This is a genomic window from Pseudomonas quebecensis, assembly GCF_026410085.1.
GTDB lineage: Bacteria > Pseudomonadota > Gammaproteobacteria > Pseudomonadales > Pseudomonadaceae > Aquipseudomonas > Aquipseudomonas quebecensis.
On sequence record NZ_CP112866.1, the window covers coordinates 855,635 to 969,110 of the forward strand.

At 60.7% G+C, this 113,476-nt stretch carries 102 protein-coding genes, 3 tRNA genes and 1 pseudogene (2 of these 106 cut by a window edge); 50 read left to right on the top strand and 56 right to left on the bottom strand.

Going from position 1 to position 113,476, the window contains the following annotated elements; translation table 11 throughout:
- The 3 genes from mprF to OSC50_RS04055 all read right to left on the bottom strand — a co-directional run.
- Positions 1-1,446, bottom strand: partial view of a bifunctional lysylphosphatidylglycerol flippase/synthetase MprF gene (mprF, locus tag OSC50_RS04045; protein ID WP_181078929.1) — the 5' portion only. Its footprint begins 1,197 nt before the window's first position; only the first 1,446 of its 2,643 coding nucleotides appear in the window; its start codon is at positions 1,444-1,446; its stop codon lies off the left edge, out of view.
- Positions 1,447-1,712: 266 nt separating this feature from the next.
- Positions 1,713-1,789, bottom strand: a tRNA-Met gene (locus tag OSC50_RS04050).
- A 207-nt stretch (positions 1,790-1,996) separates the two neighbouring features.
- Positions 1,997-2,073, bottom strand: a tRNA-Met gene (locus OSC50_RS04055).
- A 279-nt stretch (positions 2,074-2,352) separates the two neighbouring features.
- Here OSC50_RS04055 and dinB point away from each other — a divergent pair.
- Positions 2,353-3,411: a DNA polymerase IV gene (gene dinB, locus OSC50_RS04060; protein ID WP_266246603.1), complete on the top strand. Its 1,059-nt coding sequence runs from the start codon at positions 2,353-2,355 to the stop codon at positions 3,409-3,411.
- Between the two features lie 61 nt (positions 3,412-3,472).
- Here the strand turns inward: dinB and OSC50_RS04065 are convergent, their stop codons facing one another.
- The 4 genes from OSC50_RS04065 to OSC50_RS04080 all read right to left on the bottom strand — a co-directional run bounded on the left by OSC50_RS04065 (position 3,473) and on the right by OSC50_RS04080 (position 8,230).
- Positions 3,473-4,426 carry a hypothetical protein gene (locus tag OSC50_RS04065; RefSeq protein ID WP_181078933.1) on the bottom strand — a complete coding sequence of 318 codons (954 nt, stop codon included), beginning with the start codon at positions 4,424-4,426 and terminating at the stop codon, positions 3,473-3,475.
- Between the two features lie 20 nt (positions 4,427-4,446).
- Positions 4,447-6,162: a proline--tRNA ligase gene (locus tag OSC50_RS04070; protein WP_181078935.1), complete on the bottom strand. Its 1,716-nt coding sequence runs from the start codon at positions 6,160-6,162 to the stop codon at positions 4,447-4,449.
- A 138-nt stretch (positions 6,163-6,300) separates the two neighbouring features.
- The gene (locus tag OSC50_RS04075; protein ID WP_181078937.1) at positions 6,301-7,833 is read right to left on the bottom strand and encodes an AmpG family muropeptide MFS transporter; all 1,533 of its coding nucleotides are present in this window, start codon (positions 7,831-7,833) and stop codon (positions 6,301-6,303) included.
- A 43-nt stretch (positions 7,834-7,876) separates the two neighbouring features.
- Positions 7,877-8,230 (bottom strand): MGMT family protein, encoded by a 354-nt coding sequence (locus OSC50_RS04080; RefSeq protein WP_266246600.1) that lies wholly within the window; start codon positions 8,228-8,230, stop codon positions 7,877-7,879.
- 162 nt (positions 8,231-8,392) lie between these two features.
- Between OSC50_RS04080 and OSC50_RS04085 the strand changes: the two genes are divergently transcribed.
- The 5 genes from OSC50_RS04085 (at position 8,393) to groL (ending at position 13,008) form a co-directional block, all read left to right on the top strand.
- Positions 8,393-9,400: a DUF481 domain-containing protein gene (locus OSC50_RS04085; RefSeq protein WP_181078941.1), complete on the top strand. Its 1,008-nt coding sequence runs from the start codon at positions 8,393-8,395 to the stop codon at positions 9,398-9,400.
- 94 nt (positions 9,401-9,494) lie between these two features.
- The gene (locus OSC50_RS04090) at positions 9,495-10,226 is read left to right on the top strand and encodes a HugZ family pyridoxamine 5'-phosphate oxidase (protein ID WP_181078943.1); all 732 of its coding nucleotides are present in this window, start codon (positions 9,495-9,497) and stop codon (positions 10,224-10,226) included.
- A 66-nt stretch (positions 10,227-10,292) separates the two neighbouring features.
- On the top strand, positions 10,293-10,769 hold the full coding sequence (locus OSC50_RS04095; protein ID WP_181078945.1) for an FxsA family protein: 477 nt from the start codon (positions 10,293-10,295) through the stop codon (positions 10,767-10,769).
- Positions 10,770-11,015: 246 nt separating this feature from the next.
- Entirely contained in the window at positions 11,016-11,312 is a 297-nt protein-coding gene (locus tag OSC50_RS04100; RefSeq protein WP_017846112.1) for a co-chaperone GroES, read from the top strand.
- A 49-nt stretch (positions 11,313-11,361) separates the two neighbouring features.
- Positions 11,362-13,008: a chaperonin GroEL gene (groL, locus tag OSC50_RS04105; RefSeq protein WP_181078947.1), complete on the top strand. Its 1,647-nt coding sequence runs from the start codon at positions 11,362-11,364 to the stop codon at positions 13,006-13,008.
- An 84-nt stretch (positions 13,009-13,092) separates the two neighbouring features.
- On the opposite strand, the gene OSC50_RS04110 is transcribed toward groL, so the two are convergent.
- Entirely contained in the window at positions 13,093-15,042 is a 1,950-nt protein-coding gene (locus OSC50_RS04110) for an LTA synthase family protein (RefSeq protein ID WP_266246590.1), read from the bottom strand.
- Between the two features lie 201 nt (positions 15,043-15,243).
- On the opposite strand from OSC50_RS04110, the gene colR reads away from it, so the two are divergent.
- From colR to OSC50_RS04135, 5 genes are all read left to right on the top strand, one after another.
- Complete coding sequence (colR, locus tag OSC50_RS04115) at positions 15,244-15,927, top strand: two-component system response regulator ColR (protein ID WP_266246588.1); 684 nt, start codon at positions 15,244-15,246, stop codon at positions 15,925-15,927.
- On the top strand, positions 15,917-17,197 hold the full coding sequence (locus OSC50_RS04120) for a sensor histidine kinase (RefSeq protein ID WP_181078951.1): 1,281 nt from the start codon (positions 15,917-15,919) through the stop codon (positions 17,195-17,197). Before colR ends, OSC50_RS04120 begins: the two co-directional genes overlap by 11 nt.
- Positions 17,198-17,384: 187 nt before the next feature.
- A complete protein-coding gene (locus OSC50_RS04125) occupies positions 17,385-18,065 on the top strand; it encodes a class I SAM-dependent methyltransferase (RefSeq protein WP_181078953.1) in 681 nt (226 codons plus the stop codon).
- Positions 18,066-18,069: 4 nt separating this feature from the next.
- Positions 18,070-18,789 carry a lipopolysaccharide kinase InaA family protein gene (locus OSC50_RS04130; RefSeq protein WP_181078955.1) on the top strand — a complete coding sequence of 240 codons (720 nt, stop codon included), beginning with the start codon at positions 18,070-18,072 and terminating at the stop codon, positions 18,787-18,789.
- The gene (locus tag OSC50_RS04135; protein WP_181078957.1) at positions 18,786-19,013 is read left to right on the top strand and encodes a hypothetical protein; all 228 of its coding nucleotides are present in this window, start codon (positions 18,786-18,788) and stop codon (positions 19,011-19,013) included. The genes OSC50_RS04130 and OSC50_RS04135 overlap by 4 nt, the downstream gene beginning before the upstream one ends.
- A gap of 78 nt (positions 19,014-19,091) precedes the next feature.
- Here the strand turns inward: OSC50_RS04135 and OSC50_RS04140 are convergent, their stop codons facing one another.
- Genes OSC50_RS04140 through OSC50_RS04150 form a run of 3 tightly spaced genes read right to left on the bottom strand, consistent with a single transcriptional unit; the run spans position 19,092 to position 22,715 of the window.
- Positions 19,092-20,189 (bottom strand): DUF1513 domain-containing protein, encoded by a 1,098-nt coding sequence (locus OSC50_RS04140; RefSeq protein ID WP_266247513.1) that lies wholly within the window; start codon positions 20,187-20,189, stop codon positions 19,092-19,094.
- A gap of 2 nt (positions 20,190-20,191) precedes the next feature.
- Positions 20,192-21,256 carry an imelysin family protein gene (locus OSC50_RS04145; protein WP_266246585.1) on the bottom strand — a complete coding sequence of 355 codons (1,065 nt, stop codon included), beginning with the start codon at positions 21,254-21,256 and terminating at the stop codon, positions 20,192-20,194.
- A gap of 31 nt (positions 21,257-21,287) precedes the next feature.
- Positions 21,288-22,715, bottom strand: a complete 1,428-nt coding sequence (locus tag OSC50_RS04150) for a di-heme oxidoreductase family protein (protein WP_253509201.1) — start codon at positions 22,713-22,715, stop codon at positions 21,288-21,290.
- A 140-nt stretch (positions 22,716-22,855) separates the two neighbouring features.
- Here OSC50_RS04150 and OSC50_RS04155 point away from each other — a divergent pair, with 140 nt between their 5' ends.
- Positions 22,856-23,419 carry a nitroreductase family protein gene (locus OSC50_RS04155; protein ID WP_181078963.1) on the top strand — a complete coding sequence of 188 codons (564 nt, stop codon included), beginning with the start codon at positions 22,856-22,858 and terminating at the stop codon, positions 23,417-23,419.
- A gap of 184 nt (positions 23,420-23,603) precedes the next feature.
- On the opposite strand, the gene OSC50_RS04160 is transcribed toward OSC50_RS04155, so the two are convergent.
- The 7 genes from OSC50_RS04160 to gap form a co-directional block, all read right to left on the bottom strand.
- Positions 23,604-25,742 (bottom strand): methyl-accepting chemotaxis protein, encoded by a 2,139-nt coding sequence (locus OSC50_RS04160; protein ID WP_266246582.1) that lies wholly within the window; start codon positions 25,740-25,742, stop codon positions 23,604-23,606.
- Positions 25,743-25,867: 125 nt separating this feature from the next.
- Positions 25,868-26,281, bottom strand: coding sequence for a YbaN family protein (locus OSC50_RS04165; RefSeq protein ID WP_266246580.1), 414 nt, complete (start codon positions 26,279-26,281; stop codon positions 25,868-25,870).
- An 85-nt stretch (positions 26,282-26,366) separates the two neighbouring features.
- A complete protein-coding gene (locus tag OSC50_RS04170) occupies positions 26,367-26,975 on the bottom strand; it encodes a biliverdin-producing heme oxygenase (protein ID WP_181078969.1) in 609 nt (202 codons plus the stop codon).
- Positions 26,976-27,109: 134 nt separating this feature from the next.
- Complete coding sequence (locus OSC50_RS04175) at positions 27,110-29,677, bottom strand: TonB-dependent receptor (protein WP_266246578.1); 2,568 nt, start codon at positions 29,675-29,677, stop codon at positions 27,110-27,112.
- Positions 29,678-29,792: 115 nt separating this feature from the next.
- Positions 29,793-30,761 carry a FecR family protein gene (locus OSC50_RS04180; protein ID WP_266246576.1) on the bottom strand — a complete coding sequence of 323 codons (969 nt, stop codon included), beginning with the start codon at positions 30,759-30,761 and terminating at the stop codon, positions 29,793-29,795.
- A 74-nt stretch (positions 30,762-30,835) separates the two neighbouring features.
- Complete coding sequence (locus OSC50_RS04185) at positions 30,836-31,354, bottom strand: RNA polymerase sigma factor (RefSeq protein ID WP_266246574.1); 519 nt, start codon at positions 31,352-31,354, stop codon at positions 30,836-30,838.
- Between the two features lie 129 nt (positions 31,355-31,483).
- Positions 31,484-32,485: a type I glyceraldehyde-3-phosphate dehydrogenase gene (gap, locus tag OSC50_RS04190; protein ID WP_181078976.1), complete on the bottom strand. Its 1,002-nt coding sequence runs from the start codon at positions 32,483-32,485 to the stop codon at positions 31,484-31,486.
- A gap of 221 nt (positions 32,486-32,706) precedes the next feature.
- On the opposite strand from gap, the gene edd reads away from it, so the two are divergent.
- Genes edd through OSC50_RS04210 form a run of 4 tightly spaced genes read left to right on the top strand, consistent with a single transcriptional unit; the run spans position 32,707 to position 37,763 of the window.
- The gene (gene edd / locus OSC50_RS04195) at positions 32,707-34,533 is read left to right on the top strand and encodes a phosphogluconate dehydratase (protein ID WP_181078978.1); all 1,827 of its coding nucleotides are present in this window, start codon (positions 32,707-32,709) and stop codon (positions 34,531-34,533) included.
- A complete protein-coding gene (locus tag OSC50_RS04200; RefSeq protein WP_181078980.1) occupies positions 34,530-35,486 on the top strand; it encodes a glucokinase in 957 nt (318 codons plus the stop codon). The genes edd and OSC50_RS04200 overlap by 4 nt, the downstream gene beginning before the upstream one ends.
- A 44-nt stretch (positions 35,487-35,530) precedes the next feature.
- Positions 35,531-36,304 (top strand): response regulator, encoded by a 774-nt coding sequence (locus OSC50_RS04205; RefSeq protein WP_219855273.1) that lies wholly within the window; start codon positions 35,531-35,533, stop codon positions 36,302-36,304.
- Positions 36,294-37,763, top strand: coding sequence for an ATP-binding protein (locus tag OSC50_RS04210; RefSeq protein WP_181078984.1), 1,470 nt, complete (start codon positions 36,294-36,296; stop codon positions 37,761-37,763). Before OSC50_RS04205 ends, OSC50_RS04210 begins: the two co-directional genes overlap by 11 nt.
- A gap of 138 nt (positions 37,764-37,901) precedes the next feature.
- On the opposite strand, the gene OSC50_RS04215 is transcribed toward OSC50_RS04210, so the two are convergent.
- Positions 37,902-38,831: an AraC family transcriptional regulator gene (locus OSC50_RS04215; protein ID WP_181078986.1), complete on the bottom strand. Its 930-nt coding sequence runs from the start codon at positions 38,829-38,831 to the stop codon at positions 37,902-37,904.
- 327 nt (positions 38,832-39,158) lie between these two features.
- Here OSC50_RS04215 and OSC50_RS04220 point away from each other — a divergent pair, with 327 nt between their 5' ends.
- Together OSC50_RS04220 and OSC50_RS04225 are read left to right on the top strand one after the other, a co-directional pair.
- The gene (locus OSC50_RS04220) at positions 39,159-39,500 is read left to right on the top strand and encodes a putative quinol monooxygenase (protein ID WP_181078988.1); all 342 of its coding nucleotides are present in this window, start codon (positions 39,159-39,161) and stop codon (positions 39,498-39,500) included.
- Positions 39,501-39,542: 42 nt separating this feature from the next.
- Positions 39,543-39,788, top strand: coding sequence for a hypothetical protein (locus tag OSC50_RS04225; protein WP_253509185.1), 246 nt, complete (start codon positions 39,543-39,545; stop codon positions 39,786-39,788).
- 120 nt (positions 39,789-39,908) lie between these two features.
- Here the strand turns inward: OSC50_RS04225 and OSC50_RS04230 are convergent, their stop codons facing one another.
- The 7 genes from OSC50_RS04230 to OSC50_RS04260 all read right to left on the bottom strand — a co-directional run bounded on the left by OSC50_RS04230 (position 39,909) and on the right by OSC50_RS04260 (position 50,651).
- A complete protein-coding gene (locus OSC50_RS04230) occupies positions 39,909-40,541 on the bottom strand; it encodes a flavin reductase family protein (RefSeq protein WP_266246569.1) in 633 nt (210 codons plus the stop codon).
- A gap of 96 nt (positions 40,542-40,637) precedes the next feature.
- The gene (locus OSC50_RS04235; RefSeq protein ID WP_219855275.1) at positions 40,638-42,146 is read right to left on the bottom strand and encodes a trypsin-like serine peptidase; all 1,509 of its coding nucleotides are present in this window, start codon (positions 42,144-42,146) and stop codon (positions 40,638-40,640) included.
- 118 nt (positions 42,147-42,264) lie between these two features.
- Entirely contained in the window at positions 42,265-44,274 is a 2,010-nt protein-coding gene (locus OSC50_RS04240) for a M3 family metallopeptidase (protein ID WP_266246565.1), read from the bottom strand.
- Between the two features lie 92 nt (positions 44,275-44,366).
- A complete protein-coding gene (locus tag OSC50_RS04245; protein ID WP_181078997.1) occupies positions 44,367-45,686 on the bottom strand; it encodes an MFS transporter in 1,320 nt (439 codons plus the stop codon).
- Between the two features lie 184 nt (positions 45,687-45,870).
- Positions 45,871-47,196, bottom strand: a complete 1,326-nt coding sequence (locus OSC50_RS04250; protein WP_181078999.1) for a sigma-54-dependent transcriptional regulator — start codon at positions 47,194-47,196, stop codon at positions 45,871-45,873.
- Positions 47,190-48,956 carry an ATP-binding protein gene (locus OSC50_RS04255; RefSeq protein ID WP_181079001.1) on the bottom strand — a complete coding sequence of 589 codons (1,767 nt, stop codon included), beginning with the start codon at positions 48,954-48,956 and terminating at the stop codon, positions 47,190-47,192. Before OSC50_RS04255 ends, OSC50_RS04250 begins: the two co-directional genes overlap by 7 nt.
- Before the next feature lie 171 nt (positions 48,957-49,127).
- Positions 49,128-50,651: a fumarate hydratase gene (locus tag OSC50_RS04260; protein WP_266246562.1), complete on the bottom strand. Its 1,524-nt coding sequence runs from the start codon at positions 50,649-50,651 to the stop codon at positions 49,128-49,130.
- Between the two features lie 219 nt (positions 50,652-50,870).
- Between OSC50_RS04260 and OSC50_RS04265 the strand changes: the two genes are divergently transcribed.
- Together OSC50_RS04265 and OSC50_RS04270 are read left to right on the top strand one after the other, a co-directional pair.
- Positions 50,871-51,803 (top strand): iron-sulfur-binding ferredoxin reductase, encoded by a 933-nt coding sequence (locus OSC50_RS04265; protein WP_266246560.1) that lies wholly within the window; start codon positions 50,871-50,873, stop codon positions 51,801-51,803.
- A 30-nt stretch (positions 51,804-51,833) separates the two neighbouring features.
- The gene (locus OSC50_RS04270) at positions 51,834-52,583 is read left to right on the top strand and encodes an enoyl-CoA hydratase-related protein (RefSeq protein ID WP_181079007.1); all 750 of its coding nucleotides are present in this window, start codon (positions 51,834-51,836) and stop codon (positions 52,581-52,583) included.
- Between the two features lie 83 nt (positions 52,584-52,666).
- On the opposite strand, the gene pyk is transcribed toward OSC50_RS04270, so the two are convergent.
- Complete coding sequence (pyk, locus tag OSC50_RS04275; RefSeq protein ID WP_181079009.1) at positions 52,667-54,118, bottom strand: pyruvate kinase; 1,452 nt, start codon at positions 54,116-54,118, stop codon at positions 52,667-52,669.
- 175 nt (positions 54,119-54,293) lie between these two features.
- Between pyk and OSC50_RS04280 the strand changes: the two genes are divergently transcribed.
- Complete coding sequence (locus OSC50_RS04280; RefSeq protein WP_181079011.1) at positions 54,294-54,665, top strand: tetratricopeptide repeat protein; 372 nt, start codon at positions 54,294-54,296, stop codon at positions 54,663-54,665.
- A 223-nt stretch (positions 54,666-54,888) separates the two neighbouring features.
- Positions 54,889-55,248 carry a PilZ domain-containing protein gene (locus OSC50_RS04285; RefSeq protein WP_181079013.1) on the top strand — a complete coding sequence of 120 codons (360 nt, stop codon included), beginning with the start codon at positions 54,889-54,891 and terminating at the stop codon, positions 55,246-55,248.
- Between the two features lie 59 nt (positions 55,249-55,307).
- Here OSC50_RS04285 and OSC50_RS04290 read toward each other — a convergent pair whose 3' ends face one another.
- Genes OSC50_RS04290 through OSC50_RS04315 form a run of 6 tightly spaced genes read right to left on the bottom strand, consistent with a single transcriptional unit; the run spans position 55,308 to position 61,969 of the window.
- Positions 55,308-56,639 carry a DUF58 domain-containing protein gene (locus OSC50_RS04290; protein ID WP_266246559.1) on the bottom strand — a complete coding sequence of 444 codons (1,332 nt, stop codon included), beginning with the start codon at positions 56,637-56,639 and terminating at the stop codon, positions 55,308-55,310.
- 7 nt (positions 56,640-56,646) lie between these two features.
- Positions 56,647-57,642, bottom strand: a complete 996-nt coding sequence (locus OSC50_RS04295) for an AAA family ATPase (protein WP_266246558.1) — start codon at positions 57,640-57,642, stop codon at positions 56,647-56,649.
- Entirely contained in the window at positions 57,639-58,796 is a 1,158-nt protein-coding gene (locus OSC50_RS04300; RefSeq protein WP_266246557.1) for a DUF4350 domain-containing protein, read from the bottom strand. The genes OSC50_RS04295 and OSC50_RS04300 overlap by 4 nt, the downstream gene beginning before the upstream one ends.
- Positions 58,793-60,313 carry a DUF4129 domain-containing protein gene (locus tag OSC50_RS04305; RefSeq protein ID WP_266246556.1) on the bottom strand — a complete coding sequence of 507 codons (1,521 nt, stop codon included), beginning with the start codon at positions 60,311-60,313 and terminating at the stop codon, positions 58,793-58,795. Before OSC50_RS04305 ends, OSC50_RS04300 begins: the two co-directional genes overlap by 4 nt.
- Positions 60,300-61,280, bottom strand: coding sequence for a stage II sporulation protein M (locus tag OSC50_RS04310; RefSeq protein ID WP_181079023.1), 981 nt, complete (start codon positions 61,278-61,280; stop codon positions 60,300-60,302). The genes OSC50_RS04305 and OSC50_RS04310 overlap by 14 nt, the downstream gene beginning before the upstream one ends.
- Positions 61,277-61,969: an RDD family protein gene (locus OSC50_RS04315; RefSeq protein WP_181079025.1), complete on the bottom strand. Its 693-nt coding sequence runs from the start codon at positions 61,967-61,969 to the stop codon at positions 61,277-61,279. The genes OSC50_RS04310 and OSC50_RS04315 overlap by 4 nt, the downstream gene beginning before the upstream one ends.
- Before the next feature lie 167 nt (positions 61,970-62,136).
- Here OSC50_RS04315 and sbcB point away from each other — a divergent pair, with 167 nt between their 5' ends.
- Positions 62,137-63,564 (top strand): exodeoxyribonuclease I, encoded by a 1,428-nt coding sequence (sbcB, locus tag OSC50_RS04320; protein ID WP_266246555.1) that lies wholly within the window; start codon positions 62,137-62,139, stop codon positions 63,562-63,564.
- 89 nt (positions 63,565-63,653) lie between these two features.
- On the opposite strand, the gene mvaT is transcribed toward sbcB, so the two are convergent.
- Positions 63,654-64,028, bottom strand: a complete 375-nt coding sequence (gene mvaT, locus OSC50_RS04325; protein ID WP_181079029.1) for a histone-like nucleoid-structuring protein MvaT — start codon at positions 64,026-64,028, stop codon at positions 63,654-63,656.
- Positions 64,029-64,376: 348 nt separating this feature from the next.
- Here mvaT and purU point away from each other — a divergent pair, with 348 nt between their 5' ends.
- A complete protein-coding gene (gene purU, locus OSC50_RS04330; RefSeq protein WP_181079031.1) occupies positions 64,377-65,225 on the top strand; it encodes a formyltetrahydrofolate deformylase in 849 nt (282 codons plus the stop codon).
- A gap of 111 nt (positions 65,226-65,336) precedes the next feature.
- Here the strand turns inward: purU and gpgF are convergent, their stop codons facing one another.
- The 5 genes and pseudogenes from gpgF to OSC50_RS26110 all read right to left on the bottom strand — a co-directional run.
- Positions 65,337-66,446 carry a glucosaminyl phosphatidylglycerol flippase gene (gpgF, locus tag OSC50_RS04335; protein WP_266246554.1) on the bottom strand — a complete coding sequence of 370 codons (1,110 nt, stop codon included), beginning with the start codon at positions 66,444-66,446 and terminating at the stop codon, positions 65,337-65,339.
- Positions 66,443-67,186, bottom strand: a complete 744-nt coding sequence (gpgD, locus tag OSC50_RS04340; RefSeq protein ID WP_266246553.1) for an N-acetylglucosaminyl phosphatidylglycerol deacetylase — start codon at positions 67,184-67,186, stop codon at positions 66,443-66,445. The genes gpgF and gpgD overlap by 4 nt, the downstream gene beginning before the upstream one ends.
- Complete coding sequence (gene gpgS, locus OSC50_RS04345; RefSeq protein WP_181079037.1) at positions 67,179-68,300, bottom strand: N-acetylglucosaminyl phosphatidylglycerol synthase; 1,122 nt, start codon at positions 68,298-68,300, stop codon at positions 67,179-67,181. The genes gpgD and gpgS overlap by 8 nt, the downstream gene beginning before the upstream one ends.
- Before the next feature lie 123 nt (positions 68,301-68,423).
- Positions 68,424-69,188: a methyl-accepting chemotaxis protein gene (locus tag OSC50_RS26105; RefSeq protein WP_414704458.1), complete on the bottom strand. Its 765-nt coding sequence runs from the start codon at positions 69,186-69,188 to the stop codon at positions 68,424-68,426.
- A gap of 93 nt (positions 69,189-69,281) precedes the next feature.
- A pseudogene (locus OSC50_RS26110) lies at positions 69,282-70,316 on the bottom strand (HAMP domain-containing protein); the annotation flags it as partial.
- A gap of 202 nt (positions 70,317-70,518) precedes the next feature.
- On the opposite strand from OSC50_RS26110, the gene OSC50_RS04355 reads away from it, so the two are divergent.
- Positions 70,519-71,997 carry a helicase HerA-like domain-containing protein gene (locus tag OSC50_RS04355; protein WP_266246551.1) on the top strand — a complete coding sequence of 493 codons (1,479 nt, stop codon included), beginning with the start codon at positions 70,519-70,521 and terminating at the stop codon, positions 71,995-71,997.
- A gap of 4 nt (positions 71,998-72,001) precedes the next feature.
- Here OSC50_RS04355 and OSC50_RS04360 read toward each other — a convergent pair whose 3' ends face one another.
- Positions 72,002-72,457 carry a DUF721 domain-containing protein gene (locus OSC50_RS04360; protein WP_266246550.1) on the bottom strand — a complete coding sequence of 152 codons (456 nt, stop codon included), beginning with the start codon at positions 72,455-72,457 and terminating at the stop codon, positions 72,002-72,004.
- A gap of 305 nt (positions 72,458-72,762) precedes the next feature.
- Here OSC50_RS04360 and secA point away from each other — a divergent pair, with 305 nt between their 5' ends.
- The 3 genes from secA (at position 72,763) to OSC50_RS04375 (ending at position 77,804) form a co-directional block, all read left to right on the top strand.
- A complete protein-coding gene (gene secA, locus OSC50_RS04365) occupies positions 72,763-75,498 on the top strand; it encodes a preprotein translocase subunit SecA (RefSeq protein ID WP_181079044.1) in 2,736 nt (911 codons plus the stop codon).
- Between the two features lie 124 nt (positions 75,499-75,622).
- Positions 75,623-76,840 (top strand): bifunctional glutamate N-acetyltransferase/amino-acid acetyltransferase ArgJ, encoded by a 1,218-nt coding sequence (gene argJ / locus OSC50_RS04370; RefSeq protein ID WP_181079046.1) that lies wholly within the window; start codon positions 75,623-75,625, stop codon positions 76,838-76,840.
- A gap of 19 nt (positions 76,841-76,859) precedes the next feature.
- Complete coding sequence (locus OSC50_RS04375; RefSeq protein WP_181079048.1) at positions 76,860-77,804, top strand: Nudix family hydrolase; 945 nt, start codon at positions 76,860-76,862, stop codon at positions 77,802-77,804.
- A gap of 117 nt (positions 77,805-77,921) precedes the next feature.
- Here the strand turns inward: OSC50_RS04375 and OSC50_RS04380 are convergent, their stop codons facing one another.
- From OSC50_RS04380 to OSC50_RS04390, 3 genes are read right to left on the bottom strand one after another with little or no spacing between them, the layout of a single operon-like run.
- A complete protein-coding gene (locus OSC50_RS04380) occupies positions 77,922-78,500 on the bottom strand; it encodes a cob(I)yrinic acid a,c-diamide adenosyltransferase (RefSeq protein ID WP_253509155.1) in 579 nt (192 codons plus the stop codon).
- A gap of 2 nt (positions 78,501-78,502) precedes the next feature.
- On the bottom strand, positions 78,503-80,539 hold the full coding sequence (locus OSC50_RS04385) for a sensor histidine kinase (RefSeq protein WP_181079052.1): 2,037 nt from the start codon (positions 80,537-80,539) through the stop codon (positions 78,503-78,505).
- Between the two features lie 46 nt (positions 80,540-80,585).
- Entirely contained in the window at positions 80,586-81,503 is a 918-nt protein-coding gene (locus OSC50_RS04390) for a putative 2-dehydropantoate 2-reductase (protein ID WP_181079054.1), read from the bottom strand.
- A 123-nt stretch (positions 81,504-81,626) separates the two neighbouring features.
- Here OSC50_RS04390 and OSC50_RS04395 point away from each other — a divergent pair, with 123 nt between their 5' ends.
- Together OSC50_RS04395 and OSC50_RS04400 are read left to right on the top strand one after the other, a co-directional pair.
- Complete coding sequence (locus OSC50_RS04395; RefSeq protein WP_034100192.1) at positions 81,627-82,112, top strand: YajQ family cyclic di-GMP-binding protein; 486 nt, start codon at positions 81,627-81,629, stop codon at positions 82,110-82,112.
- A 120-nt stretch (positions 82,113-82,232) separates the two neighbouring features.
- Positions 82,233-83,075, top strand: a complete 843-nt coding sequence (locus OSC50_RS04400; protein ID WP_181079058.1) for a mechanosensitive ion channel family protein — start codon at positions 82,233-82,235, stop codon at positions 83,073-83,075.
- A gap of 189 nt (positions 83,076-83,264) precedes the next feature.
- Here OSC50_RS04400 and OSC50_RS04405 read toward each other — a convergent pair whose 3' ends face one another.
- Positions 83,265-84,545, bottom strand: a complete 1,281-nt coding sequence (locus OSC50_RS04405) for an OprD family porin (RefSeq protein ID WP_266246549.1) — start codon at positions 84,543-84,545, stop codon at positions 83,265-83,267.
- A gap of 745 nt (positions 84,546-85,290) precedes the next feature.
- Here OSC50_RS04405 and OSC50_RS04410 point away from each other — a divergent pair.
- Positions 85,291-85,716, top strand: a complete 426-nt coding sequence (locus tag OSC50_RS04410; RefSeq protein ID WP_253509152.1) for an HIT domain-containing protein — start codon at positions 85,291-85,293, stop codon at positions 85,714-85,716.
- A 3-nt stretch (positions 85,717-85,719) separates the two neighbouring features.
- Positions 85,720-85,926, top strand: a complete 207-nt coding sequence (locus OSC50_RS04415; protein ID WP_181079064.1) for a SlyX family protein — start codon at positions 85,720-85,722, stop codon at positions 85,924-85,926.
- Positions 85,927-85,995: 69 nt separating this feature from the next.
- Here OSC50_RS04415 and OSC50_RS26015 read toward each other — a convergent pair whose 3' ends face one another.
- A complete protein-coding gene (locus OSC50_RS26015) occupies positions 85,996-86,598 on the bottom strand; it encodes a cold-shock protein (protein ID WP_078734478.1) in 603 nt (200 codons plus the stop codon).
- A 399-nt stretch (positions 86,599-86,997) separates the two neighbouring features.
- Between OSC50_RS26015 and OSC50_RS04425 the strand changes: the two genes are divergently transcribed.
- The 18 genes from OSC50_RS04425 (at position 86,998) to nadA (ending at position 101,475) form a co-directional block, all read left to right on the top strand.
- On the top strand, positions 86,998-87,471 hold the full coding sequence (locus OSC50_RS04425) for a Dps family protein (RefSeq protein ID WP_181079066.1): 474 nt from the start codon (positions 86,998-87,000) through the stop codon (positions 87,469-87,471).
- Positions 87,472-87,653: 182 nt separating this feature from the next.
- On the top strand, positions 87,654-87,995 hold the full coding sequence (locus tag OSC50_RS04430; protein WP_181079068.1) for a ribbon-helix-helix domain-containing protein: 342 nt from the start codon (positions 87,654-87,656) through the stop codon (positions 87,993-87,995).
- Between the two features lie 168 nt (positions 87,996-88,163).
- Positions 88,164-88,385 carry an FmdB family zinc ribbon protein gene (locus OSC50_RS04435; protein ID WP_181079070.1) on the top strand — a complete coding sequence of 74 codons (222 nt, stop codon included), beginning with the start codon at positions 88,164-88,166 and terminating at the stop codon, positions 88,383-88,385.
- A gap of 109 nt (positions 88,386-88,494) precedes the next feature.
- The gene (gene aspS, locus OSC50_RS04440; protein WP_181079072.1) at positions 88,495-90,270 is read left to right on the top strand and encodes an aspartate--tRNA ligase; all 1,776 of its coding nucleotides are present in this window, start codon (positions 88,495-88,497) and stop codon (positions 90,268-90,270) included.
- A gap of 149 nt (positions 90,271-90,419) precedes the next feature.
- Positions 90,420-91,166 (top strand): YebC/PmpR family DNA-binding transcriptional regulator, encoded by a 747-nt coding sequence (locus OSC50_RS04445; RefSeq protein ID WP_124387983.1) that lies wholly within the window; start codon positions 90,420-90,422, stop codon positions 91,164-91,166.
- Between the two features lie 159 nt (positions 91,167-91,325).
- Positions 91,326-91,850, top strand: a complete 525-nt coding sequence (gene ruvC / locus OSC50_RS04450) for a crossover junction endodeoxyribonuclease RuvC (RefSeq protein ID WP_181079076.1) — start codon at positions 91,326-91,328, stop codon at positions 91,848-91,850.
- 67 nt (positions 91,851-91,917) lie between these two features.
- The gene (gene ruvA, locus OSC50_RS04455) at positions 91,918-92,529 is read left to right on the top strand and encodes a Holliday junction branch migration protein RuvA (RefSeq protein WP_003175802.1); all 612 of its coding nucleotides are present in this window, start codon (positions 91,918-91,920) and stop codon (positions 92,527-92,529) included.
- Positions 92,530-93,588 carry a Holliday junction branch migration DNA helicase RuvB gene (gene ruvB, locus OSC50_RS04460; protein ID WP_181079080.1) on the top strand — a complete coding sequence of 353 codons (1,059 nt, stop codon included), beginning with the start codon at positions 92,530-92,532 and terminating at the stop codon, positions 93,586-93,588. It abuts the gene before it with no gap.
- Positions 93,589-93,727: 139 nt separating this feature from the next.
- Positions 93,728-94,183, top strand: a complete 456-nt coding sequence (gene ybgC, locus OSC50_RS04465; protein ID WP_181079082.1) for a tol-pal system-associated acyl-CoA thioesterase — start codon at positions 93,728-93,730, stop codon at positions 94,181-94,183.
- A 1-nt stretch (position 94,184) separates the two neighbouring features.
- Positions 94,185-94,880 carry a protein TolQ gene (tolQ, locus tag OSC50_RS04470; RefSeq protein ID WP_032890916.1) on the top strand — a complete coding sequence of 232 codons (696 nt, stop codon included), beginning with the start codon at positions 94,185-94,187 and terminating at the stop codon, positions 94,878-94,880.
- A 23-nt stretch (positions 94,881-94,903) separates the two neighbouring features.
- Positions 94,904-95,356 carry a protein TolR gene (tolR, locus tag OSC50_RS04475; protein ID WP_181079099.1) on the top strand — a complete coding sequence of 151 codons (453 nt, stop codon included), beginning with the start codon at positions 94,904-94,906 and terminating at the stop codon, positions 95,354-95,356.
- Complete coding sequence (gene tolA / locus OSC50_RS04480; RefSeq protein ID WP_181079084.1) at positions 95,356-96,429, top strand: cell envelope integrity protein TolA; 1,074 nt, start codon at positions 95,356-95,358, stop codon at positions 96,427-96,429. The genes tolR and tolA overlap by 1 nt, the downstream gene beginning before the upstream one ends.
- Positions 96,430-96,446: 17 nt before the next feature.
- Positions 96,447-97,727 carry a Tol-Pal system beta propeller repeat protein TolB gene (tolB, locus tag OSC50_RS04485; RefSeq protein ID WP_181079086.1) on the top strand — a complete coding sequence of 427 codons (1,281 nt, stop codon included), beginning with the start codon at positions 96,447-96,449 and terminating at the stop codon, positions 97,725-97,727.
- Positions 97,728-97,782: 55 nt separating this feature from the next.
- A complete protein-coding gene (gene pal, locus OSC50_RS04490; protein ID WP_181079088.1) occupies positions 97,783-98,283 on the top strand; it encodes a peptidoglycan-associated lipoprotein Pal in 501 nt (166 codons plus the stop codon).
- Between the two features lie 6 nt (positions 98,284-98,289).
- Positions 98,290-99,126, top strand: coding sequence for a tol-pal system protein YbgF (ybgF, locus tag OSC50_RS04495; protein WP_253509150.1), 837 nt, complete (start codon positions 98,290-98,292; stop codon positions 99,124-99,126).
- 164 nt (positions 99,127-99,290) lie between these two features.
- The gene (gene queE / locus OSC50_RS04500) at positions 99,291-99,938 is read left to right on the top strand and encodes a 7-carboxy-7-deazaguanine synthase QueE (RefSeq protein WP_253509147.1); all 648 of its coding nucleotides are present in this window, start codon (positions 99,291-99,293) and stop codon (positions 99,936-99,938) included.
- Positions 99,939-100,048: 110 nt separating this feature from the next.
- Positions 100,049-100,124: transfer RNA gene (locus OSC50_RS04505), tRNA-Lys, on the top strand.
- A 292-nt stretch (positions 100,125-100,416) separates the two neighbouring features.
- Entirely contained in the window at positions 100,417-101,475 is a 1,059-nt protein-coding gene (nadA, locus tag OSC50_RS04510) for a quinolinate synthase NadA (protein ID WP_181080065.1), read from the top strand.
- A gap of 69 nt (positions 101,476-101,544) precedes the next feature.
- Here nadA and OSC50_RS04515 read toward each other — a convergent pair whose 3' ends face one another.
- The 11 genes from OSC50_RS04515 to arcA all read right to left on the bottom strand — a co-directional run.
- Entirely contained in the window at positions 101,545-102,033 is a 489-nt protein-coding gene (locus OSC50_RS04515; protein ID WP_181080066.1) for an RDD family protein, read from the bottom strand.
- 94 nt (positions 102,034-102,127) lie between these two features.
- Positions 102,128-102,340 (bottom strand): cold-shock protein, encoded by a 213-nt coding sequence (locus OSC50_RS04520; protein ID WP_014339904.1) that lies wholly within the window; start codon positions 102,338-102,340, stop codon positions 102,128-102,130.
- Positions 102,341-102,736: 396 nt separating this feature from the next.
- Complete coding sequence (gene gcvT / locus OSC50_RS04525) at positions 102,737-103,861, bottom strand: glycine cleavage system aminomethyltransferase GcvT (protein ID WP_181080067.1); 1,125 nt, start codon at positions 103,859-103,861, stop codon at positions 102,737-102,739.
- 39 nt (positions 103,862-103,900) lie between these two features.
- Positions 103,901-105,277 (bottom strand): L-serine ammonia-lyase, encoded by a 1,377-nt coding sequence (locus OSC50_RS04530; RefSeq protein ID WP_181080068.1) that lies wholly within the window; start codon positions 105,275-105,277, stop codon positions 103,901-103,903.
- A 115-nt stretch (positions 105,278-105,392) separates the two neighbouring features.
- Positions 105,393-108,233: an aminomethyl-transferring glycine dehydrogenase gene (gcvP, locus tag OSC50_RS04535; RefSeq protein ID WP_253509143.1), complete on the bottom strand. Its 2,841-nt coding sequence runs from the start codon at positions 108,231-108,233 to the stop codon at positions 105,393-105,395.
- Between the two features lie 10 nt (positions 108,234-108,243).
- Positions 108,244-108,627, bottom strand: a complete 384-nt coding sequence (gcvH, locus tag OSC50_RS04540; RefSeq protein WP_181080070.1) for a glycine cleavage system protein GcvH — start codon at positions 108,625-108,627, stop codon at positions 108,244-108,246.
- A gap of 351 nt (positions 108,628-108,978) precedes the next feature.
- Complete coding sequence (gene gcsR, locus OSC50_RS04545) at positions 108,979-110,487, bottom strand: transcriptional regulator GcsR (protein WP_181080071.1); 1,509 nt, start codon at positions 110,485-110,487, stop codon at positions 108,979-108,981.
- A gap of 123 nt (positions 110,488-110,610) precedes the next feature.
- Entirely contained in the window at positions 110,611-110,973 is a 363-nt protein-coding gene (locus OSC50_RS04550) for a DUF5064 family protein (RefSeq protein ID WP_181080072.1), read from the bottom strand.
- A gap of 18 nt (positions 110,974-110,991) precedes the next feature.
- Positions 110,992-111,921, bottom strand: coding sequence for a carbamate kinase (gene arcC / locus OSC50_RS04555; protein WP_181080073.1), 930 nt, complete (start codon positions 111,919-111,921; stop codon positions 110,992-110,994).
- A gap of 88 nt (positions 111,922-112,009) precedes the next feature.
- Positions 112,010-113,020, bottom strand: a complete 1,011-nt coding sequence (locus OSC50_RS04560; protein ID WP_034100131.1) for an ornithine carbamoyltransferase — start codon at positions 113,018-113,020, stop codon at positions 112,010-112,012.
- A gap of 69 nt (positions 113,021-113,089) precedes the next feature.
- Positions 113,090-113,476: the 3' portion of an arginine deiminase gene (gene arcA / locus OSC50_RS04565; RefSeq protein ID WP_253509139.1), read on the bottom strand. The gene runs 870 nt beyond the window's last position; the window shows 387 of its 1,257 coding nt (coding positions 871-1,257); its start codon lies beyond the right edge, outside the window; the stop codon is at positions 113,090-113,092.

Genomic DNA, 113,476 nt, shown 5'->3' on the forward strand with positions numbered 1-113,476 from the left:
CACCAGGTACAGCGGCGAAAACGGCAGTTCGGTCAGGCGACTGGCGCGGTAGAACGAACGTCGGAAGATCGCCAGCAGCACCGCGGTCATGGTCATCAGACTGGCTTCTTCCCAGTCGAAGCCTTTAAGCAGCGAAAGCAGGGCGCCCACCAACAGCAACACCATGGTCAGCATCCAGGCGGCCGACAGGCGTCGACGCAGGCCCTGGGCGAGCAGCAGGCACAGCACGCCGATCAGGCTGGCACCGAAGTGGGAGGCGTCAATCAGGCGGTGGGGAATCAGGAAGCCGATGTTTTCCAGGCGTGAATCGATCTCCGGCGTGGCGCCGGAAAACAGCAGGACCACGCCGGACAAAAAAACCAGTACGGCCAGCACCGGGGCCGCCAGGCCCGAGGCCACTCGCAGGCTCTGCTGGGTCTGGAACAGGCGCTGGGCCTCATTGACCAGCAGGAAAACGCAAGCGATCAGCAGTGGCAGCACCACGTAGATCATGCGATACAGCAGCAACGCCGCCGCCAGTGGCGCGGCGCCGAGCTTGTCGGCGAAGGCTGCGAGCAGGATCGCCTCGAACACTCCCACACCGCCCGGTACGTGGCTGAGCACACCTGCGGCCAGGGCCAGCAGGTAGACCAGCAGGAACGGGCCGAAGGGCGGCGCTTCCGGCAGCAGCATATAAAGGACGGCGGCGGCGGCGGCAACATCCAGTGCGGTAATGACCAGTTGCAGGAAGGTCAGGCGACGACCCGGCAGGCGCAGGGTGCGGCGGCCGACCTTGACCAGCAGGTTGTCCGGATAGGGCTGTTCCGGCAAACGACGGCGATAGATACCGATGCACAGCGCGGCCGACAGTATCAGCACCGCGCCGGCAATACCGCCGAGCAGTATTTGCGGCAGATGCAGATAGCTGGAGGCGGCCGGCAGGTTGCTCAATGTCGCGATCGCGGCCAGCGGCGGCAGGGCAGTGCCCAAGGCCAGGCTGGCAAACACCGTCATGCGGGCTACTTCCGAGGCCCCGATGCCATGGCGTGCATAGAGACGGTAGCGCACCGATCCGCCCGAGAGCATCGACAGGCCAATGGCATTGCCGATGGCGAAGGCGGTAAAGCCGCCGAGGGCCAAGGTCTTGGCGGGCAGGTTTACCCCTGCGTAGCGGGCGCCGGAAAACTCATAGCCCAGCAGGATCACAAAGCCGGCGACGGCCGCAGCGAAGGCTCCCAGCAAGGCTGGCTTGGGCACTTCCAGGATCGAGTCGTGGAGAGCGTAGAGATCCAGTTCCAGCAACAGATGTCGGCAGGCGATCAGGGCGATGGCGAACAGCAGCAACGTCACTGCCAGGCCGATCGGCTGTCGGTATTTGCTCAACAGATCGAGCCAGCGCAAACGGGTGGGGGCGATCGGTTGGGTTGCTGTGACGGAATCTTGTGGTTCAGACGAGTTGGCGCGCATCAATCACCTCGTGGATTGTGCGCGACAGGATGGAGGTATCCAGCCAAGTTACCAATCCCTATGGACAAAATAATTACAAATATTAACGCGTATCACCGGGTGCGGCGACTGCGGCCATTGGTCGTAGAGGAGTAAGCATAGCGCGTGATCAGATGGACTCCACAAACCGTGTGCGGTTTCATGAAATATGCCATCTCATTGTTTCAGAAGAACTTTTTCTTCAGATACAAAAAAGGCCACTCTTTCGAGCAGCCTTTTTTGATGTTTGGTTGCGGGAGCCGGATTTGAACCGACGACCTTCGGGTTATGAGCCCGACGAGCTACCAGACTGCTCCATCCCGCGTCTGTGGGCGGCATTCTACAGTCCAGCGGCGAGGTGTCAACCGTTAATGGCCCGATGGGTCAAATAAGTGTGAATCGGAGGCTGCATACCGGTCAGGAGCGCTAAGTGTGCGGCGACTAAAGATTTTTTTGTCTTACAATTTTCGTACAGATGTAAAACAGGCAGGCACAAAAAAGGCCACTCTTTCGAGTAGCCTTTTTTGATGTTTGGTTGCGGGAGCCGGATTTGAACCGACGACCTTCGGGTTATGAGCCCGACGAGCTACCAGACTGCTCCATCCCGCGTCTGTGTGTCGGCATTCTACAGAGGAACGCGAGTGTGTCAACCTGTGATTGCAAGAAAAGCGCTTTGGGTTCAATCGGTTAGCTCTCGATAACGGCTTCCTTGACCGCACGGGCCCAGGCAGGCCGAGGGTTTCAGCTCTATTGCGCGGCTTGTTTCGATTGAGAAATTAAATCTCATCAGGAAAATTCCTACCGCTCAGACGGAAGATTCAAACTACTGGTGCTATATACAGGGGGTGAGTGCGATACTGAACGCCCGTTGGATTACCCCTTCTATTTATGACGCAGCGCAAAATCATCCACGTCGACTGTGATTGCTTCTACGCCGCCATCGAGATGCGCGATGACCCGAGCCTGGCCCGCAAGCCACTGGCCGTGGGCGGCTCGGCGGATCGGCGCGGGGTGATCGCCACGTGCAACTATGAAGCACGGGCCTACGGTGTGCGTTCGGCAATGTCGTCACGGCATGCCCTGAAGCTGTGCCCGGACCTGACCATCGTCAAGCCGCGCATGGATGCCTATAAAGAAGCGTCGAAGGAAATTCACACGATCTTTCGCGACTATACCGATCTGATCGAACCGCTTTCACTGGATGAGGCTTACCTGGACGTTTCCGACAGCCCGCATTTTGGCGGCAGTGCCACGCGCATCGCCCAGGACATCCGCCGTCGGGTTTCCAACCAACTGCACATCACCGTGTCTGCTGGCGTGGCGCCGAACAAGTTCCTGGCCAAGATCGCCAGCGACTGGAAGAAGCCTAACGGCCTGTTTGTGATTACCCCGGACCAGATTGAAGATTTCGTCTCCCAGCTGCGTGTGAGCAAGCTTCATGGGGTGGGCAAGGTCACCGCCGACAAGCTGGCACGCCTGGGTATCGAGGACTGTCTGCAACTGCGAGAGTGGAACAAGCTGGCGCTGGTGCGTGAATTCGGCAGTTTTGGCGAGCGACTGTGGAGTCTGGCCCGTGGGATTGATGAGCGCGCGGTGCAGAATGACAGCCGGCGACAATCCATCAGTGTGGAAAATACCTACGATACCGACCTGCCGGATCTCTCAAGTTGCCTGGCCAAGCTGCCTGAGTTGATGGAAACCCTGGCCGGGCGCATGGCGCGCATCGACAGCAGTTATCGCGCGGGCAAGCCGTTCGTTAAGGTGAAGTTTCATGACTTTACCCAGACCACCTTGGAGCAGGCCGGGGCAGGGCGGGATCTGGAGAGTTATCAGCAGCTACTGTCCCAAGCGTTCAATCGCGGTGGGAAACCAGTGCGTTTGCTGGGGATTGGCGTGCGCTTGCTGGACCTGAGTGGCGGTAACGAACAGTTAGAGTTCTCCTGGTAGAACCGCCAGTCAAAATGTGGAAGGGGCTCCTCCCACATTTGATCTCCAACCCTTTGCGCTCTCAGCGTGCGCCTGGATCCGCTACGAGTCGCCCTGCATCCTTGGTCAACGCCTGCAAAAATTCCTGCTGCAACTCAGGATCATTGCGGGTCAGTTCGATCAGGCTTTGTTCCAGCTCGCTGGCTTCCTCTTCCAGGCCCAACTCCGACAAGCGTTTGACGCGGTGCACCCACTGGCTGACTTCGTCGTCTTCCAGGTCGTCGTAGATCAAACCGTGGGCTTCGAGCAACTTGCCGCGCAGGGTGTGGCTGATGGCCAATGTCGAATCCACGTGCACATCGTCCTGACCATCCTCCACATTGATCTTCAAGGTGGTGACGTGGTTCAGGTCCTGCTCGGCAAAGGGGCTGTCCAGCAAATTCAGGCGCAGCACGCCGTTGCGGTCGGTGGTCAGCTCATGGGTCTGTTTGCCGGCAGTGACCTGGACCGGACGTTCGCTCCAGGGCAGGCTCGAATACTCCAGGCGCTTGTCGCGCTGGACTTCATCGATACCGGCCAGATTCTGCTGCGCGCGACCATGAGACTGCACGTTCATGAATGGGTTGAGCCCGTCCACGCCGTAGATCAGCCAATCATGGGTCACGCTCGTCGGCAGGTTGCCGAGGGCGAAGATGTTCGCCACGTTGGCGCCTGCACCTGCTACCAACGCCACCGCACCCAGTGGCATTTCATACACTTCGCGCCAGGGTTGGTAAGGCGTATAGCGGTCATAACGACGGGTGACTTCGAACTCGGTGACCTCAAAGGTCTTTTGTTCGTGAATGCGCACCCGGCGTTGCGGCAGTTCCAGCACTTTGGGCTCGCCTACATCGATCTGCAGGCTGTGATCGAGCAATTTGCGCTCGACCCGCTCCTCGTGCTCGCTGCGTTGCGACATCTGATTGGCGCAGCCGCTGACCAGCAGGGCGCCGCACAAGGCGGCGCCCCCCAGGGCTCTGGTGTTTCGCTTGAACATGACTTCTCTTGATCTGGTTTTCAGCGACGAATACGCGCCTGAAGGAAAGACAGCACGTCAGCCACCGGCAACGGTTGGGCTTCGGCTTCGGTCCGGCTCTTGTATTCCAGATTGCCATCGGCCAGGCCGCGGTCGCTGACCACGATCCGGTGAGGGATGCCAATCAGTTCCATGTCGGCGAACTTGATGCCAGGGCTGGTTTTCTTGTCCCGGTCATCAAGCAACACTTCAAAACCGGCGGCCGTCAGTTCGGCATACAGTTTGTCGGTGGCTTCGCGTACTTGCTCGGTTTCATAGCGCAGCGGTACCAGCGCCACTTGGAACGGCGCCAGGGCGTCACTCCAGATGATGCCTTTCTCGTCGTTGTTCTGCTCGATGGCAGCCGCCACCACGCGGGACACGCCAATACCGTAGCACCCCATTTCCAGGGTGATCGGCTTGCCGTTCTCGCCCAGCACTTCGCACTTCATCGCTTTGCTGTATTTGTTGCCCAGCTGGAAGATGTGCCCGACTTCGATGCCGCGCTTGATTTCCAGGGTGCCCTTGCCATCCGGGCTAGGGTCGCCGGCCACCACGTTGCGCAGGTCGGCGACGGTGGGAACCGGCAGGTCACGCTCCCAGTTCACGCCGAAATAGTGCTTGTCATCGATGTTGGCGCCGATACCGAAGTCGCTCATCAGCTCGACCGAACGGTCGATGATGATCGGCAGCGGCAGGTTCAGCGGGCCGAGGGAACCGGCGCCGGCGCCAATGGCGTCGCGCAGCTCGGCATCGGTGGCCATGACCAGTGGGTTGGCAACGCCCGGCTGCTGGGCGGCCTTGATTTCATTGAGTTCGTGGTCGCCACGGATCACCAGCGCGATCAGCTTGCCTTCTTCTTCAGCGTGCACGATCAGCGTCTTGATGGTCTTTTCAATCGGCAGATTGAATTTTTCCACCAGGGCCGCGATGGTCTTGGTGTCCGGGGTGTCCACCAGGCGCAGTTCTTCGGTCGGGGCAGGGCGCGAGGTTTCCCGTGGCACGGCCTCGGCTTTCTCGATGTTCGCCGCGTAGTCGGAGCCGTTGCTGAACACGATATCGTCTTCGCCGGACTCGGCCAGTACGTGGAATTCGTGGGAGCCGGCGCCGCCGATGGAACCGTTATCCGCTTCAACCGGGCGGAATTTCAGGCCCAGGCGCGTGAACACGTTGCAATAGGCCTGGTGCATGCGGTCGTAGGTGACCTGCAGGGACGCCTGGTCAGCGTGGAACGAATAGGCGTCCTTCATGATGAATTCACGGCCGCGCATCAAGCCGAAGCGTGGGCGGATTTCATCACGGAATTTGGTCTGGATCTGATACAGGTTCAGCGGCAACTGTTTATAGCTGCTCAGCTCGTTGCGCATCAGGTCGGTGATCACTTCTTCATGGGTCGGGCCGGCGCAGAAATCGCGGCCATGACGGTCCTTGAAGCGCAGCAACTCAGGGCCGTACTCTTCCCAACGTCCGGATTCCTGCCACAGTTCGGCCGGCTGAGTGCTCGGCATCAACACTTCCAGGGAGCCGGCGGCGTTCATTTCTTCACGAACGATGGCTTCGACCTTGCGCATCACCTTCAAGCCCATGGGCAACCAGGTGTACAGGCCCGAGGCCAGTTTGCGGATCATGCCGGCGCGCAGCATCAGTTGGTGGCTGATCACGACCGCATCGGAAGGCGTTTCTTTCTGTGTGGCGAGCAAATATTGACTGGTACGCATGGTAGGCCGTTGTCGGTTGCTTGAACTTGAAATGACTTGGGATTGTACGGGCGCGGGCTGCCGGAGTACAGGCATCAGAATGCAGAGGGGTATGTGGGAGGGGGCAAGTCGAATCGTCGCAACGCCCCTCCCACATTGTCAGTCCTCAGCCGGCGGACTCAACCGAATCCGCCGATTCTCCTGATACCAGTGCAACGCGATCAGCAGCAGCGTCGGCACCCCCAGCATGCAGGTGATCAGGAAGAAGTTGTGGTAGCCGAACTTCTCCACCATCACCCCCGAATACCCGCCGATCAGGCGCGGCAACAACAGCATGATCGAGCTGAGCAGCGCATATTGGGTAGCGGAGAACTTGAGGTTGGTCAGGCTCGACAAGTAGGCCACGAAGGCAGACGTGGCCAGGCCCGAGCTGAAGTTATCCAGTGAGATGGTAAAAATCAGCATCTGCAGGTCCGGGCCCATGTCGGCGAGCATCACGAACAGCAGGTTGGTGCCGGCCGACGCTACGCCACCGATGAACAGGATCGGCAGGATGCCGAAGCGCACAATCAGCAGGCCGCCCATTCCGGCGCCGAGCAGCGTCATGATCAGGCCGAAGATTTTGCTGACCCCGGCAATCTGGTCCTTGGTAAAGCCCTGGTCGATGTAGAACACGTTGGCCATCACGCCCATGACCGTGTCGGACATGCGATACGTTGCGATCAGGCCCAGCAGCAGCAACGCCTGCCAGCGATAGCGCAGGATAAAGTCGTTGACCGGTGTCAGCACCGGCGCCAGGCCACGCCGGCCCATGGCCGACAGGCACAGGCTGGTGAGCGTGATATAGAGGATGGCCCGCAGGAACGCGCGGTCTTCCATCAGCAGGTCCCACAGGCTCACGCCCTGGAAGAGCACACTGGCGAAATCGGTGTTGTACAACTGGGTGAACATCGCCGGTACCGACACCAGCAGTACGATCAGCACGAACACCGACACCAGTTGATGCACGAAGCTGTAGCGGCCAGCCTGCAACTGGGTGCGCAGTGGCACATTGGGCTCGCGCATGAGCAGGGTGGTCAGCAAGGCTGGAATCATCAGCACGCCGAACAGCACATAGGTGCCGGTCCACGCCGAGTGTTTGTAGTTGAAGCCGGTGGAGCCGAAACCTTCGGCGAAAAACAGTGCGCCGGCGGTGGCCAGCAGCGCGGCGATCCGATAACCGGACATATAGCTGGCGGCCAAGGCAGCCTGGCGACTGTCGTCGGCGATTTCCAGGCGATAGGCGTCGACCGCAATGTCCTGGGTAGCGGAGGCAAAGGCGACGATCACAGCAATGGCGATCAGCCAGGACAGATGCTTCTGCGGATCGCAGAAGCCCATGCCGATCAAGCCCAGGATCACCAGCGACTGGGCCAGCACCAGCCAGGAACGACGCCGCCCGAGTTTGCCGAGCAGCGGCAGGCGCCATTGGTCGAGCAGCGGCGACCAGACCCATTTGAAGGCGTACGCCAGCCCGATCAGGCTGGCATAACCGATGGTTTCGCGGGCCACACCGGCTTCGCGCAACCACACCGAAAGCGTCGAGAACACCAACATGTAAGGCATGCCGGCGGCGAAGCCGAGCAACAACAGCACTAACGTCGAGGGGCTGGCATAGGCAGCGAGCGCGGCGCGCCAGGTTTTACGGGGCATGGGCTGGAGTCTGCCTCAGATTCACGGAAACAAAGCGCGCACTCTAACCGCTGTGCTCTACCGGGCGCCAGCCATGGCGCTGAATATCAACGCGATTGTTCAGGATACTGACGCCTTCGCTGCGCAAACGCGCACGTTGTTCGTCGCCCGAGGCGCTGCCGACCGGCAGGCTTATCCGACCGCCGGCACCCAGCACACGATGCCAGGGCAAGCGCGTGTCTTCGGGGAGCTGGCTCAAGGTGCGGCCCACCCAGCGAGCCGCGCGCCCTAAACCGGCCAGGTGCGCCAGCTCGCCGTAGCTCACCACGCAGCCTTCGGGCACTTGTGCCAGCGTCAGGTACAGCGCTGTGCGGCGTATCTGGGCAGGGCTTTGTTCAGGCTCGAGTGTGGGATTCACTGTGGCGCTATCCGTTTAAAACGTCAGTAATAATGTAAGAAACGTCTGTGAATATGGCGGTGAGAATTGAACTCATCTGCGATCCTTGAGTCAGTGCTTGCTAAGACGTGATCTAACACGATAATGCCCTCTTTTCGCCACGCCCGAGCCTCGAATCCGCTTATGTTGTCCAGAACCCTGCTGTGCCTTGCTGTTCTCAGTGCCTCAACGCCTCTGCTTGCCGATACCGTCTGGTTGAAAAACGGTGATCGCCTGACCGGCAAAATCAAGCTGTTCGACGGCGGCAAGTTGCTGATCCAGACCGCTTACGCCGGCGCTGTGCCCGTGGACTGGAAGCAGGTCAAGACTCTGGAAAGCGACCAGGAACTGCTGGTCAAGCAGGATGCCTACAGCGGCGAGAAGGCCAAGTCCCTTCACGCGGCGGAAGACGGCAAGGTGGTGCTGGCCAATGGCGAGGCACCCAAGACCGTGGAGCTGGCGAGCATTCAGCAGATCATCAAGCCAAAGCCTGTGATCGAGGACCTGGTATGGAAGGGCAACGTCGACCTGGCCCTGGATTACAAGCGCGCCGAGAAAGACACCAACGACTACGATATCGATTTCAAGACGTCCGCGCGTCATGGTCAATGGCGCCATACCGGGCAGGGCGAGTACAACCGCGAATTTCAGGACGATGTGACCACCACCGACAACTGGGCGCTGGAATACGACCTGGACCGTTTTCTCACCGAGCACTGGTTCTGGCAAGGGCGTCTGACCTACAAGCGCGACAAGGTTGAAGACCTGGCTCGCCAGCGCACCGTGGGTACCGGCCCTGGCTACCAGTTCTGGGACGATGAACTGGGCGCGTTCTCCCTCGGCTCGCTGGTCAACCGAACCGACTATGAATATGCCGACGGCGGCAAAGACAACTTCTATTCCCTGGCCATGAAGTGGAACTACAACCGCTACCTGGTGGGCAAGACCGTTGAGTTCTTCACCAACGGCGAACTGGGCAAGCCTATCGATGCACCGGCCGAGTACTCGTTGGATGCGGAAATGGGCCTGCGCTACAAAGTCACCGAGTGGGCATCGCTCAACCTCAAGGCCGAGCGCGATGTGATCAGCGGCGACTCCCAGAGCAGCCTGAGCAAAACCCGCTACACCGCTGGGTTCGGCGTGGCCTGGTAATCGAGCCCCTGGCAACCGCGGCCTTTATTGATTACCTTGTGTTGAGATCCATTCCCATACGCAGTGGGCGGCTGAATACCCGAGGAGTCATACGTTGAGCGCACAGGTTGCCAGGAACGCCCGAGAGCTGTTGCTCAAGGAATACCGTGGGGCTCTCTCCACATTGTCCAAAGCCATGCCCGGCTTTCCCTTTGGATCGGTGGTGCCGTACTGCCTGGACGAGCAGGGCCGGCCATTGATTCTGATCAGCCGTATCGCCCAGCACACCCATAACCTGCAAAAAGATCCCAAGTGTTCTCTGCTGGTCGGCGAGCGCGAGGCGGACGATGTGCAGGCAGTGGGGCGCCTGACCTACCTGGCCGAAGCCGAAAAACTGCAGGACGCCACCGCCGTCGAGGCAGCGGCCGAACGCTACTACCGCTACTTTCCCGAGTCGGCCAACTACCACAAGGCGCACGATTTTGATTTCTGGGTGCTCAAGCCGGTGCGTCACCGCTATATAGGCGGGTTCGGCGCGATCCATTGGCTTGATCAGCTGACCCTGGCCAACCCTTTCGCCGGCACGGCCGAGCGCAGCATGGTCGAGCACATGAACAGCGACCATGCCAAGGCGATTGCGCATTACGTGGCACTTGCCGATTTGCCTGCCGGCGAGCCCGCGCAGTTGGCCGGGATCGACAGTGAGGGCATGCACCTGCGCATTGGTCAGTCGTTGCACTGGCTGCCGTTCGCAACGTCTTGCAACACGCCGACACAGGTGCGCGAAGCCCTGGTTTCATTGGCTCATGCCGCTGCCTGGCCGAAAAAAACGGCTTCCGACGCTTGAATTCACGAAACGGCGACGTCATCTAAGGTGGACTGGCAAGGCATTCTTGCGTTGAGGAACCATTTGATGCGCCCTTTTTTATTGCTCTTTCTGCTGTTCCCGGTGTTGGAGCTGTTCGTCTTCGTTCAGGTCAGCAGTGCGATCGGGTTTTTCCCGGCATTGCTGTTGATCATTCTAGGCTCGATGCTTGGCGTTCTAGTGCTGCGCGTCGCCGGACTGGCTACGGCATTACGTGCCCGGGAAAGCCTGAACCGCGGCGAGTTGCCCGCCCAGACCATGCTGGAAGGCCTGATGATGGCCCTGGCCGGTGGGCTGTTGATCCTGCCGGGTTTCATCAGCGACGCAGTCGGTCTGGTGATGCTGCTGCCGGTCACCCGCAAATTGCTGGCCGGCAAAATGCGCCAGCGCGCCGAAGAGGCCGCGATTCGCCAGCGTGCGTTCGCCGACGACCTGCAGCCTCGTGGTGGCCCGGCCCCGCGCCAGCCTCTGGGCCGTGAAGGCGATGTGATCGAAGGCGAGTTCGAGCACCGCGACGGCAAATAACCCCCACCCACACGGCACCTTCAGGTGCCGTGCTGCATTTACCGGCTCCCTGGACATAAAAAATTTCATTCGCGGGCCCTTGTAATAAGCACAGGCGCCCTTATGTAACGGTCACCGCAAGGTTTCTGGTGGTGACACTAGACAGACTTCCGCGTTTCGCTCAGCGAACCGCGACCGGCACCGCCGGAATTTAACCCGCCGGAATTGATACCGGCCGATGAAAAACACAATTAGGAGAGATCGACAATGAGCAAGCTTCGTCCTCTGCACGACCGCGTCGTCATCCGTCGCAGCGAAGAAGAAAAGAAAACCGCTGGCGGCATCGTTCTGCCAGGTTCGGCTGCTGAAAAAGCCAACCACGGTGTGATCGTCGCTGCGGGTCCGGGCAAGACCCTGGAGAACGGTGAAGTACGCGCGCTGGCCGTGAAAGTGGGTGACAAGGTTGTTTTCGGCCCTTACTCCGGTAGCAACACTGTGAAAGTCGACGGCGAAGACCTGCTGGTAATGGCTGAGAACGAAATTCTCGCTGTACTGGAAGGCTGATTTCCCGCTCATTTTCCCGTTACGTCAAAGTATTTAAGGAATATCGATCATGGCTGCTAAAGAAGTTAAATTCGGCGACTCCGCCCGCAAGAAAATGCTCACTGGTGTCAACGTTCTGGCTGACGCAGTAAAAGCGACCCTGGGCCCGAAAGGCCGTAACGTGATCATCGAGAAGAGCTTCGGCGCTCCGACCATCACCAAGGACGGCGTTTCCGTCGCCAAAGAAATCGAACTGGAAGACCGTTTCGAAAACATGGGCGCGCAGCTGGTCAAAGACGTTGCCTCCCGTGCCAACGATGACGCAGGCGACGGCACCACCACCGCCACCGTTCTGGCTCAGTCGATCGTCAACGAAGGCCTCAAGGCCGTTGCTGCCGGCATGAACCCGATGGACCTGAAGCGCGGTATCGACAAGGCGACCATCGCCATCGTCAAAGAGCTGAAGAACCTGTCCAAGCCATGCGCCGACACCAAGGCCATCGCTCAGGTGGGTACCATCTCCGCCAACTCCGACAACTCCATCGGCGACATCATTGCCGAAGCCATGGAAAAAGTCGGTAAAGAAGGCGTGATCACCGTTGAAGAAGGCTCGGGCCTGGAAAACGAACTGTCGGTTGTAGAAGGCATGCAGTTCGACCGCGGCTACCTGTCTCCTTACTTCGTCAACAAGCCTGACACCATGGTTGCCGAGCTGGACAGCCCGCTGATCCTGCTGGTCGACAAGAAAATCTCCAACATCCGCGAAATGCTGCCGGTGCTGGAAGCTGTTGCCAAAGCCGGTCGCCCACTGCTGATCGTGGCCGAAGACGTTGAAGGCGAAGCCCTGGCGACTCTGGTTGTGAACAACATGCGTGGCATCGTCAAAGTCGCCGCCGTCAAGGCGCCAGGCTTCGGCGATCGTCGCAAGGCCATGCTGCAGGACATCGCCGTCTTGACCGGCGGTACCGTTATCTCCGAAGAGATCGGCCTGAGCCTGGAAAGCGCCACCCTGGAAAACCTGGGTAGCGCCAAGCGTGTGACCCTGTCCAAGGAAAACACCATCATCGTTGACGGTGCCGGCGTTGAAGGCGACATCGAGTCGCGCATCAACCAGATCCGTGCCCAGGTTGCCGAAACTTCCTCGGACTACGACCGTGAAAAACTGCAAGAGCGTCTGGCCAAGCTGTCCGGCGGCGTTGCAGTGATCAAGGTTGGCGCCGGTTCCGAAGTTGAAATGAAAGAGAAGAAGGCCCGCGTTGAAGACGCCCTGCACGCAACCCGTGCAGCCGTTGAAGAAGGTGTGGTACCTGGCGGTGGCGTTGCGCTGATCCGTGCCCTGGAAGCCCTGACTGACCTGACCGGCGACAACGCTGACCAGAACGTCGGCATCGCTGTACTGCGTCGCGCTGTTGAAGCACCACTGCGCCAGATCGCTGCCAACTCCGGCGACGAGCCAAGCGTTGTGGTCAACGAAGTCAAGAACGGCAAAGGTAACTACGGTTACAACGCTGCGACTGGCGTCTACGGCGACATGATCGAAATGGGCATCCTGGACCCAACCAAGGTAACCCGTTCGGCGCTGCAGGCAGCATCCTCCATTGGCGGTCTGATCCTGACCACCGAAGCGGCGATCGCTGATGCACCGAAGAAAGAAGGCTCGGCTGGCGGCGGTATGCCAGACATGGGCGGCATGGGTGGCATGGGCGGCATGATGTAAGCCAGCCTTACCCCCGTACTGAAAAAGCCCCGCCTGCAGTGATGCAGGCGGGGCTTTTTTATTGCTTGGGGGTCATGAGCTGGCTTAGCGCTCGGTCAGCCGTGGGCTCGTCTCCTGGGGCGCTTTCCAACTCAACAACTGTTGTTTGAACCCGTAGCTGGCGGCCTGGTAATAGGTGATTGCTCGCTGGATCAAGGGATCATCACTGCCCACTCGCGACTCCTGGCTTTCAGCCAAGGCCTGGTCGTGGCGACGCAGACCCAGGCGCGGGCTGAGAATGGCCAGGTCCTTGCCGTCGAACAGCCCCAGATGCTGGTAATTGCCGACCACCACGCGCGGCGGCAGCGGGTTATCCTGAAGCAAGTCGCGGCCGAAGAACGTCGACTCGTAGCTCAGGTTGATCAGGCCCAGCAGGGTCGGCGCCAGGTCGATCTGACTGGCCAGTTGCGCGGACTCCCGTGGGTCGATCAGTTTGGGCGCATAGATGAACAGCGGAATCTGGTAGTTGGTGATGGGCAAGTCTTCCTTGCCCGCGCTGCCGGCCGTGTGATCGGCGACGAACACAAAGATCGTGTTGTCGAACCAGGGCTTCTGACGTGCCGCGTCGAGGAATTCACCGATGGCATGGTCGGTGTATTTCACCGCGCCGTCGCGGCCATTCCCGGATTTGATATCGATGCGCCCATCCGGATAGGTGTAAGGGCGATGGTTGGAGGTAGTCATCAATTGCAGCAGGAACGGTTGCCGCTTGGCGTAATCGGCGTCGGCCAGTTTCAGGGTTTGTTTGTACAGGTCTTCGTCGGCCATGCCCCAGGCGTTTTTAAACGAGATTTCGGCCTCGGGTACGCTGCTCTGGTCGACCACGCGGTAACCGTTGCCGCTGAAAAACGCGTTCATGTTATCGAAGTAACCGCGCCCACCGTACACGAATACGCTGTCATAACCGACGGCGGTGAGCTGTTGCCCGAGGCTGGCGAAACCGCTTTCACGGCCGATGCGTTTGACGATCGAGCGTCCCGGCGTAGGAGGGATCGCCAGGGTGATTGCTTCCAGGCCCCGGTCTGTGCGGGTGCCGGTGGCGTAGAAGTTATTGAAATACAGGCTTTGTTTTCGCAACGCGTCGAGGTTCGGCGTGAGATTGCGCCCGTCGCCATTGCTGCCCATGTATTTGGCGCTGAAGCTTTCGATGGTTACCAGCACGATATTGGGCGTGCTCGGCGGGCTGGAGTGGCTGATGGACCGGCGGATATCCAGCGGGTCCTGGCCGATAAAGCGGGCGTTGGGCTCGCTGAGTTCGGCGCGCAACTGGCGGGCGACCACGTCGGTCGGCAGGCTTTTGTAGAACTGCGAGTAATCCAGTTCGTTGTTACGAAAGGCTGCAAAAAACTGATATGGGCCATTACTGGCCAGCTCGTTTTTGTAGGCATTGCCGCCCTGGGCGCGGGGGCTGTTCTGACTGATCAACTGCAGGCTGAGGCCGACGGCCAGCACCAGCACCACCGCGTTGAACAAGCGGCCGCGCAACGGTGGCAGTGGTGAGGCCGTGGCGGCATTGAACGCTTTACGCAAAGCCAGGCTCAACACAATGGCCAGCATTGCCAATAAGCTGAGCAGTTTGCCGATCGGGTAGGACTCCAGCAGGTTGTTCAACACTTCGTCGGAATACACCAGGTAGTCGACGGCGATGAAGTTGAAGCGCACCCCGAACTCGTCCCAGAACAGCCATTCGGCGACCGAGGTAAACAGCATTGCGAAGAGACTGACCGTGAGTACCGCCTGCAAAAACCAGCGGTGGCCGCGACGACGCCACAGGCCCGGCGGGCATAGCAGCACGTACAGTCCCAGCGGCAGCGCTGCGTAGGCAAGAAACCCCAGGTCATACAGCAACCCCACGCCGAACACCGGCAGCAGGTTACCGCCGACTTCGTCCAAGTGAGTCAGCAACAGCACGGCACGGGTGACCAGGAAAATCAGTAACCAGGCACCGGTTATCAACAGCAAATAGCGCATTGGCGCAGTTTTGACCAAACCCATGTCTATGTTCCTTATATAAATGGGAGGCGATGGTCGTCCTGACACTGTAGTCAGTTTGTGAAGCTATAGTGAAAAACTCGTTGCCCTCTCAATTTGATTGAAAACCTTGATCCACGCGCCCTGGAGGTCTATCCCTGAGCCCGACTTGGCCTTAAGCTGCGCGAGCCAACACGGCCGTTACCGCGTACGGAGACACTGCCCATGCGAATTTTATTGGTTGAAGACAACCGCGATATTCTGGCCAACCTGGCGGACTACCTGGGGCTGAAGGGCTACACCGTCGACTGTGCGCAGGACGGGCTGTCGGGCCTGCATCTGGCCGCCACCGAACACTACGACCTGATCGTGCTCGACATCATGCTGCCGGGCATCGATGGCTACACCTTGTGCAAACGCCTGCGCGAAGATGCGCGTCGTGATACGCCGGTGATCATGCTCACCGCGCGCGATCAGTTGGACGACCGGCTGCAGGGTTTCAAGTCCGGCGCCGATGACTACCTGCTCAAGCCATTTGCCCTGTCGGAACTCGCCGCGCGCATCGAAGCGGTGCTGCGTCGTGCCCAGGGTGGCGGGCGCCGCGCGTTGCAAGTGGGCGACCTGAGCTACGACCTCGACACCCTGGAAGTGACGCGCGACGGGCGCCTGCTCAAGCTCAACCCGGTCGGCCTGAAGCTGCTGGCGGTGCTGATGCAGAAAAGCCCCCATGTGCTGCGCCGCGAAATTCTCGAAGAAGCGCTGTGGGGCGATGATTGCCCGGACAGCGACAGCCTGCGCAGCCATGTCCACCAACTGCGCCAGGTGATCGACAAACCGTTTGCCAAGCCATTGCTGCACACGGTGCACGGCGTGGGTTACCGCCTGGCCGAGGGTCGCGATGGAGTTTAAGCAAAGCCTTGCCCAGCGGATCATCATCGCGTTTGCCTTGATGAGCGCACTGGTGGCGGGCGCCTTCGCCATGGGCATCGTTGCGACGGTGCACCTGGTGGAAGAGAAGTTGATTTCAGCGGGCCTGGGCGGTGACCTGCAACGCTTGCTGCTGATGGACAGCGTCGAAGACTGGAGTCATCGACCCGAGCCGGACCAACTGTTCTATTTCAGCGGCGGCCGTGGCGACTTTGAATTGCCCAAGGATTTGCGTCATCTGGAACCGGGCTTTCACGAGGTGTTTCGCGAGTCGCTGTCGTACCACGCCATGGTCGAAGTGATCGACGGTCGGCGCTATGTGCTGCTGCAGGACCAAAGTGACTTCGAAGAGCGTGAGCGGGTGCTGTTCGCCGTGGTCCTGGTGGGCTTTGTGCTCAGCCTGGCGCTGGCGGTGTTCCTGGGATGGGTGCTGGCGCGCAAGGTAATGGCGCCGGTGGTGCGCCTGGCTCGCCAGGTGCGTCACCGTGACCAGTTGCTGGGCCTGGCACCGCCTCTGGCGCCGGACTATGCGGCTGACGAAGTGGGCGAATTGGCCGTGGCCTTCGACGCCACATTGGGCCGACTGCGCCAGGCGCTGTCCCGTGAGCAGTTGTTCACCAGCGACGTAAGCCACGAGTTGCGCACCCCCCTGATGGTCCTGGCCAGTTCCTGCGAATTGCTGCTGGAAAATCCGGCCATCGATCAGCGTGGACGTAACCAGGTGCTGCGTATCGCCAGGGCCTGCGAAGAAATGCGCGAGCTGGTGCAAACCTTCCTGATGCTGGCGCGGGCGCAACACAGCGAGTCCACCATGTCGCCCCAGGTAAGCCTCACCCAGGTGGCGGAGGACTTGCTCGGGATCTGGCGCGAACCCATCGAGCAGAAGGGCCTGCAACTGATCTATCAACCGGGCAGCCCTCTGGACACACGCTACAACACCACCTTCCTGCACGCCGTAATGGGCAACCTGCTGCGCAACGCCTTGCATTACACCGAGCAGGGCTTTATCCGCCTGACCCTGGAACCTACCGGTTTCGTGGTGGAAGACAGCGGTGTCGGTATCCCCGAAGAAAAACGCGAGGCCATGTTCGAACCGTTCGTGCGTGGCAGTGAGAAGCGCGGTGAAGGCCTGGGGCTGGGCCTGTCACTGGTGCAGCGGATCTGCGAGAACCAGGGCTGGAGTGTCAGCCTCAGTACCATGGAACCCAACGGTTGCCGCTTTCACGTTGAGTTGAGTCAGGTCAAGCCTTGACCGCGTCTGCTGCCGCTATCCTGCCATAAGCCGCCGTTATTCGGCGAAGATGGCGACTTGCTATTGATTGTCTTTGTAAAGTCTTGAAATGTATGAAGTTGGACAGGACAAGATTTTCACAACGAGTTGACCTGGCGATCACGTATCGCTGAATAGTTTGTAGGCATCAGTCATTGGAGACCTGTTGATGCCTACCCCGATCAAACTCGAATTTTCCGAAAAGTACGACGATCAGCACGCTCAGAAATATTTGCTCAAGCATCAGGACAATCTGGCGCGCCGGTTGTCCCACAAACGCGACGAGCAATTGGCCCGAGGCGCGCTGGCGATGGCGGGCGAGCCCGGTTTGGTTTTGGACTTGCCGTGTGGCGCCGGCCGTTTCTGGCCGCTGCTGGCGGAAAAGCCCAACCGAATCATTATTGGCGCCGATAATTCCGCTTCGATGTTGAAGATAGCAACCGGCGCCCAACCGGCAGAGGTGGTGAAACGGGTACGGCCTTTGCAGACTTCAGCCTTTGATATTGATTTGCCAGATAACGCGGTCGACAGCATTTTTTGCATGCGCTTGCTGCACCACATAGGTGATCCGGCGCATCGCCTGGCGATACTGCGGGAGTTTCAGCGAGTTACCCGAGACAGCGTGATCATCTCACTGTGGGTTGACGGCAATTTCAAGGCGTGGAAGCGCAAGCGTTCGGAAGCGCGTCGTCGTAGGAAAGGTGAGCAGGAAGGTTACCAAAACAGGTTTGTGTTACCGGCTGCTACTGTAGAAGCAGAATTCGAGCAGGCGGGTTTTCGCGTTCAGGAATCCCTGGACTTCATACCGCTCTACGCCATGTGGCGGGTATACGTATTACGCAAGAGGTAACAGGATGGCAGTTGAGTGCGTAGCAGGCAGTCACGTAGCTCCAGAAGAACGCTTCGATTATTTCTGGCGTCAGCAAGGCGAGTGGGTGGAAGAGCCCAATCGTCGTCGCGGTGGTGAAAGTGGGGTACAGCGAATCAAGACCGCCAGTGGTCGTTTGCTCTACAGCAAGCGACAGACCGGGCATATTTATCGCAGTTGGCTGCATCCCTTCGGGCGCCCCACGGTGCTGCGTGAGCGTGATGCTTTGAAGGGCTTGCGCCTGCTGGATGTGCGGGTGCCGGAAATGGTCTTCTGCGAAGCACGTCGCGATCCCGAGCATCAATGGAAGGCGTTGTTGGTGACGGCTTCGCTGGATGGTTTCGACGAAATCGAAAAATGGTACGCCGCCGGTGGCCGTGAGCAGTACGGCGAGCAGGTGCACGAACGTCTGCTCAAGGAAGTGGCGACCACCCTGGCGCGCATGCACAAGGGGCGTTGGCAGCACGGCTGCCTGTACATCAAGCATATCTTTGCGCGGGTGACAGGCGAGGGTGACTCGGCCACGGTAGAAGTGGCGCTGCTGGATTTTGAAAAATGCCGCCAGCGCCTGACCGCTTATCGGGCGGCGTCCCATGACATGCTGCAACTGCGTCGCCATTCGTCGTGGAGCAGCGCCGACTGGGAAAAACTCAGCTACTTTTATGAGACGGCGTTTGGCAGCGCTATCAAGGGTTTAACCAGATGAAGCTAGAAATAGCGCGAGGTTTGTTCCTGGTGGGAGCGTTGGGCGTGGCAGCCTTGGCGCTGGCCGCCTGGGAGCAGCCTCGTACTCAGGTACTCAGCGCGTCGCAGGGCGGCGCGCAATGCCTGTTGCCGCGTGTCGCCAAGGCGAGCACGGCGGCCAAGCCCGATCATGAACTGCTGCTGTTCATGTTCGGTCTGTCTCAAGGAATGAGGCCTCAAAGTTGAAACGTTTAAACCTCCCGAACAGGGCCTTGCGATGCGAGGCCCTTTTTTTTGCGTTTTTTCCAGGCTGCCGGCTGGCGTTCACGCCAAGTGCAGGTGGTTATCCCAAAGCCCGGCCGGCAATTCCAAGGGTTTAGCCACCAACGGGGCCTGCCGGCAATCGTAGAAGCGGCACCGGCCCTGGCCCGAGGTGACCACGAACCCATCCGCCACCGCGCCCACACCCGCGCAGTCCGGCAGCGGACCGTCCAGGCACAGCTCGCCGCTGTCCATGTCCCAGATAAAGAAGCGATTGCCGCGTGGCGCCGTCAGGGCCACCAGGCGCAACTCGCTGTGCACGGCCACGCTGGCGGTGTAATGCCCCATGGCCTGCAGTTGCGCGTCGGCCACCGGAAAAGCCATGAACGGTTGGCCTGGGCGCTTGATCGCCAGCAGTTCGGAGCGCTCCTGGGACGGGCCCATGAACTGCTGCCCGGTGAGAATCGTGCCATCGCTGGCGATGCCCATATGGCGCACGCTGTTCATCTGCTGGCCCAGGGTTTCCTTGCTGATCAGTGTGCCGTCGCGGCGCATCAGCACCAGGCTCGGCTCCATGGCGTTGAGGTTCATCTCCACGCGGCTTTCCGCTTCGGTGCGAATGCCTCCGTTGGCCACCACCAGGGTTTCACCGTCGGGCATCCATGAGACCTGGTGCGGGCCGATGCCGTGGGTGGACAGCTCGGCGCTGTGCACCAGGCGCTCGCCCTCGAACTTATACACGCCAAGGAGGCCACGGCCGGGGTCGGACGTATCGTTTTCGGTGGCGTACAGCCACTCGCCGCTCTTGTGGATTACCGCGTGGCCATAGAAGTGGCGATTGGCATTCGAGGTGATGGTTTGCAGCAGCGCGCCGTCGCGCAGGTCGATCAGGTAACTCTCGGTGCCAGGGCGACGGGCAACGAACAGCGCAATCGGCAGCGTGGGGTGGTTGATAATGTCGTGGCAGCGCTGGCCAACCTGGGTAGCGAACACCTGCTTGCCGTCCAAGCGAAAGCCCACGGCGTAGTGCCTGCCGTCCGTATCGTCACGTGCCGACAGCAGCAGCGGGCCGCTGCCCTTCTGCTTGAACAGCGTCCAGCCACCCAACGTAAGTGCGCTGAGCAGCACGCTACCGAGCGCCAAAGCCTGTCGCCTGAGCATCATCAGTCACCGTCGTTGGCGTTAAAGCCCAGTTGGATCCCCAGCGCCTTGGCCAGCTCACCTTCGTGCAGGCGATGGACCACGTTGAGGCTGTCGTAGAGATCGTTCAGCTGCTGGCGCCCGGCGTCATCGTTCAACAGTTCGTTGAGGCTGCGCTGGTTGCTGGCGAACAGTTTAAGGGACGCGGCGTAGGCGGCGTCGATCTTGTCGGCCAAGGCTTTCTGATCCGCCGGCAGCAAGCCACGCAGGCCTTTATTGTCGACGCCGACCCACACGGTCTGGGCGGCCGCGAGGCTGGCCTCCAGGCTTTGCAGCGACGACTGGCTACGCCACGCATCGGCCTGGAACGGCTGCGGGATGCCTTTGGTCTGGCGGCCCATGGGCGTGCCGAGCTTTTTCTTCAGGGTGTCCAGTGCGGTCACTTGCACCCGCAGCAGATCGGCGATCGCTTCGTGGGAATCGGCGTAACGCTGGTTAGGGAACTTGCTCATTTGCGCGAGCATGCCGTCGGTGCTGTTCCAGCTGGCCAGGATCTCTTCGGCCAGGGCTTTCTGGCGCTCACCGATAGCCACCAGCAGCGGGCAGTAGCGGGCTTTCCGGGCGTCGTCGGCGAGGTCGGTCCTGGCGTCGTAGAGGATGTATTCGTAAGCCGACAAGCCCTGCACCACCACGCTGCACTTGGCCAGGGCGGCGCCGTCGATCTGCGGCTGGGCCTCCACCAGTTGCTCGACCTGGCGACCCACCAGGTTCTTTTTATCCGGCCAGAACTGCACTTGCCAGGCGCGATTGCCTTCTGCCAGCGGGCCGATCAGCAGCGGCTGCAGTTCGGCCCAGGCTTTTTGTGCGTGCAGGAAGTCGGCGCGGGCGGTGTCCAGGCTTTCCTTGCCTTGGCAATAGGCCAATGCGCTGACCGCCAATTGGCGGTCGGCTTCCACCCAGCGGCTGTAGGTGGGCAGGATCACTTGCTTGGCGATCGCCGCCGAGGTCACGGCCTGCGGGTCCTGGGGCGAGCACGCACCGAGGGCAAGGGCGGCCAGGCTGGTGAACAACAACTTGGGACGGAACATGTCGAGCTCCCTTCTGTAATTGGGGCGAAGCTTATAAAGAGTTCAGGAACGCCAGCAACGCAGCGCGCTGCTCGGCATTGAAGGACAACACATGCTGCTGCGCCGCCTGGGCCTCACCGCCATGCCAGAGCACGGCTTCGAGCAGGTTGCGGGCGCGGCCGTCATGCAGAAACTGGGTATGACCGCTTACGGTTTGCGTCAAACCGATACCCCACAACGGCGGTGTGCGCCAGTCGCGGCCACCGGCCTTGAATTCGCTGCGCCGATCGGCCAGGCCTTCGCCCATGTCGTGCAGCAACAGGTCGCTGTACGGGCGGATGGTCTGGTTCGCCAGCTCAGGCTCGGCGGCATCGGCGGCGGTGGTGAACGTGGGCTTATGGCAGCCCTGGCAGCCGGCCTGATAGAACAGGTTTTTCCCGGCCAGCACCTGCGGCGCGTTGACGTCCCGGCGCACGGGCACGGCCAGGTTACGGGTATAGAACAGCACCAGGCGCAGGATGTTATCGCTGACTTCCGGCTCGCCATCGGGGCCATTGCCGTTGGGCGCCCGTTTGCAGGCGACTTGGGCGTCGGTGCAGTCATCGAAGGGTCTCAGGGTGGTGGTGAGGCCCATATCACCAGAGAACGCGTGAACATTTTGTTGATTGAGCGTGGGTTGCCCGGCTTTCCAGCCGAACCGGCCCAGCACGGTTTTCTGCTGGGCGTCGTCCCAGACCCAATTCGGCCGCCCGACAATGGCTTCGTTGTCGGCGGTTTTCGGGTCGGTGTTGCGCAGGATATCCGCGTCGCTGATCGCTTCGAGCAGGCCCAGGCCGATCATCGGCGGCGCGATGCGGGCCGAGAAGCGCGTGTCGGGGTGCATCGGGCCGTAGCCCAGTTGGGTGATTTGCAGGTCCGGCTTGCGCAGTTCCACCACGGTGCCGTCCTTGAAGGTCACATTGACCGGTGTGTAGTCGACGCGCACCTTGCCTTCCGGTACGACACCCGGCACGGCCATGTCCTGCAGTTGCCCGCCGTACACGGGCTCCGGCACCACGCCCAACTGCTCGATCAGCCTGGCGTAGGGTGCAGCATCCGGTATCGACAGGCGCACCAGCATGGACACGGCGTTGGGCGCGTCGGCCAGCGGCGGGTGCCCGCGGCCGTCCTTGATATGGCAGTTCTGGCAGGCATTGGTGTTGAACAGCGGGCCCAGGCCATCGCGGGCGGTGGTGGTGGACGGCGCGATCACCCAGGGGCTGCGGAAAAAACTGTTGCCGACGCTGAAGTCCAGGCGGCGCGTGGGCGACAGGTTGGCGGAGGGCAGGGAAAACGCATTCTGGTCGTTTTTGTTCACCGTCGCTGCGCCGCCGGCTCGCGCTTCACCGGGCTCAGCCTGAGTGAAACGCGGGGCGTCGTCGCACGCAACCAGGCCCAGGGCCATGAAGGCGACGCACAGACGAAAAAGCGAACGGAACATCGAGTTTCCTGGACGAATGCGAAAAAGATGGGCGCAAAGTCTAACAGGGCAGGGCGGATTGAATAAGAGCAATTATCGTTTGATGGACTCACGGACCATTCCCGCTAGAATGACCGCACATTTTTTTCTGGAGGTGGCCAATGCAGGCTCTCGACGCTTTGCTCAACCGTGTTTCCGTGCCGCGTTTGCTGGAGCCGGCACCGACCCAGGCGCAGCGCGAGGTGCTTTTCGCTGCGGCCATGCGAGCGCCGGACCACGGCCAACTGCGTCCGTGGCGCTTTCTCACCGTCGAAGGCTCGGCCCGTGAACAGATGGGCACGCTGCTGGCTGAAGCCGCGCGCCTGCAGGACCCCGAAGCCCCGCAGGCGGTCATCGACAAAGCCCAGAACGGCCCGTTGCGCGCGCCGCTGGTGGTGGTGGTGATCGCGCGCCTGCAGGAGCACTTCAAGGTGCCCAAATCCGAACAGTTGCTGGCAGCGGCCTGCGCGGCCCATGGCATTCTACTGGCGGCCTACGCCCAAGGCATCGGTGCGGTGTGGCGCACCGGCGAATTGTCCTACTCGGCTCACGTTGCCAAGGGTTTAGGGCTGGCGGCGAATGAGGAAGTGATTGGCTTCCTCTATCTGGGCACACCGCAGAACCCGCCGCGTACGGCGCCGAAGGAAGATGTGGCGGCATTTGTGCAGGCTTGGACGGGTCTTTGACAATGGGGGGAGGGGGCTTGCACCCGATTGCAGTGTGTCAGTCAACTTATCTGTAGCTGACACATCGCTATCGGGGGCAAGCCCCCTCCCACTGTTGATAGTCATTGCCTGGGCTGGATCATCTGAGCCCTTAACTGACTGGCATTAGAGCAAGCCCCCTCCCACATTGGTCCCGTGGTGTTTCTTAAACTTTGAACTGATCCATGAGCTTCATCTGCTGGCTGGCCAATGCATTGAGCTGGCTGCTGATGGCCGCCGATTCGGTCGCCTGGCCGGTGAGGGTTTCGGTCACGGTGCGGATCGCCGAGACGTTGCGGTTGACCTCTTCGGCCACAGCGCTTTGCTGCTCGGCGGCGCTGGCGATCTGCAGGTTCATGTCGCTGATCACCGTGACCGCGTCGCTGATCTTGCCCAGGGCCTGTACGGCCTGATGGATCTGCCCGGCGTTGTTCTGGGCCTGGTTTTGGCTGGAATGCATGGTCGCCACCACGCCACGGGTGCCGCTCTGGATACGTTCGATCACCTGGCGAATCTCCTCCACCGAGTCCTGGGTGCGCTTGGCCAGGTTACGGACTTCGTCGGCGACGACCGCGAAACCACGGCCGCTTTCCCCTGCACGTGCCGCTTCGATTGCCGCGTTCAACGCCAGCAGGTTGGTCTGCTCGGCAATGCTGCGGATCACCTCCAGCACTGAGCCGATCTGCTCGCTGTTGACCGCCAGCGCTTCGACTTCACCCACCGCCTTGCTGACTTCGTCGGCCAGGGTGGTGATGTCGCGGGTGCTCTTCTCGATAATCTGCATGCCTTCACGCGCCGACTGGTCGGCACCGCGCGCCGCGCTGGCGGCATTGGAGGCGCTGTTGGCGACGTCGTGGGCCGTGGCACTCATCTCGTTGGAAGCGGTGGCCACCTGGTCGATTTCGCGGAACTGCACCTGCATGCCTTCGCTGGTCTGGCGGGCGATGGCCGACGACTGGTCCGCCGTGCCACGGGCTTCGGTGATGCTTTGCTTGATCTGCGCGATGGTCGGCTGCAGCTTGTCGAGGAAGCGGTTGAACCAGTTCACCAGCTCGCCCAGTTCGTCCTTCTTGGCGTAGGCCAGGCGCTGGGTAAGGTCGCCTTCACCGCTGGCGATGTTCTTGAGCATGGCCGCCACGCTGTTGATCGGACGGGTTACGCCGGTGGCGGTGAGCCAGATCAGCAGCAGGCCGAGCAAGCCGGCTGCGGCCGCTACCAGCAGCGCCTTGATCGTGCCGCTGGCCTGGGCTTCGTCGAGCACCGCCTGGAGCTTGACGTTATCGGCGAGCATCACGCTTTTGGGGAGCTTGATCACCACACCCCACGGCTTGGCATCTGCAAGTGGCTTGACCGGGTACACGGCGCGAATGGTATCGCCCTGTTCGCGGATCATGCGGTTGTCACTTGCCAGCAATTGCACGATTTCCTTGCCTTCTTCGCCAAGGGTATCGATCAGGTTCTTGCCGACCCTGGCCGGTTCGCCGCTGTAGGCGGCAATCAGGCCGGTGCTGGAAAGAATCTCCAGGTGCGCCGCGCCATTGAACAGGTCTTTCTGTGCGGCGTCGGTGGTCGCTTGCAGGGCCGTCAGGGCAATGTCCACACCGACGACGCCGATCAGTTTGCCCTCCACGATCAGCGGCGAGGCGATGGTGGTCATCAGTACCTTTTGGCCTCCCACCGTATCTTCATACGGGTCCAGCAGGCAGGTGCTGCGGGTGTCTCGTGGGCAGGTATACCAAATGTTGTAGGGCGTCCCGCTGAGGGTGAGGGTCGTCTTGTTCAGGTCCTCTTCGACCATCACGGTGTTCAGGCCTTCGCCGCCGGCACGGCTCCAATAGCTGGAGAAACGCCCTTTTTCATTGGACGCGCGCGCCTTGTCGTCGAGGAATTCGCTGTCCTTGCCATCCAGGGCGTTGGGTTCGAATGACAGCCAGAAACCCAGCACCTTGCTGTTGCGATCGAACGTGGTTTTCAGGCTCTGGTTGATGTCCTCGCGCAGTGCGCCGGCTTCCAGGCCACGTTTGCTGGCCTGGATGCGCAGGTCTTTGATCTGGTCGGACAGCGCGGTCAGCGCCAACAGGCTGTCGCCGAATGTTTTCTGCAACTGCACCGCCTGTTCCGCGGCCTTGGCCTGCAGCAACTGTTCAACGCCGTCGGTGAGCATGCGCGAGCTTGAATCGCTGACCAACTGATCATTCTGGTTGGTGTTGTAGATGTTGATGCCGACCACCACCGCTATCACCCCTAACAGGCAGAGCCCGGACAGCAGCACGATTTTCAAGCGGATAGAGAGGGTGTCGAACATAGGTTCACTCACGAATGGACGTGTTGGGTGGGCAAGGCAGGGCCAAGTCCATTCAGCGCTATGTCTGAAACATCGGCGCAACGGGTCGATTCATGAGCAGCAGGCGATAAACGGTAGGAAAACAGCTACAGCCTTTGCTGTGCGGGCACTGCCAGCCGTTCAGGGCGTGACCAGATCCACAGATTGCCCAGGCCCATGCCGACGATTGCCAGGTAAACCGGCCAGCCATGGTCGAGCATGACCAGCATCAGGACGGCGCACAGCAGCATGCTCACCGTGGCGCTGACCTTGGCGCGCCGCGCGATGATCTTGCCATTGCGCCAGTTGAACAGGATCGGTCCGAACAGGCGGTGGTTCTCCAGCCACGCGCTCAGGCGCGGTGAGCTTTTGGTGGCGGCCCAGGCGGCCAGCAGGATGAATTCGGTGGTGGGCAACCCCGGCACCACAATCGCCACCAGCCCGATGCCCAGGCTGACGTAGGCCAGCAGGCCGAAGAGGAGCTGGGCGATTTTCGAGGTGGATTGGGTTTTGCGGGTCATGGGGTATGCAACGTCAGGAACAAACCAATACAAAAGTGGAGGGGGCAGGCCCCCTCCCGCAGTCGATTGCATTTCAAATCGGCGATCAGGCCAGCTCAGGGGCGCTAGCGTACGCCTGTTCCAGCAAAACGGTGAAGCGCACAAACGCGTCAATCGCGCCTTTTTCCGCCGCGGCTTCTTCATCGGCGCTCAGGTGCAGTGCATCCAGGGTGCGAGTGAAGCTTTTCCAGCCTTCGGCACGTCCGCCTGCTGGCTCAGCCAGGTGGCGGGCGCCGAAGGTTTCGCTCAGGCCCAGGCCCACGGCGCGTTTGATCAGGAACGCGGCGCCGAGTTTGGAACCCTCGGACACAAACAGCCAGCCCAAGGCTTCGGCTTTGCTCGGGTGGCTCACCGCGCCGGCCACCGGCGCCGGCACGTCGGTCTCCAGGTCGGCGAGATCGAGCCGGGCGGCTTCGGCGCGGCAACGTTCGGCCAGGTCCGGCACCAGTTCGATCAGCTCGGGATCGGTGTACAGCGCCACCAGTTCCGATTGGAACAGGTACTGCGCCACCACAAAGCGTGCGAAGTTGGCCTGGTTTTCAAACGGCGCATGGGCCTTGACCAGTGCATCGAGCCTGGCGTGCGGGGCGTGGGTGATCTGGTTCAGGCGCTGGGAGCGCAGGCTTGGGCGTTCTGCGGTAGGGGAAGCGGTCATGAAAAAGTCCTTGAGAGGGGAGCGCCTGGTTGCTCTTAAAGAGAGTGGTTATCAACTAGACGAACAAGAAGACGCAGCACAGTAAAAAATCCTCACCTCGTCACTGAAATTTCGGCGAGGTGAGGCTGGCGTGGTCAGATGTCCCAGATCACATTGATCGCCACGTTGCGGCCGGGCTGGGTCAGTCGGTCCAGGTTGGCCGGCGAGGTCACGCCGGCTTCACCGACGCCGTCGTAGCTGCGCACGTCGTCCCAGTTCCAGTACTTCTTGTCGGTAAGGTTGTAGAGGCCGCCGTTGATGGTCACGTCGCGGGTGACTTTGTAGAAGCCGGTCAGGTCGACGATCCCGAAGCCTGGCGTCTTGAATGGGCCACGGCTGGTGTTGCCGTCGGGGGCGAAAAAGGTGGTGCTGTCGACGCGGTCCTGTTTCTTCACCAGGGTCCAACTGACCAGCGCGCCATAGCGATCCTGGTCGTAGCCCAGGCCGAATACGCCTTTGAGCGGGTTGACGCTGTTGAGCGGCTCGCCGTTGTCGTCATTGCGGCCATGGGCGTAGCTGATAGCGCCTTGAGTGTAAAGACCGTGCGGCGCGCCCAGGGCATCCAGGTTCAGGCGGCCCTTGGCTTCCACGCCCTTGATGGTGGCGCGCTTGATGTTCTTGGCCTGGAAGGCTTCGACGGTGCTGCCGGCAACCACCGCGTCTTCATCGATGAAGTCGCGGTATTTGTTGTAGAACAGCGCGATGTCGAAGGAGCCCGCGTCGAACTGGCCGCGAATCCCGGTCTCGATGCCTTTGCTGGTCTCTGGCTTCAGGTCGGGATTGGGCTCCACGGTGTAGCCCTGACCGAGGTTTACGAAGCGGCCATACAGCGCTTTGGCCGAAGGCGTGCGGAAACCTTCGGCGTATTGGCCGAACCAGGTGTATTGCTCGGTCAAGGCATAGGTCAGGCCGAATTTCGGCGTGACGCGGTGCCAGGTTTTTTCTTTGTCGCTGTGATCGTAGATCCGGTTCGGGTCCACGGTGTTGAGGAATTCCTCGGTCAATTTGGGCTTGAGCTGGGTGTAGTCGTAGCGAACGCTGGGCAGGAACGTCCACTTGTCCCAGGCGATCTGGTCCTGGGCGAACAGCGAGTAGGTGTTGATGGTCGGGTCCGGGAAGTCACTGGCCTTTTTCACACTGTCGCTGGGGGAAGGGCTGGGGGCGCCAATGGCCGTGCAGCCCGCGCCGACCGCCAGGCACGTGGCGGCACCTTCGCGGGAGCCGGTGACTTTCTGTTGTTTGAGCGTCGTGCCGTAAGTGACCTGGTGGTCGGTGGCGCCGAGGCTGAAAGCCTTATCCAGTTGTGCATCGAAGACCCACTGTTTTTCTTCATAGAGCGTTTCGCGGGTACGCAGGACGCGGCGTGATGGCTGGTAGATTTCCGCCGTGGTCTGGTCGGTCTTGGCGATCTGGTAGTTGAGGCTGGTCTTGATATGGTCGGCAATCGGTGAGTCAAGGCCGAAGCGGTTTTCAAGGCCCAAGCGTTCCCGGGTAATGGTGTCGTTGCCCGAACGGGCGCGGTAGAAGTTGAAGCCTCGGCCGCCGGTGAAAGGGCCGCCTACCGCGCTCTTCAGGTTAACGTCGCGATCATCTTTGTATTTTTCATAGGTCAATCCCAGGCGGTTATCGTCGCCGTAGTTCCACCCGAGCTTGGCCAGCACGTTGGTGGTGCGTGCGTCTTCCGGGTTGGCGCCGGTGCGGGCCAGGCCGGTGGCGTTGTTGCCGTCGTAGGATTCGGTTTCATGGCCGTTGCGCTGGCTCAGGTGCAGCAGGCCATCGACGTCCGCCACGCGGCCGGCGAAGGTGCCCGAGGTCAGCCAGCTGTCGTCGGCGGAGCTGTAGCCGGTCTTCAGGCGCGCGCCGACATCCTGGCCGGGCTTGATGATGTCCTCCGGGTCGAGGGTGAAATAGCTCACGGCGCCACCGATGGCGCTGCTGCCGTACAGGGCCGAGGCCGGACCGCGCAGAATCTCCACGCGCTTGACGATTTCGGGGTCGACGTAGTTGCGCCGGGTTTTGGCGTAGGGGCCGTTGAAGAAGTTGTCCGGTACTTCCACACCGTCCACCTGGGTGAGGATGCGGTCGCCGTCGATGCCACGGATATTGAAACCGGCGTTGCCCGAACGGCTGCCGGCACCGCTCACCGAGACGCCGGGTTCGTAGCGGGCCAGGTCGCGGATAGTGTTCACGTTCTGGCGGTCGAGTGCTTCGCGGTCGTGCACGCTGACGGTGCTTGGTACGCTGCTGATGTCCTGCGCGTTACGGGTAGCGCTGATGGTCACTTGCTGCAGGTTGAGCGTGCTGCCGGCGGCGCGTGGCTCCAGGACGATGTTATTGCTGCCCAGTTTGCGATAGGTCAGGTTGGTCCCCACCAACAGCCGGTCCAGGGCTTTTTCCGCTGCCATCGGGCCGCGCACGCCGGGAGAGGACATGCCCTGGCCGAGTTCCGCCGGCAGGCCGACCTGCCAGCCGGTCACCGCGGTAAACGCGTTGAGAGCCGAAACCAGTGGCTGCTGTTCGATGCTGAATTGATAATTGCCGTAGCTGCGCGGCGCCGGTTCAGCGGCCGTGGCGCTGGCAACCGGCAGGCCGGCCAGCAGGATGGCGGCGGTGAGCAAGGACAGAACGGGCGAAGAAGACCGGCGGTTGAAACAAGAGGACATCGAGAGCGCTCCGGGGTACGAATCTTATAGTTGCGAACCTTTCCAAATAGGAATCAGTTGCATTGGCTAAGACGAGACGTACCACCGCAGACTATCGAGTAAAAATTATTCTCATTTAGTTGAGGATCACCAGCGCCGGGTATTCCGAAAGCTTGGCCGACGTGATGTGGGCCAGCGAGCGCACCACGTCCAGCGGCTGGTCGAGGCGATAGTTGCCGGTGACGGCGACCCTGGCGAGCTGCTCATTGGTGTTGACGATCCAGCCGGGATAATAGCGGCGTAGTTCGGCGAGCACCTGGCTCATCGGGCAGTTTTCGAAAATCAGCCGGCCCTGCACCCAGGCCAGGTCTTTGTTGATGTCCAGTTTGCCCGGCTGACCGAAGCCCTGGGGGCCGATGCGGATACTTTGCCCGGCGCTCAGGCGTACCCGGGCATCGTCGAAGGTATTGCTCAGGTCCACGTCGCCGCGCTGCACCTGCACTTGCGCCTCGCCATCGAGGTAACGCACGGCGAACGCGGTGTCGCGCACGCTGGCACGCACCGGGCCGGCGTCGATTTCCAGCGGCAGGCCACGGTTGGCGGCCACGTCGAAAAACGCTTCGCCCTGGTACAGGCGCGCGATTCGCTGCTGGTCCTGGATGCGGCTGGAAAACGCCGAATTGGTGTTGAGCAACACGTTGGCACCCTCGTCCAGTTGCAGGCGCTGACGTTCGCCGACCACGGTGAGGTGGTCGGCTTGCAGGCGCACGGGCAGGTTGCTGAAACTGCACAGCCCGATCACCAGCAAGGCGGCGGTGGCCAGCGGTTTCCAGTGGGGCCGAATACGGCGCCAGACACTCGGCCCTCGTGGCGCCGCCAGGGCTACGGCGGCGCTGTGCACCGGCGCGCCACCCCAAGCGGCCTGGGCTTTTTCGAAGGCTTCGCGATGGGCCGGATCGCAGGCCAGCCAGGCTTGGAATTCAGCCTGCTGGCCAGGTTGCGGGCACTGCAGGGCGATCAGCCAATCGAGAGCCTGGTCCATCGCCGGGTCTTGCAGCACCTCATGCGCCAACGCAAGGGGGCGCACGTTATTCGGGTCCGTCACGGTGTTCCTCGGGTCTTCGCCACGTTTTATTCATTTTTCCTACGGTTTGCGTCGACGCTTCTGTGGGATGCAGCTTAAGACTGATCCAACCTTTCGGCCACACCTACGCAGATCGCCATGATCAATTTCAGTTCCTTCTGCACCGTACTCAACGACACCCCCAGTTGGTCGGCAATCTCCTGGTAACTGCAGCCGTGCAGGCGGCTGAGGATGAATATCCGCTGCTGGCGGACGCTCAACTGACCCAGGCTGACGCTCAAATGCTCCAGCAGTTGCTCGGCCTGGGTCGCGTCTTCGGGGGTAGTGATCGGCGCGGCAACGCTTTGCAGGATTTGCAGCGGTACGTCTTCCTGCAGGGTGCGCGCCTGGATCTTGCGCGCGCGCAGGTGATCCAGCGCCAGATTGCGCGCCGTCTGATAGACGAAAGGTTCCAGATGATCGATCGGCCGCTCGCTCAGGGCCCGGGTCACGCGCAGGTAGGTTTCCTGCAGAAGGTCTTCGGCGGTGCTGTGGTTATGCACCATCCGTTGCAGGGTGCGCAGCAGGATCGCCCGTTGAGTGAGAAAAACATGGTTGAAGCGAGATTGGCTCACAGTGATACCAGACCGATAGGCAGTTAATGATAATGCTTATCATCAACGCAAATGGCAAGTGGCTATTCTTTTCTGCGTTACACCAAAACCACATTGGGAGGAGGCAACCCCCCTCCCACGCAAACTACATTACTCGGCGTTACAGAGTGCCAGGCAGTTATCCAGCATTCGGTTGGAGAAGCCCCACTCGTTGTCGTACCAGGCGAGCACTTTCAGCAATTTACCGCTGACCTTGGTGTGATTGGCGTCGAAGATCGACGACAGCGGGTTGTGGTTGAAGTCGCTGGAAACCAGCGGCAGGGTGTTGTAGCCGAGAATTTTGGAGTGCTGGCTGGCGTCCTTGAGCAGCGCGTTGACTTGCTCGGCCGTGGCTTCTTTCTTCAGTTGCACGGTGAGGTCCACCAGGGACACGTTGATCACCGGCACCCGCACGGCCATGCCGGTCAGTTTGCCCGCCAGTTCCGGCAGCACCAGGCCGACCGCTTCGGCGGCGCCGGTCTTGCTCGGGATCATGTTCTGGGTGGCCGAACGCGCGCGGTACGGGTCGGTGTGGTACACGTCGGTCAGGTTCTGGTCGTTGGTGTAGGCGTGGATTGTGGTCATCAAGCCGCTTTCGATGCCCAGTTCACGGTGCAGCACCTGGGCCACCGGCGCCAGGCAGTTGGTGGTGCACGAGGCGTTGGAGATGATCTGATGGGATTGACGCAGGATGTCATGGTTAACGCCGTAGACCACGGTGGCGTCTGCGCCCTTGGCGGGGGCGGAGATGATCACTTTGCGCGCGCCGGCAGTGATATGGGCGGCGGCCTTGGCGCGATCGGTGAACAGGCCGGTGCATTCAAACACCACGTCGATGTTCAGCGCGGCCCACGGCAGTTCGGCCGGGTTGCGAATGGCACTCACGGCAATCCGGTCGCCATTGACGGTCAGGCTTTCCTGATCGTGGGCAACCTCTGCATCGAAAGTACCGTGTACGGTGTCGAATTTGAGCAAGTGGGCATTGATCGAACTGTCGCCCAGATCATTGATGGCGACGATCTGCAAATCCTGGCGGTAGCCTTGGGTATACAGTGCGCGCAGGACATTACGGCCGATACGGCCAAAACCATTGATTGCGATACGAAGAGTCATTGGAGAGTGCCTGTCGTCGATTTGTTGTAAGAATTACAAGATTATTCGCATAAAAATAGAAAACAAGCCTTTTTAGTGGCAATATTTTGTTCAATCTACAACGAGTGACCTGAATCAACTGGTCCGATGATCCAAACGACACCCTGCCATCCCATGCGCTGCGGGCGTTTGATCAGCATAGACACTCAGGTCGCCACATCCGTTAGCCTGGAGTTCTACACATGCATCCCCGCGTCCTTGAGGTCACCGAACGGCTTATCGCCCGCAGCCGCGCCACCCGCCAGGCTTACCTTGCGCTCATTCGCGGCGCCGCCAGCGACGGCCCGATGCGCGGCAAGCTGCAATGCGCCAACTTCGCCCACGGCGTGGCCGGTTGCGGCACCGAAGACAAACAGAGCCTGCGCATGATGAACGCCGCTAACGTGGCAATTGTTTCTTCATATAACGACATGCTCTCGGCGCATCAGCCCTACGAACATTTCCCTGAACAAATTAAGAAAGCCCTGCGTGAAGTCGGCTCGGTCGGCCAGTTCGCCGGCGGCACCCCGGCGATGTGCGACGGCGTAACCCAGGGCGAGCCGGGCATGGAGCTGAGCCTGCTCAGCCGTGAAGTCATCGCCATGTCCACGGCAGTGGCGCTGTCGCACAACATGTTCGATGCGGCACTGATGCTGGGAATCTGCGACAAGATCGTGCCCGGCCTGATGATGGGCGCACTGCGCTACGGCCACCTGCCGATGATCTTCGTGCCGGGCGGGCCGATGCCGTCGGGCATCTCCAACAAGCAGAAGGCCGATGTGCGCCAGCGCTACGCCGAAGGCAAGGCCAGCCGCGAAGAGCTGCTGGAGTCGGAGATGCAGTCCTATCACAGCCCCGGCACCTGCACCTTCTATGGCACGGCCAACACCAACCAACTGCTGATGGAAGTGATGGGCCTGCACCTGCCTGGCGCTTCGTTCGTCAACCCGTATACGCCGCTGCGTGACGCACTGACCCGCGAAGCCGCGCATCAGGTCACGCGCCTGACCAAGGCCAACGGCAACTTCACCCCGATCGGCGAAATCGTCGACGAAAAATCCATCGTCAATTCCATCGTGGCTCTGAATGCCACCGGCGGCTCCACCAATCACACCCTGCACATGCCGGCGATCGCCATGTCGGCGGGTATCATCCTGACCTGGCAGGACATGGCCGACCTCTCCGAGGTGGTACCGACCCTGTCCCACGTCTATCCAAACGGCAAGGCTGACATCAACCACTTCCAGGCGGCGGGGGGCATGTCGTTCCTGATTCGTGAACTGCTTGAAGCCGGCCTGCTGCATGAAGACGTCAACACCGTGGCCGGCAAGGGGCTGAGTCGCTACACCCAGGAACCGTTCCTGGTCGACGGCGAGCTGATCTGGCGCGACGGCCCGATCGAGAGCCTCGACGAAGCCATCCTGCGCCCGGTGGCCCGCGCGTTCTCGCCCGAAGGCGGCCTGCGCGTGATGGAAGGCAACCTCGGCCGTGGCGTGATGAAAGTCTCGGCCGTGGCCCTCGAGCACCAGATCGTCGAAGCGCCGGCGGTGGTGTTCCAGGACCAACAGGACCTGGCCGATGCGTTCAAGGCCGGCGAGTTGGAGAAAGACTTCGTCGCGGTGATGCGTTTCCAGGGCCCGCGCTCCAATGGCATGCCGGAACTGCACAAAATGACGCCGTTTCTTGGCGTGTTGCAGGACCGTGGCTTCAAAGTGGCGTTGGTGACAGACGGGCGCATGTCCGGCGCGTCGGGTAAGATCCCCGCCGCGATCCATGTGAACCCCGAAGCTCAAAGCGGCGGGCCGCTGGCACGCGTGCGCGATGGCGATATCATTCGCGTGGATGGCGTCAAAGGCACCCTGGAGCTTAAGGTGGACGCCGAAGAATTCGCAGCGCGCGCGCCTGCCACGGGTCTGTTGGGCAACAACGTGGGGGCCGGTCGCGAGCTGTTTGCATTTATGCGCTTGGCCGCAAGCTCCGCAGAGCAGGGCGCCAGCGCCTTTACCTCTGCCCTGGAGACGCTTAAGTGAAGTTAGCGCTGGTCGGTGACATTGGCGGTACCAACGCGCGTTTTGCGTTGTGGCGGGATCAGGCCCTGCATTCGATCCGCGTGCACGCCACGGCGGACTACGACAGTCCCGAGGCGGCCATCCTGGTATACCTCATGGAAGAAGGCCTGCAAATCGGCGATATCGGCGCGGTATGCCTGTCGGTGGCCGGGCCGGTGAGTGGCGATGAGTTCAAGTTCACCAACAATCACTGGCGCTTGAGCAAGACCGCTTTCTGCAAGACGCTGCAGGTGGATGAGCTGCTGCTGATCAACGATTTTTCGGCCATGGCCCTGGGGATGACCCGGCTGCAGCCCGATGAATTTCGCGTGGTCTGCGAGGGCACGCCGGAACCGCTGCGTCCGGCGGTGGTGATCGGGCCAGGCACGGGGCTGGGCGTCGGCACCTTGCTGGATCTTGGCGCGGGTCGTTTCGCGGCCTTGCCGGGGGAGGGCGGCCATGTCGACCTGCCTTTGAGCAGCCCGAGGGAAACCCAGCTGTGGCAGCATATCTATAACGAAATCGGCCACGTCAGCGCAGAGACGGCCTTGAGCGGTGGTGGTTTGCCGCGTCTGTATCGGGCAATCTGTGCGGTTGATGGCCACACGCCGCAGCTGGACACGCCCGAAGCCATCACGGCGGCTGGCCTGGCCGGCGACCCGATTGCCATGGAAGTGTTGGACCAGTTCAGCATCTGGCTGGGCCGAGTGGCGGGTAACAATGTACTGACCACCGGTGGACGTGGTGGTGTGTATATCGTGGGCGGGGTAATACCGAGGTTTGCCGACTTCTTCATTCAAAGCGGCTTTGCCGGGAGCTTTCGTGACAAGGGCTGCATGAGCGACTACTTCAACGGTATTCCGGTGTGGCTGGTGACCGCGCCGTATTCCGGCTTGACCGGGGCGGGTGTGGCGCTGGAGCAGGCATTTGCTTAGGCAGTGATGGCTTCCCACATCAGTGTGGAAGGGGGCTTGCCCCCATGAGGCCTTCAACTACACCGCATAACAACAAGGAGGACCCCGTGAGCGTAATCAGTAAATCGATTCTCCTCGTCGACGACGACCAGGAAATCCGCGAGTTGCTGCAGACCTACCTCAGTCGCGCCGGTTTCCAGGTGCGGGGGGTGCCGGATGGCGCGGGATTCCGTCAGGCGATGAACGAGGCGCCGTGCGACCTGGTCATCCTCGATGTGATGTTGCCGGACGAAGACGGTTTCAGCCTGTGCCGCTGGATTCGCCAGCACCCGCGCCAGGCGCAGGTGCCGATCATCATGCTTACCGCCAGCTCCGACGAAGCCGACCGCGTGATCGGCCTGGAGCTGGGCGCCGATGACTACATCGGCAAGCCGTTCAGCCCGCGTGAGCTGCAGGCGCGGATCAAGGCGCTGTTGCGCCGCTGCCAGTTCCAGGAGCGCAACACCGGGGGCGATGTGCTGGTGTTCGACGAATGGCGGCTGGACATGATCAGCCACCGGCTGTTTCACGTCGACGGCGAAGAAGTGATCCTGTCCGGGGCCGACTTTGCCCTGCTCAAATTGTTTCTCGACCATCCCCAGGAAATCCTCGACCGCGACACCATCGGCAACGCCACCCGTGGCCGCGACCTGATGCCGCTGGACCGTATCGTCGACATGGCCGTCAGCCGCCTGCGCCAACGCCTGCGCGATACCGAAAAACCTCCGCGGCTGATTCGCACCGTGCGCGGCAGCGGCTATCAACTGGCAGCCAACGTGGTTGCCGGCAATGCCCATTGAGCCGGTGAGCGAACGGCGTCGCCGGTTTCCGGTACCGCGCTCGCTATTGGGGCGCATGCTGTTGCTCACATTGCTGGCAGTGCTGTTCGCCCAGGCACTGTCCAGCGTGATCTGGGTCTCACAGTTGCGCGCCACCCAGCTCGAAGGCCTGGTCACCAGCGCGCGCAGCCTGGCGCATTCGATGACCGCCAGCGTGAGTTATTTCCGCTCGCTGCCGGTGGCCTATCGCCCGTTGGTGCTTGACCAACTGCGCAGCATGGGCGGCACCCGCTTTGTGGTGACCCTCAACGATCGCCCGCTGGACATGCAGGTGCTGCCCGAAACCCCGCGCAAACAGGCGGTGCTGACCGCGGTGGATGAAGTGCTGCGTCAGACCCTGGGCGCCGATGTGCATATCTCGGTGGAGTTCGTCAGCGCCGAAGACCTGCGGATTTTCAACGCCGGCCTCAAACTCGATGAATTGCCACGCTCCTGGGCGCACTACGCACTGACCCTGGAACCGGTGAACCCGCCGGTGCTGGTGACCCAGATTCAACTGGCGCCCGGCGAGTGGCTGTATATCGCCTCGCTGTTGCCCGAACCCTACACCAGTCTGGAAGAGCAGGGCCTGCCGTCCCAGCAGGTGTGGTTTATCGTGCTGACCAGCGGCTTTCTACTCCTGTTCATAGGCCTGCTGGTGCATTGGCAGAGTCGGCCCCTCAAGCGCCTGGCGCTGGCGGCGCGGGACATGTCCCTGGGCGCCGACGTCGAGCCGGTGGCCGAGGGCGGCGGCAGTGAAGTGGTGGAAGTGGGCCGTGCGTTCAATGCCATGCGCGAGCGCATCAGCCGCTACCTGACCGAACGCAGCCAGTTGTTCAGTGCGATTTCCCACGATCTGCGTACACCCATCACGCGCCTGCGCCTGCGCGTGGAACTGTTGGAAGACGAGAACCTGCAGGCCAAGTTCGGTCGTGACCTGGATGAGCTGGAATTGCTGGTCAAGGGCGCGCTGCAATGCGTGAAAGACACCGATATTCACGAGAACATCCAGCCGGTCGACCTCAACCATGTACTCGAATGCCTGGTGGAGCCGTACGTGGCGCCCAACGGCAACGGCCGCGTGACCCTGGATGGCATGGCGCTGGCGGCGTACCCGGGCAAACCGTTGGCGCTCAAACGCTGCATCGGCAACCTGATCGACAACGCGTTGAAGTACGGGCAGAACGCCCATTTGCATATTGAGGACGACGGCGCGGAATTCATCCTGCATGTGGATGACGAAGGCCCCGGTGTACCGGAGCAACGTCTGGAGCAAGTGTTCGAGCCGCACTTTCGCCTCGCCGGCCAGCAGCAAGGCTACGGCCTGGGGTTGGGCATCGCGCGCAACATTGCCCACAGCCATGGCGGTGAGGTGAGCTTGCAGAACCTGCGCGAGGGCGGCTTGCGCGTCACCCTGCAACTGCCCCGAACCCTGGACTGATAACACGATTGGACAAAGGTGGGAGGGGCGGTGCGACGCTTTGACTTGCCCCCCGATGACGGGGCTTCAGTCACTGGATGGCTTGGCTGACGCACTGCTATCGAGCCAGCCCTTTGTCACCAGCGTTTCTCTCGTGTGTCAGATGCTTTGGCGCAGCCGCGCCAGATCCCGCAGCGGTGGCGCGCCGAACAAGCGGCTGTACTCGCGGCTGAACTGCGATGGGCTTTCATACCCCACCCGATAACCGGCCGCCGACGCTTCCAGCCCTTCGGCAATCATCAGCCTGCGCGCTTCCTGCAGGCGCAGTTGCTTCTGGTACTGCAGCGGGCTCATTGCCGTGATCGCCTTGAAGCGATGGTGCAAGGTCGAGACGCTCAGGTTCACTTCCTTGGCCAAATCATCAATGCGAAGCGGCTGTTCGTAATTGCCGTTGAGCCACTTGATCGCCTGGCTCACCCGATGGCTCTGACTGTTGGCCACCGCAATTTCATACAGCCGATAGCCCTGCGGCCCGCGCAGCAGCCGGTACAGGATCTCGCGATTGATCAGGGGCGCGAGCATGGCGATGTCTTTGGGCGTATCCAGCAAACGTGCCAGGCGCAGCACGGCGTCGAGCAACTGGGTGTCGATACGGTCCACGTACATCCCGCGCGAGGTCGGGCGCGTGGGCACGCCCATGGGGCCGGCCTCGGCAATCAGCGCTGTGAGCTGCGCCGGGTCGATATTGATGCGCACCGACAGGTTCGGGTCCTCGGGCGTCGCATCGATGACTCGCCCGGCCACGGGCATCGCCACGGAAAACACTAGATAGTTGAGCGGGTCATAGGCGAAAACTTCGTCGGCCAGGCGCACTTCCTTGCTGCCGTTGGCGAGGATGCACAACGCGGGCTCCACCAGTACCGGCATAAAGTCTCGCGGTGCGTTGTGACGGTTCAGGTACAACGAAGTGATTGCGGTGCCGTAGGAACCATCTTCCCAGGTATGCCGGTGCACGATGCTGGCCAGTTCAGCACGCTGTTTTTCCATCTCGGCATCGAGGGGGGTGGGCTGATGTTCGGGTGACGACATGGCGCGTCCTCTGCAGGCTGCTGTGATGGGGCCAGCTTAGCGGCGGCTTTTCAAAATGTGTTAGGTCGATTCTGCCCGATCCTTGCCTGATCCTGCGGCCTATCGTCAATCAGGCAAGCGCCGGGCGTGTCACGCGCCTGAAACACGGCGTTTGGGTGTGGAATAAAGCCGCCGGCCCGACGTCCTATCTACGCTTCTCGCAGGATCGTGCAATAAGCCGGCAGGAATCGACTAACCGCGCTCGCACCCGCGCCGTTATCGTTGATCCTGTGGCAACACACCTCCACAGTGCTTGCCGAGCATCACTTCTCAACGGGAGAGTCGAATATGTCCACCCCCATTCCCGCGAGCCATATGGCCTTTATCCGCGCCCGCAGCGGGTGCAGCACCGAACTGGGTGCACGCTTGAGCAGTTTGATCGAACCGGGCCGCCAGGCGCAGGGTTGCCTGCAATTTTCGTTGCAGCATTCCCAGGTCGATCCCGATGTGTGGCTGGTCTCGGGCCTCTGGAGCAGCGAGCAGGCGATGAGCGCCTACTTCAACTCGCCGGCCCTGATGATCTTTACCGAACTGTTGAACGACATGGTCGTGCGCAGCATAGACTTCCAGACCTTCACCGATGCCTGCGCCGTCAATGCCTACGGTGAGTACCTGCAACTGGCCGGTTAATGGTTAGAATGGCCACCTTTTCCATTGGCCAGGACCTGCAACATGGCACGTAAACAATTTGCTCAGCACGAAGCCGTTTCCGCCGTAGTACCGGGTGAAGGGGGCTACAGCGCCGCCGTCGCCGTCAAAGCGCTGGACGGCATGGGCGCCCCGCGGTTTCACAAGATCCTCGATGGGCAGACGTTCAAAACTGCCTCCGATGCCGATGATGCGGCCACCGTGCAGCTTGAGCAGCTTGTGAATGTGGATGAAGAAGGTCAACTGACCTGGGCGAGCGCCACCCGCTGAACAACGGCGCTGATCTGATGTGGAAGGGAGCTCGCCACAAGAACCTCATTTTCTCAGGTTATGTGTAGATACCCATGGTCATCGGGGGCAAGCCCCTCCCACAGTTTGACTGTATTTCAGTCAGGGTTTGCTGGCGCCTGGGCGGTACATCTTGAATAACGCCTCCGGCCCCAACTGGAAGTAATCCGCCGGGCCGCCACCACGCAAAATCGGCTCGGCGGCGGCGGTGTCGTACACGCCGTCCTTGAGCAGCCACTTGGCAATGTGAACGGCGACCACTTCGCCCAGCACCAGCCAGCTTGGCACCAGCGCCTTATCGGCACGTTGCAACTGGATGATTTGCGTCACCTTGCACTCGAACGACACCGGGCTTTCGCCCACCCGCGGTACGCCCACGATTTTCGACGGCACCGGGGTCAGGCCGGACAGCTCGAATTCATTCACGTCCGGCGAGACCGCCGCGCAGCTCTGGTTCATCTGATCGGCCAACGGGCGGGTGGCCAGGTTCCAGACGAACTCGCCGGTCTGTTCGATGTTGTTCAGGCTGTCTTTGCGCCCGACGCTGGAGAACCCAATGATCGGCGGAACGTAGTTGAACGCGTTGAAGAAACTGTAGGGCGCCAGGTTCAGGCGGCCCTCGTTGTCGTGTGACGAAATCCAACCGATCGGCCGTGGGCCGATGATGGCGTTGAACGGGTCATGGGGCAGGCCGTGGCCGTTGGCCGGTTCGTAGAAGTGGATATCGTCAGGCATGGGCCGGGTTTCCTGCTGGGTAGCTCTGGGGGGGCCAGTATAGTGCAAGGCGTGGCGATGGATTTCCACAGTCATCCACCGGGTATCGAGGTGCGGTCAGCGGCGAGGCGATGCTTGGGCCGGCTGCAGCACGGGACAATGCGTTGATTGATCGATCACATCCGTGCGGGTCGCCGAAGGTTGGCCAGCCACGTCGCGCGCATAGCTGCACACGGTGATTGGGAGCTGCGCGGCGTGGTAGGTAATGCTGTCGCCAGTCGGCGCGTAGCGTGGGTCGTAGCTGCCTGCGCAGGATGCGGCTGAGGGCTCGACGTAGGCGTAATAATGCATGAACTCTGTGTGAGGGATGTTCCAGTTTATCCGGTAAATCAGGCTGACCTGCGGCGCTGGCGTCGCAGGGGTCAGGAACACTGCATGCGTAAACGCGTTGTGCAGCAAGGCGGGTGTCAGCGGCTGGTTGCGAGTTGCGAGACCGATGATGCACAACACATGCGCGCCGAGCGCCGGGCCTATGGCCTGGTTGATATAGGCGTCCGGCGAAGCAACCGCGGGGTGGTAGCCGTCGATGGCTCGGCAAGCTTTGACACTGTCGGTGGTCTTGAATCGATAGAACGGGTCTTGAGTGGAGAACCGGATATTCCAGGTAGGCCAGATGCGCTGCCCGGCCTCACCCTGCTGCATATGGACGAACGGGGGCAGGTTCCAGGGCTCCTCCAGGGTTATTTCGACGGATTTGAGCTGACAATCCTTGGTGTTGTTGGTGAACACCCCATCGACGAAACAATGCAGCAGGCCGTGGGCCGGATAGCTGTAGTTGAACTTGGCGGCTTCACAAGCTGAGATATTCTGGCAATTGGCGAGAAGGTCTTTTGTGATGACCGCCGAGACCTTGCTGACGATGCTGGTGACTTCGTTTGTATGGCGATCCAGCATCGGGCTGCCGGAACTGCCGTACTGAAGGTCGCTGCAGCGGTTTTTCAATGCGCCGGGGAAGACGCCAGGATGTTCGACAAAATCGCCTGTCGATGACTCCTTGCAGGCGCTCATGCGCAAGCCCTTCTGGCGGAACCCGCTCGGGGAACCTACGTTGACCACGTCGCGCTCTCCGGCGTACTGGTAGGTCGCGGCGAGCTTGAGCGGCATGATCCCGTCAGCGATGAGCGTTGCCAGCGATTGATCCAGTTCGAGGATCGCCAGGTCGGTGCCGACCATGCTGCTCCAATGAGCCGTTTTGATGCGAAAGGTCTTGTGCTGACTGGGGGTATCGTGGAAGTACATGAAGGTGATGTCGGCGTCTATCGGCAGGCTGATACGTGCCGAACCGTAGCTGAAGAACACGCAGTGTCCGCTGGTCAGCACATAGGCCGGACCAACGGCTTCGTTTCGCCGGTTACGAGTGTTGAGCAGGACTGCGTTGCAGGTCTGCCCGATAGCGTTTTTCAAACGGCCGATACCGGACCACAGCGCATAGCGTTGGTCGTGGTTCTGCAATGCCACGGAGGGAGCCTGGTTGGCCAGTCCGTCTGCCAGATCCCTGGCATGGCCATGGCCGGCAATACATTGCAGCGCAAACAGTAGGGCGGGGATGCGGGAGCGGAACAACATGGCAAGTCCTTGGTAAGTGGCACTGTAGCGGTTGTGCCCGTTGTACTTGACCTGCCGGATCGAAACGCCCTGCATAGTTATCGAGGTGGCGAACGGGGCTTCAGGCTATCGCCAGGGTTCAAATTCTCGCGGACTCCCGGTTGCCGACAAAACTTGCCAGCGCACTTATCAGCGATCCGTCATCGCCATACGTGATGAACGCAGCGCGGAATGCTTGTGCAGTGGCGGGGTTGAACAACCCATCGCGTTTGAATCGCGCAAACGCCCGGGCAGCCAGTACACCGGACCATCGGTAGGAATAGATTCTGGCGCCATAGTCCCCGACCAGTTGTTCGAAGCTGTTGACCGGCCGAGCATCTTCAGGCCATTGAAGGTGGCCTATTTCTGCGTTGACACGGGTGAACACCTGATCAGGTGTTTGCCCGTCGCCATGGGCACGGTGCAGCTCCAGGTCGACCCACGCGGTCAGTAAAAGGCTGGCAGTTTCCCAGCTGGTCTGAGTCTGCACATAGCGAGTTACTCTGCTGGCGAGCGCCTGCGGTAATGGCTGCCCGCTTTGAAAATGGCCTGATAACCAGGTTAGGAATGACGCTTCAAAGCAGAACTGCTCGAAAACCTGGCTGACGAACTCCGAGGTGTCGTGAGCCAGTTGACCGACACCTGAAATGGTCCGATACGGCGCGGCGGTCAATAGGTGCTGGCAACAGTGACCGAATTCATGCAACAGCACCCTGAGTTGCAAATGATCGAGCAGGCAAGGCTGGGTGTCGGTGGGAGGCGACAACCCAATGCTCAATACTGCAATGGGATGGCGGGGACGCCCTTCGGTGCTGATTCGGCGGTTGCGCAAGCCCACGGTCGCCCCAGGCTCTGATTTTCCCTCACGGCGATAGGGGTCGACAAACAAGTATCCGAGGGGCTGCGCATATTCCCTGACTTCAAATACGCGGACATCGGTATGCCATGTATCGGCGGTGCTTTGCTCCAGGAGCTCAACGCCCATGAGCATCTGCACCAGGCTGCGCAAATGCTGTAATACGTTCTCCCATGGAAAGTACTCGCGCAACGCCGACTGAGAGATACCCGCGATATCCTCGCGGATTTTCTGCGCGAAGTAATCATGGTCCCAGGGGCGCGTGCCTGTGATTCCGTGCTGCTGGGCATAGTGCTCAAGCTGCTCGGCATCGCGGGTAAAAGTACTTCGCGCTTGTTCAATTTGCTGGCGTAAAAATCTGACCACTTGCTCGGGTGTATCCGCCATCTGATCGGCCAGTGCTAACTGGGCAAAATTGGGATAGCCAAGCAGGCGGGCTTTTTCGTGGCGATCTTCAAGCAGCAGAGTCAGCACCGGCTCGTTGCCGTCTCTGGAACCATCAGACGCGGTGCCTGAAGCGCGGCTGTAGTAGGCCGTCATCATTTCCTGACGCAACGCCCGATTGTCGGCGTAGGTCATGACCTCTTGATAAGTGTGATCGGAAAGGGTCAACAGCCAACCCGGAAGGCCGCTGGCTTGCGCCGCTGCCTGCATTGATATCAGGGCGGCAGGGGACAGGCCGCTCAACAGGGCGCTGTCTTCGATGTGCTTGCTCCAGGCCTTGTTTGAATCGTCCACGCGCTCCAGGAACTCGTGCTGCCATTGACTGATCTGGTCATTCAAGTCGCGCAGTTTTACTTGCTGGTCGAGGGCGAGATCAAGACCGGCGAAGTGGAAGTGACGCAAAGCTTTACGGAGGGCACATTGACGTTGCTGGTTGAAAAGAGCCGCAATCGGGCTGTCGGCGAGCTGACGATAAAGCCGATACAGCGCGGCGTTCCGTGCCCGGTCATGTTTGTACTGCTCTGCCAGGGCATGACAGCGAAAGATAGACTCGTGCCAAGCCGGAGCCCGGTGCGTGGAGCCGAGCAGTTGAATGATGCCGAGGGTTTCTTCCAGGCGCGCTTCCAGCTCATCCACGGCCAGTACGAGGTCGTCCCAGGTCGGGAAGGGGGCTTGGCTGTTGATGATCGCTGCCGTGGCGAGGTGGTTCTCGGCGATGATCGCCTGCACGGCGGGCACCAAGTGCTCTACCTGTATGGCTTGGAAGGGCGGTAGCTCATAAGGTAGCAACAGCGGATTGGTTTTGAGCATGGGTACTTCTTCCTTGGACGTGGCGGTCGAAACCGCCAGTCTAGAAAGATGAAGTGCGCGCGGACGATACGTATATAGCGGGTAGCGATCCCTTAGTCCGTCGTAATCCGCGAGTGCTTGCGGGTGTCCTTCATGGTCACATAGACCACCAGCGACACCGCGATACACGCGGTCACGTACCAGTAGTATCCGGTTTCCATCCCGATGCTCTTGAACCACAACGCGATGTATTCAGCGGTACCGCCGAAGATCGACACGGTCAGCGCGTACGGCAGGCCGACGCCCAGGGCGCGGATTTCAGTGGGGAACAGTTCGGCTTTGACCACCGCGTTGATCGAGGTGTAGCCGCTGACAATGATCAGCGCCGCCATGATCAGGAAGAACGCGCCCCACCAGGTCTGGATGGTGTGCAAGGTGCTGAGGATCGGCACGGTGAACAGCGTGCCGAGGATGCCGAAGGCGATCAGGATCGGCCGGCGCCCGACCTTGTCCGACAGCCCGCCGACGATAGGTTGCAGGCACATGAACAGAAACAGCGTCGCCGCCGAGATGGTGGTGGAGTCGGAAATGCTCATGCCGACGGTGTTCACCAGGTATTTCTGCATGTAGGTGGTGTAGGTGTAGAACGCCAGGGTGCCGCCCATGGTCAGGCCGACCACGGTCATCAGTTCCTTGGGGTGCCGCAGCAAGGTGCGCATGGCGCTTTCCTTGGCTTTTTCCTTCTTGGTGAACGACTCGGTTTCTTCCATGCCGCGACGCAGGTACAGCGCGACCACGGCACACAGGGCGCCGATGGCGAACGGGATACGCCAGCCCCAGTCGTAGAGTTGCTCGGTGGTGAGCACTTGTTGCAGCACGATCAATACCGCCAGCGCGATGAGCTGGCCGGAGATCAGGGTCACGTACTGGAAGCTGGAGAAGAAGCCCCGGCGTTCCTTGGTTGCCATTTCACTCAGGTAGGTGGCCGAGGTGCCGTATTCGCCACCCACCGATAAGCCCTGCAGCAGGCGAGCAAATACCAGCAGGATCGGTGCACCGACACCAATGGTTTCGTAGCCGGGGCTGAGGGCGATGATCAGCGAGCCGAAGCACATCAGCAGTACCGAGGCCATCAGCGCGGCCTTGCGACCTTTGTAGTCTGCATACAAACCCATCAGCCAGCCGCCGATCGGGCGCATCAGGAAGCCCACGGCGAAGATCGCGGCGGTATTGAGTAATTGGGCGGTGGTGTCGCCTTTAGGGAAAAAGGCTTTGGCGAAGTACAGCGAGAAGGCGGCATAGACATACCAGTCATACCACTCGACCATGTTGCCCACCGAGCCGCTGAAGATCGATTTGATCCGGCTGGTGGTGGTGCGTTCTTTGGTCGGCACGGCTGCCGACCCTGCAGGCAGGGTGTTGGAGTTATCCATCGAAGGAACCTTCATCTAGTTGTTTTTATGAAGCCGCGTGAGCGCAGCCTGGCTGGGGCTATAGCAGGAGCTGTGCCAGGGGGATGAAGGCCCGGCCTAGAAGGGTCGCCGGTTTTTTTTGAGCGGATATTCGCCGATGCTTTTCAGGCGATAAGCGGAAATCCGCCTAAGCCGGATGCTGCGCTCAGAGGAACGCTTCTCGGGTCAAGCCGTGGCGCTGCATCTTTTCGTTGAAGGTTCGCCGAGGCAGTTGCAGTTCGGCCAGAACCGCCTTGATATCGCCCTTGTGCCGCGTCAGCGCGGCTTTCAGGCACTGTGCTTCGAATGCTTCCTGCTGCGCCGCCAGGGATTGCCCGGCCTCGATACCTTCCGGCTCCGGTTCGCCCAACCCCAGTACCTGACGTTCGGCGACGTTGGCCAGCTCGCGAACATTGCCCGGCCAGTCATGGCTGAGCAGACGACCCAGCTGCGCACCGCCGAGTGGTTCGACCGTGCGGCCGAGGCGCTCGGCGGCGCTGTGCGCAAAGTGCTCGTAGAGCAGAGGAATATCTTCACGGCGTTCGCGCAGCGGAGGCAGGCGCAGTTGCGCAACGTTCAGGCGATACGCCAGATCTTCACGAAAGCGCCCGGCGCGGGCCTCTTCCAGCAGGTCGGGCTTGGTCGCGGCGATGATGCGCAGATCCACGTGGATGCTCTGGTTGGAACCCAGGCGCTCAAGTTTCTGCTCCTGCAACACCCGCAGCAGCTTGACCTGCTGGGCCAGGGGCATGCTCTCGATTTCATCGAGGAACAGGGTGCCACCATGGGCATACTCCAGTTTGCCGACGCGCTTGCCCTGGGCCCCGGTAAAGGCTCCGCTTTCATGCCCGAACAGTTCGGCCTCGAACAGTTGCTCGGGAATCGCCGCGCAGTTGAGCGCCACAAAGGGCTTTTTTGCCCTCGGCCCAAAATCATGCAGGCAACGGGCGACCAGTTCCTTGCCGCTGCCGGTTTCGCCGCGGATCAGCACATTGACCGGCAGGGCCGCCAGGTCCAGCACCTGGCGGCGCAGGTTCTGCAGCGCGCGCGACATGCCCAGCAAGCTCGACTCCAACTGTGCCCGCTGGCCGGCCTGCTGATGCAGACGGCGGTTCTCCAGGATCAAGCTGCGTTTGTCCAGGGCGCGACGCAGGCTGTTGAGCAGGGCATCGGGGCTGAAGGGCTTTTCGAGGAAGTCGTAGGCACCGTCGCGCATCGCCTCGACAGCCATCGGCACATCACCGTGACCGGTGAGCAGGATCACCGGCAAGTCCGCATCGCGTCGTTGCACTTCGGCCAGCAACTCCAGACCACTGAGCCCTGGCATGCGCACATCGCTCAGGATCACCCCGGCGAAGTCCCTGGGCAGTTGCGCCAGGCATGCCTCGGCGCGGCTGAACAACTGCACGTCGAAGCCTGACAGGCTCAACCATTGCTCCACGGCCGTGCGAATGCTGGCTTCGTCATCGACCACAATTACGGTGTTCAACATGGCTCGGCGGCCTCCAGTGCGATCGGCAGGGTGAGGGTGAACACCGCGCCATCGCCTCGGTTGCCGGCGCTCAGGCGCCCGCCGAGTTCGTGCACGATGGCGTAGGACACTGCCAGCCCCAGGCCCAGCCCGTCGCCCACCGGTTTGGTGGTGAAGAACGGGTCGAATACATTGTTCAGATGCTCTTCGGCAATACCGCCGCCGCTGTCGCTGACCGTCAGTTGCCACAGCTGCTGGTCGGCGTGCAAGCGGATTTCCAGACGCTTGCGCGGCTTATCGGCCATGGCGTCGAGCGCGTTGCGCAGCAGGTTGATCAGCACTTGTTCCAAGCGAATCGCATCGCCGCGCACCCAGGCGGGCCGAGTCAGGTCCAGCACGGTGCCGATGCCTTCATCGCGCAGGCGCGCGTCGAGCAACTGCAGGGATTGATCGACCACGGTGGCCAGGTCCAGGCGTTCGCGCAGGCCGCTGGGGCTTTTGCGCGCGAAGGTCTTGAGATGGCCGGTCAGCGCGGCCATGCGCGTGAGCATATCGTCCAGCGGCGTGAGCGCCTTGTAGGCGTCATCCACGCGACCATGGTCGAGCAGCAGGCGCAGGGTGGCCAGTTGCATGCGCTGGGCCGTCAACGGCTGGTTGATTTCATGAGCGAGAGCCGCCGACATCTGCCCCAGGGCCGCCAGCTTGGCGGACTGCACCAGGCCGTCCTGGGCGGTGCGCAGGGCCTGGGTACGCTCTTCCACCAGGCGCTCCAGCTCTTCGCGGCTGCGCTGGCGCAGGCGGGCCAGACGCCAACGCTGGGTCAGGAACAGCACCAGGAACACCAGCGCCAGCCACGACCCGGCGGCGGCCAGCCCGGCATTGCGTTGATCCTCGAACGCGAGCTGCGGTTTGCGTAACAGGTGCAGGGTCCAGCCTTCGGCCTTCAGCGGCAGGGATTCCCAGATGTAATCGGCGCTGCCATCGGGGCCGCTTACGTGCATCAGGTGACTGTTTTCATCGAAGCGTTGCAGCGGCTGGCTTTCGAGCGGCTGCAGTTGCTTTTTGTCGTATTGGCGGGTGGCCTTGAGTTCGGCAAGGTCGCTGTCCGACAGCGGTCGCAGGTTGCGGTAGCGCCAGCCCGGCTGGTTGGCGATAAACACGATGCCGCGCGCGTCGCTGACCAGCAGCAGATCGTCGCCCTGGGCCCATTCGCGCTCAAGCTCGGGGAATTCCAGCTTGACCACCATGGCGCCAAGGAACTGCTCGTGTTCATCCAGCACCGCGCTGGAGAGGAAGTAGCCGGGAATCCCCGTCGTCACCCCCACCGCGTAGAAGCGTCCGGTGCCCTGGCTGCGGGTCTGGCTGAAATAAGGTCGGAACGCGTAGTTGTGACCCACATAACTGCTCGGCAGGTTCCAGTTACTGGCCGCCACGGCCAGGCCGGTGTGGTCCATCAGCTCCAGGGTGGATGACTGCGCGGCGTTGTTGATGCGTTCCAGCTTTCGGTTGAGCAGGTCCTGGGTGGCGGCGTCCAGCGGGCCCTTGAGTGCGTTGATCATTTCCGAGTCCAGCGCCAGTACGGCGGGCAGGGCGCGGTAGCGTTCGATCAGGGTATGCAGGGAGTTGGCATACAACGCCAGTTGCTGATTGGCGCGGGCGGCATCGTCCACCAGTGCCTGGCGCTCGGCATGCCGCGTGGCCAGGGCCGCGGCCAGCACCGCACCGGCGATGATCAGCAGGGAATAGAACGTCAGGCGCAGGGGGCGAGGGATCGCGATCATACGGTGATGAACAGGCACGGTAAGGGGAGTGCACCATAGCATGAGCGGTAGAGGTCTTGTGGTGCGCGCGGTGGTTGTAGATAAGCAGGCTCCCCACTGAGAAATGGGCGGGCAATAAAAAAGCGACCGTGCTGATCGCATCGGTCGCTTTTTCTGTCGCTGAGGCAGCGCTTATTGCACTTCTACCGCCAGGCTGTCACTGATCTTTTTCTGCCAGATGGCAGGGCCGGTGATATGCACGGATTCGCCCTGGCTGTCGACCGCCACGGTAACCGGCATGTCTTTGACGTCGAACTCGTAGATCGCTTCCATGCCCAGTTCGGCGAAGGCCACCACGCGGGATTTCTTGATGGCTTGGGCGACCAGGTACGCGGCGCCGCCGACGGCCATCAGGTACACGGCCTTGTGGTCCTTGATCGCGTCGATGGCGGTCGGGCCGCGTTCGGACTTACCGATCATGCCCAGCAGGCCGGTCTGCTCGAGGATCTGACGGGTGAACTTGTCCATCCGCGTCGCAGTGGTCGGACCGGCTGGGCCAACCACTTCTTCGCGCACCGGATCAACCGGGCCGACGTAGTAGATGAAGCGACCCTTGAGGTCCACCGGCAGGGTTTCGCCCTTGTTCAGCATCTCGACCATGCGCTTATGCGCCGCATCGCGACCGGTGAGCATTTTGCCGTTGAGCAATACGGTCTCGCCCGGCTTCCAGCTCTGCACTTCTTCCGGGGTCAGGGTGTCGAGGTTGACGCGACGGGCCGAAGGGCCGGCCTCCCAGACGATTTCCGGATAAGCGTCCAACGGTGGCGCTTCCAGCGACGCCGGGCCGGAACCATCGAGCACGAAGTGCGCGTGACGGGTGGCGGCGCAGTTGGGGATCATGCACACCGGCAGCGAGGCCGCGTGCGTCGGGTAATCCATGATCTTCACGTCGAGCACGGTAGTCAGGCCACCCAGGCCCTGAGCGCCGATGCCCAGTTGGTTGACCTTCTCGAACAGCTCCAGACGCATTTCTTCGATACGGTTCTGCGGGCCGCGCTTTTTCAGCTCGTGGATGTCGATGGATTCCATCAACACTTCCTTGGCCATCACCGCGGCTTTCTCGGCGGTGCCGCCGATGCCGATGCCGAGCATGCCCGGCGGGCACCAGCCGGCACCCATGGTCGGAACGGTCTTGAGCACCCAGTCAACGATCGAGTCGGACGGGTTGAGCATGGCCATTTTCGACTTGTTCTCGGAGCCGCCGCCTTTGGCGGCCACATCCACTTCCACGGTGTTACCCGGGACGATGGAGTAGTGGATCACGGCCGGGGTGTTGTCCTTGGTGTTTTTACGCGCACCGGCCGGGTCGGCCAGGATGGAGGCGCGCAGGACGTTTTCCGGCAGGTTGTAGGCGCGACGCACGCCCTCGTTGATCATGTCGTCCAGGCCCATGGTGGCACCGTCCCAACGCACGTCCATGCCCACGCGCACGAACACGGTGACGATACCGGTGTCCTGGCAGATCGGGCGATGGCCGGTGGCGCACATGCGCGAGTTGATCAGGATCTGGGCGATGGAGTCACGGGCCGCCGGCGATTCTTCGCGCAGGTAGGCTTCGTGCATGGCCTGGATGAAATCCACGGGATGGTAGTAGGAAATGAATTGCAGGGCGTCGGCAACGCTCTGAATCAGGTCGTCTTGCTTGATCACGGTCATGAGTCGCGCTCCTCTATAAGACGGGAACATTCAATAAAGGTGGCTTCAGTGGGGTGTATCGGTCGGCTGAGGCCACCTTTCCAAGGCACGCCAAGTGGTGCAGGCGCGACGCTAAAAAGGCGCGGCAGTATAACCCGGCGCGGTGGCCGATACACCCGACTATGGTCAAACTGTGCCGGGCGTGATTCCCTGTCTGCGCCTTTTGAGTCGAGATGTTCCATGCCTGAACTGCACGTCGGCGAACGCCACTGGTCGGTACCCACCGGCAGCAATTTGTTGGATGCCTTGAATCAGGCCGGTGTGACCGTGCCCTACAGCTGCAGGGCGGGCAGTTGCCATGCATGCCTGGTGCGTTGCCACGGCGAGGTTGACGATCAGCAGCCCGATGCCCTCAGCCCGGTGCAACGCCAGGATGGCTGGCGGCTGGCTTGCCAGTGCCGGTTGCGCGGGGACGTGCGGGTCGAGACGTTCGATCCGCTGCGCGATGGCTCGCCTGCCCAGGTGGTGGGAGCCGATTGGCTGACGTCGGCGGTGCTGCGTTTGCGCCTGCAACCCCAGCGCACTCTGCGTTATCGCGCCGGGCAGCACCTGGTGCTGTGGGCCGGGGAGGTGGCACGCCCTTATTCCCTGGCGAGCCTGCCGCAGGAGGACGCGTTCCTGGAGTTTCATCTCGATTGCCGCCAGCCCGGTCAATTCAGCGATATCGCCCGGCGGTTGCAGGTCGGGGATCGCCTGTGCCTCGGCGAATTGCGCGGTGGCGCGTTGCACTATGATCCTGACTGGCAAACCCGACCGCTGTGGCTGCTGGCCTCGGGCACCGGTCTAGGCCCCTTATGGGGCGTGATGCGCGAGGCGCTGCGTCAGGATCACCACGGCGCCATACGCCTGATTCATCTGGCCCATGACGCTGAAGGCCATTATCTGGCTGAACCGCTGGCGGTGCTGGCCGCCCATCACCCGCAGCTGACCGTGGAGCTGTGGACTGCGGCTGAGTTGACCCAGGCATTGGCGCAACTGCGGCTTGTTTCCCGACAAACCCTGGCCTTACTCTGCGGGCATCCGGCCAGTGTCGAGGCATTCTCCAAGCGCCTGTTCCTGGCCGGACTGCCGCGCAATCAACTGCTGGCGGATGTGTTTGTGCCCCATGGTTGAGCGCTGAACACCACAGCCGCGAGAATCGCCATGACCGACGCCATCCTCCAGCACCGCGAAGCCAGGGTGCTGACCCTGCAACTCAATCGCCCGGACAAGAAGAACGCGTTGACGCGCGCCATGTACAGCCACTTGGCCCAGGCGTTGGAGCAGGCCGATGCGGACCCAAACATCCATGCGGTGCTGATCCAGGGCAGCAGCGAGTGTTTTACCGCCGGCAACGACATCGGCGACTTTCTCCAACAGCCACCCAGTGACCTCGACAGTCCGCCGTTTCACTTTATGAAAAGCCTGCTCAACTGCCGCAAACCGGTGATCGCCGCCGTGGCCGGCGTGGCAGTGGGCATCGGTACAACCCTGCTGTTGCACTGCGATCTGGTGTACGTCAGTCGTGATGCGCGACTGCGCATGCCATTTGTCAATCTTGGGTTGTGCCCGGAGTTCGGCTCCAGCCTGATCCTGCCACGTTTGCTGGGGCACGCCAAAGCCGCCGAATTACTTCTGTTGGGCGAAGGGTTTACCGGCGAACAGGCGGCTGCATGGGGCATCGCTACTGAAGCGTTGGGCAGTGGTGAGGCGACGTTGGCCAAAGCCAGGCAAGTCGCTGAGCGTTTTGACGCGTTGGCGCCGGGTGCGGTGCAGGTCACCAAGCAACTGATGAAGAGCGTGGATCGCGAGCAGTTGCGCCAGGTAATAGAGGAGGAGGGCGCGCTGTTTACCCAGCGGCTGAGGTCGCCGGAGGCAATCGCCGCATTGTCGGCGTTCATTGCTCGGCGCTGAAAGCGAGCAAGGCCCATTCCCCCACGGAAAGCAAAAAGCCCTGTCACTTGCATGACAGGGCTTTTGTTTCAGCAATCGATCACTCAGACCATTGGGTCGCCAACGTGCAGGATCTTCATGCCGTTGGTGCCACCGATGGTGTGGTAGCTGTCGCCCTTGGTCAGGATGACCCAGTCGCCTTTCTCCACGACGCCGCGCTTGAGCAGTTCGTCGATGGCCGCCTGGCTGACCTCATGGGGCGGCAACGACGCCGGGTCGAACGGTACGGTGTAGACGCCACGGAACATGGCGGCGCGAGCCTGGGTTTCGCGGTGCGGGGAGAACGCGTAGATCGGCACCGACGAACGGATACGCGACATGATCAACGGCGTGTAGCCACTTTCGGTCAGGGCGATGATCGCTTTCACGCCCGGGAAGTGGTTGGCGGTGTACATCGCGGCCAGGGCGATGCTCTGGTCGCAGCTTTCGAACACTTTGCCGATGCGGTGACTGGAGGTCTTGCTGGTCGGGTGCTTTTCGGCACCGACACAGATACGCGCCATGGCCTGTACGGCTTCCAGCGGGTAAGGGCCGGCGGCGCTTTCAGCCGACAGCATTACGGCGTCGGTGTAGTCCAATACGGCGTTGGCCACGTCGGACACTTCGGCGCGGGTCGGCATCGGGTTCTGAATCATCGACTCCATCATCTGGGTTGCGACGATCACGGCTTTGTTGTGGCGGCGCGCGTGCAGGATGATTTTCTTCTGGATGCCGATCAGTTCGGCATCGCCGATTTCAACGCCCAGGTCGCCACGGGCAACCATGACCGCATCGGAAGCCTTGATCAGGCCATCGAGGGTTTCGTCGTCGGCCACGGCCTCGGCGCGCTCGATCTTCGCCACCAGCCAGGCGGTGCCGCCGGCCTCGTCGCGCAGCTTACGGGCGTATTCCATATCGGCGGCGTCGCGCGGGAAGGACACCGCGAGGTAGTCCACTTCCATTTCGGCGGCGAGCTTGATGTCAGCCTTGTCTTTTTCAGTCAGGGCCGGTGCTGTCAGGCCACCGCCACGGCGGTTGATGCCTTTGTGGTCGGACAGCGGGCCGCCGATGGTCACGGTGCAGATCAGCTCGGTGCCGGTGGCGGTGTCGACGCGCATGACCACACGGCCGTCGTCCAGTAGCAGTTCATCGCCGACGCCGCAGTCCTTGACCAGGTCCGGGTAGTCGATACCTACCACTTGCTGGTTGCCTTCAGTCAGCGGGTGGCTGGTGGAGAACGTAAACGTGTCGCCGATTTTCAGCTCGATCCGCTTGTTGGCGAATTTGGCGATGCGGATTTTCGGGCCTTGCAGGTCACCCAGCAATGCCACGAAGCGACCGTGCTTGGCAGCCAGGTCACGCACCAGCTTGGCGCGAGCCTTGTGCTCGTCGGGGGTGCCGTGGGAGAAGTTCAGACGGGCGACGTCCAAACCAGCCAGAATCAGCTGTTCGAGGACTTCCGGCGAATTGCTGGCCGGGCCAAGGGTGGCGACGATTTTGGTACGACGGACGGACATGCACAGACTCCTGAGTTCAAGCGCTGAGGAAGGCTACTATGCTCTTTCGTTGTAGTCATTGTTCGTTTGCACTACTTATCGACGATTCAGTTGTTTTGGCCGCAGCCGAAAAGACGAACAGCCTTGAAGATTTTCGACGAGGGGTCGATACACTGCACAAGACAGGAGAACCCTCATGCGAATTTTGCTCGTTGCCGCCCTGGCCGTCAGTGTTGTCGGCTGCACCCGCTGGTCGATGGACCACCATTTGAACAACGCCTACCGCGCCTACGGCGTGGGTGATTGCCAGCGCGTTACCCTGGAGTTGTCCCAAGTGGACCGCGAGAGCCGCAGCCGTCGCTATGTGCAACCCGAGGTCTCTATGCTGCGCGGGCAGTGCCTGGAACGGCAGAAACTGTTTGTCGACGCGGTGCAAACCTATCAGTTCATCATTACCCAATACCCGTCGAGCGAATACGCCTACCGTGCCCGCGCGCGCCTGGACACGCTGCAGCAACTGGGTCACTACCGCGACGCCGCTGCCCAGCCGCGTCCCGCGTCACTGTGAAAATATTTGCCATTTCATAACTGGCCCGTTGCCAGTCTTGGGCTATTCTTTGAATGTTCGTTTGTATAAGTTTCTATTCAATCGAATGCGAGGCCCGGGCTCGGCGGCGGTCTAGTGACATTCCAGGAGGTTGTCATTCCGAGGCCCAGGGAGAGCGAGCGCTATTGCTCGTTCCGAATCACTGGCACGGCCTGAGTCATGGCCACTGGATGGCGATTTCACCATGTTTACTGACCGGCGGATCGAGCGGCATCAATTACCAAGTTTCCTGCAAGTGTTTAACCGTCTGACCGATAAACCCATCGGGTTTTTGGGCAATGCTTCGGAAGACGGACTGATGTTAATCAGCCTGTTGCCAATGATGGTTGACGCGAATTTCGAGTTGCGCGTAAAGATCCCCAGCGCTGATGGGGATTTTCATGCCATTGACCTGACGGCGACTTGTCTGTGGAGTCATGAAGACATCAACCCGCAGCATTACGATTCCGGGTTCCGAGTGATTTCAGCGTCGGAGGAATATGCGCAGTTGATCAGCGTTTTGGTGCATTACTTCAGCTTTGATCCCCTGCAGGCATCGGTCTAAGCCTGCAGGTCACCCCACGGCAGGAGCATTGTCGCGCCTGCTGTGTTTGTTTCTGGCGCTTAAAAGACGCCGGCTTTTTTCCACCCCAGATAGCGTGTCACCAACGCCGCGCCCATTTGCGAAGGCAGGGTATCCAATACTGACAGACCATGAGCGTTCAGGCGGTCATGCAATTCGTCGCGGGTATTGAGGTAATCAACCGTGCCACTGTAGGCCAGGGCTTCCTGCAGGGTTTGCACGGGAGATTGGCGCAGTTGATCCAGTACCTCCTCGCGCAGGCTGGCCACCAGTACCCTGTGCTGGCGGTTGATACGCTTGACCGCAGCCAACAGCGCCTCGTCGTCTTCGTCACGCAGGTTGGTCACTACAATCACCAATGCCCGACGTTTTTGCCGCGCCAGCAATTGGCTGGCCGCGGCCTGGTAGTCGGCGGTTCGTCGAGTTGTGTCCAGGTCGTACACAGTGTTGAGCAACACATTCAACTGGCTGCTGCCCTTGACAGGCGCCAGGTAGCGCGGTTGCTCACCAGCGAAGGTGCACAACCCCACCGCATCACCCTGGCGCAATGCCACATAGCTGAGCAGCAGGCAGGCGTTGAGCGCGTGGTCGAAATGAGACAATTCATCATCCTGGCTGCGCATGCGTCGGCCGCAATCGAGCATGAACACGATCTGCTGGTCGCGCTCGTCCTGGTACTCCCGGGCGATAGGCGTGCGTTGCCGTGCAGTGGCTTTCCAGTCGATCTGCCGCAGACTGTCGCCGTCGCGAAATTCACGCAACTGATGAAACTCCAGCCCCAAGCCTCGTCGCTGACGTTGGCGAACCCCCAGTTGGCTCAGCCAGTTATCCACACCCAGCAACTGAGCCCCGTACAGACGAGCGAAGTCCGGATAGACGCGGGTGGCATCTCGCGGTTCGACAAAACGCCTTGCCGACCACAGTCCCAACGGGCTGGGCAGGTGAATTTCGCAGCGGCTGAAATCGAAATGCCCGCGGCGCAATGGGCGCAGGCGATACCCCAGCTCACTGCGCGCCCCGGGGCGCAGCTCGACGGTCTGAGGCATATTGTCCGCGCTCAGGCCATCGGGAACGTGATCGAATACCTGCACCGTCAACGGTTGTGGAAAATCGTGCTCCAGGGTGAGGCGTACTTCGCCCCAGCGTCCCAGCGCCAGGCTGCCGGGCATCTGCCGCTGCACGCGGGGTGTAGGGCGGCGGTGCAGGCGCAGGGCGTCGAGCAGCGCCAGCAGCATCAGTGCCAGGAGCAGGCCCCAGGCTACTGACTGTACGGCGTCGGGCACCTTGAGCCGCAGCGCCATGGCGGCGCCGAGCAGAATGCCGAGCCCCAGCAATACGCCCAGCCAGGTTAACAGCAGACGGGTCGGTTTCATGGGCGATTCATTGCCGCGGAGCCGAGATCTGGTCGAGCATCTGCTTGAGTACCTGGTCGACCTCCAGCCCATCGATGTCCAGCTCGGGGGCGATTCGTACACGGTGGCGAAGGACCGCCAGGGCACACCCCTTGATGTCATCCGGGGTGACGAACGCACCTGCGCGCAACAAGGCGCGGGCGCGGGCGCCCCGTACCAGTGCGATGGACGCGCGTGGGCCGGCACCGATGGCCAATCCTGGCCAGCTGCGAGTGGCACGCGCCAGGCGCACGGCGTAGTCGAGCACTTGCTCGTCCAGGGGCAGTTCGCTGGCGATCTGTTGCAGTTGCAGCACATCCTCGGCCTGCAGCACGGTGCGCAGTGGTTGCACATCCAGCATGTCGGCGCGTGACGAGCGAGTGACTTCGCGCACCATTTCCAGTTCCTGCCGGGCGTCGGGGTAGTCCATGCGCACCTTGAGCATGAAGCGGTCCAGTTCGGCTTCCGGCAGCGGGTAGGTGCCTTCCTGTTCGATAGGGTTCTGGGTGGCCAGTACCATGAACGGCTGGCCGATGGGCAGCGCTTCGCCTTCAAGTGTCACTTGTCGCTCCTGCATGGCTTCGAGCAGGGCCGCCTGGGTCTTGGCCGGGGCGCGGTTGATTTCGTCAGCCAGTAACAGATGGGTGAAGACCGGGCCCTTGCGCAGCTTGAACTGTTCGGTATGCAGGTCATACACGGCGTGACCGGTGACGTCGCTGGGCATCAGATCCGGGGTGAACTGGATGCGTGCGAAATCGCCGTCGAAGCAGCGCGCCAATGCCCGCACCAGCAAGGTCTTGCCCAGGCCGGGCACGCCTTCGAGCAAGACGTGGCCACCGGCTATCAGGGCGGTGAGGACATCATCAATGACCTGATCCTGCCCAATGACGGCCTTGCGCAGTTCAGCGCGCAAGGCTTGGGCCTGCTGGCTGGCGCGTTGCAGGGTTTCGCCGGTCAGGGCAGGGGCGCTTTGAAATTCGCTCATAGTGCATTCCTGAGGGTTTGCAGGCATGCCACCTGCCGGCTGAAGTCGGCGCTGGATAGCCGTTTCTGCGGGAGTGGGCCGAGGGCCTGGCTGATGACGTGAGAGGGTTGATGCGTCAGATGCTCGAGCACCTGCCATTGTTCTGCTGTGTCGAGGTGTTCGAAGCCGGGATGGCGACGCCTGGCGGCGCGCAGGATATCGCGCTGCAGCGCGTGCAGCAGCGTGCCCTGGCCGCTGCGGCGCAGCAGGAAGTCTGCGCTGGCTTTCAAGTGTTCCTGCAATTGCCGTCGAGCCTTGGGCGCAGGTGCCTGGATCGGGCCCTGGCGCATGCCGGCATGCCACAGTGCCAGCGCGATCAGGGCGATAAGCGCGACTATCGCCTGGGGAAAATAGCGCAACAGCAGGCTGAACAGATCATCCACGTCACTGCTGAACAACAGCGTCACGCCGGTACCCTGGGTCAGGTACCACAGCAGCCAGGCATTGTCGTGCTTGCCGATATCGCGGTTCTTCCACAGCTCGCTGTCGGTTATCACCGTCACTCGGCCTTGCCCGAGGTTGAGTTGCATCAGGTGACTTGACCTGGCGCTGTTGGCCGAGAATTGCGCCAGGTGCTGCGGGTCGGTGAGGTTGAAGTCGGTGTCGAAGCTGAAATAGGCCGGAGCGGTTTCATTGTCGACATACAGCCTGGTCAGGTCCGGTGTTTTCTTCTTGCGGGCGGGCGCGGGCTCTGCGGATTCGTCGCTCAACGCTTGGTGGATTGCCAGGCGGTCGAGTAACAGGTCGCCACTTTTACCGGCCTCTTCATCCCATAGCGCCTCCGCCACCACCAGCAGATGGCCGCCGGACTTGGCCCAGTCCAGCAGTTGCGCCACCTGGCGTGGCGACATGTTGCTACGTTCATTGAACAGCAGCAGGCTAGTGCCCTGGGGTGGCAACGTGGCCACGCGGTCGAGGCTGAAGGCGTGCTCCACCGCCAGGCCTTGCAGGCGCAGAAACTGCTCGGCCGCCAGATAAGGGTTGGCCTGGGCCTCGGGGGAGGGCCCATGGTCTACCACTTCTTCGTAAGGGATTGCTTTGCTCCAGACGAAGAATCCACACGCTGTGAGCAAAGACACCAGCAATAGCCCAGCCCATGCCAAGGGTCGGTTCATGGGGCGCTCCCTGAGCTGAACAGGGCACGCCAGTCGCCACATAATTTCTGCTGGGCCGAGGCTGGCGGAAGGGTGTGGCCGTAGGCAAGGTTTTGCCAATGCCGGGTCAGTTCATCACTGAAGGCCAGCAGTTGCGGTTGCGCCAGTTGATGAACGCGTTCAAGAACCTGACCTTCGGTATCGGCGCTTTTAAGCGGCAGATTGAAGTCATGCAGCAACCGGCTCAGAAGCCCTCGGTACAGCAGGCCAAGAGCTTCCCGGGGCTGGGTGGCCCAGAGCTGTTCGGCGGTGCTGGCAATATCTGCCGGCAAGGTCTGCGTGCCCAATTCCAGCCCGAACAATTGCGTGGGCGCCGGTTGGATGGCCTTGGGGCGAGCGGGGGGACGCCGGCTGACAAAGGTGCGCAGCCAGTCCCGATAGCGCCATGCAAGCAGGGCCAGCCCGCCGATCAAAAGCCCCCATAACAGGACTTCCAGGCCTTGGGCGATGTGCTTGAAGGTATTGCTGTTGAGGTTGTCCAACAGCGCCTGCAGCCACGCCGGCAGCTTGCTGTCGCCGCGAGCCTTGCTCTTTACAGCGGGTTTTTCCTCGCCAAATCGATAACGGGTAACGGTCTCCGGGTTTTTGAACGGAGGCTTGTCCAGCAGCGCTTTGATCGATTGGCTTGCGCCCTGCGTACTCAGCGGCTTGGGCTGATCGGCCATGGCGGGCCGATTGACGGGCAGCACAGTCAGCCCCACAACCAGTATCAACAGCGTCGCCACCGTACTCAGGCGTTGGCGCAGGCGGCGGAATACCAGTTCCAGGTCCCAGGCCTCCAGCACGGTACGACGATTGAGGTAAAGGCTGAAACCACAGGCCACGTAGATGGGCTCCCAGAACACCAGGATCAGGGCATAAAACGCATTGCTCAGGTGCTCCAGCCACAGCCCTTCGGACTGGCTCGCCAGTACCAGGCGCTGCCAGTCCCACCCTTGCTCGACGTTCTGCGGAATAAAGAGATAGAACAGCGCCATGCAACCGAACCACAGCCCGATTTCCAGGTGTACTCCGACGGTCGTCAACCAGCGTGCGGCGCCCGCGTCGCGTTGTTGCAGCACGCCCAGGCGCTTTTGCCGCGCCTGCCCATCCAGGCCTTCCAACTGGCTCACCGGCATGACGAAGCTGCGGCTGAGGCTGAGCCGGCGCCAGGTCAGGCTTGCCAGCAGTTGACCCTTGAGCAGGCGCGGCCACTGGCGTACGGCTTGCTTGAGGCTGGGCACCTCCCCGAACAGTGCCTTGGACAAGATATACAAAGGCAATCGATCAAAGGCAGGCTTTAACCACCAGAACACGCATACGGCAACGGACGGATACTTCCACAGCGCGGCACTGAGCAGGATGAACACCGGCAGCGTGACCAGTGCCCAACTGAGGGTCAGCAGTCGGCGGTGTTCCCTGGCCATGAGTACGCCAAGGTCCATGGCTTCCCAGGCCGTACGGGGGCGGATTGCCACGCTGGCATCACTCAGGCGCATGAGGTGTCCTTCCGGCAAACGTCAGGTATGCCGCCACCAGCAGCCAGAGTACTGCGCCCACCAGGTATTTGACCCATGCAGCGATGACCGTGGTGGAAGACCAGTAGGCTTCGATAAACGCTGCGATCAGCAGGAAAACCATCACACCGCACAAAAGTTGCACACTTTTATGCGCCGCACGCCTCAGGGACTCGCCACGCGTCAACTGCCCCGGGGAGATCAACGCCCAGCCCAGTTGCAAGCCGGCGGCACCGGCAAGGGCAATGGCTGTCAACTCGAACGCTCCGTGGCCGATGACGAATGACCAGAAAGTTTGCCCGTAGCCGATTTCGGTCAGGTGCCCGGATACCGCACCGATGATCAACCCGTTGAAAATCAGGAAGAACACGCTGCCCAGGCCGAACAGCAAACCGGCGGCGAATGTCTGGAAGGCGATGCCGATGTTATGCATCACGTAATAGCCGAACATCATCCAGTCCTCACTCGATGCGCGTTCGGCGGCGCGTCCCAGGCGGCTGGCGTCGGGGTCGTACATGGCCTGCATCTCGGCCACCTGCTGGGGGCTTACGATGCTGTAGATCAGTTCGGGAAAAAGGTAGACCAGCAACGCAATGCCCAACAGGCTGCCGAAGAACAGCAGGCTGGCGACCGCTGCGAACCGCCATTGCTCCCGCACCAGGCGTGGAAAACCGGCCAGGATGAAACCCAATACGTTCGCCGCCAGTTGGCTGCGATGGCGATAAAGTTGCTGGTGGCCGCGCAGGGCCAGTTGTTGCAATGGGTCTACCAGGTAACTGCTGTAGCCGCGTTCCTGTGCCAGCGCCAGATGCTGGCAAAGACGCCGGTATTGATGGGGGAAGTCAGCAACATCATCGGCCTTGGCCGTGCCTTGTTCCAGCTGCCTGAGCTGTTCGGCGAAGGCTTGCCATTCGGGCTGGTGACGGCTTTCGAACTGGCTCTGCTTCATGTTGGCCCCAGCAGGCCGCGGGCCAGACCGTTGAGTTGTTGAGCCGCGCGGGCAGGGGAGACTTGCAAGGGAGCCGCCAGGATTGCCGCCAGTTCATGCACGCGCTCCGTGGACAATTCGCCCTGGCGTTCCGCGAAACCCAGGATGGCGCGCTGTTCGCTCAGGTCCAGTGCAAAAGGCAAGCGCAGGGCCGCCGCCTGAGGAACCTGGGGGCGTGCGAGGGGGCGTTCGCGGTAGACCACGAGCGTACCGGCGGCAAGGTCGCCCAGGCGTTTGAAATGGGGATGCTGTAGGCAACTGATGGCACCGAGAAAGTAGCCGAAAGGGAGCATATCGACAAAGCGCAGCAGGTTGCGGATCAGTGAGGACGACCAGCCGATCGGCGTGCCGTCGTCCTGCACCACGCGCAACCCCATGACCTGTTTGCCCGGTGAGCAGCCTTGGTTGAGTACTTCGAACAACACCATGTACCACCAACTGACCAGGAACAGCAGCAGCGCGCCAAGGCCTAGACCAACGTTGCCCAGCAGCGCCAGCGGTGCCATGAGCACGCCCATGATGATGGCGCGGGCCAACAGGTCGAACGCGAAGGCCAGTACCCGTGGCACCAGGCCAGCGGGACGCAGCGGCAGGTCAATGCCCTCAGGAGTTTCGATCTGATAGCGGGTATCCAATGGGGCTGATGGCATCGCGATCCTTGGCAGTGCGGAACGGCTGGAAGACACGGATGCTAGCAGTGTCGGCGCTGGAAGCAACCATTGAAGATTTTGCTGGATATTTGTACAGGTGATTTGGCGCTGGCCCCGGATGCCGTTCCGCGCCTAGACTTTGCCGATCTTCAGCACAGGAACAGCTCGTGACCTCCATTTTCTGGTACGACTATGAAACGACCGGCATCAACCCGCGCAGCGATCGCCCTCTTCAGGTAGCTGGCATTCGTACCGATCTCGAACTCAACGAAATCGGCACCCCGGTCAACCTCTACTGCCAGCCTGCCGACGATATCCTGCCTCACCCCGCCGCCTGTGCGATTACCGGCATCACCCCGGCGACCCTGGCCGAAAAAGGCCTGGCCGAAGCCGATTTCATGACGCGCGTGCATGCCGAGCTGGCGGCCCCTGGCACGTGCGGCGCCGGCTACAACACGCTGCGATTCGATGACGAAATGACGCGCTACAGTTTGTATCGCAATTTTTTTGACCCGTACGCCCGAGAGTGGCAAGGCGGCAACAGCCGTTGGGACCTGATTGATGTGGTACGCACCGCTTACGCGCTGCGCCCGCAGGGTATCCAGTGGCCGCAGCAGGACGGGCGCGTCACGCTCAAGCTGGAACGCCTGACAGCGGCCAATGGTATCGACCATGGCCAGGCCCACGATGCATTGTCCGATGTGCGCGCGACAATTGCCCTGGCCCGGTTGGTTCGCGAGAAACAGCCCAAGCTCTACGAGTGGCTGTTTCAACTGCGCAGCAAACAGCGGGTAATGGACCAGGTGCGCCTGCTGCAACCCATGGTGCATATCTCCGGGCGTTTTTCCGCCGAACGCCATTACCTGGGCGTTGTACTGCCGCTGGCCTGGCACCCGCGCAACCGCAATGCGCTGATTGTCTGCGACCTTGGGCTGGACCCGCAGGGCTTGCTTGACACAGATGCCGAGACCTTGCGCCGGCGCCTCTATACACGCCGCGATGACTTGGCTGACGGGGAGCTGGCGGTGCCGCTCAAGCTGGTGCATATCAACCGCTGCCCGGTGGTTGCGCCCTTGAACGTGCTGAGGGCCGAAGACCGTGAGCGCCTGCATTTGGACATGGCGCTGTTGCAGGCGCGGGCGCTGCGGCTAACTGACGCACAGCAAGTGTGGCGCGATAAGTTGGCCATCATTTATGCCGAGGAAGATTTTGCAGCGAGTGTGGACCCCGAACAGCAGCTCTATGACGGCTTTATCGGCGACCGTGATAGACGCTTGTGCGAACAAGTCCGCTTGGCGGAACCTGCGCAATTAGCACGCCAGCAGTGGCCTTTTGATGATGAACGTTTACCTGAACTATTGTTTCGCTACCGTGCACGTAACTTCCCCGATACGTTGAACAGCGAGGAGCTACAACGCTGGAAACTTTTCTGTCAGCAACGTTTGTCGGACCCTCAATGGGGTGCACCGAATACCTTTGAATCATTTAAGCAGGCCCGGCAGGAATTAACGCTTAGTGCGACACCGTTTCAGCTGCAGGTACTGGCACACTGGCAGGACTATGTTGACGCTTTAGCGACGCGTATGACCCTGTAATCGAATATTCAGAATAGAGCGAGCAATAAAAAACGCCAGCAAGCTGGCGTTTTTAATGTGTCGCGTATCAGGCGCGGGCCTGGTCAAGCTTAGCCCAGCAGGGTCGACCAGCTTTCAACCACATCGCCGCCCCACTTGGCTTTCCACTCTTTCAGGGTTTTGTGATTGCCACCTTTGGTTTCAATCACTTCGCCGTTGTGCGGGTTCTTGTACTGCTTGACCTTGCGAGCACGCTTGGTGCCGGTAGTTTTCACAGCGCCGCGAGGTGCTTTAACTTTCGACTCTGGATCCAGCAGCGCGATGATGTCACGCAGGGACTTGGAGTACTCACCCATCAGGGTGCGCAATTTGCCTTCGAATTCCAGCTCGGTTTTCAGCTTGTCGTCTTGCGACAGATTCTTCAAACGGGCTTGCAGCTCTTTGATAGCTTCTTCGGTGGCACGGTATTCGTTGATCAGGGACATGTGGACTACCTTATGTAGAGCGCTGATTGACAGGGATAGTGGCCCAATAATAGTCAGGCGGTTTGCCCAAGTAAACATTTAAGAATGCAATTATGTGAATTACGTTGAATGTTTTTAGAAAAGCGCTGCAAACGAGTTAATTACAACGACGTAGCGAGAAACATCATCTGCGTGAATTTTATCGAGACGCCTGCGATAAAACCGCTGATTGATATAAGCAGGTAAAACCTTAGGCTCCTAAGGGGCAAGGCCGGGGCCGGCGAGCGGAATAAGCGTTAACGAATACTGCAGTTTTGCTGCGCAATCGCTAGAATGGCGGCCTTTGCGAAGTTCTGGAGTTCCCCCCTAATGCGCACTTTTCGGCTGGTGATTGCTTGCCCGGACCGGGTCGGCATCGTTGCCAAAGTCAGTAACTTTCTGGCCTCCCACAATGGTTGGATCACCGAGGCGAGCCATCACTCGGACAACCTCAGCGGTTGGTTCTTCATGCGTCACGAAATCCGTGCCGATACGCTGCCCTTTGGTCTTGAGGCGTTCCGCGAGGCGTTTGCGCCGATCGCTGAAGAGTTCTCCATGACCTGGCAGATCACCGATACCGAGCAGAAAAAACGCGTGGTATTGATGGCCAGCCGCGAGTCCCACTGCCTGGCGGACCTGCTGCACCGCTGGCACAGCGATGAACTGGACTGCGAAATTGCCTGTGTGATTTCCAACCATGACGACCTGCGCAGCATGGTCGAGTGGCATGGCATTCCTTACTATCATGTGCCGGTCAATCCGCAGGACAAGGAGCCGGCATTCGCCGAGGTGTCGCGCCTGGTCAAGCACCATGAGGCCGACGTGGTCGTCCTGGCGCGCTACATGCAGATCCTGCCACCGGAGCTGTGCCGCGAGTACGCCGGCAAAGTCATTAATATTCACCACAGCTTCCTGCCGTCGTTCGTCGGTGCCAAGCCTTACCACCAGGCTTCCCTGCGTGGCGTGAAGCTGATCGGCGCGACGTGTCACTACGTCACCGAGGAATTGGACGCCGGTCCGATCATCGAGCAGGACGTGGTTCGCGTCAGCCATAGCGACAGCATTGAAGACATGGTGCGTTTCGGCCGTGATGTGGAAAAGATGGTGCTGGCGCGTGGCCTGCGTTACCACCTGGAAGACCGCGTCCTGGTGCACGGCAACAAAACGGTTGTGTTCTGATCCAAGCCCGAGGGCCCGGGGTGGTAATCGCCATGGGCCCTTTCTCACCTGCCTGCCATGGAGCATCGAGCATGAGCGACCCATTGGAAAAAGCCACGTCCAAGGCGCCCGCTACTGTGGGCGAGGGGTGTCTGAGTCGCTATGACCCGGATGCGCTGGACGCCGAGGATGGTACTGACTTTCCGGGCGCGGCCCGGTTGTGGGAACAGTTGCAGGCACCGGACGCGCCGCCGGCGCCTTCTGAAAAAGACGCTTGAGCAGCGGCTTGCCGACCATGAGCAAAAACACCGGCCCACCGGCCACCAGATAGAAGTAATAGGTCACCGCGCGCCAGATCAGAATCGCCGCTGCAGCGGTAGATTTGCCCACCATTGGCGCCAGCAATGCCGCTGACGTCAGTTCTGCGGCGCCCGCCCCGCCCGGCAACAGGCTGAATTGCCCCGCCGTGAGCGAGAGCATCTGGATCAAAAAACTCCAGGCCCAACGCACATCCCCACCCAACCCGCGCAATGCCAGGTAGAGCACGCTGTAGCGTAGGAGCCAATGCAGACTTGTCAGCGCAAACACGCCGATCAGAGTCAGCCAGGGCAATTTCAGCGTGTCGGAAAATGCCGCGATAAAATGCAGCAATCGGCGCGCCCAACGTCGGCGAGTGCTGGCACTGACGCGCAGGTACTTGAGCAATCGTCCCGTCAGGCGTATCACCCGGCGGTGCGAACGCACCAGCAACAGGCCGCTGCATAACCCGCCCAGCATCGTCGCCGCGCTCAACCCCAACAGCCATTCCAGGCGCGGATTGAGCGTGTGAAACACAGCCCACACGGCGATCCCCGTCAGGGCGCACAGAAAGAACAACAGGTCACTCAACTGATCCATGGCAAATACCGCACTGCCATGAGCCGGACGTATACCGTTGCGTGCCAGCAGGGCCATCAGGGTAAGCGGGCCGCCGCTGCCGGCAGGCGTGGCGCACAGCGCAAACTCGGTGGACATCACCACGCCGAGACTGCCCAGACGACTGAGCCGGCTCCTGTGCTCGCCCAGCAACAGGCGCAGACGCAGGCTGTTGATGATCCAGCATGCAATGATCATGGCAAGCATCAGCCACAAAAACAGGGGTGGGAATTGCAGCAGGCGTGTGGCGGTCTCGCTGCCGCCGAGCCATACCGGAATCGCCAGGGCGACCAGCAATGCCAGCAGCATCCAGAGCAGGCGGCTCATGCCTGGGACGCCAGCCAGGCCATTTTAGTCATTGGCGTACGGCCGGCCTCCAACAGGCGCCGCAGGGTTTGCAGCCAATAGTGGCGGGAGAATTCATGGCGCATATCCACCGGGTGCAGCCCCAGGCGAATGACCGGGGCGGTTCGCCACTGCCGTTCGCGCCGATCGCTGAGGACTTTGGACACGCCGCGACGCCAGGGGCTGCGGGCGCTCCAGACCAGGCCCGGGGCATCCACAGCGGTGAAGTCGGGAAGCCGGTAAAGATGCTGCGGGTCGCTGGTGTAGGAGAGCGGCAGTTGGCGCAAGGCATCCCGGGTGCCTTGGCTCATCAGCCAGGCCGGGGCGACAAAACCGTGCAACGGCCAGTCATTGCGCCGGAATACCTCGACACCCTGGTGCAAGCGTTGCAGTGCCTGGTCCTGGGACAGTTGGTAGAACTCGCCCTCATGGGTGTAGAGGCGGCGCATAAACCAATCTTTGGGCGTGCGCGGCGCGGGTTGGTCATCGCTGTGGTAGTAGCCGTGCAGTACCAGTTCATCGCCACATGTCACGCGGATGTCGAGCAAACGACGAAACTCAGCGTGATCGCCGAGAGCACCGCCATGATGGAAGTCCGGCACTACCAGCCATGTGATGGGGACCCCGCCCAAGGCGTCCACCGCTTCGACAAAAGGGCGGTAGTCGACCCAGGTTTGTGGAGCCACATCGTGCAATACCAGCACTACCGAGCGCTCAGCCATGGGCAAGCATCGGGCTGTGGGTGCCGAGCACCGCGTGGTAATGCCCGAGCAGGCTGTCGACCACGGTGTCCCAGGCGTAATGCTGTTCAACATGGCGCCGGGCCTGTGCGCCAAGGCGAACAGGGTCACGGTCGAACAACGTACGCACCGCTTCGGCCATCGCCCTCGGATCGTTGGGCGTGCACAGCTGGCCGCATTGCTCGTGCACTATTTCCGTGAAGGCACCGGCGGCCACGGCAACGACCGGTATGGCGCAGGCCATGGCTTCAAGGATGACCAGCCCGAAGGTCTCCTGGTCGCCGCCATGCAGCAGGGCATCGGCACTGGCCATCAGGCGCGCCACCTGCGCGGCGGGCTGGAAACCATCGACCACGGTGACGTTGTCCGGCACGTTGGCGGGCATGCCGGAGCCCACCAGCAGCAGGTGATAGCGCTCGCCCAGGCGCTTCATGCATTTAAGCAGCACCGGCAGGTTTTTTTCCTTGGAGCCGCGGCCGGCGAAGATCAGCAGCCGCGTGTCTTGGTCGATCCCCAGTTCAGCGCGAAGCCCCGGGTCGCGTGCATCCGGGTTGAACGTGTGCAAATCCACGCCCAGCGGCTGGACGAAGACGTTCTTTACCCCAAGCCCGGTAAGCTTATCGGCCATCACCTGGCTGGGTGCCAGGACCCGATCAAAATTCCCATAGAGTTTGCTGACATAGGCTTCAACGTTCGGCGTAAACCACGGGCCCATGCGGTTGCTCACCAACAGCGGTAGGTCGGAATGATAAAAGCCGATAACAGGCACATCCAGCGAGCGCCTGGCATCCAGCGCGGCCCAGGCGGTCAGGTAAGGGTCGCCTACCTCGATCAGATCAGGCTGTAAATCGTGCAGGACATTTCGCCATGGTGCCAGCCGCAGTGGGAACCGATAACCCTTGCCAAAGGGCAGGGCGGGTGCAGGCACCTTGTACACGCCGTCCTGTTCGCTCAAGTGCGCGCCGGGAATCAACAGGCTATGGCGAATGCCGGGCTTGAGCGCCAGGCGCCGGTGTTTCGCATCCAGGTAAGTGCGTACGCCGCCACTGGCCGGGGCGTAGAACATGGTTATGTCAGCGATATGCACGATGAACATCCCTCCTTTCCAAGCTCTCCTTTACGTGGACCTTAGGCAAGGATAGATGTTCGGTCGGGATGCGAGGGCACTGTGCGAGTGGAGGGGAGCGGGCCGGCCAGCCCCCCTACGCGCTGTGTTCTGTCAGATGCGGAAGCTGCCCACCAGTTGCTTCAGGCGTGCGGCCTGTTGCTCCAGGTCGGCGCAGGCGCGCAGTGTCGACTGCAGGTTTTCTACGCCTTCCTGGTTGAGGGTGTTGATCTCGATGATGTCCATGTTGATCGACTCCACCACCGAGGTCTGTTCCTCGGTAGCGGTGGCGACCGACTGGTTCATGCCGTCGATCTCGCCGATACGCTGGGTCACGCTGTTGAGGCGCTCGCCGGCCAGGTTGGCGATTTCCACGCTGTCATGGCTGTGGCGCTGGCTCTCGCTCATGGTGCTTACCGAGTCGCGCGCGCCAACCTGCAGTTCTTCGATCATGGTCTGCACCTGCTGCGCCGACTCCTGGGTGCGGTGGGCCAGGTTGCGCACTTCGTCGGCCACCACTGCAAACCCGCGCCCGGCCTCGCCGGCACGGGCCGCTTCGATAGCCGCGTTGAGCGCCAGCAGGTTGGTCTGCTGGGAAATACTGGTGATCACTTCCAGAATCTGGCCAATATTCACGGTTTTGCTGTTAAGTGCTTCGATATTGCTGCTCGATGCGCTGATCATCTTGGAAAGATCGGTCATGGCCTTGATATTGCGTTCCACCACCTGCTGCCCGTCCTCGGCCAACTGTCGCGCGTCGCTGGCTTGATTGGATGCCTGCGCCGCGTTACGGGCGATTTCCTGTGCCGCGGCGCCCAGTTGATTGATCGCGGCGGCCACGCTGTTGGTGCGATTGGCTTGTTCGTCGGAATTGACCATCGACGAGTTGGAGGCGCTGACAACCCGCAGCGCCACTTCATTGACGTGTTCGGTCGCCGAGGACACTTCGCGAATGGATGTGTGAATCCGCTCCACGAAGCGGTTGAAGGCGTTACCGAGGGTGCCGAACTCATCGTGGTTTTGAATGGTCAGGCGGCGCGTCAGGTCGCCCTCGCCGTCGGCGATGTCCTGCATCGCACGGGTCATCAGGTGCAGCGGTTGCAGCAGCACGCGGATCAGCATGCCCAGCAGGGCGATAATGATGACCACCGCAATGATCGTGGCGATTACCGCAGAGGTGCGGAATTCGCTGAGCATGGCGAAAGATTTGTCTTTATCTACCGAAATACCCAAGTACCACTTCACCGACGGCAAGCCTTTGATAGGGGTGAAGGTGACGATATTGTCTTTGCCGTTGGCTTGAACTTCGCTGAAATCGCCGCTGATCTTCGGTGTGTTTTTCGGATACACATCGGCCAGGGTCTTCATTACCAGGGTTTTGTCCGGGTGCACCAACACCTTACCGTCGGCGCTGACCAGGAAGGCATAGCCCATGCCGCCGAAGTCCAGCGCGCCGATGGTGTCCACCAGGGTCTGCAGGCTCAGGTCGCCGCCGACCACGCCGATGCTTTGGCTGCCCTTGCTGCTGGGGGTGGCGATGGAAATGATCAATTGCCCGGTGGCCGCGTCGATATAAGGCTCGGTCAGGGTTGAACCGTTGCTGCTTTGCGCGCCCTTGTACCAGGGGCGCACACGCGGGTCGAAGCCCTCCGGCATCTTGTTGGTGTCGGGGCGGATGGTGAACGCGCCCTGGCTGTCGCCCACGTAGGTGGCCATGAAGGATGACGTCAGCGCTTTTTGTTCCAGCAGGCTGGCGACCACAGTCGGTTGCGGATTGATCGCGATGTTCTGGGCGGCGTTTTCTACCAGGGCAATCCGGCCGGACAGCCAGGTTTGAATATTGCCGGCGGTGACATCGCCCATTTCATGCAGGTAGTTATTCAGATCGTCGCGAATGGCGTTGCGCTGCAAATAGTCGTTATACAGCGTGAATAACGCAAAGGCGGCGATGACGATAAGGGAGGCTGCAAGCAGGATTTTGTGGCTGAAACGCAGATTTTTATTCATGGCTTGTAGGGTCCGCTAAGGTCTTAATATCCAAAGCGCGTCCTTGTAGGATGCGCGAAATGACAGTGCGAAAAAAGGTGTGCTATTTGTAGTCGCAGTTCCGTGGTCCCTGTGGGAACTATCTGACCTATTTTTCGACTTTATGGGTCTCACTCTGTCTGTATCGACCTTGGCGCATTAAAGATTAACCATGGGTGACGAAATGCCTGATTCCACGCAACTCCTTATCGGCGCAGACCTTGCCGGCGAGCCTATCGCCCAGGCCATGCGCCTGGCCAATCGTCACGGGCTGATTGCCGGCGCTACCGGCACGGGCAAGACCGTCACGCTGCAACGTCTGGCCGAGGCATTCAGTGATGCTGGCGTGGCGGTGTTCGCCGCGGACATCAAGGGCGACCTGTGCGGCCTGGGCGCGGCGGCCACCCCTCAAGGCAAAGTGGCCGAGCGTATCGCCGGCATGCCCTTCCTTAATTACACCGCCAAGGCTTATCCGGTAACGCTGTGGGATATTCACGGCCAGTCCGGTCATCCGTTGCGCACCACCATCAGCGAGATGGGCCCATTGTTGCTCGGCAGCCTGCTGGAACTGACCGACAGCCAGCAATCGGCGCTGTACGCCGCCTTCAAAGTGGCGGACCGCGAAGGCTTGCTGCTGCTGGATCTGAAGGACCTCAAGGCATTGCTCAACCACCTGCACTATCACCCGCAGTTGTTGGGCGAGGATGCCGCACTGCTGACCACCGGCTCCAGTCAGGCCTTGCTCAGGCGTCTGGCGGTGCTGGAACAGCAGGGCGCCGAAGCGTTATTCGGCGAACCGGCGTTACAGCTTGAGGATATCCTGCAGCCCAACGCGGACGGGCGCGGACGCATCCATCTGCTGGACGCCAGCCGCCTGGTGCATGAGGCGCCAAAGGTTTATGCAACGTTCCTGTTATGGCTGCTGGCCGAATTGTTCGAGCAACTGCCGGAGCGCGGCGACGCGGAAAAACCGCTGCTGGCGTTGTTTTTTGATGAGGCACATTTGTTATTCGCCGATACGCCCAAGGCTTTGCAAGAGCGCCTGGAGCAGGTGGTGCGGTTGATTCGCTCCAAGGGTGTCGGGGTGTATTTCGTCACGCAATCTCCGGGCGATCTGCCCGACAACGTCCTGGCCCAGCTGGGCCTGCGCATTCAGCATGGCCTGCGGGCGTTCACCACCAAAGAGCAGAAGTCCCTGCGGGCGGTCGCGGAGGGGTTCCGGCCCAACCCGGCATTTGATGCCTTGTCGGTATTGACCGAACTGGGCACCGGTGAGGCGTTAGTAGGAACACTGCAGGAAAAAGGCACGCCGGAAGTCGTCCAACGCGTGTTGGTAGCACCGCCGCAATCGCGCATAGGGCCGCTCAGCCAGACGGAGCGCGCGGCATTGGTGGCGGCTTCGCCGCTGCAGGGGCGCTATGAAAAACCGATTGATCGGGAGTCGGCCTACGAAGTGCTGATGGCGCGCAAGGCCTTAGGCCCGACTGAAGAAACCGCGTCGACCGCCGAAGAGCCGAGCTTCACCGACCGGGCCGGGGCGTTTCTCGGGACGGCAGCGGGCAAGGCACTCAAATCAGCCATGCAGCAAGCGGCCAATCAGATGGGGCGGCAACTGGTGCGCGGGCTGCTTGGCTCATTGCTGGGGGGCAGCAAGCGCAAATAGGCGCTCAGGCTTTGGGCCGCGCGTGTGCGGCCAGCCGCTCGAGCGCCGTGCGCAACACCGGATCGCGGATGCCGTCGGCCGTGGCTTGAATGGTTTCGGCGGCGTTCGTCGACAGGTCCAGCGTATGTCCGGCAGTGCCTGGGTGAACCGTTGGCGGCTGTACCTTGAACTGGATACGCGTGAGGTTGGCGAACTCATCGAACGCCATTAATTGGCGCAGCAGGCGTTTGTGCTGATAGCGCAGGCGGGTGGCCCAGTGGCCGTCGGTGACAATCAGCAGCAAGTTGCCTTCGCGCCACGAGGCTACATGGCAATGCTCGCGCGCCGCCGGTTGCAGCTGGCTTTCGAGCAGACGCTGCAAATGACCCAGGCGCTGCGCATGACCAAAGATCGCTCGCAACGGCTTGGCTTCGCGAAGCAACACGCCGGGCGCGCGGGCGGTAACAGGGCGAAATGCCATGATCGGACACCTTAAGTAACAGAGCCGCCATGTTAGCAGAAAGCGTCGGCCCGCCCTCAGGGCTTGCATCAACGGCAGTTTGCTTGTGAAATCAATTGTTAACTTCTGCCCTTCATGGGTTGAAGTTCGCGCAAAAGCCCTTATTTTAAACGAGCCCTCTCACCGCCCCATGCCTGCATCGGGGAACAACGCCACTTTCCTCACCCACGATTCCGGGTAGAATGCGCGTTCGCATGCGGCCGTGAGGGCTGCTCGGGCCACTGACGGTGCGCCCTCCATCCCTATGTGTGGAAGAACCTGCCGATATGTTTGCGCCTTTGTTAAAGAAACTTTTTGGAAGCAAGAATGAGCGCGAAGTCAAACGCATGCTCAAGACGGTGCAGCTGGTCAATGCCTTCGAAGAGCAGATGGTTGCCCTTTCGGACGAGCAATTGCGCGCCAAGACCCAAGAGTTCAAGGCCCGCATAGCCAAAGGTGAAACCCTCGACAAACTGCTGCCAGAAGCCTTTGCGGTAGCCCGTGAAGCCGGTAAGCGCGTCATGGGCATGCGCCACTTCGACGTGCAGTTGATCGGTGGCATGACCTTGCATGAAGGCATGATCGCTGAAATGCGTACCGGTGAAGGCAAGACCCTGGTAGCGACCCTGGGCGTTTATCTCAACGCGCTGTCCGGCAAGGGCGTGCACGTTGTAACGGTGAACGACTACCTGGCTCGCCGGGACGCCAACTGGATGCGCCCGCTGTATGAATTCCTCGGCCTGACCGTCGGCGTTGTGACCCCGTTCCAGCCGCCGGAAGAGAAACGCGCCGCCTACGCCGCCGACATCACCTACGGCACCAACAACGAATTCGGTTTCGACTACCTGCGCGACAACATGGCGTTCAGCATGGAAGAAAAATTCCAGCGTGAACTCAACTTTGCCGTGATCGACGAAGTCGACTCCATCCTCATCGACGAAGCCCGTACCCCGCTGATCATCTCCGGCCAGGCTGAAGACAGCTCGCGCCTGTACACCGAGATCAACAAGTTGATCCCGCGCCTGGAGCAGCACATCGAAGAAGTGGAAGGCGTGGTGACCAAAGAAGGTCACTTCACCATCGACGAGAAGACCCGCCAGGTCGAGCTCAACGAAGCCGGTCACCAGTTCGTCGAAGACATGCTGACCCAGATCGGCCTGCTGGCCGAAGGCGAGAGCCTGTACTCGGCGCATAACCTGGGCCTGCTGACCCACGTCTATGCCGGCCTGCGTGCCCACAAGCTGTTCCACCGCAACGTGGAGTACATCGTGCAGGACGGCCAGGTGGTACTGGTTGACGAACACACCGGCCGTACCATGCCGGGCCGTCGTCTGTCCGAAGGCCTGCACCAGGCGATCGAAGCCAAGGAAATGCTCAACATCCAGGCGGAAAGCCAGACGTTGGCGTCCACCACGTTCCAGAACTACTTCCGTCTGTACAACAAGCTGTCCGGCATGACCGGTACGGCGGACACCGAAGCGTTCGAATTCCACCAGATCTACGGTCTGTCGGTGGTGGTTATCCCGCCGAACAAACCACTGGCGCGTAAGGACTACAACGACCTGGTGTTCCTGACCGCCGAAGAGAAATACGCGGCGATCATCAACGACATCAAGGACGGCATGGCCAAGGGCCGCCCGATCCTGGTGGGTACCGCCACCATCGAGACTTCCGAGCATGTGTCCAACCTGCTCAACAAGGAAGGCATCGAGCACAAGGTACTCAACGCCAAGTTCCACGAAAAAGAAGCCGAGATCATCGCCCAGGCCGGTCGCCCAGGCGCGCTGACCATCGCCACCAACATGGCCGGTCGTGGTACCGACATCCTTCTGGGCGGCAACTGGGAAGTGGAAGTCGCGTCCCTGGACAACCCGACGCCTGAGCAGATCGCCCAGATCAAGGCTGACTGGCAGAAGCGTCACCAGGCGGTGCTGGAGTCCGGCGGCCTGCAGGTGATCGCGTCCGAACGTCATGAATCGCGCCGTATCGACAACCAGTTGCGTGGTCGCGCCGGTCGTCAGGGTGACGCCGGTTCCAGCCGCTTCTACCTGTCCCTGGAAGACAGCCTGATGCGCATCTTCGCCTCGGATCGGGTGAAGAACTTCATGAAAGCCTTGGGCATGCAGTCCGGTGAAGCGATCGAGCACCGCATGGTGACCAACGCCATCGAGAAGGCCCAGCGCAAGGTTGAAGGCCGCAACTTCGATATCCGTAAGCAACTGCTCGAGTTCGACGACGTCAACAACGAACAGCGTAAAGTGATCTATCACATGCGTAACACGTTGCTGGCCGCTGACAACATCGGTGAGACCATCGCCGACTTCCGTCAGGACGTGCTCAACGCCACCGTCAGCGCGCACATTCCGCCACAATCGCTGCCTGAGCAGTGGGATGTGGCCGGCCTGGAAGCCGCGCTGAAGAGCGATTTCGGCGTTGACCTGCCGGTCCAGCAGTGGCTCGACGAAGACGACCACCTGTACGAAGAAACCCTGCGCGAAAAACTGATGGCCGAACTGCTGGCCGCGTACAACGAGAAAGAAGAGCAGGCGAGTGCCGAAGCCCTGCGCACCTTCGAGAAGCAAATCGTACTGCGCGTGCTGGACGACCTGTGGAAAGACCACCTGTCGACCATGGACCACCTGCGTCACGGTATCCACCTGCGTGGCTACGCCCAGAAGAATCCGAAGCAGGAGTACAAGCGCGAGTCGTTCACGCTGTTCTCCGAGTTGCTGGATTCGATCAAGCGCGATTCGATCCGCGTGTTGTCCCACGTCCAGGTGCGTCGCGAAGACCCGATCGAGGAAGAAGCTCGCCTGCGCCAGGAGGCCGAAGCGCTGGCCGCACGCATGCAGTTCCAGCACGACGAAGCGCCGGGCCTGGATCAGCCGGAAGCACTGGGCGAAGAGGTCGATGTGGCCTTGGCGCAAACACCGGTTCGCAATGACCAGAAACTGGGCCGCAACGAGCTGTGCTATTGCGGTTCAGGCAAGAAATTCAAACACTGCCACGGCCAGATCGAATAAGATTTTCGCCTGACGCTGCAACACCCCGCGCCGCGACCGGCCTTTGCCGTCGCGGCGTTTTGCCATTAATTCCCACCGTCGATAGCGACGGCACAGACATCATCTCATTTTAAGGAGCGCATTCATGGCTGTTGGTCTTGGTCCTTTGCCCACATTGCACCCGGTTGCCGGTTTTGAACTCGGCATCGCTTCGGCCGGTATCAAGCGCCCAGGCCGCAAGGATGTGGTGGTGATGCGCTGTGCCGAAGGCTCGACCGTAGCGGGCGTATTCACCCTCAATGCCTTTTGCGCCGCGCCGGTGATCCTGGCCAAGCAACGCGTTGCCGGGCCGATTCGCTACCTGCTGACCAACACCGGCAATGCCAACGCCGGCACTGGCGAGCCGGGCCTGGTGGCTGCCGCGCGAACCTGCGCCAAACTGGCTCAGCTGGCCGGCGTGGACGCCAGCCAGGTGCTGCCGTACTCCACCGGTGTGATCGGCGAGCCACTGCCGGTGGACAAAATCGAAGGCGCCCTGCAGGCCGCGCTGGATGATCTGTCTGTGGATAACTGGGCCGCGGCCGCCACCGGCATCATGACCACCGATACTCTGCCCAAAGGCGCCAGCCGTCAGTTCGTGCACGACGGCGTGACCGTGACCGTGACCGGCATCAGCAAGGGCGCGGGCATGATCCGTCCGAACATGGCGACCATGCTGGGCTACATCGCCACCGACGCCAAGGTGTCGCGCAGCGTGCTGCAGAACCTGATGCTGGACGGCGCCAACAAGTCGTTCAACCGCATCACCATCGATGGTGACACTTCAACCAACGATTGCTGCATGCTGATCGCCACCGGCCAGGCTGACCTGCCGGAGATCACCGAGGCCAGCGGCGCTTATTTCGCCGCTCTCAAGCAAGCGGTGTTTGAGGTATGCATGGAGGTGGCCCAAGCCATCGTGCGTGACGGCGAAGGCGCTACCAAGTTCGTCACCGTGCAAGTCAACGGCGGCGCAAACCACCAGGAATGCCTGGATGTCGGCTACACCGTGGCCCATTCGCCGCTGATCAAGACCGCGCTGTTCGCCTCGGACCCGAACTGGGGCCGTATCCTGGCCGCTGTCGGGCGTGCCGGAGTACCGGACCTGGACGTGAGCAAGATCGATGTGTTCCTCGGTCAAGTGTGCATTGCCAGCCGTGGCGCCCGCGCCGAAAGCTACACCGAAGCCCAGGGCTCGGCGGTGATGCAGCAGGAAGAAATTACGATCCGCATCGAGCTGGGTCGCGGCGATTGCAGCGAAACCATCTGGACCACCGATTTGTCCCACGAGTACGTGAAGATCAATGCGGAATACCGCACCTGATAGCCGGAGGAAACGCACGGTGAAACGAGTGCATGTAGCAGCAGCGGTGATTCGCGGTGGCGACGGCAGGATCCTGCTGGCGCGCCGCGCCGACACCCAACACCAGGGCGGCCTCTGGGAGTTTCCCGGGGGCAAGGTGGAGGCCGATGAGTCGGTCGCTGCCGCGTTGTCCCGCGAGTTGCAGGAGGAGCTGGGCATCCAGGTCACCACGGCGCGACCGCTGATCAACGTGCGGCATGACTACCCGGATAAACAGGTGTTATTGGATGTCTGGGAGGTTTCGGCCTTCACCGGTGAGCCCCACGGCGCCGAAGGGCAACCGTTGCAATGGGTGGCGCCGCGAGATCTGTCCAACTATGAGTTCCCGGCGGCCAATGCGCCGATTGTGGCTGCCGCGCGCTTGCCGGCCGAGTACCTGATCACGCCCGGGGACCTGGACGCTGCGCCGCTGTTGCGCGGTCTTCAGAAAGCCATTGCGGGTGGGATCAAACTGGTGCAGTTGCGCGCGCCCAACGGTTACGACCCCAAATACCGCGACCTGGCGGTGGATGCGGTGGGGCTGTGCGCCGGCAAGGCACACTTGATGCTCAAAGGGCCGTTCGAGTGGCTCGGGGATTTTCCTTCCGCCGGTTGGCATATGACCTCGGCCCAACTGCGCAAGTACGCCAGCAAGGGCCGTCCGTTGCCGAAGGATCGCTGGTTGGCGGCTTCGTGCCACAGCGCCGAAGAACTGGCGTTGGCCGAATTGATGGACGTGGATTTTGTCACCCTGTCACCGGTGCAGCCCACGCAGACACATCCCGACGCGCAGCCGTTGGGTTGGGAGCAGGCGTCGGAGTTGATCCACGGGTTTAACAAGCCGGTATTTTTGCTGGGTGGGGTCGGGCCTGCGGAGCGGGAGCGAGCTTGGGAAACCGGTGCCCAGGGTGTGGCGGGTATCAGGGCGTTCTGGCCGCAGGTTTGAGGTTGCTCTGGCGGGCCTTATCGGGGGCAAGCCCCCTCCCACATTGGAATGTATTCACAGATCAAAGGTGGGAGGGGGCTTGCCCCCGATTGGGCCCTCCCAGTCACCGAGTCATGATCAGTGGGGCTTCGCCGCAGCCTGCCATAAAACCTCCGCGACACCCTGGCGCCTGGCGATCACCCGCGCCGCCACAAACAGCAAATCCGATAGACGATTGATATACGCCAACCCCACACCTTCCAGCGGCTCGACAGCATTCAGGTGCTGACAGCGTCGCTCGGCACTGCGCGCCAGGCTGCGGCACACATGGGCCTGGGCAATCAGCGCAGAGCCGCCCGGCAGGATGAAATTCTCCAGCGGCCCGACTTCCTCGTTCCAGCGATCGATGGCCGCTTCCAGGCGATCCACTTCCGCCGCATTCAGCGCCTTGTACACCGGCATCGCCAACTCGCCACCCAGGTCGAACAGTCGGTGCTGGCACGGCGCGAGCACTTCGATCACATCATTGAGCGCCGGGTGCTGCCCACTCTGTTCTTCAAGGCCAGCCAGCAGTAAGCCAAGTTGACTGTTCAGCGCGTCGACCTCGCCAATGGCTTCCACGCGAGGGTGGTCCTTGGGCACGCGGCGGCCGTCGCCCAGGCCGGTTTCGCCTGTGTCGCCGGTACGGGTGTAGATTTTCGACAGGCGAAAGCCCATGGTCAGTGCTCCAGTTGGGTCAGTTCGTGGGCCGGCAATTGGCTGCCGGCCAAGGGGAGGCGCAGGGTAAAGCAGGTGCCTTGGCCAAGGGTGGAATGCACTTCCATCTGGCCTTTGTGATTGTTGGTGATGATGAAGTACGACACCGACAAGCCGAGTCCGGTGCCCTGGCCGATTTCCTTGGTAGTGAAGAACGGCTCGAAGGTACGTTTGCGCACGCTTTCGCTCATGCCAATGCCGTTGTCCTCCACCTGGATTTCGGCCCAGGGCGGATTCAGGCGAGTGCGCAGGATAATGCGCCCAGGCTCGCGATCGTCTTCACGCAAGTGGATGGCTTGCGCCGCATTCTTCAGCAGGTTGAGCAGCACCTGTTCCAGTTCGTTCGCGGTGCCGGGCACCGGGCCCAGTTGCGGGTCGAACTGGCGGATGATTGCCTGGCCTTTGAAGTCAAAGCCGATGGCCAGGTCGAAGTCGTTGCCGGCGATTTCCACCGCTTGATCGATCAGTGCCGGTAAGTCGCAAGGCGCCATCTGCCGGTTGCTGCGCCGGCTGAAGCTGAGCATATGGGTAACGATCTTCGCCGCCCGCGCCCCGGCTTGCTGGATGCCATCGAGCAATTGCGGCACTTCGCGGCTTTGCAGGTAACGGTTGACCATGGCCAGTTCGATGCCTGCCTGTTCGGCGTGTTCCAGGTTCTTGGGCAAGTCGGGAGACAGACGGCGCCGGATGTTCTGCACGTTATGCAGGATCGCCCCCAGGGGGTTGTTGATCTCGTGGGCCATACCGGCGGCAAGCCCGCCGACGGAAAGCATTTTTTCCGACTGCACCATCATCTCTTCAAGGGACAGGCGCTGGGTGATGTCATCGATACGGATCACCACGCCACGTCCGGCGCCGCCGCTCAGTGGATAGAACGTCAGGGCGTAATGCTTGGGCTCGTCGTCCTTGATCCAGGTCACCCGCTCGATGCGCTCCACGGTGTGTTGCTCCACCGTGGCCTTGATCTGCGGCAGGTATGGTTTGAGCGGTTGGAAGGCCAGGTAGATCGGCTGGTTCAAGGCTTCATCCAGGCGCGTACCGGAAAGCGCGCTGGCTTCCTGGTTCCACTGGGTGACGTAGAGCTGTTCGTCCAGGGCAATCAATGCCGAGGGCATCGAGTCGATGATGCTGTTGAGGTAGTTCTGGAACCCGGTGAGCTTTTTCTCGATCTTGCTGCGCACCTGGACTTCCAGTTCCAGTTTGCGGTTGGTATGGCGCGTCTCTTCGGCCAGGCCCTGGGCCTGGTCATAGGCGGCCTGGGAGTCGTCACGTGCGCGCTTGAGTTGCTGTTCGCGCGCTTCGATGCGCGAGAGCATGGTGTTGAACGCTTCGGCCAGGCTGCCGATTTCATCGCGATTGCCACGGCCGGCGCGCAGGGCGTAATTCTCTTCCCGAGTCACTTGTCGCGACAGTTCTTCCAGCTCGTGGATCGGTTTAGTGATCAGGCGTTTGATCTGCCTGGCGATCACCAGCCACAGCAGCACACTGAAAATCAGGATGCCCAGGCTGGCCGTCAGCGTGCCGGTATAAAACGCTACCGGCAGTTCGCTGCTGGCCACTAGCAGCAGATGCCCGGAGGGCTGCCCCGGACGGGGCAAGGTGATCACCTGGTTGCTGCGAAACTCGGTAACGCGCCAGGCTTCAATATGCCGGTAGTTGTCCGGCAGGTGCAGGCGATCACCGTGCTGCATCTGCGCCAGGCGGTTGCCTTCACTGTCGTACAGGGCGGCGGCGCGCAAAGGCGAATAACTGGTCAGTTCATTGAGCAAGGCATCGGCCTTGGCGGGAGAGTCCAGTGCCTCGGCGGCCAGCGCCGGGTTGGACACCAGTCGCCCGATGGCCTGCAGTGCCTGAGGCGCCATGCTTTCCTGGGAGATCCAGTAAGCGGCGCTGATAAAGGTCAGGTTGGCCACCAGCAGGACGGTGGTCAGCAGCACCAGCAGGGCCGCCAGCAGTTTCTGCCCGACCGGTAGGTTTTCTAGACGCTGGCGCAGCGGCATCAGGGTTTTCCCAGGAGAGAGACAGGCGGGCAGGGTAGCGCGTGGTTCAGTCGCGGGGCAATCCGCGCGCGAGCAGCTCGTCGACCAGGCGCACTTGCAACTGTTGCAAATGGGGCAGGTTCAATTGGTGACGAGTTGCCGCGTGGCAAGCATAGCCCAGCAGATAGCTGATTTCGGTGCGCCGGGCGTTGGCTACGTCCTGGTACATGGAGGAGTAATTGGCGGCGGTGGCGTGGATCACCCGTTCCACTTCGTCCTGTAGATCCAGCGCAGCGGCAGGCTGGCCGCAGCATTCCAGCAGCTCGCTCAGTTCCGCGCACAGCGTCGCGACTTCACAGTGATGGTCTTGCAGACCGCCATTGCGGCATTGATACAGCACGGTCAGCGGGTTGATTGCGCAATTGAGCGCCAGCTTGCGCCACAGGCGCGTCAGGATATCGGTGCTCCAGGCGTGGGGGATGCCGGCGGCGTGCAGGTCATCCAGCCACAAGGGCGGCGTTGGATGGGCCGCGTCCCCCAGCCAGGTATAGCCATGGCCGGCGAACACCACGCGCCAGTCGCCCTCGCGGAAGGCGCCCTCGGTGCTGGAAGCAAACAGGCAACGGGCCTGGGGTAGCTGCGCCGCCACGGCGTCCTGGCTGCCCAGGCCATTCTGCAACAGGATCAGCTCGACATTCGGTACCAGGCGCTGCTGCAACTGCGCGATTGCTGCTTCAGCGTCGTAGGCTTTGCACGCCACGAGCAGGCGATGAATCGGTTCCTGGCTATCGGGTGTTTCGCCAATCACGGGGTAGGTCCGCGTTTCGCCGTGCTCCACCAAGGTCAGTCCACCCGCCGACTGATAGCTGGCCAGGCGTGTCTGGTTGCGCAGGATCAACCTGACCGGCAAGCCGGCGCGCGCCAGCCGTGCAGCCCACAATGTGCCCAGGCTGCCGGCGCCGAGAATATGCCAGGTGGTCGACATCAGTTTGTACTCCGCAGGGTCGCTCACAGTGAATGGGACGAAAGAACCGCTATAATGCCCCGGCATTTTAGCTCGGGCGCGCTCCATCTCTACTGAGCCCGCCCCTTATATTGGAGAAATCACATGCCTTCGTTCGACGTGGTATCTGAACTGGACAAACACGAAGTCACCAACGCCGTCGAGAACGCCGTCAAGGAACTGGACCGTCGCTATGACCTGAAAGGCAAGGGCAGCTTCGAATTCAAGGAAAAGGAACTGACCGTCAACCTGACCGCTGAAGCCGATTTCCAGCTGGAAGCGATGATCGAGATCCTCAAGCTGTCACTCGTCAAGCGCAAGATCGACGCGCAATGCCTGGAAATCAAGGACGCGTACGCCTCCGGCAAGCTGATGAAGCAGGAAGTTATCCTCAAAGAGGGGATCGACAAAGAGCTGGCGAAGAAAATCGTCGCGCATATCAAGGACGCCAAGCTCAAAGTCCAGGCCGCCATCCAGGGCGAGCAGGTACGTGTCACTGGTAAGAAGCGTGACGACCTGCAAGAGGCCATCGCGGCCCTGCGCGCTAAGTCTTTCGATATGCCGCTGCAGTTCAATAACTTCCGCGACTGATCGCCCCAGGGAACCCGAGGGCGTTTTTGACGTCCCACGCCCCAACAATTGCGCCTACTCTTGAGCCCTACGGGGCTCAATTGCTTTAAGCGCCGACCGTCCATACACAGGAGAAAAGAAATGGACTTGAACGCTGAAGTGGATCACTTGATCAAGACCTCCCAGTCCTGGATCCCGATGATCATGGAATACGGCAGCCGGGTTTTGCTCGCCGTCATCACCCTGGCCATCGGCTGGTGGCTGATCAACAAGTTGACCCATCGTGTGGGCCGTCTGCTGGCGATACGCAACGCAGACCTGGCGTTGCAGCATTTCATCACCAGCCTGGCGAACATCATCCTCAAGATCATGCTGGCGATCAGTGTGGCGTCGATGATCGGCGTCGAAACCACATCGTTCGTGGCTGCGATCGCGGGCGCAGGCCTGGCCATCGGCCTGGCGTTGCAAGGCAGCCTGGCGAACTTTGCCGGTGGGGTGCTGATTCTGCTGTTCCGCCCGTTCCGTATCGGCGACTGGATCGAAGCCCAGGGCACCTCGGGCACCGTCGACAGCATTCAGATTTTCCACACGGTGCTGCGTACGGGCGACAACAAGACCGTCATTGTGCCGAACGGCATCCTGTCCAACGGCATCATCACCAATACCAACCGTCAGCCAACCCGCAAGGTGGTGTTCGACGTCGGTGTGGACTATGAAGCCGACCTGCAGAAAGCCCGCGACGTGCTGCTGGAGCTGGCCAAGGACCCACGTGTACTGGAAGATCCCGCCGCCGTGGCCGTGGTTTCGACCTTGGGCGATAGCTCGATCACCGTTTCGCTGCGCTGCTGGACCAAGACGGCGGATTATTGGGACGTGATGTTTATGCTCAATGAATTCGCACGTGACCGTTTGAAAGCGGCGGGGATTGATATTCCATTTCCGCAGCGGGTTATTCGTGTGATGCAGGAAGCAGCGCCGAAGTAATAAAAGAGCCAACGTTTAACTTGGCCATTCGGTCAGGTTAAACGTGTCACCTTAATCTCGTTAGTTAGCTTGCTAGTTATTTTCTGAAGTAATAATTTTGCAATAAAAAAGCCGGCCCTCTGGAAACAGAAGGCCGGCTTTCTATTTTAAGGCCGAGGCCTTAAGTCATCGTTGTAATTTAACCGACAATTACAAGATGTTCAGCGGGTAGTTCGCGATCAGACGCAGCTCGTCGATCGAAGGCGAACCGTAGTAGACGCCATCGCCGGAGCGATAAGTTGCTTGACGCAGACGCAAGCTGAGGTTTTTAGCCGGGCCGCTCTGGACGACGTACTTGGCTTCGATGTCGCGTTCCCACTCTTTGCCGTTCGAGGTCGTGGCGGTGTTGGCGCCGCTGCCGGTCACGTAGCGAGTCATGAAGCTCAGGCCAGGAATGCCGAAGGTGGCCATGTTGATGTCGTAACGTGCCTGGTAGGACTTCTCGCCTTCGGCGTTGAAGTCGGAGCGGGCCACGGAGTTGGCCAGGAAGACCGAGCCGCCGCCGTCTACACCATAGCCGTAGTCGCCGTCGCCGGTGACCTTCTGGGCCGCCAGAGTGAAGGTGTGAGCGCCGATGGTGTACGCACCCTGCAAGCTGAATGCGCGGTTATCGAGCTTGGTTACACCATCTTTCTCGGCACGCTGAAGGCCTGCGCCGTCGCTCTTGGTGTCGTAGATGTTGAAGTCCAGCGCGAAGGACTGGTCATCGCTCAGGGCATGGGTCCAGTTCAGGTTGCTGTAGTACTTGCGGAAGTAGTCTTCAGTCTTCGCGTAGTACAGGCTGCCGGTGACCTCTGGAGTGAACGAGTAGACACCGCCGACAAAGTCGGTCTTGGTCAGGCCCAGGCTGTCATGGTAGGTCTGGTTCTGCGCGACGCTGGAAGTGAAGTGACCGCCTTCCAGTTTCAGGCCCTTGATCTCGTTGCTGGTGATCGAGATGCCCTGTGGCAGCTCAGGCAGCAGACGGCTGTCGTCGGAAGCGAACACCGGCGCGGTGGTGTATTGGTCACCGACTTTGAGGACGGTATTGGAGATACGGAATTTAACAGCGCCGCCGCCTTTGGAGTAGTCATCCTGCGAGCGGCCATCGGAGCCGGTCGGGAACAGGCCGGTACCCGCGCGACCTTTACCGCTGTCGAGCTTGAGGCCCATCAGGCCGATCACGTCAACACCTACGCCGATGGTGCCTTGGGTGAAGCCCGACTCGTACAGTGCGTTGAAGCCCAGGCCGGTTTCTTCGGCGCGGCTCTTGGAGCCAGGGCCCGACGGGTTATTACGGAAGTCGCGGCTGAAGTACAGGGCGCGAGTATTGATGCTGAAAGTGCTGTCTTCAACAAAGCCCTTGGAATCGTCCTGGGCGGACGCCATTGCGAACTGCGAGGTACCGGCTGAAACAGCCAGTGCGATCATGCTCCACTTCATCACGCGCATCGTGATTTGCTCCTTTGGTTTTCGGAAGAGTACTGCCGTCCCACCTGTATTTTTATCTGGGCGGCTCTTTCTTTTTTGTGTCGGCGCAAAGTTATATCACGCGGACTCTATTGACGATACTTACCCATCTTTCCTTTCAGCTTCTTTACGAGGCTGTCGTAAATTGCTAGCTCCATGTCGCAAATTCACAGTCCGGAATGTAACCGGACTGACAACTTCAATACTGTTTCAAAACCTCTTTGAAGGATTGAATGCTTTCCTGCCGTGCATTGAACCGCCGTTGTTTTTATCGCGAAACACCTGCTTCCGAACGGGTGCCGTTGCCGACGATGTGGGTGTGAATGCAACAAGCGTGCTCAAAGCGGTAACCGAATGTCATTTTTTCGTGAAAAAAGTTCCGTTCCTGTAAAAACCGCATAAGCACGGGCTTTTTACGCCCTTTTGTTTGGCCTTGACGGCCGCGTGCTCTGCCTGGTTGGGGTGAGCGCAAAACGCCTGGCCGGATAAAACGTTACCGGTTCACCCCGAAAGTGAGTAATTGGCGGATCCCTTTGAAGCATGAGTGGGTCATTTTGGTGCATCCCGGTGAGGCCCATTCCAGCGTAGCTCAAATATTGGTCTGCATCGAAAGGGTGCGGATTTTCGCTTCGATGCCTCACAGGCTGATCCGCAATGGTCGTGAAGCGACAGGCATTCAAAGGTATGCTGGGGCCCTGAATCTGACTTGCCCAATGGAGTGCCCGCGGTGTTCGCCTTAGATCAACGCCTGCAACAAGACACACTGGTCATCGGGGACTTCCCGCTGTGCCGCCTGCTGCTGTCCAACGACTCGAACTACCCGTGGTTTATCCTGGTCCCGCGCATCAACGGTATCAGCGAGGTGTTTCATCTGGATGTCGCAGATCAACAAAAGCTCTGGGAAGAGACGACCGGTCTGGCGCAGTTGCTAAACGACGGTCTGGGCGCGGATAAAATGAATATCGGCGCGCTGGGCAACGTCGTCAGCCAGTTGCACGTGCATGTGATCGTGCGCAAGCGTGATGACGTCGCGTGGCCTGCGCCGGTATGGGGCAAGCATCCTGCTCGCCCTTATACGCAAGAACAGGTGGCGGCATTGCGTGCGCGTCTGCGCGAGCTGCTACCCGCCGACTTCAATTTTGCCCAGGGCTGAATCATGGACTTGCAAGAGCGTGTTACCGACCTGGAAAGCCGCCTGGCCTTTCAGGATGACACCATCGAGACCCTCAACGACATCCTGGTCACGCAGCAACGCGCGGTCGAGCGCCTGCAGTTGCAGATAACCGCGTTGCTCAAGCGCCAGGAAGAGATGGGCGGCCAATTCGAAACGTCCGAAGAAGAAGCACCACCGCCTCACTATTAATGGCGCCATGAAAAAACCGCGACCCAGCCAGGCTGGATCGCGGTTTTTTTTTGCTGCGGGCAGCTGGACTCAGCGGCGCGGCAGTGCGGCAATCACGTCTTCGGCTTGCAAGCCTTTGTCGCGATTCATGACGGAGAACTCCACGCGCTGGCCTTCCACCAGGACGCGATGGCCTTCGCCGCGAATGGCCCGGAAGTGAACGAAAATATCATCGCCCGAATCGCGGGAAATAAAGCCGAAGCCTTTGGAGGTGTTGAACCACTTGACGGTACCGGTATCCCGATTGGTCATGTCGTAGGTTTGCGACGCGGCCGCCGGGGACGAGCGGTAGAAGCTGATGGCCAGGTGAAGAACAATGGCGACCACAGCAATGACCAGGCTGAGCAGGATGGCCGGGTGGCCGCCGACTTCAGGCATGGGTGCCAGGAGGGTGAGGGTTTGTACGACGACGGTCAGTACCAGCAGCGCGCTGACCAGGTTTTGCAGTTGATGACGAGTGCCCTTGTTCCAATAAGGAATCACGGGTGCCAGCGTCAGGTTGAGAAGGCCGAACAGAGCCAGATACAGCGCGTCGTGTTGTTGCAGGTACGGCAGGCTCTCTGGTTGCAGGCTCGGTATAAAGGACAGCAGCAACGCTGCAACGCCCGTTAGCAGGTGGACGATTTTCAACATTTTGATTAACTCACGTTAAGACGGATCACAAGGAAGAGCTGACTGGCACGGTTCGCTTCTGAACAATGGGAGGCGTTGGGCACGTACGCGGGTATCAGCCTATGCCGGCCACCGCAGACATTAACGATGGCGACACGCTGCCTATTTAACAGCAAAGGCCGTGCCTTCTCAAATCAAGCATTTCGCGGTGTTGCGAAGGGTTGGGCATTTCCGGAGCAAACGCTTGTCCTAGACAGGTGCGGGTGGTTTGGGTGGATTATTTGAGAATGTTCCTATCGTGATCAGCAAATCGTCCGCATGGGCGATTTGCCGCACCTTGCCCGCTGCGCATCACCGGCGCTCTTGCTAGAGTGGTGCTGCATCTGCTCAATGAATGTTTGTCAATTGAAGGGGATAACCATGGCAATCGATATCGGTATCAGTGAAGAAGATCGTAAATCCATCGTCGATGGGCTTTCGCGCCTGCTTTCCGATACCTATGTACTGTACCTGAAGACCCATAACTTCCATTGGAACGTCACGGGCCCGATGTTTCGTACGCTGCACTTGATGTTTGAAGAGCAGTACAACGAGCTGGCGCTGGCGGTGGACTCCATTGCCGAACGTATCCGTGCCCTCGGTTTCCCGGCGCCGGGTGCCTATTCGGTCTACGCGCGCCTGTCTTCCATCAAGGAAGAGGAGGGTGTGCCCAGCGCTGAAGAGATGATCAAGCAATTGGTGGAAGGTCAGGAAGCGGTCACTCGTACCGCGCGTGGGATTTTTCCGCTGCTCGACAAGGTCAGCGACGAACCGACCGCGGACCTGCTGACCCAGCGGATGCAGGTGCACGAGAAAACTGCATGGATGCTGCGTTCCCTGCTTGAGTCCAAGTAAGGCTCGGCCCTGAGCGGCGCCGTCCTGGCGCCGCTTGCATGTTTCTGCGCACTTCCTGGCGTTGTCCTACAGCTTTCAACTCCCTGTCTTCTGGCTCACCCCGCGCTTCGTGCTGTTTGATAGGCCCACTGCCCAATGGGAGAAACCCGTGGGCTGCTGTTTGGCAATGGAGTGTCAGGTGTATGTCACGTGCAGTATGTAATGGAGTTATGGAAGCCTGTGGCGTTCATAAGATAAAGGTCGATCCCTTTTCCAAGGGGTTCGACATGGGGCTGGCAAGGCCGCTGTCTCGATCAGTCAGGCTCAACGGGTTCTCAACATGCCTGCGTCTTGAGCAGATCTATTGGAATATCCTGACGGAAATCGCCAGGCTCAACGCCTGTTCAGTCAGTGCGTTGCTGTCTTACGTCGACCGGGAAGTGCACTTGCGTTATGGGGGGGTGAAGAACTTCAGTGGTCTGGTCAGGGTGGTGTGTGTGGTTCACCTGCTAAAGGGGCGTGCGTCTTCGCCCAGCCCGGAGTAGCCCGGGTGCCCGGTGCCGGTCCGCCATCCTGGCGGGCAGGCTTTCGGGCAGAAAGCCGGCTGCGCTGCCTCGATTAACCAGATATAATCCCGCGCTTTGCTGCGCAGGCCGGGGCTTTACCCTTCGGGCAGGCGTGGCGCAGTAACGATCTGTTCGCGAGACATCGCCATGCCCATGTACGACTATCAATGTGCTTCCTGCGGTCACCAGTTGGAAGCCATCCAGAAGATCAGCGCAGCGCCGTTGGTCGATTGCCCGGCCTGCAAGGCCCCTGAGCTCAAGAAAATGTTGTCGATGCCGGGCTTCCGCCTGAGTGGCGGCGGCTGGTATGAGACCGATTTCAAGACCGGCGCCAAGAAGAACCTGGCGGGCGGCGACAAAGCAGACTGAGTTGAACTCTACGCGCAGGCTCCTGCATTATCCGTCCCCTGGCTTAAATGTCCGGTGACCGAGGCAGGCCTCCACCGAATTTCGAATTACGAGAAGTGAAACCACGACCATGATGCGCAGCCACTATTGCGGCCAACTGAACGAGACCCTGGAAGGTCAGGAAATCACCCTTTGCGGATGGGTTCACCGTCGCCGCGACCACGGCGGGGTGATCTTCCTCGACATCCGTGATCGTGACGGTCTGGCCCAGGTGGTGTTCGACCCGGACCGCGCCGAGAGCTTCGCCGCCGCCGACCGCGTGCGCAGCGAGTACGTCGTGAAAATCACCGGCAAGGTGCGTCTGCGTCCGGCCGGTGCCGTGAACAAGAACATGGCCTCCGGCGGTATCGAGGTGTTGGGCTACGAGCTGGAAGTGTTGAACGAGTCGGAAACCCCGCCGTTCCCGCTCAACGAATACTCCGATGTGGGCGAAGAGACCCGTCTGCGCTATCGCTTCCTGGACCTGCGCCGTCCTGAAATGGCCGAGAAGCTGCGTCTGCGTTCGCGCATGACCACCAGTATCCGTCGTTTCCTCGACGAAAACGGCTTCCTTGACGTTGAAACGCCGATCCTGACCCGGGCCACCCCGGAAGGCGCGCGTGACTACCTGGTGCCTAGCCGTACCCACGCCGGTTCGTTCTTCGCGTTGCCGCAATCACCGCAGTTGTTCAAGCAACTGCTGATGGTGGCCGGCTTCGACCGTTACTATCAGATCGCCAAATGCTTCCGCGACGAAGACCTGCGCGCCGACCGCCAGCCGGAATTCACCCAGATCGACATCGAGACCAGCTTCCTCGATGAAAAAGAGATCATGGGTATCACCGAACAAATGATCCGCAACCTGTTCAAGGAAGTGCTGGACCTGGAATTCGGTGACTTCCCGCACATGACGTTCGAAGAAGCCATGCGCCGCTACGGTTCCGACAAGCCCGACCTGCGTAACCCGCTGGAACTGGTGGACGTGGCCGACCAGCTTAAAGAAGTCGACTTCAAGGTGTTCAGCGGCCCGGCCAACGACCCTAAATGCCGCATCGCCGCTCTGCGCGTGCCTGGCGGCGCGAGCATGCCGCGCAAGCAGATCGACGACTACACCAAGTTTGTCGGCATCTACGGTGCCAAGGGCCTGGCGTACATCAAGGTCAACGAGCGCGCCAACGGCGTTGACGGCCTGCAGTCGCCGATTGTGAAGAACATCCCGGAAGCCAACCTGAATGTGATCCTTGATCGCGTCGGTGCGGTCGATGGCGATATCGTGTTCTTCGGCGCCGACAAGGCCAAGATCGTCAGCGAGGCCCTGGGCGCACTGCGTATCAAGCTCGGTCACGACCTGAACCTGCTGACCTGCGAGTGGGCGCCGATGTGGGTGGTTGACTTCCCGATGTTCGAAGAGAACGACGACGGCAGCTTCAGCGCCTTGCACCACCCGTTCACCGCGCCGAAATGCTCCCCTGCAGAGTTGGAAGCCAATCCGGCAGGCGCTTTGTCCCGAGCCTACGACATGGTGCTCAACGGCACCGAGTTGGGTGGCGGTTCGATCCGTATCCACCGCAAAGAGATGCAGCAAGCGGTTTTCCGCCTGCTGGGCATCAACGAAGCGGAACAGGAAGAGAAATTCGGCTTCCTGCTCGACGCCTTGAAATACGGTGCACCGCCACACGGTGGCCTGGCGTTCGGTCTGGACCGCCTGGTGATGCTGATGACCGGCGCCCAGTCGATCCGTGAAGTGATCGCCTTCCCGAAAACCCAGAGTGCTGCTGATGTGATGACGCAGGCTCCGGGCGTAGTCGATGCCAAGGCGTTGCGTGAACTGCACATCCGCCTGCGCGAGACGCCGAAGGCTGAGTAAGGCTGCTGCGTGGAAGCGCACTGAGGTTTACGCAGTCTAAAAAGGCGCATCTTCGGATGCGCCTTTGCGTTCCAAGGGCTGTGTTCAACAGATAGAAATCCGGCCTGGGGCAGGATTGACAAGGTTTCTAGAGAATTCGGAGTTGTGTTATGGCTGGCCATTCCAAGTGGGCGAACATCAAGCACCGCAAAGAGCGTCAGGATGCCAAGAAAGGCAAGATTTTTACCAAGTGGATCCGCGAACTGACCGTCGCTGCCCGTCAGGGTGGTGGTGATCCAGGTTCCAACCCGCGTCTGCGCCTGGCTCTGGACAAGGCGCTCGGCGCCAATATGAGCCGCGACATCATCGATCGCGCCGTGGCCCGTGGGGCCGGCGCGGCCGACACCGATGATATGGTCGAATTGACCTACGAAGGCTACGGCCCGGGCGGTGTGGCGGTAATGGTCGAATGCATGACCGACAACCGCAACCGCACCGCGGCTGCCGTGCGCCATGCGTTCAGCAAGTGCGGTGGCAACCTCGGTACTGACGGGTCGGTGGCCTACCTGTTCGAGCGCAAGGGGCAGATTACCTTCGCGCCGGGCACCGATGAAGACGCGCTGATGGAAGCGGCGATGGAGGCGGATGCCGATGATGTGGTGACCAACGAGGATGGCTCCATCGATGTGTTCACCTCGTTTGCCAGCTTTTATGCCGTGCGTAACGCGTTGGAGGCTGCCGGTTTCAAAGGCACCGACGCGGAAATCGTCATGCTGCCGACCACCAGCGCTGAATTGGACCTGGACGGCGCGCAGAAAGTGTTGAAATTGCTGGATATGCTTGAAGATCTGGACGATGTACAAAACGTCTATTCGAATGCCGACATTCCAGAGTCAGTGGCCGAACAGCTGGGCTGAAGTGCGATGTGGCTTCATTGTGGGAGGGGGCTTGCCCCTCGATAGCGGTGTATCAGTGGCTGTATGGGGTGACTGATACGCTGCAATCGGGGGCAAGCCCCCTCCCACATTGAATTTTCCCTGTATCAAAAAATGTGTTTAACCCAACCCGCAGGCGTTATGACTTTAATCCTAGGTATCGACCCCGGTTCGCGCATCACCGGTTTTGGCGTGGTGCAACACACCCCGCGCGGCTGTGTGTATGTTGCGTCGGGCTGTATCCGTACCGGTTCGGGTGAATTGGCCGAGCGCCTGCAGATCGTTTATCGGGGCGTGCGCGAAGTTATCCAGACCTACGGCCCGGTCACCATGGGTATTGAAAAAGTGTTCATGGCGAAAAACGCCGATTCCGCGTTGAAACTGGGCCAGGCCCGTGGCGCGGCCATCGTCGCCGGCGCGGAGGAGAGCATGGAGATCGCCGAGTACACCGCGACCCAGGTCAAGCAGGCCGTGGTCGGCACCGGCGCCGCCAACAAAGAGCAGGTGCAGATGATGGTCATGCACATGCTCAAGCTCACCGCAAAACCGCAGATTGACGCCTCTGACGCCCTGGCCATTGCCATTTGCCATGCCCATACCCGTTCCAGCCTGCTGCCTCACGGCCTCGGTACGGCACGCAGTCGTGGCGGGCGCCTGCGTCTCTGATAGCATCAGCGCAATCGTGATTTCCGGTCAGGCGTTGATCTGACCCTACGTGTTAAGGATCTGTACCGTGATTGGACGTTTGCGCGGCACCCTGGCTGAAAAACAGCCGCCGCACCTGATTCTGGACGTCAATGGGCTGGGGTATGAGCTGGAAGTCCCCATGACGACTCTGTATCGCCTGCCATCGGTCGGCGAGCCGATAACCCTGCATACCCATCTGGTGGTGCGCGAAGATGCGCAATTGCTCTATGGTTTCATTGGCAAGCGCGACCGCGATTTCTTCCGCGAACTGATCCGGTTGAATGGCGTAGGGCCCAAATTGGCACTCGCCTTGATGTCGAGCCTGGAGGTGGACGAGCTGGTGCGTGCCGTCTCGGCGCAGGACACCTCGGCGCTGACCAAGGTGCCAGGCGTGGGCAAGAAGACTGCCGAGCGCCTGCTGGTGGAACTCAAAGACCGCTTTAAAGCCTGGGAAGTGGTGCCGAGCATGTTCGCATTGGTACCGAACCAGCCGGATATGCCGGCGGGCCAGGTTGCGAGCGCTGAAAGCGACGCCGTCAGTGCGCTGATCTCCCTGGGCTACAAGCCGCAGGAAGCCAGCAAAGCCGTGTCGGCGATCAAGGACAAGAACCTGAGCAGTGAAGACATGATCCGCCGCGCCCTGAAGGGAATGATTTAAGTGATTGAAGCAGATCGTCTGATTGCGGCCACCGGCCCGCGCGACCGTGAAGAAGTCCAGGACCGGGCCATTCGCCCCCTGAGCCTGGCCGAGTATATCGGCCAGCCCACCGTGCGCGAGCAGATGGAGCTGTTCATCCAGGCGGCGCGCGGGCGCAGTGAGTCCCTGGACCACACATTGATCTTCGGCCCGCCGGGGCTGGGCAAGACCACTCTGGCCAACATCATTGCCCAGGAGATGGGCGTGTCGATCAAGTCCACGTCCGGCCCGGTGCTGGAGCGTCCGGGCGACCTGGCGGCCCTGCTGACCAACCTTGAACCGCACGACGTGCTGTTTATCGATGAGATCCACCGTCTTTCGCCGATCGTCGAGGAAGTGTTGTACCCGGCAATGGAAGACTTCCAGCTCGACATCATGATCGGCGAAGGCCCGGCGGCCCGTTCAATCAAGCTCGACCTGCCACCCTTCACGCTGGTGGGCGCAACGACGCGTGCCGGGATGCTGACCAATCCTCTGCGAGACCGATTCGGGATTGTTCAACGTCTGGAGTTCTACAGCACGGCGGACCTGGCAACCATCGTCAGTCGTTCGGCGAGCATCCTCGGCTTGCCTCTGGACCCGGAAGGTTCGTTTGAAATCGCTCGGCGCGCACGCGGTACGCCGCGTATTGCCAACCGCTTGCTGCGTCGGGTGCGGGACTTCGCCGAAGTGCGCGCCAAAGGGCACATCACCAAGGCGGTGGCAGACCTGGCGCTGAACCTGCTGGATGTGGACGAACATGGCTTCGATCACCAGGACCGGCGGCTACTCTTGACCATGATCGAGAAGTTCGACGGCGGGCCGGTGGGCGTGGACAGCCTGGCGGCGGCCATCAGCGAAGAGCGCCATACCATTGAAGATGTGCTTGAACCCTACCTGATCCAGCAGGGTTACATCATGCGTACGCCAAGGGGGCGGGTGGTGACGCGCCATGCTTACCTGCACTTCGGGTTAAATATCCCGTCACGATTGGGCGAGATGCCCGTGGTAGACGAATTCCTCGATGCAGTGGACGATTAAAAGCGTTCGGCTTGACGATTTATTCCAGCTTTGTGCTGTCCCAGTGACTGGCGTCGTCATTCAGTCAGTGAAAATGTTTCAGAGAATTAAAAAACAGTTGCCTGGCCGGATTGGCAACCTCAGGAGTAAGCACTAGAGTATGCGCGCGCAAAACGGGGATCAGTCGTTCGCACATCGCTGTCGCGTTTATTACGAGGACACCGATGCCGGCGGCATCGTTTACTACGTCAATTATCTCAAGTTCATGGAGCGGGCCCGAACCGAGCGGCTACGGGAGCTGGGCTTTGCCCAATCCCAGCTGGCAGGGGAGGACCTGTTATTCGTCGTGCATTCCAGCGAGGCGCGTTACCACGCACCGGCGCGACTGGACGATGAGCTGCTGGTCAGCGCTGAAGTAATTGAATTGAACCGTGCCAGCCTGCGTTTCAAACAGCAGGTCAGGCGGGCAACGGATGCAACGCTGCTCTGTGAGGGGCAGTTTTTGGTGGCGTGTGTGCGCACCATCAGTTTGAAACCTCGGGCCATTCCCGAAACTCTACGTGTGGCCTTTGCCGCCGTGAGCGGCGCGGGTAAACAATCAAAGCAGGAGATTTAGCGTGGAACCTACCGTCGTCGACCATTCCTCCATGTGGAGCCTGGTCAGCAATGCCAGTGTCGTGGTTCAACTGGTGATGCTGATCCTGGTAGCCGCATCGGTTACCTCTTGGGTCATGATTTTTCAGCGCAGCAACCTGTTGCGTGCCGGTCGACGTGCCCTGGAGAGCTTTGAAGAGCGCTTCTGGTCGGGTATCGACCTGTCCAAGCTCTATCGCCAGGCCGGCAGCAACCCGGACCCGGATTCGGGCGTCGAGCAGATTTTCCGCGCCGGCTTCAAGGAGTTCTCCCGCCTGCGCCAGCAGCCAGGCGTAGACCCGGAAGCGGTCATGGAAGGCGTGGCCCGTGCCATGCGCGTGGCCATTTCCCGCGAGGAAGAGAAGCTTGAGCAGAGCCTGCCTTTTCTTGCCACCGTTGGTTCCGTGAGCCCCTACATCGGCTTGTTCGGTACCGTGTGGGGCATCATGAACTCCTTCCGCGGCCTGGCCCAGGCTCAGCAAGCGACCCTGGCTACCGTGGCACCTGGTATCGCCGAAGCCCTGATCGCTACCGCGATCGGCCTGTTCGCCGCCATTCCCGCGGTTATCGCCTACAACCGTTTTGCCGCGCGCGGCGAGAACCTGATTGGCCGTTACTACACCTTCGCCGATGAATTCCAGGCGATCCTGCACCGTAAAGTGCACACCAGCGAAGAATAAGCAGGTACTCCCCGATGGCTTTAATCACTCGAGCTCGAACCAAGCGCAAGCCGGTCGCCGAGATGAACGTAGTGCCTTACATCGACGTGATGCTGGTGCTGCTGGTGATCTTCATGGTGACCGCGCCGATGCTCAACCAGGGTGTGAAGGTTGACCTGCCCAAGGTTTCCAGCGAAGCCTTGCCTCAGGACAACAACACCCAGGTGCTGACCATTTCGATCAAGTCCGACAAGACCTATTACTGGAATCTTGGCAGCGAAGTCGATACTCAGAAGCAGCAGGACAAGGCCCTGACCTTGCCGGCGATGACCGACGCTGTGACCAAGATCATTCGCGCCGGTAACGAAGGCGGCAAGCGCACCCAGGTGTTCATCCGCGGCGACAAGTCGGTCGACTACGGCTCCGTCATGGGTGCCATGGGCGGACTGCAGAAGGCCGGCGTCGGTAACGTTGGCTTGATTACCGAGGCGCCCTGATGCAGCAACAGCGAGAGCCGTCCGCCTCGGAAAGCTACTTCTGGCCTAGTGTCTGGGCGATTGCCCTGCATGTCCTGGTGTTCGGCATGCTGTTCGTCAGCTTTGCCATGACCCCGGACCTGCCGCCAGCCAAGCCGATCGTGCAGGCGACCCTGTATCAGCTGAAATCGAAAAGCCAGGCCACTACCCAGACCAATCAGAAGATTGCCGGGGAGGCCCAGAAGTCGGCTGCGCGCCAGACTGAAGTCGAGCAGATGGAACAGAAGAAGGTCGAGCAGGAAGCGGTGAAGGCTGCTGCGGAACAAAAGAAAGAAGAGGCGGCTCAAAAGGCCGAGGAATCGAAAAAGGCTGACGAAGCCAAGAAGGCCGACGAGGCGAAAAAGGCTGATGAAGCCAAGAAAGCCGAGAAAGCCGCCGAAGCTAAAAAAGCCGAAGAGAAACAATTGGCTGATATAGCCAAGAAGAAATCTGAAGAAGAAGCCAAGAAAGCTGCCGAGGAAGAGGCCAAGAAAAAGGCCGCTGAGGAAGCCAAGAAGAAGATAGTCGAAGACGCGAAGAAAAAAGCCGCCGAAGACGCCAAGAAAAAAGCTGAAGCAGACGAGGCGAAGAAGAAAGTCGCCGAAGACGCGAAGAAGAAAGCTGCCGCCGACGCCCAGAAGAAAAAGGCTCAGGAAGCAGCGCGCAAATCCGCCGAAGAGAAAAAGGCTCAGGCCTTGGCAGATTTGCTTTCGGATACGCCGCAGCGTCAGCAAGCCTTGGCCGATGAACGCGGTGATGAAGTCGCGGGCAGTTTCGACGACCTGATTCGGGCGCGGGCAGCGGAAGGTTGGACGCGTCCACCTTCGGCACGCAAAGGCATGACAGTAGTGCTGCAGATCGGCATGTTGCCGGACGGTACGGTGACTTCGGTCAGCGTCGCCAAGTCCAGTGGTGACGGTTCGTTCGACAGTTCGGCGGTTGCCGCAGTCAAGAATATTGGCCGGTTGACCGAGATGCAGGGAATGAAACCAAGCGACTTCGCTCCCTATCGTTCATTCAAGATGACATTCACACCTGAGGATCTAGCCTTGTGAGAAACCTTCTTCGAGGAATGCTTGTCGTTATTTGCTGTATGGCAGGGATAGCGGCGGCGGATGAAAAGAACATCCTGGTCACCAGCGGCAGCGATCGGGCTACCCCGATCGCCGTAGTGCCGTTCGGTTGGCAGGGCGGCAGCGTATTGCCGGACGACATGGCTCAGATCGTCAGTGACGACCTGCGCAACTCCGGTTACTACGCACCGATTCCGAAAGGCAACATGATCAGCCAGCCGAACCAGGCCAGCGAAGTCGTGTTCCGTGACTGGAAAGCCGTCGGCGCCCAGTACCTGATGGTCGGCAACATTGTGCCGGCCGGCGGACGTCTGCAGATCACGTACACGTTGTTCAACGTGGCGACAGAGCAGCAGGTCCTGACCGGCAGCGTGTCGGGTACCACCGATCAACTGCGGGATATGGCCCACTACATTTCAGACCAATCGTTTGAGAAACTGACCGGTATCAAGGGTGCCTTCTCGACGCGTCTGCTGTATGTGACGGCTGAACGTTTCTCCGTGGACAACACCCGCTACACCTTGCAGCGTTCGGACTACGACGGCGCGCGCGCAGTGACGTTGCTGCAATCGCGTGAGCCGATCCTGTCGCCGCGCTTTGCGCCCGATGGCAAGCGTATCGCCTATGTGTCTTTCGAACAGAAACGTCCGCGTATCTTTGTCCAGCACATCGATACCGGTCGCCGTGAGCAGATCACCAACTTCGAAGGCCTCAACGGTGCACCTGCCTGGTCGCCGGATGGTTCGCGCCTGGCGTTCGTGCTGTCCAAGGATGGCAACCCGGATATCTACGTGATGAACATGGCTTCGCGCCAGATCACCCGTGTCACCAGCGGCCCGGGCATCAACACCGAACCGTTCTGGGGTAAGGATGGTTCGACTATCTACTTCACCTCCGACCGTGGCGGTAAGCCGCAAATCTACAAGTCCAGCATTGGCGGTGGCGGTGCGGAGCGTGTGACCTTTATTGGTAACTACAACGCCAACCCTAAGCTTTCGGCCGATGAAAAGACGTTGGTGATGATTCACCGTCAGGATGGTTTCACTAATTTCCGGGTTGCGGCCCAGGATTTGCAGCGCGGAACCGTAAAAATCCTTACAGATACCAACCTTGATGAGTCAGCCACTGTTGCGCCCAACGGCACCATGGTAATCTACGCCACCCGCCAGCAGGGCCGGGGAGTCTTGATGCTCGTGTCCATTAACGGACGCGTAAGGCTCCCGCTTCCTACCGCACAAGGCGAAGTCAGAGAACCATCCTGGTCCCCTTACCTGAACTGACGCGGCGCTACAAAAAGATTTGCTTAACACACTGGGGTTCATTAGGAGTTTCACGATGGAAATGCTGAAGTTTGGTAAGTTTGCTGCTCTGGCTCTGGCTCTGTCCGTAGCCGTTGGTTGCTCGTCCAAAGGCGGCGACAATGCCGGTGAAGGCGCAGCTGTTGATCCAAACGCTGGTTACGGCGCTAACACTGGTGCAGTTGACGGCTCCCTGAGCGAAGAAGCTGCTCTGCGCGCTATCACCACTTTCTACTTCGAATACGACAGTTCGGACCTGAAGCCAGAAGCCATGCGCGCTCTGGACGTTCACGCGAAGGACCTGAAAGGTAACGGCGCTCGCGTTGTTCTGGAAGGTAACACCGACGAACGTGGTACTCGTGAGTACAACATGGCACTGGGCGAGCGTCGTGCGAAAGCCGTTCAACGCTACCTGGTCCTGCAAGGCGTTTCGCCAGCTCAGCTGGAACTGGTTTCCTACGGTAAAGAGCGTCCAGTTGCTACTGGCCACGACGAGCAGTCCTGGGCTCAAAACCGTCGCGTCGAACTGCGTAAGTAATTCGTCATGCGAACGTGCCGTCGTGCTCTGACTGTATTGGCTCTCAGCCTCGCACCGCTTGCGGTGTGGGCTGCGGTTCCTGTGGAAGATAGCAACTCTGGCTATAACAATAGCGGGAGCAGTTATCCGCCGGCAGGTTATGGCACGAACGGCGCCTATGCTGGGGGGGCGGCTACGTCCGCCCCCTCGGCACAGGGCGAACTGTTCAATCAGCTGCAACGCATGCAGGATCAATTGGCGCAGCAGCAAGGCGCGATTGAAGTTCTGCAGAATCAAGTGAACCAGCTCAAGCAAGAAGGCCTGGAGCGATACCAGGATCTTGATCGACGCATAGGAGCCGGCGTTACACCTGCCGCTACTCCTGATAATTCTTCTGCCGGTGGCGCGCCAAGCGCTGCTGCCGGTGGTGCGGCAACGGGGGCCGCTGCTGCTGCTCAAGCTCCTGCCGCCAGCAGCGAACCGGGTGATCCGGCCAAGGAAAAACTGTATTACGATGCAGCCTTCGACCTGATCAAAGCCAAGGACTTCGATAAGGCCAGCCAGGCCTTTACCGCATTCCTGCGCAAATACCCCAACAGCCAGTACGCGGGTAATGCCCAATACTGGTTGGGCGAAGTCAACCTGGCAAAGGGTGATCTGCAGGGCGCGGGCCAGGCATTTGCCAAGGTCAGCCAACTGTACCCCAAACACGCCAAGGTGCCGGACTCGCTGTACAAACTCGCTGACGTAGAGCGCCGCCTGGGTCATACCGACAAGGTCAAAGGCATTCTGCAGCAGGTCGTAGCCCAATATCCGGGGACTTCCGCCGCTCAGTTGGCTCAACGGGATCTGCAGCGCCTGTAAGCGATGCTACCCGTTTAGAAGAAACCCGCGCCTGGCGCGGGTTTTTTCGTTAGAATCCACGCCCTTTTATGAAACACGCTTTCTGGGGCCTGCGCGTTGGCGGGGTTCCTTGAAGTGCCTGACGGAGGCGGACAGCCTGTTTAGCTGTTACGCCCGTGGCGACTATGCAAGACACATTACGTATTACCGAAGTTTTTTACTCGTTGCAGGGTGAAACGCGGACCGCTGGCCTGCCCACTGTGTTTGTACGGCTGACAGGTTGCCCGCTGCGTTGCCAATACTGTGACAGCGCTTACGCCTTCAGTGGCGGTACGGTGCGTACCCTCGACGACATCCTGGAACAGGTTGCCGGCTTTAAGCCTCGCTATGTCTGTGTGACCGGTGGTGAGCCGTTGGCCCAGCCCAATGCCATCCCATTGCTTAAGCAATTATGCGATGCCGGGTATGAAGTGTCCCTGGAAACCAGCGGAGCCTTGGACATTTCCGCAGTCGACCCACGTGTCAGTCGCGTGGTCGACCTCAAGACCCCAGGCTCCAAGGAAGCTCATCGCAACCGTTACGAGAATATCGAGCTGCTGACGCCCAACGATCAGGTCAAGTTCGTTATCTGCTCTCGTGAGGATTATGACTGGGCGAACTCCAAGCTGATCCAATACGGTCTCGATCGTCGAGCTGGTGAAGTGCTGTTTTCGCCAAGTCACCACGACCTCAATGCCCGCGACCTGGCGGACTGGGTGGTGGCTGACAACCTGCCGGTGCGCTTGCAGTTGCAGTTGCACAAGTACCTGTGGAACGACGAGCCGGGTCGCTGAGAGGGCGAAGAATTGCCGCAATTACAGCCTCAACGCGTTTTTTCTGATTTATTTGAAATAAGGTGTTGAATAATCCTTAGAAATCAGTATTATACGCGCCACCACACAGCGGGTCGTTAGCTCAGTTGGTAGAGCAGTTGGCTTTTAACCAATTGGTCGTAGGTTCGAATCCCACACGACCCACCATTTTTAGCGGTTTAGAAAATCCGGAAGGCCCACGTAAGTGAGGATTTCCGGGTTTTTTTTTGCCCTATGGAATCTTCCCGCAGCCAATATCACACGATGTGCATGCCCCGCGCCGCTTCGGCAGGCACCCGCGAATACTAGATTAGGCTTTTGAATCCATTCGATATTCTGTAGCCTTGCGCTGCTTCACCCGTGCTTGATGAACAATCACTTCGTCCGGCGGCGCCCGAAGGGCTCCAGAGCCGGTGGTACACTCGACTTTCGCGCTACTGCGCCTGCAGGTCTTGCGAACATGACGCAGATTTCCGAACGCCTACTGGTTCAAGCCCACCTCGATGCCAAGCAGCCCAAGGCCCTCAGCGCCGATGAAGAGGCGAGCCTGCGTAGCGCCATCGCCGCCGAGCTCAAGGCTCAGGATGCGGTGCTGGTGGCCCATTTTTACTGCGACCCGGTGATTCAGGCCCTGGCCGAAGAAACCGGTGGCTGTGTCTCCGATTCCCTGGAAATGGCCCGCTTCGGTGCCGCTCATCCGGCCAGGACCGTACTGGTCGCCGGCGTGCGTTTCATGGGGGAGACGGCCAAGATTCTCACCCCTGAAAAGCGCATTCTCATGCCCACACTGGAGGCGACCTGCTCGCTGGACCTGGGGTGCCCGGTGGATGAGTTTTCAGCGTTTTGCGATCAGCACCCCGAGCGTACCGTGGTGGTGTATGCCAATACGTCAGCTGCGGTCAAAGCCCGGGCCGACTGGGTGGTGACCTCCAGTTGTGCGCTGGAAATCGTCGAGAGCCTGATGGACAACGGCGAGACCATCATTTGGGGCCCGGACAAGCACTTGGGCACCTACATCCAGCGCCAGACCGGTGCGGACATGCTGTTGTGGGACGGTGCGTGCATCGTCCACGAAGAATTCAAGTCCAAGCAGTTGGAAGACATGAAGGCGCTGTATCCGGATGCAGCCATTCTGGTGCATCCCGAATCTCCGACGTCGGTGATCGAGCTGGCTGACGCGGTGGGCTCTACCAGCCAGTTGATCGCGGCGGCACAACGTTTACCGAACAAAACCTTTATCGTGGCGACCGACCGCGGCATCTTCTACAAGATGCAGCAGTTGTGCCCGGACAAAGTGTTTGTGGAGGCGCCTACGGCCGGTAACGGTGCTGCGTGTCGTAGTTGCGCACACTGCCCGTGGATGGCGATGAACACGCTGGAGCGCACCCTGCAGTGCCTGCGCGAGGGCAGCAACGAGATCTTCGTCGAGCCTTCCGTGATCCCCCACGCCGTGAGGCCGCTCAAGCGCATGCTGGATTTCACCCAGGCTGCACGCCTGAAGCTGGCCGGTAACGCATAGTCGAACGCGAAAAAAACAGGGAGGGAGGGGCTTGCTCCTCCCGCATTTTGAGCCCGTTCAGGCGGCGGGTTATCTTTTTTGCTTCGGAATCCGCACCAGCTGGGTGTCGGAATAGATGTCATGCCAGCTGCGTTTGTGCTTGTCGAACAGCGACCAGATAAACCCCAGCCCTACACACAACCACGACGCAATTGACACCACAAAGCGCAGCAGCGCCTGCCACAGGCTGATCCGCGAGCCGTCGGCATTCTGCACGCGCACGCCCCACACCTGCATGCCCAGGGTCTGCCCGGAATGGGTCCAGAATTTGGCGAAAAACCCGAACAGTACAAATAACAGAATCGTCGACAGTAATGGGTCTCCATCCAATGCGCCGGATTCGGTAAGCGTGCGCATCCTGGCTTCACCCACGAACGCGATCCAGATCAGTTTGTAGATGAACGCAGTGACGATCATCAGTGCGGTGCACAACAGGAAGTCATAGAACATCGCTGCCAGACGACGGCCCAGGCCCACGGCGGGGAATTCGCCTTGGGGGCTCAGCAAGGGTTTGGACATGGCAGGGCTCTCGGAAGAAAAAAGCCATTTTACGGAATTGCGCCCATAAAAAAGCCCCTGATGTCATATCAGGGGCTTTTTGTCGCAGAGGGAATCAGCCCTCTGCCTGAACTTCGTCAGCCTGCATGCCTTTCTGGCCTTGCACCGCAACGAAGGTCACTTTCTGGCCTTCTTTCAGGCTCTTGAAGCCGTTGCCCTGAATAGCGCGGAAATGCACGAACAGATCCGGACCGCTTTCTGGAGTGATAAAACCAAACCCTTTCTCGTCGTTAAACCACTTGACGGTACCGCTCTGACGATCAGCCATTTTCTTATTTCCTTGACGCTAAAAAATTAATGACAGCCCCTTTCCACACGAAAGAGTACTGGGCTGGGTTGCAGGAAAGTAAGAGACGTCGAACGGGTTGTAGCACAACTACTTCAGCTACTGCCCAGGTCCAGGTTCCAAGCGACCCATGCAAACACAGTGGGCAAACTCTACGCCAACTAATGCGGAAAAAACAAGCCCCGCTCATAGCCCCGTGTTTGCTTGGCTTCGTGCCACTTCGATGAATATAAGTCCACAGGCTTATTCGATAGAATCACTCACTTGTTATAGGTCGAACCAAGTAATAATTCCTATCGTGAATGCACTGTTATATGGCGGTCGCGTTACAGTTTAGTGCGCGTTTACGCGACCTCCGTTACTTATAGAAACAGTTACTCAGCCGCGATAGTAGCGCTGTGGCACAAATGGCAATTTACTTACACGAACCGGCACCTTTTTCCCACGCACCAAGGCAAAGACTTGCGTGTCCAGAGCGGTGAAGGCGCTGTTCAGGTAACCCATGGCCAGGGGGGCGCCCAAGCTCGGGCCGAAGCCGCCGCTGCAGACATGGCCGATCACGGCGCCGTCTTCGCCGACCAGCTCAGCGCCTTCACGTACAGGCGTGCGCTCCTGAGGCAGCAGGCCCACGCGCTTGCGATCCACGCCGACTTGTTGCTGGGTGAAGATCCGATCAGCGCCCGGAAAACCGCCGGCACGCGCGCCGTCGGCGCGGCGTGCCTTGGAGATTGCCCATAGCAGGCTGGCTTCGATCGGCGTGGTCTCAGTATTCATGTCATGGCCGTAGAGGCACAGCCCGGCTTCCAGGCGCAGGGAATCGCGGGCGCCCAGGCCGATGGGTTGCACTTCGGTCTCGGCCAACAGGCTGCGCGCCAGGCTTTCGGCGCTCGCGGCCGGCACGGAAATTTCAAAACCGTCTTCGCCGGTGTAGCCGGAGCGGCTGACATAGCAATCCACACCCAGCAGGCGCACGGCGGCGAACTGCATAAACGTCATCCTGGTCACTTCCGGCGCCAGGCGCGCCAGCACCTTCACCGCCGCCGGGCCTTGCAGAGCCAGCAGGGCACGCTCTGCAAACAACGGCTCGATGGTGCATTGGTCGCCGATGTGCTTGCGCAGGTGAGCCAGGTCCTGATCCTTGCAGGCCGCGTTGACCACCAGGAACAGTTCGTCGTTACCCAGGTTCGCCACCATCAGGTCATCGAGGATGCCACCCTGATCGTTGGTAAACATCGCGTAGCGCTGCATGCCCACCGGCAGGTCAATGATGTCGACCGGTACGAGGGTTTCCAGGGCCTTGGCGGCATTGGCGCCGGTCAGACGGATCTGACCCATGTGGGACACATCGAACAACCCGGCCTGATCACGGGTGTGCTGGTGTTCCTTCATCACACCCAGCGGGTATTGCACCGGCATGTCGTAGCCGGCAAAGGGCACCATGCGGGCGCCAAGCTCGATGTGCAGGGCATGCAATGGGGTTTTCAACAGGGTTTCGGTGGACATGTTCAGCTCCTGAAAAACGTATTGCCGCGCCTTCGGGCGTCAGCACTCGATAATGTTGACTGCCAAACCGCCACGGGCGGTTTCTTTGTATTTGCTCTTCATATCGGCGCCGGTCTGGCGCATGGTGCGGATGACCTTGTCGAGGGATACGAAATGTTGCCCGTCACCGCGCAAAGCCATGCGCACCGCGTTGATCGCCTTCACCGAGCCCATCGCGTTGCGCTCAATGCAGGGCACTTGCACCAGGCCGCCAATCGGGTCGCAGGTCAGGCCAAGGTTGTGCTCCATGCCGATCTCGGCGGCGTTTTCCACCTGCGAAACACTGCCGCCCAGCACTTCGCACAATGCGCCGGCAGCCATGGAGCAGGCCACGCCGACTTCGCCCTGACAGCCGACTTCGGCGCCGGAGATCGACGCATTTTCCTTGTACAGGATGCCGATGGCGGCAGCGGTGAGCAGAAAGCGCACCACACCGTCTTCGTTCGCCCCTGGGATAAAGCGCATGTAGTAATGCAGCACCGCCGGAATGATCCCGGCCGCACCGTTGGTGGGCGCTGTGACCACGCGCCCGCCGTTGGCGTTTTCTTCGTTGACCGCCAGGGCATACAGGTTGACCCAATCAAGCACCGACAACGGATCGCGCAACGCCGATTCCGGGTTTTTGCACAGTTGACGATGCAGGGCTGCCGCGCGGCGCTTGACCTTCAACCCGCCGGGCAAAATGCCTTCGTTGCGACAGCCAGCGTCAACACAGTCCTGCATGACCTGCCAGATCTTCAGCAGGCCGGCCCGGGTTTCCGCCTCCGGACGCCATGCGCTTTCGTTCGTCAGCATCACCTGGCTGATGGACAACCCGTACGTCGCGCAATGCCCCAGCAGATCCTTGGCACTCTTGAATGGAAAGGTCAGCGGTGTGGCGTCTTCAACAATCCGGTCAGCGCCGGCGGCCCCTTCATCCACCACAAAGCCCCCGCCGACCGAGTAATACTCGCGGCTGCGGATTTGTAGACCGGCGGCATCGAAAGCGCGAAAGATCATGCCGTTGGGATGATAGGCGAGGGGTTTGCGGATCATCGCCAGGTGTTCTTTCTCATTGAACGCGATGCGGTGTTCGCCGAGCAGATTCAAACGGCCATCGCTGCGCATCTGTGCCAGGCGCGTTGCGACGGTTTCAGTATTCACGGTGTCCGGGTGTTCGCCTTCCAGGCCCAGCAGCACGGCTTTGTCGCTGCCGTGGCCTTTGCCGGTGGCGCCCAGCGAGCCATAGAGTTCCACCTTGACGCTGGTGGTGGCGCTCAACAGGCCGTCGCGCTTGAGCCCCTCGACGAATCGAGCGGCGGCGCGCATCGGGCCGACGGTGTGGGAACTGGAGGGGCCGATGCCAATCTTGAACAGGTCGAACACGCTTAAAGACATGAGTGGTTCTCCGGTTTCTTGTTATAGGAGCAGCGGCAAGCTCCAAGCCACAAGCTGCAAGAAAGAGCCATTCGGCTTTTAACTTGCAGCTGGTAGCTTGCCGCTTACAACTGCTTTAGGCATAAAGCTCGATCGACGGGCACGCACACACCAGGTTGCGATCGCCAAACACGTTGTCGACCCGGCCAACCGGTGGCCAGTACTTGCCGTCGATCAACGAGGCCACCGGGTACACCGCCTGTTCACGGCTGTACGGGTGGCTCCATTCGCCCACCAGTTCGGCCGCAGTGTGTGGCGCGTTCTTGAGCGGGTTGTCGTCTTTATCCAGGGTGCCGTTTTCCACCGCGCGAATTTCTTCGCGGATGGCGATCATCGCGTCGCAGAAACGGTCCAGCTCTTCCTTGGATTCGCTCTCGGTCGGTTCGATCATCAGGGTGCCCGCCACCGGGAACGACATGGTCGGGGCATGGAAACCAAAGTCGATCAGACGCTTGGCCACGTCATCCACGCTGATGCCGCTGCTGTCCTTGAGCGGGCGCAGGTCCAGGATGCACTCGTGCGCCACCAGGCCGTTGCTGCCGGTGTACAGCACGGGGTAGTGCTCTTCGAGGCGACGGGAAATGTAGTTGGCGTTCAGGATCGCCAACTGCGAAGCGCGCTTGAGGCCCGCGCCGCCCATCATGCTGATATACATCCAGGTGATCGGCAGGATGCTCGCGCTGCCGAATGGCGCCGCGCACACCGCGCCTTCCTTGCGTTCCATGGCCGCATGGCCCGGCAGGAATGGCGTGAGGTGCGATTTGACGCCAATCGGGCCGACGCCCGGGCCGCCACCGCCGTGGGGAATGCAGAACGTTTTGTGCAGGTTCAGATGGGACACATCGCCGCCGAACTTGCCCGGTGCGCACAGGCCGACCATGGCGTTCATGTTGGCGCCGTCGATGTACACCTGGCCGCCGTTGTCGTGGATGATCGCGCAGATTTCGCGGATGCCTTCTTCGAACACGCCGTGGGTGGACGGGTAGGTGATCATCAGTGCGGCCAGGTGCTCGCGATGCTCGATGGCTTTAGCGCGCAGGTCTTCGATGTCGACGTTGCCACGGGCGTCGCAGGCGGTGACGACCACGCGCATACCGGCCATGTTGGCGGTGGCCGGGTTGGTACCGTGGGCCGACGAGGGGATCAGGCAGATATCGCGACGGGCTTCGCCACGGCTCTGATGGTAGGCACGGATCGCCAGCAGACCGGCGTATTCACCCTGGGAACCGGCGTTCGGTTGCAGGGAGATAGCATCGTAGCCGGTGGCTGCGCAGAGCATGGCTTCCAGGTCCGCGGTCAGTTGCTGGTAGCCGGCGCTTTGCTCGGCCGGAGCGAATGGGTGCAGGGCACCGAACTCGGCCCAGGTCACCGGGATCATCTCGCTGGCGGCATTGAGCTTCATGGTGCACGAACCCAGCGGGATCATGGTGCGGTCCAGCGCCAGGTCTTTGTCGGCCAGTTTGCGCAGGTAGCGCATCAATTCGGTTTCGGAGTGATAACGGTTGAACACCGGGTGGCTGAGGATCGCCGACTGACGCAGCAGCGTCGCCGGCAGGCAGCTGTCGACCTGGGCATCGAAGGCGGGCAGGGCCTTGCCGTCGGCGAAGATCGCCCACAGCGCCTGGATGTCGGCTTGGGTGGTGGTTTCATCGACCGACAGGCCGACCCGCTCGGCGTCGACCACCCGCAGGTTGATGCGCTGGGCACGGGCCTTGTCGTGAAGGGCGGCGGTGGCGGCACCGGTGTTGAGGGTCAGGGTGTCGAAGAAGTGCGCTTGCTCGACCTTAACGCCCAGAGCGGTCAGGCCCTTGGCGAGGATGGCGGTCAATTGGTGAATGCGCTGGGCGATCTGCGTCAGGCCTTTAGGGCCGTGGTACACCGCATACATGCTGGCGATGTTGGCCAGCAGCACTTGAGCGGTGCAGATGTTGGACGTGGCTTTCTCGCGGCGGATGTGCTGCTCGCGGGTCTGCATGGCCAAACGCAGGGCCGGCTTGCCGAAACGGTCCACGGACACGCCGACCAGACGGCCCGGCATGTCGCGCTTGAACGCATCCTTGGTGGAGAAGTAGGCGGCGTGCGGCCCACCAAAGCCCAGCGGTACACCGAAGCGCTGCGCGCTGCCGATGGCCACGTCGGCGCCGAATTCGCCCGGTGGGGTCAACAGGGTCAGTGCCAGCAGGTCGGCAGCCACGGCCACCAGGGCGTTGGCGGCATGGAAGCGCTCGGTCAGCTCGCGGTAGTCGAACACATCGCCATTGCTGGCCGGGTATTGCAGCAGGGCGCCGAAGAATGGGCTGGCGTCGCTCAGTTCGCGTTCGTCGCCCACCACCACGTCGATGCCCAATGGCTCGGCACGGGTGCGCAGCACGTCAAGGGTCTGCGGGTGGCTGTGGATCGAGGCGAAGAAGGCATTGCTGCCTTTGTTCTTGCTCAAGCGCTTGCAGAAGGTCATGGCTTCGGCGGCGGCGGTGGCTTCGTCGAGCAGCGAGGCGTTGGCGATCGGCAGGCCGGTGAGGTCGCTGATCAGGGTCTGGAAATTCAGCAGTGCTTCCAGGCGGCCCTGGGAAATCTCCGGCTGGTAGGGGGTGTAGGCGGTGTACCAGGCCGGGTTTTCCAGGAGGTTGCGCAGGATCGGCGACGGCGTGTGGCAGTTGTAGTAACCCTGGCCGATGTAGGTCTTGAACAGTTGGTTCTGGCCGGCGATGGCTTTGATCCGCGCCAGCGCCTCGGCTTCGCTCAGGCCGTCTTCCAGGCCGAGCACGCTGGTGCCCTTGATGCTTTCCGGGATCACGCTGGCGCTCAGGGCTTCCAGGGAGTCAAAGCCCAGGCTGGCGAGCATGTGCTGCTCGTCTGCCTGGCGCGGGCCGATGTGGCGGGCGATGAATTCGTTGGCGGTGCTCAATTCAATGGTCATGGCGCGCTCCTCAGGCTTCAGCGTTGGCTTTGATCAGGCGGTCGTACGCATCCTGATCCAACAGCTTAGCCACTGCATTGGCATCGGCCGGTTTAAAGCGGAAGAACCAACCTTCGCCCAGTGGGTCTTCATTGACCAGTTCCGGGCTGTCACTGAGTTTGTCGTTCACTTCGAGCACGTCACCGTCCAACGGCATGTACACGCCGCTGGCGGCTTTGACCGATTCGACGGTGGATGCTTCGGCGCCCTTATCGTAAGTCTGCAACTCCGGCAGTTGTACGAAAACCACATCACCCAGCGCGTTCTGAGCGAAAGCGGTGATGCCCACGGTGACGCTGCCATCGGCTTCGGCGCGCAGCCATTCGTGATCTTCGGTAAAACGCAACTCGCTCATGCAAACTCCTCAGGGCCAGAATTCGTCTGGTGGACGGGATTGGAATAATTAGGAGTTGCTTAGCAAAATCGCGGCCAATGTAATTTAATCTATAAAAACCAAAGGCTTAATAGAATTTGGCGGAAAGGGAGACGCTTTAGCTGTAGCGATTTCGCTACAGCTGGGCTGCTGAAAAAAAGCCTATGTGGATCAAAGCCTTGCATGGCGCGCAAAAAACAGGGTTGTAGCGATATCGTTACGCTGTAGCGCTTTCAGTACAGTGAATGTCGTTCTCAGACCAAACCCTGGCAATGCACACAATGTGGGAGGGGGCTTGCCGGTGTTCCATAGTCAACTCCCCTGCACCCGATGTCAGGGCTTGTTGGGAATACCGTACTTGCGCAGTCGATGGGCAATGGCCGTGTGCGAAGTTTGCAGGCGGCTGGCCAGTTGGCGCGTCGAGGGGTAGCTGGTGTAGAGCTTTTCGAGTAGGTCGCGCTCGAAGTCTTCCACGGCCTGTTCCAGGCTGTCGACCTCACCATCGCTCTGACGCGCGACGGAGGTGCCGGCGATATCCAGGTCGCCGATGTCCACCAGGCTGCTTTCGCAGATCGCCGCCGCGCGAAAGATCACGTTCTGCAACTGGCGCACGTTGCCCGGCCAGCGGTTGCCCAGCAGCGCCGGGTAGGTGCCGGGCGCCAGGCGGCACACCGGACGCTGGATCTGCGCGCAGGCCTGCTGCATGAAATAGCGCGCCAGCAGCAGAATGTCCTGACCACGTTGGCGCAGGGGCGGCACTTCCACGTTGAGCACATTGAGGCGATAGAACAGGTCTTCGCGGAAGGTGCCCTCGCTGACCATTTTTTCCAGGTCGCGGTGCGTGGCGCTGAGGATGCGCACGTTGACCTTCACCTCACGGTCGCCACCGACGCGCCGGAAGCTGCCGTCGTTAAGAAAACGCAGCAATTTGGCTTGCAGGTACGGTGACATTTCGCCGATTTCATCGAGAAATACCGTGCCCTGGTTGGCCAGCTCCATGAGCCCCGGTTTGCCGCCGCGCTGCGCGCCGGTAAAGGCGCCGGGGGCGTAGCCGAACAATTCGCTCTCGGCCAGGTTTTCCGGCAGCGCCGCGCAGTTCAACGCCAGGAACGGCGCACTGGCGCGTGCGCTGATGGCGTGGCAGGCGCGGGCCACCAGTTCCTTGCCGGTACCGGTTTCGCCCTGGATCAACAACGGCGCGTCCAGCGCCGCCACCCGTTGTGCGCGGGCCTTGAGCGTGCGGATGACCGGGGACTCGCCCAGCAGCGCATCGAAGCCTTCGGCATGGTCGTGGTGCAGGGCCGACAGTTGTTCGCCGATGCGGTTGGGCTGGTAGAGGGTGAGCAGGGCGCCGGCGTCGGTGATGGGTGTGGCGTCAAGCAACCAGGTTTGGCCGTTGACGCTGATTTCGCGCAGCGGCAGGCGAAAGCCTACCTCCAGCAAGGTCTCCAGCAGGGCCGCGTCATTGAACAGCGCGCTGATGCTTTCGCCGGCCGGTTCGCGCCCGTACAGCGCGATCAACGCCGGGTTGGCCAGCAGGATCTTGCCGGCGCTGTCCACGGCCAGCACCGGGTCGGTCATGGCGGCCAGCAGGGCGTCGAGTTGCAGGTGGCGGCGTTGGCCGGGGAGGATGTCCACCACGGTCACTGCCTGCACGCCCTGCACGCTGAACAGCGCGTCACGCAGTTCTTCAAGTACTTCGGCACTCAACGTCGGTGCATCGATATAGACGTTGGGCGGCACCATTTCCACCGCATCCAGGTTGAGGTTACGCCCACCGAGCAAGGCCAGGACTTCCTGGGTAATGCCGACGCGGTCGATGAAGCTGACGTGGATACGCATGAGGTGGCGTTGGATTCTGGGATGCGGAGGGTGCCCAGTATGCCTTGCAGGCGATAGAGATCAAACTGGGAGGGAGCTTGCCCCCTCCCACAGATCGAACGGTAGTGGGTCAGCGCGACCGGATTATCCCAGGTGTTCGGGTTTGACCGGATCGCCCGATTTCACGTCCAACTGATGCCGCACGTCCTCGAACATCAGGTCGTACTGCTTGTGCATTGAGCCATTGAGTACGGCCATCTTCGGCATCCCATATTTCTGCGCAATGTTCATCGCATGCCGGGCAAAGTCGAAGGCCTGGTCTTTGGGCAAAAAGAACTCTTCCTTGAGGTCCTGGCCCTGGACCGAACCGTGCAGTTTGAACAGCATGCCCTTACCTTCCTTTGGGTCCTGGCTGACTTCGTAATCGATGCACAGGTTGTAGCTGTAGTCATCCTTGTTCAACGCGTGGCGTTCGACGTGCAAGTGTCCCGGTTCAAAGGTAGCCATAGGCGAATCTCCTCTACTTCACAGATAGGTGATGCCAGGTGTCGCCGTGCTGATGCGCGTACCGGCGGTGCCCTGGACGATGGCTTCGATGTCCGAGAGTGAACCGATCACGGCGGTTTTGCCAGTGCGGCGGGCGAACTCGCAGGCGGCCTGTACCTTGGGCCCCATGGAGCCGGCGGCGAAGCCGAGTTTTTCCATGTCGTCGGGGTGGGCCTGGCCGATGGCCTTCTGGGTCGGCTTGCCATAATCGATAAAGGCTGCGTTGACGTCGGTGGCGATCACCAGCAAGTCCGCGTCCAGTTGCGTGGCCAGCAGCGACGAGCACAGGTCTTTGTCGATCACGGCCTCGATGCCCTGCAGTTTGCCGTCTTCGCCATACATCGTCGGGATGCCGCCGCCGCCGGCGCAGATCACGATGGCGCTTTTTTCCAGCAGCCACTTGATCGGGCGAATTTCAAAGATGCGTTTGGGGCGTGGGCTGGCGACCACGCGGCGGTATTTATCGCCGTCCGGGGCAATCGCCCAGCCTTTTTCAGCGGCGAGTTTTTCCGCTTCGTCCTTGGAATACACGGGGCCGATGGGCTTGGTGGGGTGCTTGAACGCCGGGTCGTTGGCGTCGACTTCCACCTGGGTGAGCAGGGTGGCGAACGGCACTTCAAAGTCCAGCAGGTTGCCCAGCTCCTGTTCGATGATGTAGCCGATCATGCCTTCGGTCTCGGCGCCCAGCACGTCCAGCGGGTAGGGCGAGACGCTGGTGTAGGCCGCCGCCTGCAACGACAGCAGGCCGACCTGCGGGCCATTGCCGTGGGCGATCACCAGCTCGTTGCCGGGGTGGATCTTGGCGATCTGTTCGGTGGCGATGCGGATATTGGCGCGTTGGTTGTCCGCGGTCATGGGTTCACCACGGCGGAGCAGGGCGTTACCGCCCAGGGCTACGACGATGCGCATAAAGAATGTCCTTCCAAAGTTCGATGTTGCGAACACAGGACCAAGGTGGGCGGGGGCAGGCCCCTCCCACACTTCACCCGTGTAGCCTTTAGATATCCGCCAGCGCCGATACCAGAATCGCCTTGATGGTGTGCATGCGGTTTTCCGCCTGCTCAAAGGCGATGTTGGCCGGCGACTCGAACACCTCTTCGGTCACCTCCACACCATTGGCCAGGTTCGGGTAGCGCGCGGCGATGTCTTTGCCGACCTTGGTTTCGCTGTTGTGGAACGCCGGCAGGCAGTGCATGAATTTCACCCGAGGGTTGCCCGAGGCTTTCATCATCTGGGCGTTGACCTGGTACGGCAGCAGTTGCTCGATGCGCTCGTCCCACGCTTCCACCGGTTCGCCCATGGACACCCAGATATCGGTGTGGATGAAGTCCACGCCCTTCACGGCTTCTTTGGGGTCTTCGGTGATGGTGATGCGCGCGCCGCTTTCCTCGGCGAAGGCCTGGCATTGCTTGATGAAATCTTCATGGGGCCACAGGGCTTTCGGCGCGCCGATGCGCACGTCCATGCCGAGCTTGGCGCCGATCATCAGCAGCGAGTTGCCCATGTTGTAGCGCGCGTCGCCCAGGTAGGCGTAGCTGATGTCATGCAGCGGTTTGTCGCTATGTTCGCGCATGGTCAGTGTGTCGGCGATCATTTGGGTGGGGTGGAACTCGGCGGTGAGGCCGTTGAACACCGGCACGCCGGCAAACTTGGCCAGTTCTTCGACGATTTCCTGTTCGAAGCCACGGTACTCGATGGCATCGAACATCCGGCCAAGCACGCGCGCGGTGTCTTTCATGCTTTCTTTGTGGCCGATCTGCGACGACACGGGGTCGATGTAGGTGACGTGCGCGCCCTGGTCATGGGCCGCCACTTCGAACGCGCAGCGGGTGCGGGTGGAGGTTTTTTCGAAAATCAGCGCGATGTTCTTGCCTTGCAGGTGCGGACGCTCAGTGCCGGTGTACTTGGCGCGCTTGAGGTCGCGGGACAGGTCCAGCAGGTAATGCAGCTCACGAGTGGTGTGGTGCATCAGCGACAGCAGGCTGCGGTTGCGCATATTGAAAGCCATGATGGATCTCCTTCTGTTTAGGTTATCCCCATGGCCGGCGCCTTATGAGCGGCGGCCATGGCTTGAAAATTAGTAGTCGATTGGGTCGCGGATGATCGGGCAGGTCATGCAGTGGCCGCCGCCACGGCCACGGCCGAGTTCACCGGCGCTGATGGTGATGACTTCCACGCCGGCCTTGCGCAGCAGGGTATTGGTGTAAGTGTTGCGGTCGTAGCCGATTACCACGCCCGGCTCCACGGCCACCACGTTGTTGCCGTCGTCCCACTGCTCGCGCTCGGCGGCGAAGCTGTTGCCGCCGGTCTCGACCACGCGCAGGGCCTTGAGGTTGAGCGCCGCGGCCACGGTCTCGACGAAGTTGGTTTTCTCCCGCTGGATATCGATACCGTGCGGCTTGCTCTCGTCAGGACGCAGGGTAAACGGCACGATCTGATTGACCACTTCAGGGAAGACGGTGAC

What these genes read in the sequence shown, in the direction of transcription:
- OSC50_RS04070 (WP_181078935.1), bottom strand. Translation starts at nt 6,162, where the DNA reads ATGCGTACCAGTCAATATTTGCTCGCCACACAGAAAGAAACGCCTTCC.
- pyk (WP_181079009.1), bottom strand. Translation starts at nt 54,118, where the DNA reads ATGTCCGTCCGTCGTACCAAAATCGTCGCCACCCTTGGCCCGGCCAGC.
- gap (WP_181078976.1), bottom strand. Translation starts at nt 32,485, where the DNA reads ATGACTCTTCGTATCGCAATCAATGGTTTTGGCCGTATCGGCCGTAAT.
- OSC50_RS04315 (WP_181079025.1), bottom strand. Translation starts at nt 61,969, where the DNA reads ATGCCATCAGCCCCATTGGATACCCGCTATCAGATCGAAACTCCTGAG.
- OSC50_RS26015 (WP_078734478.1), bottom strand. Translation starts at nt 86,598, where the DNA reads ATGTTGAAAATCGTCCACCTGCTAACGGGCGTTGCAGCGTTGCTGCTG.
- dinB (WP_266246603.1), top strand. Translation starts at nt 2,353, where the DNA reads ATGACGCAGCGCAAAATCATCCACGTCGACTGTGATTGCTTCTACGCC.
- OSC50_RS04165 (WP_266246580.1), bottom strand. Translation starts at nt 26,281, where the DNA reads ATGACCCGCAAAACCCAATCCACCTCGAAAATCGCCCAGCTCCTCTTC.
- OSC50_RS04530 (WP_181080068.1), bottom strand. Translation starts at nt 105,277, where the DNA reads ATGTCTTTAAGCGTGTTCGACCTGTTCAAGATTGGCATCGGCCCCTCC.
- OSC50_RS04360 (WP_266246550.1), bottom strand. Translation starts at nt 72,457, where the DNA reads ATGGCATTTCGCCCTGTTACCGCCCGCGCGCCCGGCGTGTTGCTTCGC.
- gcvH (WP_181080070.1), bottom strand. Translation starts at nt 108,627, where the DNA reads ATGAGCGAGTTGCGTTTTACCGAAGATCACGAATGGCTGCGCGCCGAA.
- OSC50_RS04515 (WP_181080066.1), bottom strand. Translation starts at nt 102,033, where the DNA reads ATGTCCAAACCCTTGCTGAGCCCCCAAGGCGAATTCCCCGCCGTGGGC.
- OSC50_RS04395 (WP_034100192.1), top strand. Translation starts at nt 81,627, where the DNA reads ATGCCTTCGTTCGACGTGGTATCTGAACTGGACAAACACGAAGTCACC.
- OSC50_RS04230 (WP_266246569.1), bottom strand. Translation starts at nt 40,541, where the DNA reads ATGCCTGACGATATCCACTTCTACGAACCGGCCAACGGCCACGGCCTG.
- OSC50_RS04305 (WP_266246556.1), bottom strand. Translation starts at nt 60,313, where the DNA reads ATGCGCCTGAGTGATGCCAGCGTGGCAATCCGCCCCCGTACGGCCTGG.
- OSC50_RS04310 (WP_181079023.1), bottom strand. Translation starts at nt 61,280, where the DNA reads ATGAAGCAGAGCCAGTTCGAAAGCCGTCACCAGCCCGAATGGCAAGCC.
- gpgD (WP_266246553.1), bottom strand. Translation starts at nt 67,186, where the DNA reads ATGGCTGAGCGCTCGGTAGTGCTGGTATTGCACGATGTGGCTCCACAA.
- OSC50_RS04425 (WP_181079066.1), top strand. Translation starts at nt 86,998, where the DNA reads ATGGCAATCGATATCGGTATCAGTGAAGAAGATCGTAAATCCATCGTC.
- ybgF (WP_253509150.1), top strand. Translation starts at nt 98,290, where the DNA reads ATGCGAACGTGCCGTCGTGCTCTGACTGTATTGGCTCTCAGCCTCGCA.
- OSC50_RS04435 (WP_181079070.1), top strand. Translation starts at nt 88,164, where the DNA reads ATGCCCATGTACGACTATCAATGTGCTTCCTGCGGTCACCAGTTGGAA.
- OSC50_RS04155 (WP_181078963.1), top strand. Translation starts at nt 22,856, where the DNA reads ATGCAGGCTCTCGACGCTTTGCTCAACCGTGTTTCCGTGCCGCGTTTG.
- OSC50_RS04380 (WP_253509155.1), bottom strand. Translation starts at nt 78,500, where the DNA reads ATGGGCTTTCGCCTGTCGAAAATCTACACCCGTACCGGCGACACAGGC.
- OSC50_RS04175 (WP_266246578.1), bottom strand. Translation starts at nt 29,677, where the DNA reads ATGTCCTCTTGTTTCAACCGCCGGTCTTCTTCGCCCGTTCTGTCCTTG.
- OSC50_RS04130 (WP_181078955.1), top strand. Translation starts at nt 18,070, where the DNA reads ATGGCAGTTGAGTGCGTAGCAGGCAGTCACGTAGCTCCAGAAGAACGC.
- ybgC (WP_181079082.1), top strand. Translation starts at nt 93,728, where the DNA reads ATGCGCGCGCAAAACGGGGATCAGTCGTTCGCACATCGCTGTCGCGTT.
- OSC50_RS04140 (WP_266247513.1), bottom strand. Translation starts at nt 20,189, where the DNA reads ATGCTCAGGCGACAGGCTTTGGCGCTCGGTAGCGTGCTGCTCAGCGCA.
- secA (WP_181079044.1), top strand. Translation starts at nt 72,763, where the DNA reads ATGTTTGCGCCTTTGTTAAAGAAACTTTTTGGAAGCAAGAATGAGCGC.
- gcvP (WP_253509143.1), bottom strand. Translation starts at nt 108,233, where the DNA reads ATGACCATTGAATTGAGCACCGCCAACGAATTCATCGCCCGCCACATC.
- queE (WP_253509147.1), top strand. Translation starts at nt 99,291, where the DNA reads ATGCAAGACACATTACGTATTACCGAAGTTTTTTACTCGTTGCAGGGT.
- OSC50_RS04170 (WP_181078969.1), bottom strand. Translation starts at nt 26,975, where the DNA reads ATGACCGCTTCCCCTACCGCAGAACGCCCAAGCCTGCGCTCCCAGCGC.
- gpgS (WP_181079037.1), bottom strand. Translation starts at nt 68,300, where the DNA reads ATGTTCATCGTGCATATCGCTGACATAACCATGTTCTACGCCCCGGCC.
- OSC50_RS04205 (WP_219855273.1), top strand. Translation starts at nt 35,531, where the DNA reads ATGAGGCCTTCAACTACACCGCATAACAACAAGGAGGACCCCGTGAGC.
- groL (WP_181078947.1), top strand. Translation starts at nt 11,362, where the DNA reads ATGGCTGCTAAAGAAGTTAAATTCGGCGACTCCGCCCGCAAGAAAATG.
- OSC50_RS04295 (WP_266246558.1), bottom strand. Translation starts at nt 57,642, where the DNA reads ATGAGCGAATTTCAAAGCGCCCCTGCCCTGACCGGCGAAACCCTGCAA.
- argJ (WP_181079046.1), top strand. Translation starts at nt 75,623, where the DNA reads ATGGCTGTTGGTCTTGGTCCTTTGCCCACATTGCACCCGGTTGCCGGT.
- OSC50_RS04075 (WP_181078937.1), bottom strand. Translation starts at nt 7,833, where the DNA reads ATGCCCCGTAAAACCTGGCGCGCCGCGCTCGCTGCCTATGCCAGCCCC.
- nadA (WP_181080065.1), top strand. Translation starts at nt 100,417, where the DNA reads ATGACGCAGATTTCCGAACGCCTACTGGTTCAAGCCCACCTCGATGCC.
- tolA (WP_181079084.1), top strand. Translation starts at nt 95,356, where the DNA reads ATGCAGCAACAGCGAGAGCCGTCCGCCTCGGAAAGCTACTTCTGGCCT.
- OSC50_RS04145 (WP_266246585.1), bottom strand. Translation starts at nt 21,256, where the DNA reads ATGTTCCGTCCCAAGTTGTTGTTCACCAGCCTGGCCGCCCTTGCCCTC.
- OSC50_RS04235 (WP_219855275.1), bottom strand. Translation starts at nt 42,146, where the DNA reads ATGTTGTTCCGCTCCCGCATCCCCGCCCTACTGTTTGCGCTGCAATGT.
- gpgF (WP_266246554.1), bottom strand. Translation starts at nt 66,446, where the DNA reads ATGAGCCGCCTGCTCTGGATGCTGCTGGCATTGCTGGTCGCCCTGGCG.
- OSC50_RS04220 (WP_181078988.1), top strand. Translation starts at nt 39,159, where the DNA reads ATGTCCACCCCCATTCCCGCGAGCCATATGGCCTTTATCCGCGCCCGC.
- OSC50_RS04255 (WP_181079001.1), bottom strand. Translation starts at nt 48,956, where the DNA reads ATGATCGCGATCCCTCGCCCCCTGCGCCTGACGTTCTATTCCCTGCTG.
- OSC50_RS04385 (WP_181079052.1), bottom strand. Translation starts at nt 80,539, where the DNA reads ATGCCGCTGCGCCAGCGTCTAGAAAACCTACCGGTCGGGCAGAAACTG.
- OSC50_RS04150 (WP_253509201.1), bottom strand. Translation starts at nt 22,715, where the DNA reads ATGTTCCGTTCGCTTTTTCGTCTGTGCGTCGCCTTCATGGCCCTGGGC.
- OSC50_RS04250 (WP_181078999.1), bottom strand. Translation starts at nt 47,196, where the DNA reads ATGTTGAACACCGTAATTGTGGTCGATGACGAAGCCAGCATTCGCACG.
- OSC50_RS04405 (WP_266246549.1), bottom strand. Translation starts at nt 84,545, where the DNA reads ATGCGCGTGATGAAGTGGAGCATGATCGCACTGGCTGTTTCAGCCGGT.
- pal (WP_181079088.1), top strand. Translation starts at nt 97,783, where the DNA reads ATGGAAATGCTGAAGTTTGGTAAGTTTGCTGCTCTGGCTCTGGCTCTG.
- OSC50_RS04225 (WP_253509185.1), top strand. Translation starts at nt 39,543, where the DNA reads ATGGCACGTAAACAATTTGCTCAGCACGAAGCCGTTTCCGCCGTAGTA.
- OSC50_RS04125 (WP_181078953.1), top strand. Translation starts at nt 17,385, where the DNA reads ATGCCTACCCCGATCAAACTCGAATTTTCCGAAAAGTACGACGATCAG.
- mvaT (WP_181079029.1), bottom strand. Translation starts at nt 64,028, where the DNA reads ATGTCCCTGATCAACGAATACCGTGCCACCGAAGAAGCTATCAAAGAG.
- tolB (WP_181079086.1), top strand. Translation starts at nt 96,447, where the DNA reads ATGCTTGTCGTTATTTGCTGTATGGCAGGGATAGCGGCGGCGGATGAA.
- OSC50_RS04285 (WP_181079013.1), top strand. Translation starts at nt 54,889, where the DNA reads ATGTTTACTGACCGGCGGATCGAGCGGCATCAATTACCAAGTTTCCTG.
- OSC50_RS04550 (WP_181080072.1), bottom strand. Translation starts at nt 110,973, where the DNA reads ATGGCTACCTTTGAACCGGGACACTTGCACGTCGAACGCCACGCGTTG.
- OSC50_RS04300 (WP_266246557.1), bottom strand. Translation starts at nt 58,796, where the DNA reads ATGAACCGACCCTTGGCATGGGCTGGGCTATTGCTGGTGTCTTTGCTC.
- OSC50_RS04065 (WP_181078933.1), bottom strand. Translation starts at nt 4,426, where the DNA reads ATGTTCAAGCGAAACACCAGAGCCCTGGGGGGCGCCGCCTTGTGCGGC.
- gcvT (WP_181080067.1), bottom strand. Translation starts at nt 103,861, where the DNA reads ATGTCCACCGAAACCCTGTTGAAAACCCCATTGCATGCCCTGCACATC.
- OSC50_RS04085 (WP_181078941.1), top strand. Translation starts at nt 8,393, where the DNA reads ATGTTGTCCAGAACCCTGCTGTGCCTTGCTGTTCTCAGTGCCTCAACG.
- OSC50_RS04120 (WP_181078951.1), top strand. Translation starts at nt 15,917, where the DNA reads ATGGAGTTTAAGCAAAGCCTTGCCCAGCGGATCATCATCGCGTTTGCC.
- OSC50_RS04095 (WP_181078945.1), top strand. Translation starts at nt 10,293, where the DNA reads ATGCGCCCTTTTTTATTGCTCTTTCTGCTGTTCCCGGTGTTGGAGCTG.
- colR (WP_266246588.1), top strand. Translation starts at nt 15,244, where the DNA reads ATGCGAATTTTATTGGTTGAAGACAACCGCGATATTCTGGCCAACCTG.
- OSC50_RS04290 (WP_266246559.1), bottom strand. Translation starts at nt 56,639, where the DNA reads ATGAAACCGACCCGTCTGCTGTTAACCTGGCTGGGCGTATTGCTGGGG.
- edd (WP_181078978.1), top strand. Translation starts at nt 32,707, where the DNA reads ATGCATCCCCGCGTCCTTGAGGTCACCGAACGGCTTATCGCCCGCAGC.
- OSC50_RS04430 (WP_181079068.1), top strand. Translation starts at nt 87,654, where the DNA reads ATGTCACGTGCAGTATGTAATGGAGTTATGGAAGCCTGTGGCGTTCAT.
- OSC50_RS04100 (WP_017846112.1), top strand. Translation starts at nt 11,016, where the DNA reads ATGAGCAAGCTTCGTCCTCTGCACGACCGCGTCGTCATCCGTCGCAGC.
- aspS (WP_181079072.1), top strand. Translation starts at nt 88,495, where the DNA reads ATGATGCGCAGCCACTATTGCGGCCAACTGAACGAGACCCTGGAAGGT.
- OSC50_RS04210 (WP_181078984.1), top strand. Translation starts at nt 36,294, where the DNA reads ATGCCCATTGAGCCGGTGAGCGAACGGCGTCGCCGGTTTCCGGTACCG.
- OSC50_RS04445 (WP_124387983.1), top strand. Translation starts at nt 90,420, where the DNA reads ATGGCTGGCCATTCCAAGTGGGCGAACATCAAGCACCGCAAAGAGCGT.
- OSC50_RS04280 (WP_181079011.1), top strand. Translation starts at nt 54,294, where the DNA reads ATGCGAATTTTGCTCGTTGCCGCCCTGGCCGTCAGTGTTGTCGGCTGC.
- arcC (WP_181080073.1), bottom strand. Translation starts at nt 111,921, where the DNA reads ATGCGCATCGTCGTAGCCCTGGGCGGTAACGCCCTGCTCCGCCGTGGT.
- OSC50_RS04560 (WP_034100131.1), bottom strand. Translation starts at nt 113,020, where the DNA reads ATGGCTTTCAATATGCGCAACCGCAGCCTGCTGTCGCTGATGCACCAC.
- OSC50_RS04240 (WP_266246565.1), bottom strand. Translation starts at nt 44,274, where the DNA reads ATGCTCAAAACCAATCCGCTGTTGCTACCTTATGAGCTACCGCCCTTC.
- gcsR (WP_181080071.1), bottom strand. Translation starts at nt 110,487, where the DNA reads ATGCGTATCCACGTCAGCTTCATCGACCGCGTCGGCATTACCCAGGAA.
- OSC50_RS04390 (WP_181079054.1), bottom strand. Translation starts at nt 81,503, where the DNA reads ATGTCGACCACCTGGCATATTCTCGGCGCCGGCAGCCTGGGCACATTG.
- OSC50_RS04265 (WP_266246560.1), top strand. Translation starts at nt 50,871, where the DNA reads ATGCCTGAACTGCACGTCGGCGAACGCCACTGGTCGGTACCCACCGGC.
- OSC50_RS26105 (WP_414704458.1), bottom strand. Translation starts at nt 69,188, where the DNA reads ATGGTCAATTCCGACGAACAAGCCAATCGCACCAACAGCGTGGCCGCC.
- OSC50_RS04355 (WP_266246551.1), top strand. Translation starts at nt 70,519, where the DNA reads ATGCCTGATTCCACGCAACTCCTTATCGGCGCAGACCTTGCCGGCGAG.
- OSC50_RS04135 (WP_181078957.1), top strand. Translation starts at nt 18,786, where the DNA reads ATGAAGCTAGAAATAGCGCGAGGTTTGTTCCTGGTGGGAGCGTTGGGC.
- OSC50_RS04245 (WP_181078997.1), bottom strand. Translation starts at nt 45,686, where the DNA reads ATGGATAACTCCAACACCCTGCCTGCAGGGTCGGCAGCCGTGCCGACC.
- OSC50_RS04270 (WP_181079007.1), top strand. Translation starts at nt 51,834, where the DNA reads ATGACCGACGCCATCCTCCAGCACCGCGAAGCCAGGGTGCTGACCCTG.
- OSC50_RS04110 (WP_266246590.1), bottom strand. Translation starts at nt 15,042, where the DNA reads ATGGGTTTGGTCAAAACTGCGCCAATGCGCTATTTGCTGTTGATAACC.
- ruvC (WP_181079076.1), top strand. Translation starts at nt 91,326, where the DNA reads ATGACTTTAATCCTAGGTATCGACCCCGGTTCGCGCATCACCGGTTTT.
- OSC50_RS04215 (WP_181078986.1), bottom strand. Translation starts at nt 38,831, where the DNA reads ATGTCGTCACCCGAACATCAGCCCACCCCCCTCGATGCCGAGATGGAA.
- OSC50_RS04400 (WP_181079058.1), top strand. Translation starts at nt 82,233, where the DNA reads ATGGACTTGAACGCTGAAGTGGATCACTTGATCAAGACCTCCCAGTCC.
- OSC50_RS04260 (WP_266246562.1), bottom strand. Translation starts at nt 50,651, where the DNA reads ATGACCGTGATCAAGCAAGACGACCTGATTCAGAGCGTTGCCGACGCC.
- OSC50_RS04520 (WP_014339904.1), bottom strand. Translation starts at nt 102,340, where the DNA reads ATGGCTGATCGTCAGAGCGGTACCGTCAAGTGGTTTAACGACGAGAAA.
- purU (WP_181079031.1), top strand. Translation starts at nt 64,377, where the DNA reads ATGCGCACTTTTCGGCTGGTGATTGCTTGCCCGGACCGGGTCGGCATC.
- OSC50_RS04415 (WP_181079064.1), top strand. Translation starts at nt 85,720, where the DNA reads ATGGACTTGCAAGAGCGTGTTACCGACCTGGAAAGCCGCCTGGCCTTT.
- OSC50_RS04160 (WP_266246582.1), bottom strand. Translation starts at nt 25,742, where the DNA reads ATGTTCGACACCCTCTCTATCCGCTTGAAAATCGTGCTGCTGTCCGGG.